The sequence below is a fragment of the Nonomuraea dietziae genome, assembly GCF_014195505.1.
Lineage (GTDB): Bacteria > Actinomycetota > Actinomycetes > Streptosporangiales > Streptosporangiaceae > Nonomuraea > Nonomuraea roseola.
Genome location: NZ_JACIBV010000001.1, coordinates 501,211 through 611,571 on the forward strand (window position 1 = coordinate 501,211; position 110,361 = coordinate 611,571).

Consider the following 110,361-nt stretch of genomic DNA (forward strand, 5'->3'; position numbering starts at 1 on the left):
CTCGGCCGCCCGACCGAGCCGTTGGCCGCCACCATGAAGACCTGGCTCTGACGTCCTGTCCGGCCTTTCTGGCGAAGAGGGCCGCCATGGCGCCGCCGTCACGCCGAAGGCGAGGTCTCCCCGCTGACCTGGCCGCCGAGTACAGCGTTGGACGCTCCACTGTTCGGCCGCATCTCGGCCCGCGGGATGCCGGCCACCTCCGCCGCGTGCGTGAGCGATCATCGCCCCTGTCGGTGGCGCGACCGCGAGCCCGGTGATCCCCCGTGCGAGGGGCTCTCCTCCCTCCTGCGGGGGAGGAGGGCCGGCGGTGACACCGGCAGGGTGGCAGGGTGACTGAGGAGTGCGCACAGATGCCATCGCCTGATCCGCCGTCGTCCAAGGGGCAAGAGGCCCAGCGAACGTTCAACAAGATCACTGACTACTACGACCTGATGAATCGGCTCATGACATTGGGGCGACATGCCGTCTGGTGTCGTGACGTCGCGGCGAGGACGAGAGTGCCGTCAGGTGGACGCATGCTCGATGTCGCCACCGGAACCGGCGTCATCGCTCTTGCGGCGCTGGAGAAGTATCCGAACTCGACCATCCATGCCGTCGATTTCTCGGATCGGATGCTGACGGAGGCAGCGAGCAAACCGGGAGCCTCCGCCATCAGGTGGCAGCACGCGGATGCGAACGATCTGCCCTTCGGCGACGAGTTCTTCGACGCCGTCACGCATGGTTATCTCCTCCGCAACGTCGATGATGTCGAGCGCGTGCTCGCAGAGCAGTACCGGGTACTCAAACGCGGGGGCCGGGTCGTGATTCTGGAGACCTGCCCGCCACAAGGACTGCTCCGTTACCCGGTGACCCTGGGGGTTCGCGTTCTGATTCCCCTTCTCGGCCAGGTCGTCGCCCGCGATCGTGAGTCATACGCATATCTGCAGAAGTCCACACTCGGATTCATGACCCCAGAAGAGGTCGTCGCGATCCTTCGTCGAGTCGGCTTCGCCTCCATAGCGTGGAAGAAGAAGTTCTTCGGCACTCACATGATCATCTCGGCCGAGAAGCAATAGTCTTCCCAGTTCTGGATCACGGTCATTGTCATCGACACTTCGCGACAGTCGAGGAAGGCTCGTGTGGCGGATGACCGTGCGCTGGGTGGGGGAGGAGCCTGCTTCGCGCGGGTGGCCGGATGATCCCTCGGCGCCGCCCGGTCGTGCCCCCAGGGGGTTCATGCCGGCCCGCAAGGGGGATTCGTGCCAGCCGTACGGCCGGCCGCGGTCAGGCGTCGGTGACCTCGTCCAACACGTCCGGCCTGTTGGTGATGATGCCGTCCACCTGGTAGGAGATCAGGCGGCGCATGATGTCGGCGTCGTCGACGGTCCAGGTGAAGACCTTCATGCCGTGATCGTGGACGCGCCGGACATAGTCGGCGGTGAGCTCGTGGTGGGGCGGGTTGATCTGCGCGGCGAACCCCGCCAGCCCGGCGAGTTGCCCTGTCGACGGCGTGCCGAGCAGTCCTGTCTGGACCTGCGGCATGAGGCGGTGGAACCTGCGCATCGAGCCCCAGTCGAACGACTGCACCACCAGCCTGCTCGGCCAGGAGACGTTACGGCGCAGCTCGTCGGCCACGCGAGACTCGATGCCGGGGTAGAGGCGCGGCGCCTTGATCTCCAGCAGGAGGCCGAGCCCGCTCTCGTTCATCGCCTGCAGCGCCTCGCCCAGGGTGGGCACGGCCTCGCCCCGGTATTCGGGGGAGGACCACGCCCCCGCGTCGAGCCTGCGAATCTCGGCGAGCGTGAAGTCACCGACCCGCCAGGGCGCGCGGTGCGGGAAGAGCTTCTCGACGTCGGTGGTGCGGGCCAGGGTGGTGTCGTGCATCAGGACCAGATGGTGGTCCCTCGTCTGCTGGACGTCGAGCTCGACCATGTCGGCATCCTGCTCGTCGGCCAGTTCGAAGGCGGCGATGGTGTTCTCCGGCGCGTAGCCGGAGGCGCCGCGGTGGGCGACGTTGACGACCGTGACCGAAGAGGCGGCGGCGGGGGCGATGAGGGGGGCGGGGGCGGTGAGGGTGGCGAGGAAGGTCGAGATGACGAGGCCGAGTCGTCGAAACATGGGTCTCCTCGGGTCTGTGGAGGGGGCCTGGCGTTTCGAACGTGCCTGGTGTTCATGACTGGCGATCGATGGCAGAGTAACCCGGCGATGTCAGGCAGATGAGCAAGCAACGCGGGAGACAACGGACACATGGAGCGGGCGGGGCGGGCTCGCTCGATCGGTGCGCCACGCATGGGGGAGACCGAGGTCGACGGGGTGGTTCGTCGCGTGAGGTCTCGAGGCCGCCACGCCGGCCCGCGCGCTGGGTGATCTGCGGGAACCCCTTCGCAGCCTGCGAGCACAGCGGCGCATGTGGCCCGGACAACGGTCAGAACGACCTGCTAGTCGTCGCGGTCCTGCTGCCCTTCTCGATGCGCCGCCACCGGAGGCTCGGCCGTTGACGGGAGAGCCGCGGCGATGCAGTCGAGGACGCGCTCCAGCCCGTATCGGAACTGGTCGTCGCGGCTGAGGTGCGGCTGGCGCGCCTCCATCACGATCTTGCGGAAGATCGGGTACTCCCCGCTCTCCAGCAGCTGGTGGATGCGCGGGCCGCTGCGCGCCATCCACTCCGACTCGCTGAGCCCGCTGCGGCGGAGCTCCTCGGCCCGGCTGACCTCCTCGCGGGCGGCGCCCTCGACGTAGCCGTTCAGGATGGCCATCAGGCTGAGGTTCTCGTCGATGGAGACGAAGGCGTCAAGCACTCCCATCAGCCGTTCGATCAAGAGCAACTGGTTGGGGCCGAAGCTGGTGCGTGACCGGTGCACGGTGGCGATCCATGGGTGCCGCAGCCACATCGCCCGGACGCCTTCGGCGTAGCGGGTCAGGTCCGCGCGCCAGTCGCCTGAGGGAATGCCCTCGAGGTCGATCTCGGCCATCAGCCGGTCGGCCACGAGATCGACCAGGTCGTCGCGGCTGGGGACGTACCGGTAGAGGGACATCGCGCCGGCGCCGATCTCGGCGGCGATCCGACGCATGGTGGCGGCCTCCAGCCCCTCGGCGTCGGCGATCCGGACCGCCGCCTCGGTGATCTGCGCGCGGCTGTAGGCGGGCTTCGGCCCGCGGGCCGGGCGCTCGGGCCGCATCCAGATGTTCATGTATTCGGCGTCGGTCACCGTCCCACCTCCTTGTTGCGTACATGGTACCCAGTGACTTAGTCTGGCCGCCATAACCGCGTACAACGTACCCAGTGGAGGGGTCATGCCTGATCCGATCGTGGTCGCCGAAGGGCTGCACAAGTCCTTCGGCAACACCCATGCCCTGCGGGGTTTGGACCTGAGCGTCCCGAGAGGAACGGTCTGCGGCGTGCTGGGGCCGAACGGCGCGGGCAAGACGACCGCGGTGCGGATCCTGGCGACGTTGTCCGATCCCGACGCCGGACACGCCCGCATCGCCGGATACGACGTCGTCCGCGACGCAGGCAAGGTACGAGCCAGGATCGGGCTCGCGGGCCAGTACGCCGCCGTGGACGAGAAACTCACCGGCCGCGGCAACCTGCGCATGTTCGGACGCCTGTCCCACCTGTCCCGACGCGAGGCGCACCGGCGGGCCGACGAGCTGCTCGAACGCTTCGGTCTGATGGACGCCGCCGATCGCCAGGTCGCCGGCTACTCCGGCGGCATGCGGCGCCGGCTCGACCTGATCACCAGCCTCATCCTGCGCCCCGAGGTGCTCTTCCTGGACGAGCCGACCACCGGCCTGGACCCGCGCAGCCGCGGCGAGATCTGGGACAGCGTCCGCGAACTCGTGGCAGAGGGCACCACGGTGCTGCTCACCACGCAGTACCTGGACGAGGCCGACCAACTGGCCGACGACATCGCCGTCATCGACCACGGCCAGGTGATCGCCACGGGCACGCCCGACGAGCTGAAGGCCACCATCGGAGATCGCCTCGACGTCGAACTCGAAGACCCCGCCGCGCTGTCGACGGCGGCGACCGTACTGAACGCCCTGGCCGGGACCGAGCCCACGATGACGGGCGCCGACCAGCTGAGCGTCGCCCTGTCCGGCGGCGGCTTCCGGCTCGCCGACATCGTGCGCGAGCTCGACCGCGCCGGGGTCGCCGCGGCCGACGTGAGGCTGCGCCGTCCCACCCTCGACGAGGTGTTCCTGCGCCTCACCGACCGCAAGGAGACCGTCCGATGACCGCCCTCACCCCGCGCCTGCGCTGGACGTTCAGCGACGGGCTGACCCTCGTCGGCCGCGAGCTGGGACGGCTGCGCCAGGAACCCGGCGAACTCGTCGCCGCGCTGGTCTTCCCGGCCGTCATGGTGGTGCTGTTCGGCTACGTCTTCGGCAGCGCCATCCAGGTGCCGGGCGGCGGCGACTACCGCGAGTACCTCATGCCCGGCCTGTTCTCCATGGTGACCTTCTCCGCGGTGATGGCAGTCATGACGCGGGTGGCCACCGACGCCTCCCGCGGCGTGATGGACCGGTTCCGCTCCATGCCGATGGCGCGGTTGGCGGTGCCGTTCGGGCAGACCGGCGCGGACTCCCTGATCGGCCTGCTGATGCTGGCCATCATGGTGGGCGCGGGCCTGCTCGTGGGCTGGCAGCCGCACCGCGGCCTGCTCCCCACGGCAGGCGCGTTCCTGCTGCTGATGGTGCTGCGGTACGCGCTGAGCTGGGTGGGCGTGTATGTGGGCCTGGCGGTGAAGAACGACCAGGTCGCCGACGCGATGGTGCCGCTGTTCCTGCCGTTCACGATGCTGTCCAACTCCTTCGTCCCGACCGACGGCATGCCGGGATGGCTGCGCTTCCTGGCCGACTGGAACCCGGTGAGCGCGCTCACCGCCGCCTCCCGGGAGCTGTTCGGCAATCCGGGCGCCCCGTCCGGAGACGTGGCCTGGCCGCTCGCGCATCCGGTGGCCACCGTCCTGCTCTGGTCGGCCGCGCTGCTGGTGGTGTTCGTCCCGCTGTCGGTGCGCGCCTACAACCGTGGGGGACGGTGAAACGGTGACCCCGCTGCCGGGAGGCCCGCCCTCGCCGATCACTGAAGCCGACCGCGAAACGGCCGTGCAGCGCCTGCAGGAGGCGTACACCGAAGGGCACATCTCGCACGAGGAGATGGTCGAGCGCCTCCACCAGGCGCTCACCGCCAGGACGCACATCGACCTCGCGTCGGCTCTGGCCTCGCTCCCGGAGCCGAATGCGGGCACCACGTCCACGATCGCCGCCGTCAGCGGACGGATCCACCGGCGCGGCGCATGGCGGGTACCTCGGATCCTCAAGGTCGAGTCCGCACTCGGGCGGGTGCGCCTGGATCTGTCCAGGGCGGTCATCGACCATCCGGTGGTCGACATCGAGTTGCATCTCGGCACTGGCAGGGCCAGGATCACGGTGCCTCGCGACGCGATCGTCGACCTCGAGGATCTGCGCACGGGGTGGAAGGATCCGCTCTACAAAACTCGTCGAGGCTCCCGCCCTCGCGGGCCGACGATCCGGATCTCCGGGGTCATGGGGTTGGGACGGTTGACGATCCGCCACGCGCGGCGTTGAGGCCCCATCCGGTGCCCGACATCGGCTCGACCTGGTGGGCGTCCCGCAGCTCGATCACGGTCTGCGGCTCGCTGGCCACCTCAGGGCCGATGCCTGAGGTCTGCGCCACGACAGCGAACGCCTGTCTTCGTGAACTTCTCCTCGCGGTCGCTACTCCAAAAGGTGCGTGTACAGCTCGCACACCCAGAAGGAAGGCCGTCATGAAGAAGGTGCTCATCGCGGTGCTGACCGGCGGGGCGCTCCTGGCCACCGGTACGCCCGCGCTCGCTCAGGCCGCTCGCCCCCTGCTGGGGCCCTACGGGTACGGCAAGGTCAAGCTCGGGATGAGCGCGAAGAAGGCCAAAGCGACCGGGAAGGTCGTGCTCAAGCGGGCCGCCGGTCTGGAGGCGTGCTCGGGGTGGGACTTCACGGCGCATCCCACCCGCAAGGCCAGCGTGGGCCTGTACATCTCCAAGAAGGTCGGCGTCGCCGTGATCTCCGCGCCCAAGGGCGTCAAGACCCCTGAGGGCATCGGCATCGGATCCACGATGAAGCAGGTCAAGAAGGCCTACCCACGGCTGAGGTACGTGATGGGTACCGGCCGCCCCTACGTCTCCGTCCCGGGCAACCCCAAGGCCTACTACGAGTTCTTCCCGGAGAAGGGCATCGTCACCGGGCTGGCTCTGGGGCTCGGTACCCAGGACTGCGTCAGCTGAGTCTCTGGGTCAGCGCGGCCTGCGCCTTGGGCCGTGTGGGGAAGCTGGTGGTGATCGGGGCGTGACTCACACGGCCGCTGCGACGGCGGCGGCGACGAAGAGCACCTGCAGGGCCGTACGGGTGGGCAGGGTGGTCACCGGTTTGCCGGCCAGGGTGAGACCGCGGCGGGCCGCCGAGACGTTGGCAGGGAACATGGCGATCATGAGGAGTGCCAGCCCGATCGCCGCGTACGGCGCGACCGGTGAGAGCAGCAGCCCGGCGGCGCCGGCCAGCTCCAGGACACCGGTGAGGGTGACCAGCAGGGCCGGGTGCGGGAATGCCGGCGGGATCATCGCGACGAAGTCGCGGCGCCATGAGGGCAGGAAGTGCGGCACGCCGGTGAAGACGAACATCAGGGCGAGAGCGCCGCGCAGTGCGGGTTGCCAGGCGTCCAGTGCGTCGATACCGGCCAGCCCGATCAGCCGCAGGACGACGAAGCCGCCGGTGAGGGCGATGAACGGAACCATCCCGTCCTCCAATCTTGTCATCGGCAAGATTGGAGGAGACTCGCTATCTTGTCAATGTCAAGATAGGGTGAGGTCGACACGCGGACGCACTGGAGCTCGGAGGTGAGGCAGATCAACCAACCGGCCTATCACCACGGCAACCTGAGGCGCGTCATCATCGATGCCGCCCTTCAGGCCATCATCGAATCCGGCCCCGCGGGGTGGAGTCTGCGCGAGCTGGCCCGGCGGGCGGGCGTCTCGCACGCCGCCCCCGCCTATCACTTCGGCGACAAGCAAGGCTTGCTGACAGCCGTGGCCGCAGAGGGTTTCGCGATGTTCGCCGACACCCTCGAGCGAGCTGCCGCTGACGTGTGGGAGGTCGGCGTCGCCTACGTCCGCTTCGCCATCGACCATCGCCCCTATTCCGAGGTGATGTTCCGGCCGGAGCTGTACCGCGCCGACGATCCCAGCATCACATCCGCGCGTGAGCGCGCCGCCAACGTGCTCGTCACCAGCGCCGGCACGCTGTCGCCGAGCCCGGAGCACGACCGGTTGACCACGATCGCCGCCTGGTCACTGGCTCACGGCTTCGCCGGTCTGTGGCTGAGCGGAGCCCTGCCTGAGAGCGCTGACGGGGACCCTGAGGCCCTCGCCCGCTCGATGATCAGGCTCGTCTTCGGCGCCATGCGCTGAGAGTCAGGCCAGCCCCGCGGTCCGACTCGGCGGACCCGCATTCTGCGCGCGCGTTCGGGCGGCGGTCTCGATGTCCACCGAGGCGAACGTGGCACCAGGCTCACCGCGTCGGCGCGGCGCCGCGGTGCTCCTGCGGACTGATGCCGTACACCCGCTTGAACGCCGAGCTGAGGGCGAACCCGCTGCCGTAGCCGACCTGCCGGACGACGGCGTTCAGCGTGGCGTCGGCCGGAACAGCTCGCTGGCCGACGGCGTCGAGCGTGCCCTGAACCGCAAGCCCCGCGACTTCGCGGACTGGGTGGCCGAGATCGCCCCCACCGGCGTAGGGGACGCCGCCTAGATGAGCCCGCGCTGCGGGCGCTCCACCACCCGACGTTTGCGATCCTTAGGCCTCAAGGCTTAACCTAATGTCATTAGGTTCAGATGCGGTGGTTCTAGGAGAGGGTGGTATGCGCATGGCGCGGGCCGGGTTGACGGCGGACCGGGTGACGCTCGCCGGTGCCGAGTTGGCGGACGAGGTCGGGCTCGACCACGTGACCATGTCGGCGGTGGCGCGGCGGCTCGGGGTGAAGGACGCGAGCCTGTATGCGCACGTGCGCAACCTGGAGGACCTGCGCGGGCGGATCGCGCTGCTGGCGGCGGACGAGAAGACCATCCGCATCGCCGAGGACACCGCCGGGCGGGCAGGCAAGGACGCGCTGGTGGCGTTCGCGAACGCTTATCGGGCGTATGCCCACGACCACCCTGGCCGGTACACGGCGACGCAGATCCCGATACAGATCGATCCCGAACTCGCGGCCCGCGCACCCGGGCCGCGACGTGCGGTCGAGCTGACCTACGGCATGCTGCGCGCCTATGCGCTGGACGAGCCCGACCTGACCGACGCGGTACGGCTGGTGCGCAGCACGCTGCACGGCTTCGTCAGCCTCGAGGCCGCGGGCGGGTTCGCGCACGCGCGCCCAGCGGAGGACTCCTGGGCCCGCTGCCTCGACGCCCTGCACACCCTTTTGGAGCGCTGGCCCGCACGCCATGAAGGAGACCCGACATGACCGACCCGGCCATCGGCCGCCTGCGCGTGGACGGCGCCACCCTGCACTACGAGGTGCGCGGAAGGGGACCACTCCTGCTGCTGATCCCCGGCGGCACGGGCGGCGCCGCCTCCTTCGACGGTGTCGCCGACGACCTGGCCGCCGATCACACGGTCGCCTCCTACGACCCACGCGGCCTGTCCCGCAGCCCGCTGGACGACCCGGAGGCTCGACAGCGGGTGGCCCAGCATGCCGACGACGCGCTCCAGCTGCTGGAGCTGCTGTCTCCAGACGCTCCCGCCCGCGTGGTCGGTTGCAGTTCGGGGGCGATCGTCGCGCTGCACCTGCTCACCACCCACCCCGAGCGGATCGAACGCCTCGTGGCGCACGAGCCGCCGGTGGTGGAGGTGCTGCCAGACGCCGCCGAGCATCGCGCGCTGCTCGCCCGCGTCCAGGACACCTTCCGCAGGGACGGGCTGATGCCCGCGGCGGCCGAGTTCGCGGCCGGACTCAGGCGGCCCGGCGCCGATCCGGCCGACGCCCAGGCGGTCACGGAGCTGCCGCCGCAGGCGACGGCACGAGCTGAGCGGACGATGGCGGACATGCCCTACTTCCTCGGGCGTATCGTTCCGAGCTTCATGGCCTATGTCCCGGACGTGGCTCGACTGGAAGCTCTGTCGGACCGGCTCGTGCTCGCGGGCGGAGCGGACTCGCGCGGTGAACTGCCCTACCGTCCCGCCGCCTTCCTGGCCGAGCGGTTCGGCACGGAGCTCATCCACTTCCCCGGCGGGCACACGGGTCTCAGCACGCACCCCGCCGCGTTCGGTGAGCTGCTCCACAAGGTGCTGAGCACCTAGTCGTTCCTACGTCGGCGCTTTCAAGCCCCTCGAGACGACATCATCCTGTCGAGCAGGACGGGCACAGTCGTGATCGCGGCCAGCCCCGCGCCGAGCCATGGGATGACGGTGATCCCTGCTCCGGCATCGAGCGCGGCGGCGGCCAGCACGGGCACGAGGCTGATGCCGAGTTGGAAGGCGGAGACGGTGGTGGCTCCGGCGAGCGTGGGCGCCTGGACCGCGATGGCGAACACGCGCCCGTAGATGGCCGGGTTCAGCACGAATCCGGCGACGCCGAGCAGCAGGACCAGGGGGACGACGGCCAGCGCGTGCCGGGCGAGTACGGCGAGCAGAACGGAGCAGACCACGATCCCGACCGCCCCCGCCAGGAGCGCGCGGGTGGGCAACCTGTCGGCGATCCTGCCCCCGATCGACAGGCCGATCAGGGCGCCGACGCCGAACAGGGTCAGGATCGCCGGAACCCATACCCCGGGTATGCGGGTGACGTCGGTCAGGAACGCCGCCAGGTAGTTGAACGAGATCATGTAGGCCGCGGTGCTCAACAGGGTGACGGCGTAGACCACCCACAGCTGGGGCCGCCTCATCGTGCGAAGCTCGCTCCTCACGCTCGCCTCGCCGCGCGCGCTCGTGGCGGGCAGCGCCACGAGCGTCACGACAGCGCCGGCGAGAGTGAGGACGACCACGGCCCAGAAGCCGCCGCGCCACCCGGTGAAGTAACTGAGCAACGCGCCGGCCGGGCCGCCGACGATCATCGCGAGGCTGAGCCCGCTGACGACCACGCCGGAGGCGCGCGCGGTACGGTCGGCCGGGACCAGGCTGATCGCGGTGACGGCCGCGACCGCCCAGAACCCCGCGTAGGCGAGACCGCACAGAAAACGCGTGGTCAGGAGCACCGCGTAGTTGTCGGTGAGGATGCCGATCGCCACGCAGGCGGCGAAGAGCACCTGCGTGACCACCAGCGTCGTCCGCCGTGGCCAGCGGAGGGTCATGATGGCCAGGGGCGGCCCGCCGACGACGACGCCGGCGGCGAACGCCGAGATCAGCGCTCCGGCGGAGGACAGCGTGATCCGCAGGTCCTCGGCGACGGCCGGCAGAACCCCGGCGAGCAGGAACTCCGCGCTGCCCATCGAGAACAGGCTGAAGGACAGCAGGTAGACCCCCAGAGGCAGCCTGCCGCGGGCGGCCGGCGCCTGCTGGATCGCGGCCTCGGCGCTCATCGGCCCGCACCCCCGTCACGCAGGAGCGAGGTGAGACGCCGGTCGAGCACGTGCCGGGGCGCCGCACCCGTCGACGAGCCGGAGGGACGGCCTCCGGCGTACACGACGAAGGCGGGGAGGGTCTGTTCGGTGTGCGTGGGCATGAGTGAGTCTCCTTCGTGGGGTGAGGGTGAGGTGGCGAGTCGGGGCCCGCGTGAATGTGGCGGCGGGGGAGTGGCCGCCGCGCTGCCTCGGCCGGCTACCTGCTCGCGGCGGCCGAGGCGCGGTACTGCTCGACGGCGTGGCGGACGTCCTCGTCCACCAGGTCGGCGTTGATGGCGAAAGCGGCGGCCGATCCCATCCCCGCGGCGGTGACGACCTGCGCGCGCGGGTCGATGACGTTCCCTGCCGCCCAGACCCCGGCAACGCTGGTACGGCCCGTCCGGTCGGTGGTGATCCAGCCGGTGTCGTCCTTGACGCAGCCGAGGCGGGTCAGCAGCTCGTCGTGCGCCACCGTGCGCGGGAAGAGGAAGGCGGCGGTGCGGGGGAGCACGCGACCGTCGGCGAGCTCGATGCCGCGCAGCCGGCCTCCTTCGACGACGAGGTGGTCGATCTTTCCCTCGACGATGCGCAGACCGCGCCCCTCCAGGCGCTCCCGGTCCTCCGCCGTCAGGTCGAGGGTGTGCGGGAGGAAGAGCACGTCGTCGCTCCACTGGCGCAGGAGCAGGGCCTGATGCACCGCCCCCGGATGCGTGCCGAGTACGGCGAGCGGCTGGTCGCCGACCTCGTAGCCGTGGCAGTAGGGGCAGTGCAGCACGTCCTTGCCCCACCGCTCGCGCACCCCGGGAATGTCAGGCAGCTCGTCGCGCAGGCCGGTGGCGACCAGGACACGGCGGGCCTCCAGCACGGGGCCTCCCTCCAGCCGGACGGAGAAGCCGTGGTCGATGTCCTCCACGCGGCCCCTGACGAGGCGCACGCCGTACCGGGTGATCTCGGCTCGCCCGAGCTCCAGCAGCGTGGCCGGAGGCAGGCCGTCGCGGGACAGGAAGCCGTGCATGTGCGCGGCCGGGGCGTTGCGCGGCTGCCCGGCGTCGATCACGACCACCTTGCGCCGCGCGCGCCCCAGGAGCAGGGCGGCGTTCAGGCCGGCCGCTCCCGCGCCGACCACCACCACGTCGTGTCTCTCGTCGGCCGCAGGCCGCGCGTCGGCGTCATACCTGTTCATCGCCTTGTTCATGACGATCACCTCCGGCCCCGATGGTGCGTCCCGCTCGGAGCCGATGACAACTTCTGTTGCCATTTCTGGAACAGCGGAGGTGGAATGGGACCCATGGAACAGCAGCCCTCGATAAGCGCCACGCTGGCTCAGGTCGGCGCCCGCCTCAGGCGCATACGCACGCAGCGTGGTGTGTCCCTGTCCGCACTGGCCGAGGCCACCGGCATCAGCAAGAGCACGCTCTCGCGGCTGGAGTCGAACCAGCGCCGCCCCAGCCTGGAACTTCTGCTGCCGATCGCGCAGGCGCACCAGGTGCCACTGGACGAGCTGGTCGGCGCGCCGGAGGTCGGCGACCCGCGCGTTCGCTGCAAGCCCCTCGTCCGCAACGGGCGGACCGTACTGCCCCTGACCACCCAGCCGGGGCCCCTGCAGGCGTGGAAGTCGATCATCCCTGCCGAGCAGAACCAGCCGCGGCCGGTCACGCACGAAGGCTACGAATGGATGTACGTCCTGTCCGGACGCGTGCGGCTCATCGTGGCCGACCACGACGTGATCATGGGACCTGGCGAGGCCGCCGAGTTCGACACCCGCCTGCCGCACTGGTTCGGGCCGGCGGGTGACACGCCCGTGGAGGTCCTCAACCTGTTCGGCCGCCAGGGCGAACGCATGCACGTGCGCGCCAAACCCCGCGCCCGCCAGGACACAGCCTCCTAGCGCGGCGCGGCTCGGCTTGCGCCATAGTCAGATCATCGGTATATATCGACCGCATGAAGAACAGATCGATGCAGGAACCGACGTTCTTGATCCTGACGGCCCTTGCGGCAGGGCCCCAGCACGGCTACGGCATCATCACCGATGTCCTGGAGATCTCCGGTGAGCGGGTGCGGCTGCGCGCCGGCACCTTGTACGCCGCGCTCGACCGGCTCCAGGGCGAGAGGCTGATCGAGACCGACCACGAGGAGGTCGTGGACGGCAGGGCCCGGCGCTACTACCGGCTCACCACCGAGGGCGCGGCCCGACTGTCCGCGGAGGCCGAACGCCTGCGCAGGAACGCCGACACCGCCGCCGCGCGGCTGCGTCGCGGCCCGGCCGCTCGCCCGTCCCTCGGCGGCGCCTCGTGACCGCGCTGGAACGGCGCTACCGCCGGTTGCTCACCTGGTACCCCAAGGACCACCGGGCGCGGCACGAGGAGGAGATGCTGGCCGTGCTGCTGGCGGCCTCGACTCCGGGCCAGAGCAGCCCGGCCTGGCGCGACGCGTTCGACCTGGCGCGCGGCGGCCTGGCGATCCGGGCGCGCCGGGCCGCGTCGCCAGGGTCGCGGCGGCACTGGCGGGCCGCCGCCGGCCTGGCAGCCGTCCTCGCCCCTCTCGTGTTGTTCGGCGCCGGCCTGTTCCGCGCCGCCGCCAACGCCGACCGGTCCGCCTTCGACCTGGCCCTCCCGGCGCTCGCATACGCCCTGCCGTACGGGCTGGTGGTGCTGCTGGCCTGGCTGGGGCGGCGCCGGGCGGCGATCGCCTGCGCGTGGGCCATGGTGGCGCTGCACGCGGGGGAACGGCTCACCCTGCTGTTGTCCCTGCCCGAAGAGGTCGTCGTGATCGCCGAAGTGACGGTCGTGGTGGGCGAGGTCCTCATCGTCGCCGGGTGGCCGCTCATCGCCGCCGGCATGCTGCTGTCCGTCCTGCCGGCGTGCGTCTGCGCGGCGATGCTGACCCTCGCGCCGTCGCACGGTCCCGAACCTGTGGGGTCCCGGCGATTGGCGGCCTGGGCGGGCGGGGTGCTGGGCGCGTGCGTCGTGGGCGCCCTGCTGCCCAAGGTCCTCGGGACCGTTCTCGTACTGGCCGCCTTCGGTACGGTGGCCGTGCTGGCGCTGCGCTCCTCTGCCGGCCGCCGGACGGCCGCCATCCTGACGCCGTTCCTCGTCGTCGTTGTCATGCCGTCGTGGTTCACCGGCCTGGCCAGCCTGCCGGCGGTCACCGTCGCGACGGCGGCGCTGCTCGGTGTCACGGCGTGGCTGGCCCGCACGGCGGAACCCGCCTGACGCCCTCCGGCGCCGTCCGTCTCCTGGGGCAGCAAGAGCCTGCCGCAAGGTACCGAGGCGCTCGCGATCAGGCGGATTTTTCGAGCGCCGCGGCGTACGCGGAGTCCATGCGGGCGCGTACGGTGGGTCCTTCCGGCGGTGGTCGGCGCCGCGCCTGTGATCCGAGGTGGGTCTCGCGTAGTTCGTCCATGTACGCCTCCCATAGTGGGGCTCCACCGCTGACGAGCACCCGCGCGCGGGCGGCGAACTCGTCGGCCACCTCAAGATGTTCGATTCCCCATGCGCTGAGCTGGGCGAAGACCGGGACCAGCTGGATGGCCTGCTCGGTCAGGGAGTAGATGCTCTTCTGCTTGTGGGTGGGGTCGTCGCTCTTGGTGAGCAGGCCGTGTTCGACGAGCGTGGCGAGCCGGTCGGCGAGGATGTTGCTGGAGATCCGCTCCGGGCCGGCGAGCAGCTCACGGAAGTGGCGGGCGCCGACGAAGATCACGTCACGCAGGACGAGCAGCGTCCAGCGGTCGCCGAAGATCTCCAGTGACAGGTTGACCGGACACCTCGACCGGACGTCCCTCCGCATGGATCCACCTCCGACTCCATTGTCGAACTGGTTGTGTTCTTGTACCAGCTTTCCCTAGGCTGGAAGTGGTTGCAAAACAATAGTGGTTGTGTTTTGCCAGCGAAGCAACTGAGGGGGCAGGCCAGGCGGGAACAGCACGAGGAACCAGGCTGTCGCCTCGGCGGACGGGAGAACGGGCATGACCACGGTGAGAGGAGACAGCCATGGAGAAGGACACGACGAACCACAGCGGGCCCTCCGGCTGCTGCGCGGGGTCAGCCTCGCCGCCGTCGGCCACTGTCGGCGCCACGGCCGGCGCCACCGACGCACCGGGCCTGCCCGCGGCCGTCGACCGGGCCACCTTCCAGGCCGAGCTGGACAGGCTGCGGGCTCGGGAGAAGGCGCACACCAGGGAAGGTGACGCGATCGCCGCGGCCCGGCGTCGCCTGCCCATGGTCGAGGTGGACGCCGGCATCGCGCTGATCGGCCCCAACGGGCCGACCACCCTGCTCGACGCGTTCGAAGGGCGCAGGCAGCTCATCGCCTACTACTTCATGTGGTACCCCGGGAACCCCGCGGCCGAGCAGTGCGAAGGCTGTACGTGGTGCGCCACCCAGGTCGCGGAGCTGTCCTACCTTCATTCCCGCGACATCACCTACGCGGTCTTCTGCCAGGGGCCCTACGACGAAAGCGCCCGCTACCGCGACTTCATGGGCTGGGACGTGCCGTGGTACTCGGCACAAGACTCCCTCGACACGCTCCTCGTCGGACGCCACATCGGCCTGATGCACCTCGTGTGCTACGTACGGGACGGCGATCGCGTCTTCGAGACCTACTGGACGACCCGCCGCGGCGTAGAGGTGATGGACTACAGCTACGCGCTCATGGACCTCACCGTGTACGGACGCCAGGAGCCGCAGGAGGACTCGCCTCCCGGCTGGCCACAACCGTGGGGGGCCGGCTCCGGCCACGTCACGCGGATCAACGGACGCCCCATCGCCCAGTGGTCGCGCCTCGAGGCCGGCCGCTCCGACGACCTCACGGCCGGGCCCTGATCGTCGGTGGGGAAGAGTGCCCCTCAATGTCGAGCGCAGGAAACCAGTCCCCGCAAGCTCAGTCGGTGTACCAGGTCTTGTAGTAGTCGCACGACCAGTAGCCCCAGACCTTGAGCTTGAAGCACGTGCGGAACCACCGGGAACCCCAGTTGTTGATCGCGGGCGTCGTCACGCTGGACTTGCCGGAGGCGATCGTGCGGTGGCAGTAGCGCCAGGTCCTCCTGTTGTCGTCCGACCAGTCGAGTGTCACGACGTCGCCGGGCTTGAGATTGCTGCCCCACACCCAGTAGATGCGTTCGTGGCGCTTGGTGTTGCGGTTGTAGTAGACGCGGTTCTTGCTCGTGTACAGCCGCGCGGCGCCAGCTCCCGCCTGCACGCCGCCCCGGTACCAACGGTCCGATTCGCGGGGGACGTACGGGTAGGGGTTGATGTTGGGCCCGCACGAGCCTCCGATGGGTCCGGCGGCGGCCTGGACGCCGACCTGGGTCTCCTCCGGCACGAGGAAGTCCGTCGTCTCGGGGTCGGGCGTGACGGGATCCATGGTCATCGCGCTGTCGGGATCCAGGGGGACGGGGTCCGCGGCGGCGCCCCCGCCGAGCGTGGTGGCCAGGACGAGTGCCAGGATGCCCGCGGTGCGGCATAACCGGTTGACCATGAGCGCATACCTTTCCGTTGGTCCACGAGGGCGACCATGCGGACGGCCGGCCCCACGACGAAAGTAGCCATCAGCCGTTTCTCGGTCGTCAGCCGCTGATGCGACTTTTCGCTTCCACCGATCGCGGTAGCGCGCCTCTGCCATCAACCGGCCGTGGTACTGCGCACACCGGCTTCGTCGTCGGCGGAGAACTGATGGATCATGGAGGCGCTGCCGTACAGGCTGGGCGTCATGACGGAAGGCGACCTCGGGTCGGCGGCGACGACAGGGGAGGTCCGGCGGCTGTTGGACGCCGGCGCGTCCCCGGATGAACCAGACGAGAACGGCAGCACGGCCCCTGTATCGGGCCGCTCTGCAGGGAAACGTGGACCTCGTGCGGACGCTGCCGGCGGCAGGCGCCGATCCCGATCGGGAAAGCGGGGGCGACAGCGAGGGGCTGCCAGTGCTGGCGCCGGCCGCCGAGAACGCCCCACCGCAGGCGCAGATCACCGTGCGCCGCGAGGAGTCCGAAGGAGGCGACGTGCGGATCGTGGCCGAGGTTCGCGACGACACGGGCGACCTCAATATGTCGCGGCAGCTCGGCACCGGCCACGCCGAGATCGTCCGCCTCCTGGAGGCCGGGACAGCCGGCCCAGCTCTCCTTGACCGCACGCTCGGCTGCTTCGCCGACGGCACTCGGAGAGGAGACGCGACATCGGCGCCCTCGCAGCCGCCCCGGGTGAGCGGCCGAGGGCGATCGTGCCAGGGCGGCCGTCCTCCGCATTCCCGCTCCTGACGCTGCCGCCCTCACCCGGGCGGCTCCGCACGTGGAGGTGGGGGTCGCGGCACCTTCGAATGCCGGGCATCCTAGAGGGAGCGCGACTGGCGGCAAGAGGATGGAATCGACCATCGGGGAGCTCGTCGTGGAAGCCGACCGCCTGGGCGACCACTCCACGAGGAGACGTATGTCCAGCACACGCCTGCTGCCCGGCGGTCCGGTCGCCGAGAGCGTACTCAACGACGTGGCCGCCCGCGCCGCCGTACTGACAGAGAAGGGCGTCACCCCGTCTCTGGCCACCATCCTCGTCGGCGACGACGACGCCAGCGCCGGTTACATCCGCATCAAGCAGCGTCAGGCCGCCGAGCTCGGCTTCGACTCCCCGCACACGCACCTGCCCGCCGACGCCACCCAGGCCGACCTGCACGCCGCCATCGCCGCCTACAACGACGACCCGACGGTGCATGGGCTGCTGGTGCAGTACCCCGTGCCAGGGCACCTCGACTACGACGCCGCGCTCCAGGCCATGGACCCGGACAAGGACGTCGACGGGATGCACCCGCTCAACATGGGCCGTCTGGCCCTCGGCATGCCGGGCCCGCTGCCGTGCACGCCGGCGGGCATCGAGGCCCTGCTCGCGTACTACGACATTCCGGTGTCCGGGCGCGAGGTCGTCATCCTCGGCCGCGGCGCCACCCTCGGACGGCCCCTGGCCATGCTGCTCAGTCAGAAGCGCCCGACGGCCAACGCCGCCGTCACCGTGGTCCACACCGGTGTGCCCGACTGGGCCCGCTACACCCGGCGAGCCGACATCCTCATCGCCGCGGCGGGCGTGCCGGGCATCATCCAGCCCGAGCACGTCAAGCCGGGCGCGGTCGTGGTCGGCGGCGGGGTCCGCTACGAGGGCCGCCGCCTGCTGCCGGACGTGGACGAGTCGGTCGAGAGCGTGGCGGGCGCGATCACGCCGCGGGTGGGCGGCGTGGGGCCCACCACGGTCGCGATGCTGTTCCGCAACGCCATCACGGCGGCGGAACGCGCGGTGGCGGCCGCCTGAGCCGCCTGGTGTCCTCCGGCCTGGTGCTGGGGTGGTCGATCATGTCGGGCACCATCGCCGACCTGGAGGCCGCCGCCCCAGACCCGCAATGAGTGATCTTCCGTGTCCCGTCGGCGGACCGCTCTCCTGGCTGTCCCCGAACCCGATGTACGAGGGCCGGGTGGGCGTGGCCGGTGCCGGCACGACGGACCCCCATCAATCCGTGGACGCCCAGGGGCATCGAGATCCGGGGCGAGGCGGCGGCGCTGACCGATCACGAGCCGCCCCTGCCCGGTCCGTCTCGAGACCCCGAGCGGGGCCATGACGGCTTCGCGGGGGAGACGCGCAGGAGCGAGCCCGGCGAGTGTCGCTCACGCCTGAGACGTGGTGGCCTGCCGTCCGCCACCCTCGGCGTGCGAGGTGCGGAACGTGCGGCGGTAGGTGTCGGGCGGCACGCCGACCGTGCGGTTGAAGTGCCGGCGCAGCGTCGTGCCCGTGCCCATGCCGGTGGCTGCCGCGATCGCCTCGACACTGTCGTCGGTGGTCTCCAGCAGTTCCTGGGCGCGGCGGATCCGCTGGGTCAGCAGCCATTGCAGTGGGGTGGTGCCGGCCACCGACCTGAAAAGGCGGCCCAGGTTGCGCGAGCTCATGGCGGCCTGGCGGGCCAGGTCCTCCACGGTCAGCGGATGGTCCAGCCGTTCGATCGCCCACGGGAACAGCTCCGCGAGCGGGTGGTTCTCCTGCGCGGGCACCGGTGAGGTGACGAACTGGGCCTGGCCGCCGGCCCGGTGCGGCGGCACGACCAGCCGGCGAGCGACCGCGTTCGCGACCGCAGAGCCGTGGTCGAGGCGGACGAGGTGCAGACACAGGTCCATGGCGGCGGCCTTGCCTGCCGAGGTGAGCACGCTGCCGTTGTCCACGTAGAGCACGTCAGGATCGACCTCCACCCGGGGATAGCGCGTGGCCAGCACCCCGGTGTGCGCCCAGTGAGTCGTCGCGCGCCGCCCGTCCAGCAGGCCGGCTGCGGCCAGCACGAACGCGCCCGTGCAGAGGGCGGCCACGCGCGCCCCCGCCTGGTGGGCCGCGCGCACCGCGTCGATGAGGTCGCCGGGCGGCTGCGCGTCGACGTCGGCCCGTGCGGGGACGATCACGATGTCGGCGCTCGCCAGCCGGTCGAGCCCGTAGTCGGGCTCCAGCCGGAACCTCCCGGCCTGTACGACGCCTGGCCCGCAGCCGATGAGGCGGTACCAGGGGCCGGCCATGCCGGCCGGTGCGGTGCCGAACACCTCGTAGGCCACCGACAGTTCGAAATGCAGCATCCCGTCCGTGACGGCGACCGCGACAGTCCTCATGTCCGGAATTGTACGACGTATGGCGTTCCAGACACTCGCGAGGAAGGACCGCTGCTGCCATGCTTTGCTCTCAGCAGTGGAACAACTGAGCACAGTGGGGAAATGATGAGTTCAGGTCAGACGGTCGCGGTCTTCGGCGCGTATGGGCACACCGGCCGCTTCGTGGTGGCGGAGCTACGGGATCGCGGGTTCGTCCCGGTCCTCTCCGGCCGCGACGCCGGGAAGCTGGAAGAGCTGGCGGCGTCCTTTCCGGGGCTCGAGGTCCGGCCCGCGTCGGTCGACGATCCGGCGTCGCTCGACCGCGCGCTGGCCGGCACGGCAGCTGTGATCAACAGCGCTGGGCCCTTCGCCGCGACGGCCGCCCCGGTGATCGAGGCGGCGCTACGCGCCGGCATCCCGTACGTGGACGTGGCGGCCGAGATCGAGGCCAACGCCGACACGTTCGCGCACTTCGCCGAGCCCGCCCACGCCGCCGGGGTCGTGATCGTCCCCGCGATGGCCTTCTTCGGCGGTCTCGGCGACCTGCTGGCCACCGTCGCGATGGGCGACTGGACCGCCGCCGACGAGGCGCACGTCGCGTACGCGCTGAGCAGCTGGCACCCCACCACGGGGACGCGCGACGCGGGGACGGTCTCCCGGGAACGGCGGGACGGCCGGCGGGTCCGCTTCACCAACGGGAAGCTGGAGTACCACCAGGACGCTCTGCCGTCCCTGAAGTGGACGTTTCCCGAGCCGGTGGGCGTCCGGCCCGTCTTCGGGGAGTTCAGCATGGCCGACGTCGTCACGATCCCCAGCCACCTGGCGATCCCCGAGGTGCGCTCGTACATGACGGTCGAGGCGGTCGAGGACCTGTCGGCCCCGGACACGCCGGCGCCGACGGCGGCCGACGAGCGCGGACGCTCCGACCAGACGTTCCTCGTCGATGTCGTCGTGCGCTCCGGCGACATGGAACGGCGCGCCACAGCGAGCGGCCAGGACATCTACGCCATCAGCGCGCCGCTCGCGGTGGAGGCGGTCCGCCGCATCCTCACCGGTCAGACCAGGACGACCGGGGTCGCCTCCGCTGGAGAGATCTTCGACGCGGCCGACTTCCTCCGCGCGCTGTCCGCGCACCTGTCGTTCGAACTGCGTCAGTAACCGCTGGGCGGGGGTCCTGGGAGCTCCTGGCGTCCGGTCACCGCTTGTGGCCGGTGGCGGCGAAGGTGTATCCGCCGATCACCCCCAGGCCTGTCAGCGCCTGCGCCATCAGGTAGGGGATCAGGTCGGCCGGCTGTACGGCGAGGGCGACGAGGGTGGGCGCGCAGCCGACCAGGGCGAGGTCCACGCCGGTCATCGCCCACAGCAGCGGCCCGGTGGGGATCGCGCCGCCGGGGGTGTCGATGATGGGCAGGGAGTGGTCGACCGGCCGCCGGCCGGCCATGCGCAGCGCCGCCGCCGCCAACGCGGGGGCGCACGCGGGCCCGAGCAGCCACCATGGCCCGGCGGACAGGGCGCCGGCGGCGCTCATCCCGGCCAGGGCGGCGCTCAGCCAGGCCGCTCCCAGCAGGGCGGGAGGCAGGGCGCGTGCGCTCGTCGCGGCCCTGCGCCCCACGGCCAGCAGCCGTGACAGCGCGGGATTGTCGCTGTCGCGCCGTGCGCCGGCCGTCACCGACGCGGCCGCGCCCAGCGCACCGGCCACCACCAGGACGGTGGCCACTCCGGTCAGTCCGGCGGCCACGGCCAGGGCGGGCAGGGCGCAGGAGCTGACCAGCACCGCGAACCGGACCGGCCGGCGGGCGGTGCGGCGGACTTCTTGCCAGGCCAGTGCCCATGCGCCGCGCACGGGCCACGGTCGTGAGCGCAGCGTGCGGGCCCGCCAGTGATTGTCTTCCGCCGCCCAGGTCAGCGCGCCGGGATCCACCATCACGGTCGCCTGCGCGACCTGGCCACTCCTGGCGGAGGCGGCGATGATCGCGCGGGCGGGTAGGCGGTCGAGCGCGGTCCAGGCCTGCCGTACCAGGAACGTGGCCACCGCGGCCGCGCATCCGGCGGCGGCCACGGCCAGGCCCACCGGCGCTCCGGCCAGGACCGTGGTCAGGTGCCGTCCGGGGCCGGCGCCGAGCACGGCCAGCAGGACGGCCGCCATCACGGTGAACGCGATCAGCGCCTGCGCCCATTCGTCCCAGGCGGGGGAGGCCTGCCCCAGGACGGTCAGCGCCATGCCGCCCAGCCCGGCCCCGACGCCGAGCACCAGCGCCACCGTCAGGCGTAGAGAGGTGTGGTCGGGTGCGCCGAGCGCCGAGATCAACGCCACGCCCAGGACCAACCCGCTCGACACCGAGATCGCCAGCAACGCCAGCGTCGTTCTGCCGAGGACGGTACGGCGCGGTAGCGGCGACAGCAGCCGCCAGGAGGCGTCGGCGGCTGACACCACCACCGGGCCGGCCGCCCGTGCCAGGGTCAGGTAGGCCGCGTAGGCCACGGCCACCAGCGCCAGCCCGGAGCCGGCGCGGGAGGGGTCCGCCTGCCGGGCCAGCGAGCCCAGCGCGGACGCGATCGGCTGGCTGACGATCGCGATGAGCATCGCGGCGCCGAACAGCGCCGTGTACCGCTCCTGCCAGCCCTTCATACGGCGGCCTCCAGGGTGACCAGGCGTGCGCCACACTCGCCGGCGAGCTCGTGGTCGTGGGTGGCCATGATCACGCTGCCGCCTTCGGCGGCGTACCGGCGCAGCACGCCCGCCAGCCGGGCGCGGAAGGCGGTGTCCAGCCCGCGCTCCGGCTCGTCCAGCAGCAGCAGCCGGCTGGGCCTGATCAGTGCCATGGCCAGTGACAACCGCTGCCGCTGCCCGGTGGACAGGGCAAGCGGGTGCAACTCGGCTCGCTCTTGCAGGTCGAAGGCCGTCAGCGCCTCTTCCACGCTCAGGCGTCCGCCGTCATGCACCGACACCGCCAGTTCCAGATGTTCGCGCACGCTCATCCCCGGATACCAGGCGGGTTCGTCACCGGTCAGCGCCACCTCGCGCCAGAAGCCCGCTGTGTCGGCCGGCGGCGCGTCCAGCACCTCGACGTGGCCGGCGGACGGGCTGTGCAGCCCGGCCAGGCAGCGCAGCAGGGTCGACTTGCCGACGCCGTTCTCGCCGGCGACGGCGACGATCTGCCCCGGTCCGGCGGTGAGGTCCACCCCGCGCAGCACAGCGCGCCCGCCCAGGTCCACCCGCACGCCCCGGGCGGAGATGATCTCTGTCTTCATGCGGGGAGTCTAGGCGGGGCCCCATGCGCAGGAACGCCCTGGCTTGAGGCGATCGAGCCGCCTCGCCTGGACAGGTAACGCGGACCCGCCACCTACGTAGCCGCCGGAGCAAGGCGGCAGGGTGCTGGAGACGCGGATCAGCTCAGTCGGACAGCCATCGGACGCTACACACTGCGGATATAATCCCAGTGTATAGTCAGTCGGCGTGGATCACATGATCGAACCCCTGAACCGGGCCGCGCTGGACGACAGCCACGGCGAGTTGCGCAGACCCTGGAGGCGTGGCCGACTGGCCACCGTCACCGGACTGGTCACCGTCATGGCCGCCGCCGCACTCCTCCAGGCCCTGCCGGCCGCCGCGTCCCAGACGCCCACGCCGTACCTGCCCAAACCGACCGGCTCCCAGCCGGTCGGCACCACATCCCTGCACCTGAAGGACACCTCGCGCCCCGACCCCTGGGTTCCCACCGTCAAGTACCGCGAACTCATGGTCTCGCTGTGGTACCCGGCCAGGTCGCCAGGCCGTAAGCGGGCCCAGTACATGACGGCGAAGGAGTCTGAGCTGCTCCTGAAGGACGGAGAGATCACCAGCATCCCGGCCGACACGCTGAGCAAGACCCGCACCAACGCCTTCACCGACGCCCGTCCCGCCGGGCGCAAGCACAGCCTGCCCCTCGTGGTGCTCTCCCCGGGGCACAGTAAGCCCCGCAGCGTGCTCACGGGCCTTGCCGAGGAGCTGGCAAGCCGGGGATATGTGGTGGCCGCCATCGACCACACCTACGAGAACATCGCCACGTCCTTTCCCGACGGACGGGTCGCCACCTGTGTCACGTGCGAGATCTCCAAGGAGAAGGGTTGGTGGGTGAAGCTGGAGAAGAGCCGGGCCGCCGACGTGTCCTTCGTGCTCGACCAACTGACCGGCGCGCACCCGAGATGGAAGAGCGCCGGCCTGATCGATACGTCGAAGATCGGCATGGCCGGGCAATCGGCCGGCGGCGCGAGCACCGTCACGGCCATGGTGGAGGACCCTCGGCTGCGGGCCGGCATCGATATGGACGGGACCGTGGAAAGCGCGATCCCCGCATCGGGATTGTCCCGGCCGTTCCTCCTTCTGGGCAAGCCCGCGACCTACACGCCGGGCAAGGGCGAAACCGCTGCCTCGTGGGAGCGCGTCTGGACGGGGCTGACCGGCTGGAAGCGCTGGCTGCTGATGACCGGAGCCGTGCACCTGTCCTTCACCGACCTGGGAGTCCTGGTTGACCAGGTCGGCGTCGAGGTCGGCGCCGACATAGCCGGCGTCCGCGCCATGGACATCACCCGCAGGTACGTCACGGCCTTCATGGACCAGCACCTACGCAACAAGCCTCAGTCCTTGCTGGCCAAGCCTTCGGCGAGCTACCCCGAGATCACATTCTGCGACCCGCGGAAGAAGACCTGTGCCTGACGCGCTCGCCGGTTAGCGCAGCCCGTTTCGGAGCCCAGCTCGTAGGGGCCGGGCGGGCTGCGAAACGGGCGGCGAGCACGCCGAACCGCGGCTTGAGCAGCGCGGCGACCGTGATCCGGTCCAGTCCTCCCCGAAGGCCGTCTTCCGCTGAACGTCGATCGCCCGGCGATCTCCGCCGACGCCGTCGAGGGGGCCTCCGCTGCGCTCTGCGAAGGGTGGCGAGCGCATCCCCTACCTTCGGTGAACAGCTTGCCTACACGATGCGGCTGCGACGCGCAGCTTCATTCGGGGCTCTCCACGGCGGTGGGAACGGGCGGGAGGCCGAGAACGCCGCGTACCGCCCTCTCGGCGAGTTCGACGTCGTAGGGCGCGTGGCCGGCAAGCGGGATCGTGACGCCCTCGAGGGCGCCGAGGTAGGCGTCGGCCGTCTGCTGGGGCGGCGGCCCCGGCGGGATCGCCCCGCTGGCGCGTCCTGCGGCGATCCGCTCGGCGCACACGGCGAGCACCCTGTCGACGATCTCCGCGATGGCCCGGCCGACGGGATGATCCTGCCCGGCGAACTCCATCCGGAGCGTCATCAGCACCCCGGCGACGTCGCGGCGGCAGTAGACGGCGTGACCCCGCGCCATCAGCAGGAGCGCCTCGACGGGGTCGGCCTCCTCGTCGGCGAGCCTGCCGACCTCGGCGTTCCAGCTCTCCTCGACCCAGCGCACCACCGCCAGCGCCAGCTCCTCCTTGTTGGCGAACAGGTGATACAGCGCGCCGCGCGTGTATCCCGCCTCGCTGGCCACCCGCTCCAGCACCAGGTTGGCGTACCCGTACGTGGACAGCCCCCGCGCCGCGGCCTCCAACAGGGCGCTCCTGGTCCGAGCGCGCCGATCCGCCTGCTTCTGACGGCCGCCCTCGGAGATCTCAGCTTTACCTACAGGCATGTACGTAGGTTATAGTGGCCGGCCCCGCACCGCAACGCGGCACCTTTGGCGGGAGCGCCGGACGGACGTCGTTGCCTTCTGTACCTACTAGTATGTACGCTGGCGTCATGGACACGAGGGAACGGCTGATCGAGAGCGCGCGGGAGCTCCTGTGGGAGTTCGGATACGTGGGCACCTCGCCGAAGGCGATCCAGCAGCGGTCCGGGGCGGGTCAGGGCAGCATGTACCACCACTTCCGCGGCAAGCCCGACCTGGCGCTGGCCGCGATCACCCGCAGCGCCGACGAGCTGCGGGATCGTGCGGAGGCGGAGTTCTCCGGCCCCGGCACTCCGGTCCAGCGGGTCACCACCTACCTGCGCCGGGAGCGGGACGCCCTCCGGGGCTGCCCGGTCGGACGCCTGACCCATGACCGGGACGTGATGGCCGATCCCGCGTTGCGCCGTCCGGTGGAGGAGACGTTCGCCTGGCTGCGAACCCGGCTCGCCGGGGTCCTCGCCGAAGCGGTGGCCGAGGGCGAGCTCGACGCCGCGCTCGACCCCGCGGCCACCGCCACCGCGCTCGTCGCGGTGCTGCAGGGTGGATACGTGCTGGCCAGGGCCGCCGGCGACGCGGAGGTGTACGCGCAGTCCGTGGACGGCGCGCTGGGCCTGCTCGCCGGACATGTCCGCAGCACCTCTACCTGACCGACTTCTGCATCACCCACCCAGAGCGACTTGAAAGGACGTAACGATGCCATTTGTACGCATTGACGCGATTCGTGCAGACGAGAAGCGGTTGGAGGCCGTGGGCAGGGCCGTACACGATGCGTTGGTGGAGGCCGTCGGCATCCCGCAGGACGACCTGTTCCAGGTGCTCACCAGCCACGACGGCTCACGGCGCGTGCTCCGCTACGGCACCTTTCCCGCCATGGACAGGGATGACGACATCGTGTTCGTCGCTATCACCATGCGCTCGGGACGTACCGCGGAGCAGAAGCAGGCGCTCTACCGCAGGATCGCCGAGCTCGCCCAGGAGTACGCGGGCACCGAGCCGCGCAACGTCCTCGTCACGATCACCGAGAACGAGCCGATCGACTGGTCGTTCGGCGACGGCGTGGCGCAGTACGCGGAGGCGGCCCCTCACTGACGGGCCCTGCCGGGAAGGCCCGTTGGATCAACGGAAGGGCGTCACCTCCGTGGGCCATGGACGCCTGCGGGCGCGAACGACGGCGTCGTGCATGGTCATCTCGTGACCGTCGGGGGCGGTGGCCGATCGGGACCTGGCCTCGGCGACGGCGATGTCCCACAGGCCGGGGTCGAGGCCGGCGGCGACCTCCTCGGCGGTGAAGTGCACCGCGGGCGAGGGGCCGTGGGAATGGGTGGTGTGGGGATCGGACGGGTGGTGGCCGACGATGAGCAGCGTGCCGCCCGGCGCGACCGATGCGGCCAGGCGGCCGAACAGCGCCTCGCGCGATGCCGCCAGGTGCACGTAGTGGGTGGAGACCAGGTCGAAGCGTTCCTCGGCGGGCGTCCAGCTGGTCAGGTCGGCCTGAACCCAGTCGATCCGGCTCGCGAGGTCGACGCCGAGGCTTTCGGCGTGCTCTCGCGCGCGGGCCAGCGCGGTGGCGGCGATGTCCACCGCCGTCACCCGCCAGCCGCGTGAGGCGAGCCAGACGGCGTCGGCTCCCTCGCCACAGCCCGCGTCCAGTGCCGTGCCGGGCGGCAGATCCCCGACCTCCGCCACGAGCTGCGGGTTGGGCCGCCTGCCACCGGCCGCGGCGTGGCCACGGTAGCGCTCTTCCCAGTACGTCCTGTCGAATTCTTCGGACACAGTGGTTCCCTTTCTCTGGTTCACAGGCCGTGGCGACGGTCGCCCATCGCCAGTTCACACAGACGCGCCTCGGACTCGGCCGAGAACGGGTCCAGATAGGCGGCGACCGCCAGCCGGGTCTCCTCCGTGACCAGGTCGGCGTTGATCTGGGCCGCCGCGGCAGCGCCCGCCGCCGCCGAGGACCCGACCTGGGCCGCCAGGTCGGTGACGTTGCCCGCCACCCACACCCCCGGCACCTCGGTACGGCCGGCCGCGTCGGAGGGGATGTGCTCACCGGCCCCTGACGGGTGTTCGGCCGGCCGCAGTCCGAGGGCCGCCAGGAAGCAGGCACGCGCCGTCATCCGCGGCGAGACCGCCACCGTCTCGCGGCCGACCAGCGTGCCGTCGCTCAGCCGTACGCCCACGAGGCGGTCCTCGGCGATCTCCAGGGAGGCGACCTCGCCGTCCACCACGCGGATGCCGCGGGCGGCCAGCTGCTGCGCCTGCTCGCCGGTCGGCGGCGGCATGGTGTGGGAGAAGAAGGTGACATCGGCGCTCCACTGCCGGAACAGCAACGCCTGGTGCACCGACAGCGGCCCGGTGGCCAGTACGCCGATGGCCTGGTCGCGGACCTCCCAGCCGTGGCAGTACGGGCAATGCACCACGTCACGGCCCCACCGATCGCGCAGGCCGCGCACGTGCGGCAGCTCGTCGACCAACCCGGTGGTCACCAGGAGCCGGCGTGCCCGGACGGACCTGCCGTCGGCCAGCGTCACGGTGAACCCCTCGATGTCGCGGACCGCCGTGACGACCTCCCCGGACACCACGTGCCCGCCGTACCGGCGGACCTCGGCCCTGCCGCGCTCCAGCAGCTCGGCGGGCGGGGTCCCGTCGAGGGCCAGCAGCCCGTGCACGCCTTCGGCAGGGGCGTTGCGCGGCGCGCCCGCGTCGATCACCGCCACCGCCCGCCGTGCCCGGGCCAGCATCAGCGCCCCGCTCAACCCGGCGGCGCCACCGCCGAACACCACCACGTCGTAGCCGTCCTTCAGCTGATCGGTCACCATGACCACCTCCACGACAACCATGCGAGCACACCAGGCATATGTGCAAACCTTGTTGCCGATCTGGCAAACTGCTTTCATGGACAGCGACCTCCACCAAGCGCTCGACGCGGTAGGGCCCCGGCTGCGCGTGCTGCGCCGGCAGCGCGAAACCACGCTGGCCGACCTGTCGGCGGCCACCGGCATCTCGGTGAGCACCCTGTCCCGGCTGGAGTCAGGGGCCCGCCGGCCCACCCTCGAGCAACTGCTCCCTCTGGCCAGGGCCCACGGCGTCACGCTCGACGACCTCGTCGACGCCCCACCCACCGGAGACCCGCGCGTCCACCTGCGCCCTGTCACCCACCACGGCATGACCATGGTGCCCCTGACCCGTCGAGCCGGCGGCATCCAGGCGTACAAGCTCGTGATCTCGGCCGGCAACCCCCGGAAGGAGCCCGATCCGCAGACCCACGAGGGCTACGAGTGGCTCTATGTCCTCAATGGACGGCTGCGGCTCGTCCTCGGTGAACAGGATCTGGTGCTCTCACCCGGCGAAGCGGCCGAGTTCGACACCCGCGTACCGCACTGGTTCGGCGTGGCGGGTGCCGAGCCGGTCGAGTTCCTCAGCCTGTTCGGCAGGCAGGGCGAACGCGCGCACCTGCGCGCCCGGCCCAAACCCAGGAACCCGCCCGGACGGCCCGCGGAGCGGTGATGCGAAGACCGCCGGGTCACCCGAGGTTCCAGCTCGGATCGAGGCCGGTCAGGTCGGCGCTGGCCGTCCACACCCGCACCCGGCGTCCTGCTTGCTCTGCAGGAGCAGCCCGGCCGGCAGACCGCGCGGCCGTTCGCCGGTGGTCCGGAGGCGGACCGGCCTGAGCGGGCTCTGTCACGCGTAGGGGTCGAAGCCGCCGCTCTCGTTCCCCTGCCTGACGACCTTGTGATCCGCGTACGCTCCCGGTGACCGTCATAAGCGATTGCGGATCGTCGCTTTCTCATGCCAGCCTGGCCGGCATGACCCCTGACCCACGGCGGTTCTCCGACCGCGGGCATCCTCGCCAGTACCTGGTCGCGCCCCGGGTCCTGGTGCGCTGCCCGCGATGCGAGCACTGCGCCGTGCTGACGCGCGACCGCGTGAGCTGCCTTGCGTGCGGATACGCCAAACGTACGGCCGAGCGCGGTTGGGCGGGGCGGGTCACCGTCCTCGCCGCTGGCCGGTGCGGGGGCTGTGGCCGTCCTGTCGAACGCCGGGGTTCGCGCTCGGGGGCCGGACTGCCTCGCCGGCTGCCGGTGAGATGCCCGTGGTGCGCGGCGGTGACCGAGCTTCCACTGTGCTGGTGGCCCGAAGGAAGCCAGGGAGCACCCACGTACGGCGGGCTGCAGCTGTGGCTGCAGGTTCCGTGCAAGGGTCGCGTGCTCTGGGCCTGCGACGCCGAGCATCTCGACTTTCTCGAACGATACGTTCGCGCCTCGGTCCGCGAGCGTGTGCCCAACCGCAACGCGAGCCTGGCCAGCCGGCTTCCCGCCTGGGTGAAGAGCGCCAAGAACCGCGAGGCGGTGCTCGCCGGATGCGCCGCCCTCCGCAGGCGGGCGCGGCACTGCAGGAGCGCGGCCCTGGCGTGAGTCCACCACCCGCCTTGCCGGAGGACCCGCCGAACAGATCCGCCGGCACACCAGGGATGTCGCCCTTCTGGGAGCAGGGTCCCAGAACGGAATCCTCCGCAGGGCCGAGTGAACCGGCGGCGCGACGGGCCACGCTGAAGACATGATCGTCAACGCACTGACACTCACGTGGGCCGCGGCCCTGGTGCCCGGCGCACCCACCCGCATGAGTGCGCGAACGCGAGCGCGCGCCGCGACGGCAGCATCCCTCACGAGAAACGGTGGGGGCTCTGGAAGCTGGCCGAGCGAGAACCGTTCGATGGCGGCGATGAGCCGAACCCTCCGTGTGCTGCTTCGCCCTGTGGCCCGGGTCCACGGCGAAGCAGCGTGACTTAGGGTTTGAGCGTGCGCGTGGCACGAACCTTCATGACGATCGTGCGTTTCCTCAGACGCCCCCGGGTCTTCGACACGACGCTGGTGATCGTGCTCCTCGCCCCGGTGCTCCTGGGCGCGATCTCCATGATCGCCCGGGGAGAGACATGGACGACGCTGAGCGCGGGGTTTCACGTGGCGGGTTCCCTGTGCCTGCTCATGAGGCGTGGCCGCCCGATCCTGACCGTCGGGCTGGTGGCCGCGCTGGACGTCGTGGGCATCATGACGCAGTCGGTGTTCTTCACCAGCCTGCCCTCGCTCATCGCGTGCTACAGCCTGGGCCGCTACACCACCGGCCGTCCGGCCCTGATCACCTCGGCGGCCGTCTTCGTCGTCTACGCGGTCGACACGGAGGTGTTCCTCGCCGGTACGGGCAGCTGGTTGGGGTCCCTGTTCGCCGTCCTCGTGCCCGTGGGCATCGGCCAGCTCGTCAGGCTCAGGACCGAGCTCGACGAGCGCGGCAGGCAGGAGGCCGCCGACGCCGCCGTACGCGCCGAGCGGAGACGCATCGCCAGGGAAATGCACGACGTGGTCGCTCACCACATCACCGTGATCAACGCCCTGGTCGGCGGCGCGCGGGCCACGCTCCCACCGGGGCAGGATGTCACCAAGAACGCTCTGGAGAGCGCCGAGCAGACGGCCCGCCAGGCGATGTCGGAGATGCGCCGCCTGCTCGACGTGCTCAGGGTCGACGGCAACGAAGGGCCGGACGCCGCGACGGGAGTGGGCGCGGAGCGGCTTCCCGTACTGATCAAGGAGGCCGGCTCGTCGGGACTGCCCGCCAGCCTGACGGTGACCGGCGAACCCGTCGAGCTGCCCTCCGCCGTGGACCACGCGGTCTACCGCATCGTGCAGGAGGCGCTGACCAACACCCGCAAGCACGCCGTCAGCGCCAGGACCAGCGTGCGGCTGGCGTACGAGCCGGCCGCGGTGGAGGTCGAGGTGCTCGACGACGGCCTGCCGAAGGAGGTCGGCGCGCCGGGGTTCGGGCTCGTCGGCATGGCCGAGCGGGTGGCGTTGTGCGGCGGCCGGCTGTCCACGGGCCGGCGTCCGGAAGGCGGCTTCCGGGTGCACGCCCGCATCCCCCTGGAGAGACCATGATCAGAGTTCTGCTGGCCGACGACCACGAGCTGGTACGCAAGGGCTTCACGCTGATGCTGGACGCCCAGCCCGACCTGAGCGTGGTCGGCGAGGCTGCCGACGGCGCGGAGGCGGTGGAGCTGAGCGGGAGACTCCGGCCCGACGTGGTGCTCATGGACCTGCACATGCCCGGCCTGGACGGCGTGCGCGCCACCGAGCTGATCACCGCGCAGCTGCCGGGTGTCCGGGTGCTCGCGCTGAGCACGTTCGACCTGGACGAGAACGTGGTCGCGGCGCTGAGGGCCGGCGCCGACGGCTTCCTGCCCAAGGACGTCTCGCCCGAGGAGCTGATCGAGGGCGTACGCGTGGTGCACCGCGGCGAGTCGGCCGTCGCGCCGCGCCTGCTGACCAGGCTCATCGGCACGTTCGTCCGTGCCTCGCGTCCGAAGGCGCTGCCCGCCGAGCTGTCCGGGCTGACCGACAGGGAGCGGGAGATCCTCGTGCTGATCGCCCGAGGCCGCTCGAACCCGGAGATCGCCGCCGCCCTGTCCGTCTCCCCCTCGACCGTCAAGAACCACGTGACGAACCTGTTCTCCAAGATCGGCGTCAGGGACCGGGCACAGGCCGTGATCGTCGCGTACGAGGCGGCATTGATCGAGCCTGGGGCGTAGAAGCCCGGATGCCCGCCGGGCGGGGATGACGAGATCAGCCACATACCGCCGAACAGCAGTCATGTGCCCGGTCGCGGGCTGCGGGGGAGGAGCACCCCGACCGGATCATCAACGCTGCCCGTCGAAGCGGCACACGTCGAGCACGCAGTCGCGCAGCCACCGGTGAGCCGGGTCCGCGTCGAGCCGGACGTGCCACAGCAGTGACACCGTCACCTCCGGGGCGCGGAAGGGCAGCTCGAAGGTGCACATCCCCTGCCGCAGGTTCTCGGTGTGACGCTCCGGAACCGTGGCGACCAGGTCCGAGGCCTTCGCCAGCGCCAACGCGGCGCTGAAGCCGTCCACCACCGTCACGATCTCCCGCTCGCCGCCCGCCGGGCGAAGAGCCTCGTCCACCAGCCCCTCGGTCAGACCGCGCCGCGAGACGTGCACGTGGCGCGAGGAGGTGTACCGGGCCGTCGTGACCTTCCCGGTGCTCAGGGGGTGCTCGCTCCGCACCACCCCGACGAACCGGTCGGTGAACAGGGGCCTGCTCAGCACGTCCGGAGCCAGCGCGTGCTCGACGACGCCCGTCTCCAGGTCGACACCACCGTCACGCAGGGGGCCTGCGTCCTTCCTGGTCTTCTGCAGGAACCGCAGCCGTGCGCCAGGGGCCTCTCTGCCGACCCTGGCCACCAACGCGGGTCCGAACCTCTCCACGAATCCGTCGCTGGTGCGCAACGCGAACGTCCTCTCCAGCGTCGCCAGGTCCAGTTTCTCGGCCGGTCGCAACACCTCCTCGGCCTCCTGAACCAGGCCGCGCACACGCTCGCGCAGTTCCAGGGCGCGGGGTGTGGGCACCAGCCCTCGGCCGGCCCGCACCAGCAGCGGGTCACCCGTGGCTCGCCGCAACCGCGCGAGCGCGCGACTCATCGCGGACGGACTGAGCGCCAGCCGTTCCCCCGCCCTGGTCACGCTGCCCTCCTCGAGCAGTACGTGCAGCGTCACCAGCAGGTTCAGATCGGGCCTGGCCATGCGCACATCTCCTCACACCTCGGCCTGACATGGCGTTCCATGCACACATGAGTTTCCATCATTGCGTCTTCCGCCAGGTCGAAGGGGGACCTACGTTCGTTGCGACCCCCCTCGACTCCAGGAAGAGGCCATCATTGTGAGATCAGCGACCCCTCCCGGCATCGAGCCTCGGCAGACACCGCCCGCGCGCCGTCCATCACCGGCCTGGGTTCTCACCGCGCTGTCGCTGTCCATGCTGCTGCCCTCGCTTGCCACCAGCATCGCCAACGTCGGCCTGCCGAGCATGGCGGTGGCCTTCGACGCCGCGTTCAACGAGGTCCAGTGGGTGGTGATCGCCTACCTTCTGGCCATCACGACGCTGATCGTCGGAGTGGGCCGACTCGGCGACCTCGCCGGTCGACGTCGCCTTCTCCTGACCGGCATCGCCGTGTTCACCCTCGCGACGCTGCTGTGCGCTCTGGCCCCGAACCTTCCTCTCCTGGTCGCCGCCAGGGCGCTCCAGGGAGCCGGTGCCGCGTGCATGATGGCGCTGACCATGGCCTTCGTCGGCGAGACGGTACCCACGGACCGCACCGGCAGTGTCATGGGGCTGCTCGGGACGATGTCGGCGGTCGGCACCGCGCTGGGGCCCTCCCTCGGCGGTGTCCTGATCGCGGTCTTCGGCTGGCGTGCGATCTTCCTCGTCGGCGTGCCGCTTGGCCTTCTCGCGCTCGCGCTCGCCCTCCGGGTGCTGCCCGGCCCGGCACCGGCGGCCGGCTCCGCACGGCGGCGGTTCGACACTGTGGGTACGGCGTTGCTGGCGATCACCCTGGGCGCCTACGCGCTGGCCATGACGATCGAAGGCAACTCGTTCGGCCTGCTCGCGATCGGGCTGCTCGTCGCCTCGGGGGCGGGCCTGGCCCTGTTCGTCATCACCGAGAGAAGGGTCTCATCCCCGCTGCTCACCCTCTCGATGTTCCGCGACCCCGTCCTGGCCGGTGGCCTGACGACGAGCGCCCTGGTATCGGCCGTCATGATGGCCACTCTCGTCGTGGGGCCCTTCCACCTGGCCCTGGCACTCGGCCTCGACCCGGCCTTCGTCGGCCTGGCGATGTCGGCAGGCCCTGCGGTGTCCGCTCTCACCGGCGTCCCGGCAGGCCGCGCCACCGATCGTCTCGGAGCAGAGACGATGGTGGTCGTCGGGCTGTGCGGGATCATCGGCGGCACCGTGGTGCTTGCCCTGATGCCCACGGCGGCCGGTGTCATCGGCTACGTCCTGCCGCTGGTCGCCGTCACTGCCGGCTATGCGCTGTTCCAGGCGGCCAACAACACGGCGGTCATGAAGGACGTCTCCCCGACCCGGCGCGGCCTGGTGTCGGGCATGCTGAACCTCTCCCGCAACCTGGGGCTCATGACCGGCGCATCGGTCATGGGGGCGGTCTTCGCCTTCGCCGCCGGCACGAGTGAGGTGACCACGGCCGCGTCAGCGGAGGTGGCCCGAGGAACCCGCTGGACCTTCCTCGTCGCGGCCCTGCTCGTGACCTTCGGTCTGGCCGTGGTCCTGAGGCTTCGGCTGCGTTCTCGTGCGACGACCGCGGTCGTGCGGCGGATCTTCAGGCGTGCCAGAGGGTCGACAGCCCCACGTGCGAGCCGGTGGTGGCCAGGCCGCTGATCACGGCTACCACGTGAGCGTGGCGGGCAGTCCGAACCGGAGCGGAAGGTCGTTGCCGAGGAACTGGGTGATGGCGTGGATCTGGTGCGGGCCAGGGGTGAGCACGATCAGCCCTGCCGGGTGGGCGATCGGTCGGGTGCGGTCGGGGAGGTACCAGCCGAACGCGGCCTGGGTGTTGGCGCGGGTGGCGACGAGCCTGAACGGGCGGCCGGGGCGCCAGGGCCGTGCTGGCGCGCAGGAACGACACGATCGCGTCCGGACCGTGGTACTCATGCGGTGCCGGCGGCATCGCGAGCCACGCGTCGTCGGTGAGCAGGGCGACGACGCCGTTGATGTCGTCGGCGGTGAACGCGTCGGCGAAGCGCCTGGTGAGGTCGCGCTCCTCGGCGGAGCCGGGCCGAGCCAAGGTCACGTCGCCGCGACGTCTGTCGAGTGTGGCGCGGGCGCGCTGCAATGTGCCTTTGACGGCGGTCTCGGTGGTGACCAGCATGTCGGCGACCTCGGCAGCGGAGTAGCCGAGCACGTCGCGAAGGACCAGCGTCGCGGTCTGGCGTGGCGGCAGTTGCTGCAGTGCCGCGATGAACGCCAGTTCCACCGCCTCCCTGCCGTGGTAACGGACCTCCGGCCCTGGGTCGGCGTCGGGTATCTGTTCCAGCAGCGCGTCGGGGTAGGGCTGGAGCCAGGTCGCTTCGCCGCGGCGCGTGGGTTCGGGAGGGTCGAAGGGCGGGACCGGCTCTGCCGGGACGCGGCGACGGCCGTCGCGGAGGGCGTTGAGGCATCGGTTGGTGGCGATGCGGTACAGCCAGGCCCGTAGCGATGCCCGGCCTGCGAAGGTGTCCAGGCCGCGCCAGGCCGCCAGCAGGGTCTCCTGCAGCAGGTCGTCGGCGTCGGTCAGCGAGCCCAGGATCCGGTAGCAGTGCAGGTGCAACTCGCCGCGGTAGGGCTCGGTGAGCTCACGGAACGCGTCGCCGTCGCCGGCACGGGCGCGCGCCAGTGTGGCCTCGGTCACTGTCAGCCCCTTCCCCGTTCCGTTCATGGCGACGGCGGTGTCTCAACTTACATGGACACCACGGGAACCGACACGGGATTCGAACGGATGCTCGCGCGGCAGTGGGTCCGCCTCACCCCGACCGACGAACACACCTGCGTCGCCTTCCTCGAGGAGGCGCGCGACTTCGTGATGACCAGAAAGGAACCCCGATGACCGACCACACCAGCCCCGCCCTGACCACCGCGCTGGCCTACCACGACGCGTGGACCAGCAAGGACCTGGAGAAGGCGATGACCTACATCGCCGACGACATCGTCTGCGACGCCCCGGCCGGGCGCATCGAGGGCGTCGAGGCGTACCGCGCCTTCCTGGCGCCGTTCGCGCAGACTCTTCTCAGCACGAAGATGATCGCGGCCTTCGGCGATGAGGAGACGGCACTGGTCATGTACGACACCGAGAGCATCCCCGTGCCGAGCGCGCCCGGCGCCGAGTGCGTCACCGTCACGAACGGAAAGATCACCTATAGCCGATTCCTCTTCGACAGGGCACCGTTCCTGGCCGCGGCCCAAGCGGCGAGCTGAGCACACGATCGCCTCTCGTCTTCCCGAGCAGCGCCCCTGGCCGGGCACACGCCGTACCTGAGTGGGCCCGGCCGTGAGTCCTTCGGAGTTCACCCGGCTGTTGGCAGCGCGGCAGGCTGGTGGTCGCGCCTGGGGCGCTGCTGAGAGTGGTGCTCTCTCTGTTCGTGTCGCTCGATCCGGGCCATCCGGGCCATCAGGTCCTCGAGGTCGGCGGGGTGAACTCCCAGCGGTGGCTGCCGGTCCTGCCGCGCTGCGGGCGGCCGGGGGCTTCAGGAAGCTCGTGGCCCAGGCGACCGGTATGACGATCACAGCGATGATCAGGCCGGTGGCCACCGCGGAGGAGGCGGTGGAGCTGCCGATCGCCACGCCACCGGCGGCCGAGCCGAACGCGATGCCCACGTTGACCGCGGAGGCGGGCAGCGACTGCGCCAGCGCGCCCCCAGGGCCGGCCACGCGGGGATCACCGCCCGCCCCACCCGAGCACGCGGCAGGCGCGGGGCGGGCAGGGGGTGGCCGACGAGACCGGCGGTTGCGGACGGCACTGATGACGGCGACGATCGCGAGGGGAGAGGCCGGCCTCCTCTTCGACGCGTTCAGGAGCACGTCATCGCCCCGGCCGCCTGGGGGCCGCCCGTCAGGGCAGAGCCGGCACGGCCGGCTGGGTGTTGGTCCAGCCGACCTCGATCAGCGTGTGGTCGAAGCTCTTGGGCACGAACGCCTTGCCGTTGACCGTGACCGTCCCGCTCTGTGACAGCAGCACCATCTTGCTGGTGTCGACGACCAGTCTCACCCTGGACGAGCTCGCGCTCTTCTCGCTCGTCCTGTCGATCAGGACGGCGGTGCCTGATCTGCCCAGGCCGTCCTTCGCGTCGCCGTCGGCGCGCACGCCCGGCATCGTCAGCAGCGCCTGGTAGGCCGCGGCGCGGACCTCCTTCGGAGCGGGAAGGTCGTGGAGGATCTGCGGCAGGGTCGTCGTGAGCGAGCTGCCGATGAGGTTCTCCGGAATCCGGCGGACCCGGCTCGCCTTGGTGAGCCAGTCCTTCAGGCGGTTCGGGTCGGCGGGCAGTCGCTGGACCTCGTCGTAGGTCAACCGCTGCCCCGCGAGCTCGAACGAGTTCGGGCCCTGCTGCTTCACAGGGTTCACGCTGCCCTTGGCGGGCTGGGTGGACAACTTCACGGTCTTGCCGTCGATCGACTCGCTCCACGTGGAAGGGGAGCCGTCACGCTGCCATGCCTTCTTGTCCGCCGCGCTCTTCGGCTGCGTCGCCAGCTCCCGGTATCCGAACCATGACCTGCCGTCGGGCGCGCTCCACCTTTCCACGATCTCCTGCTGGACCAGCGAGTAGGGGTCCGCGCTGGTGCCGAACTGCCAGGGGTGGGTGGTCGTCGACAGCGTCCTGGTATGCCAGTAGGCGCCCTCAGGGGGAGCGGCTGCGGCGGCCGACGGCGCGCCCAGGACGGTGGCGCCCACCGCCAGGCTGACTCCGAGAGTGATCAGCTGCCGAGCCGGTGCGGTCGCGAACTTCATATGTTTCCTCCATGGATGCGAAGTCACGACTGTCTATACGCCTGGGTTCCCTCGAACGGTTGCCCGCGGAATGTTCTTCGCGAGCGGGCAACCCTGGCGAAGGCCGAGGCGTATTAGGAGGCGTGAAATCGGACAGACAGCCGTGAGCGGCGTGGAACATGACTTCAGCGCCTTCGTGGCCGCACGTGCCACCAGCCTGCTGCGGGTCGCCTATCTCGCCTGTGGCGACCAGACGGAGGCCGAGGACGTGCTGCAGACGGCGCTGGAGCGTACCTACCGGAACTGGGACCGGGTCCACCACGAAACCCTTGAGCCCTACGTGCGCCGCGTCATCGTCAACGCTGCCATCAGTCGCGCCCGCCGCCGGGCGATCCTCAGCATCATCCCGATGCACAGCCCGCCGGAGAGATCGGCGCATGCGACCGACACGGACCTGCGGCATGTGCTCATGGAGGCGCTGCGTGCTCTGCCGCCCCGGCAGCGCGCAGTGATCGTCCTGCGGTACTGGGAGGACCTCAGCGAGACGCAGACCGCCGAGGTCCTCGGATGCGCGGTCGGCACGGTCAAGAGCCAGGCGTCGAAGGCCATGGCCAAGCTCCGCTCGGCGCTCGGCAGGGAAACAGTGGAAGGAGTGATCAGGAATGCCCATGCTTGAGGACGAGATCCGCCGGCTCATGGCGGACGAGACCGCAGGGCTGCAGGCCGCGTCCGACCTGGCGGAGCGGGTGGTGCGCTCCTCCCGGGTCAAGAGGAGAAGGACCTGGACCGCCGCGGTGGCCGCGTCCGTGGCCGTCGTGGCCGCCACGCCCGTCGCTTACCTGACCGTCGGCTCGGTGGCCACGACCGGGGCGCAGGTCACGGCCTCCGTGGCGCCGGAGCCACCCCCGATCGACGACGTCCCGGCCCTGCCGTCCGACCCGCCGGACTTCGGGGACCTGGGTGACGGGAAGGAGTTCGGGCACGTCAAGGTGGGTTACCTGCCCGAACGGCTGCGGTGGTCGCACTGGTCGGTGGACTACGGCGACACGTACTCGACCTCGTACGACTACAAGGGCGACAAGGACGGCTTCTACTGCGTCCAGATCTACATGTACGAGGAGGCGGCCGTCCAGGAGGTCGTCGACCGGATCCAGGGGTATCGCGACGAGGGCGACGGCGAGGAGGTGACCATCGGCGATCGAACGGGCTACCTGGTCGTGCAGCACGTCGGTGAGGACGGTATGAAGGGAACCCCGACGCTCTTCCTCAGAATGGGCGAGAAGCAGTGGGCCGAGATCATGTTCAGCCCCACCTACGCCAAGGAGTTCTCCGGCCCCGAGGCCGTCACCGCCGAGCTGAAGAAGATCGCGGAGGGGCTCACCTCCACTGTCTGATCCTGGCGACGGGGCGCGGGGCTGCTCATCGGATCCGCGGTCGGCTGGTCGGCCGGGGCCGCGGACATCCTGACAATCGAGAAGCCCCGAGCAGGTCGTCCCTGTTCAGGGGCTTCTCGACAGAGCCCGCTCGGGTTCTCAGAGCTTGCCGAGGCCTCGGGCCAGGATGGTGGCGGTCTTCGCGATGGTCGTGTTGTCAGTGGCGAGGCCGGGAGTGCGGTTGGTGTAGATCGCCATGATGAGAGGAGCGGCTCCCTTCTCGGGCCAGATGACGGCGATGTCGTTGCCGCCGCCGAACCCGTCGGAGTTGGTGCCGGTCTTGTCGCCGATCGTCCAGGTCTTGGGCAGGCCGGCCCGGATGCGCGCGGCGCCGGTCTTGCTGGCGAGCAGCCAGGCGATGAGCTGCTCGCGGTCCTTGGCGTGCAGCGCCTGGCCCGTCGTGAGCACGCGCAGGTCGCCGCCGATGGCTGCGGGGGTGGTGGTGTCGCGCTTCTCCTTCGGGGTCCAGTCGTTGAGCTGGGGGTGCCAGCGGTCCATCCGGGAGATCGGGTCCTTCAGCGTACGGAAGTACCTCGTCAGGCGCGCGGGCCCGCCGATCTCCTTCAGCAGCAGGTTGGACGCGGTGCCGTCGCTCATGGTGACGGCCGCCTCGCACAGCTGGGCGACGGTCAGGCCGTCCTCGAGGTGCTTCTCGGTGACCGGCGAGCCGGGCGTCATCTCGGCGGCCGTCCACTTGACGAGCCTGCCCAACAGGCCGGGCTCGGACGTGCGCGCCTTGTGCAGCACGGCCGCGCAGAGGGGCGCCTTGAAGGTGGACAGCATCGGGAAGCGCTCGCCCGCCCGGTAGGCCACCGTCCTGCCGGTGGCCGTGTCCATCGCGTACGCGCCGATGCGGCCCTTGAAGGACGCCTCCAGCTCGCGCAGCTCCTTCTTGACGTGGGCTTCTCCGGCAACCGCCCCGGGCGCCGTCACCACCGTCGCGGCGGAGGCAGGGCCCGCGCCGAGGACGCCACCGGACAGGAGGGAGCTCAGCAGGGCCGTCGCGGACAGCGCGGCACCGAGCCGGCGGGCACGGGAGTCTCGCATGTCAGATCCTCGCTCGTCGTCTGTCAGAGAGCAGGAGCCAAGCAGACACGATCACATCGTGTCTAATAGCGAGATCGGCAGGCCATCGATAGCGGTTTGCGTATGAGTCCTCGTCACAGGACCTACGCGGCAGGCGGGAGGTGCGGCGACGGGTCGCGGCGCTGGTCGATGATGGATCGCGTCTCGACGAGCGGGGGGTGGCGGGGGTGACGCCCAGTTCGGCGGCATCGTCGGCGGTGGTGCGGGCGGAAAGGACGGACGAGCCGAGAGTGGGGCATCTCCACGAGTCAGCGACGGCGTAGCCGTACGGCGTTGAAGAGTCGTGCGGCCACCACCGCCGTGCAGGCGATCGCGGCGGCCACCAGCCACATCATGAAGGTCGGGTAGAGATAGGCCACCTGAACCCACATGATGTCACTGCCCCTGGCGAGCACGCGGAAGATCGGGGTGACCGCGGCGCACAGCGCCACCGGCGCCAGATACGGCAGCAGCCGCCACCGCTGCCATCCCGTACGGCGGGCGGACCACCGCCGCGAGCGGGCCACGCCACGCACGGCCAGCCCGACGGTCGCCAGGGTCAGCAGCACGAACACCAGGTCGGTCACCAGCGTGGGCGGCAGGGAGGGGATCTCGGGCCTGCCTCCCTCGATCAGGTCGACGATGCCGTCCATGAGCGCGTCGGCGTCGGCGAAGGCCATGCCCGTGTTGGCCATGACCGCGACGCCGTACCCGGACTCCGGCATGAGCAGTTGATAGGCCGTCGAGGTGAAGAGATCGCCGCCGTGTTCGATGACAGGCGTGCCGCGCTCGGTCCTGCCGATCGACCACCCGAGCGCGTACGTGTCGTCCTGTTGGGAGGGCGTGCGCATCTCCTTGAGGCTCGCAGGGGAGAGGCTGCCGTCCTGCTGCGCGATCAGCCAGCGGGCCATGTCGTTGGCCGTGCTGAGGACTCCGCCCGAGCCGTTGCCGAACCCGGTGGGCTCCGGCAGGGCGACCGCCTGGCCGAGGACGTACAGGTGGCCGCGGGCGCTGCCGGGCAGGTCCCTGTCGGTGTCGACGGTGGTGCTGTGGCGCATGCCGAGCGGCGCGAACACCTGTGATCGCAGGTGGGCCGCGAACGGCCGTCCGCTCACCACTTCGACCAGCCGCGCGGCGACCTGGTAGTTGGTGTTGTGGTAGCTGAAGGCGGTGCCCGGCTCCGAGGCGAGCTTCGCCGTCCTGAGCCGCGCCACGGCGCCTTCGAGGGTGCGGGGCTGCGGCAGGCTCTTCTCGCGGAAGGTCGAGTCGGCCATGCCTGAGGTCTGGTTGAGCAGTTGCCGTACGGTGATCGTGGCCGCTCTGGGGTCCGCCATCGTGAACTCGGGCAGGTAGCCGCGCACCGGCCTGTCGAGTTCGACCTTGCCCTGCTCCACCAGCCGCATGACGGCGAGGGAGGTCATGGACTTGCTGACCGACGCGACGGCCATGACGGTGTCGGCCGTCACGGGGTCGCCGGCGGCGGTTCGGCCGTACCCGGCGGCGTGGACCACCTCCGTCCCCTTGGTGATCGCGACCGCGGCCCCGGGCAACCCCGTCGCTTCACGATATTGCGCGACGAACTCGTCCACTGCCGCGGGCGTGATGCCGGGTGGCGGGAGATGGGCGGAGGCGGGGAGAAGTGCCAGACAGAGGGCGGTGAAGGTATTTCTCAGCACCTTTCGACGCTATTGACGCCACCTGGCCCGCGACCATTGCGGAACTCCCGTGAGTTTCTTACGGGTAGCCGCCACTCCTGATCGACACCCGCGGTTCACCCCCCCGCCCGGCACCCCCCTGATCTGGAACGCTCTTGCGGTCAGTCGGTGGGACGGCGGGCCTGGTTCGCCTCACGGAGGACCGCCCAGGCGTCCGCCACGGGGCCGACGTGCCCGAGCTTGTCGGGGTTGATCACCGTGCGGATCGTCTGGATCCGCCCGTCGAGGATGTCGAGCGTCCAGGTGTTGAGGACCTTGCCGTCCCGATCGCGGAAGATCGCGCCCGGCTGGCCGTTCACCTCGTGCGGCTCCACGACGCCGCCGATCCGCGCGAACGGCGGGACGATCGCGGCGAGCACCCGGGCCACGTTCTCGGCGCCGAAGATGCCCGTGCCCCACTGGGGGGCCTTGCCGCCGCTGTCGCTGACCATGTGAACGTCTGCGGCCAGGAGCTCACGCAGCCCGGCGACCTCCCCTTCCCTGAAGGCGTCGAAGAAGCGCCCGGCGAGTTCCTCGCGCTCGCGCCGGTCGGCCTCGAACCGGGGCCTGCCCTCGTCCATGTGGCGGCGCGCCCGCACCGCCAGCTGGCGGCAGGCCGCCTCCGACCGGTCCACCGCCGAGGCGATCTCCAGGAAGCCGAACCCGAACACCTCCCGCAGCACGAAGACCGCCCGCTCCAGCGGGCTGAGCCGCTCGAGCAGCAACAGGGCCGCCATCGACACCGAGTCGGCCAGCTCCGCCGACCGCTCAGGATCCTCGTAGGGGTCGGCCAGCAGCGGTTCGGGGAACCACGAACCGACATACTCCTCCCGCCGGACGCGGGCCGAGCGCAGCACGTCGATCGAGATCCGGGTGACCGCGGCCGAGAGGAAGGCCTTGGTCGACGTGGGCTGTGTCGGCGAGGCTCCGAAACGCAGCCAGGTCTCCTGGACCGCGTCCTCGGCCTCGCTCACGCTGCCCAGAATCCGGTAGGCGATCGAGAACAGCAGCGGCCGCAGCTCCTGGAACTCCTCGGCCCTGCTCATGCCAACTCCTCCTTGAAGCCTTGACGCCAGGAGGGGTGGCGCAGCTTCCAGCCGAGCTCCCGTTTGGCCTTGGCGTTGGAGAAGCCGCGCCCCTCGGTCATCATCGTCACCGCCACTTCCCCCGCCAGCGGCCGGGCCAGCCAGGTGGGGACCCGCATCGGCCGCTTCGCTCCCGCGCACGCGGCAAGATGGGGCAGCCACTCGACGGCCGGGGCCGGTTCGTCGTCGACGATGTTGAACACCCCCCGCGCCTGCTGCTCCACAGCCAGGACGGTAGCGCTCGCCGCGTCGTCCAGATGCACCCACGAGCAGTGGCCGGCGCCGCCTCCCACCACAGGGAACTGCCGCTTGCGCACGGGCTCGACCAGGTCGTCGGTGGCGCCGGGCCCGTAGAACCAGCCGTATCGCAGGACCGCGCCGCCGGCCTTGACGACCACGTCCTCGACGTGGCCGAGAGCCCTCATCCCCGGCTCCGCCGGCGTCCCCTTCATGGGGTCCACCGGGTCCTGCTCGGTCTTCACCCAGCCGCCTTCACGGATGCCGTTCCAAGCGGCGTAGCCCTGCGCGACGAAATGGGTCGTGCCGCTCGCCTCCGCGGCGGCCAGCAGGTGGTCCGTCCCTTCGGTGCGCAGCCGGTTGGTGCCGGCGAACCACCGATCCATGTGCTTCATGTCGGGCTTGCCTGCGTGCGCCGTGGAGATCGCGGTCATCTGGTGCACGATCACCTCCGGCCGGGCCTTGGCCACCGCCTCGCCCACCGACACCGCATCCAGCCCGTCCATCACGACCGCCTCGGCGCCCAGCTGCTCCAGCAGACCCAGCTTGGACGCGCTCGTCGTGGTAGCCGTCACTCGGTGACCCCTGGCCACCAGCTGCGGCACCAGCCGCCGCCCCAGCACCCCGGTCCCACCGGCCACGAACACCCGCATGACCATCACCTTCCCTCATCCCACCATCTGTTCGAAGCCCGAGACGAGACGGCGCCCGCCGAGGGCCTCACCGAGGCCGTCCACACCGTCCGCCTGCGGCGGTCCGGGGCCACCATCACCAGGGCACAGGGCCGCCCTCGCTGAAGAACCCGGCGGTCGGCCCGTCCGCGCCGAGCGTTGCCAGGCGCACCACGACTGCGGCGCCCTGCGCGGGGGTGAGGTGCCCGCTGTGGTTGTTGCTGTCCGTGTCGACGAAGCCGGGGGCGACGGCGTTGACCAGGATGCCGTCCTTCCGCAGCTCGTTGGCGTACTGCACGGTCAGCGCGGACAGCGCGGTCTTGGACGGCGTGTACGCGGCCGAGGGCAGCAGTGCGGTGAAGGGGCCGGCCGGGTCGCTGGTGAGGGTCAGCGACGCGGCGTGACTGCTGACGTTGACGATGCGCGGCGCCGGTGACCGCCGCAGCAGCGGCAGCATGGCGTTGGTCACCGCTATCACCCCGAAGACGTTGGTCTCGAACACCGCCCGGACCATGTCCAGGTCGACGGAGCTGGGGATCTGATCGTAAGCGTCTTGGGGCGAGACTTGCCCTGAGCCGGTGATGCCGGCGTTGTTGATCAGCACGTCGAGGTGGCCGAAGCGCTCCTCGACCTGCGTCGCGGCCGTCCGGGCGGTGGCCTGGTCGGTGACGTCCAGGGTGAGCGCGTGGGCGTCGCCGCCTGCCGCGCGCAGCGCCGCAGCGGCCTCCTCGCCGCGCCGCGGGTCTCTGGCGCCGATCAGGACCGTCATGCCCAGCGCGGCGAGCTGCTCGGCAGCCGCACGGCCGATCCCCTTGTTCGCCCCGGTGATCAACGCGATCTTCTGGTGGGTGGTCTGCTCGCTCATGCGCGGTTCCTTGCTGTCGGATGATGTGTTCTTGTCAGGGCCTGTCTTCGAGACCCGAGACGAGACAGCCCAGCCACCTGTGACATGCCGACAGAAAAAGTTTGTGGTGGCGCAGCCTGCCGGTGGAAATGATCAAGGCAGGCTTCGAAGCGCCGGCACCTGAGCCCAGGTCCGGCGTGGGAGAGACGCGAAGGAACTCAGGGGATGTCGTGCGCGTGCCTCAGCTACGCGGGCGCAGACCGTGGAGTGCGGTCTCGACGATGCTGTCGGCGTAGCCGGGGGTGAGCTCTCCGCTGCGCTGGAGCCATCGGTTGAGCAGCGGTCCCCACAGCAGGTCGACCGCCACGTCGAGGTCGAGGTCCTCGGCCAGCTGCCCGGCCCGCTGCGCGCTGCGCAGGCGTTGTCTCTTCAGTTCTCTCATCGGGCCGTCCAGCCGTTCCGCGTAGAGAGCGGCGAGCGCCGGATCATGCGTGATCTCCGTGTTCAGGGCGCGCATCGCCTCGTCGTAGCGCGCATCGTTGAGTTCTTCGATCGTGGCCCGGAGTACCGCCTTCAGGTCCGCTTCCAGATCACCGGTGTCGGGCAGGCCAGCCCCTTCGCCGTCCGGTTGCTCGCTGAGCATGAGGAAGGCATCGAAGAGGACCGCCCCCTTGGAGGGCCACCAACGGTAGATCGTCTGCTTGCCGACGCCGGCTCGGGCCGCGATGCCCTCGATGCTCAGCTTGGCGTATCCCACCTCCTGCACCAGCTCGAACGCCGCGGCGAGGATGGCCCGGTGGGAGGCCTCGTTCCGGCGGGCCGAGCCGGAGAGGGCCTTGCGCTGTGTCGTCATGCCGTCAAACCTAACAAATAACTAGACGAGACGGTCCGTCTTGACGCGGCAACGGGAAGGCGCTACGGTCATGCTTCGAGACGAGACGGCTCGTCTCGAGTCGGTGAAACGCAACCCATTGGAGTTCCGTACATGCGCACCCCGGATACCGTCTCTTCCCGCACCTGGTTCATCACGGGAGCCAGCCGCGGCCTGGGCCGTGCTTTCGCTCTCGCCGCGCTGGAGCGCGGCGACCAGGTGGCCGCCGCCGCCCGCACCATCACCCGACAGGACTTCGATGACCAGTACGGAGATCGGCTCCTTGTCCTTCCCCTGGACGTGACCGACCGCGACGCGGTGTTCACCGCCGTGAACACCGCCGTCGAGCACTTCGGCCGGCTCGACATCGTGGTGAACAATGCCGGGACCATGTCCTCAGGCATGGTCGAGGAGTTCACCGAGGCCGAGGCGCGCGCCCAACTGGAGGTCAATCTCTTCGGGGCGATGTGGGTCTGCCAGGCCGCCCTGCCGCATCTGCGCGGCCAGGGATCCGGCCACATCGTGCAGGTGTCCAGCATCGCCGCTCTGGGCGGCTTCCCGAGCACCGGGATGTACAGCGCGAGCAAGTTCGCGCTGGAGGGCATGAGCGAGGCACTGGCGATGGAGGCCGCGCCGTTCGGCGTCAAGGTCAGCATCGTCCAGCCCGGCGGCTACTGGACCGACCTGTACACCAGCATGACGACGGCGTCGCCTTTGGAGGCGTACGGCCCGCTGCGCGCCGAGCTGGAGAAGCAGTGGGCCGAGGGCTCGATCGACAGTGAGCCGCGCCTGGCCGCCGAGGCGCTGCTGAAGCTGGTCGACAGCGAAGACCCGCCGCTGCGGCTGCTGCTCGGCAGCATGGTCTACGACCTGGCCTTCGACATCTCCCGGCGGCGGATGGAGACCTGGGCCGCCTGGGAGCAGGTCAGCCGCGCCGCCGAACACGCCGTCCCCGCCCCCGGAAGCACCGGTTGACCGGTGGACCCGAGCAGGTCCCGGGGGTGCTGCTGATGACGCGGTGGCACACGAGACCGAGGCTCGGCTGCGGCTTCTCCCATGACATGGGCCAGACTCCTGGGACCGAACGACACGATTGGAAGGCCATCGATATGCAGCATCACGTTGTTGACGATCGGGTCGCGCGCGGACGCGACGAAAGCCTGGGAGGGGAGCGGCCGATGTCGGACGCCGATGTGATCATCGTGGGCGCCGGCCCGACCGGCCTCATGCTGGCGAATGAGCTGCGCCTGGCCGGGGTGCGACCGCTGGTGCTGGAGCGGCAGCCGCAGCGCCGGGACACCCCCAAGGCCGGTGGCCTCGGCGGGCAGATCCTGGAGCTGCTGCGCTACCGGGGCTTGCTGGAACGCTTCGAAGCGGCCTGCACCGATCCTGTCCCGGCGCCCCGATTCCCGTTCGGCGGCGTGCATCTGGACTTCACCCAGTTGGCGGATCCTCCGATGCACGCCCTGCCGCTCCCGCAACAGCTGCTGGAGAGGCTGCTCGACGAACGCGCCGGCGAACTCGGTGTCGACATCCGACGCGGACACCAGGTTGTCGGGGTGAGCCAGGACGACGCCGCGGTGACTGTGGACGTGCGTGGCCCGGACGGGCCGTACCGGGTGAGCGCCCGGTACCTCGTGGGTTGCGACGGCGCACGCAGCCGGGTCCGTGACTGGGCCGGCATCGGCTTCCCCGGCACCACCTATCCGGAGGTCAACCGGCTGGCCCAGGTCACCCTGCCCGAAACGGTGACCATACTCGGCAACGGCGATCTCGATGTCCCCGGCTTCGGCACGATCCGCGCGGGTTTCACCCGGACGGATCATGGGCTCCTCGGAGTCGCCGCATCGCCCGCCTCCGCTGTCGTCTCCCTCTACACCGTCGAAGACGAGAGCACCGAATACGACGACGACACCCCGATGACCGTGACCGAACTCCAGGACAGCCTCCGCCGCGTGATCGGCGTGCGTCTGCCCTTGGGAGAGGCGGTTCGGCTCTCGCGGTTCACCTTCAAGGCTCGGCAGGCCGAGCGATACCGTGACGGGCGGATCATGCTGGCCGGTGATGCGGCGCATCTGTTCCCCGCCACGGGTGTGGCGATCAACGCCGGCATGCTCGACGCGGTGAACCTGGCCTGGAAGCTGGCCGCCGACATCCACGGCTGGGCCCCGCCCGGCCTGCTGGAGACCTACCACGGCGAACGCCACCTCGCGGGCGCCCGGACCATGCTGCACACCCGAGCCCAGGTGGCACTGCGGCGCGGGCACGACCCGGCCGCCGAAGCGCTGCGGGAGGTCTTCCAGGAACTACTCGCCGACGAGCAGCCGTTGCGCCGTATGGGAGCGCTGCTCGCCGGCACTGACATCCGCTACCCGATGCCAGGCTCCGACCACCAGGCGTTGGCCGGCGCCTTCGCCCCCGACCTCACCCTGCACACCGACCAGGGCGTGACCAGCGTCGCGGAACTCATGCACACCGCGAGGCCCATCCTCCTCGACCTGGCCGACCGCCCAGACGTCCGTCAGGTCGCACAAGAATGGCAGCATCGCGTCGACGTCCGCACCGCCAAAACCGATCAGCGGCCGGCCGACGCGCTGCTGATCCGCCCGGACGCCCACATCGCCTGGGCCGCGACCATCGACGAGCCCGCCGGCACCGCCGCGCCCGCCCTGCGAGAAGCACTCTCTCGCTGGTTCGGCACGCCCTGAACCGACGAGACCGCGACTCGACGACAGGCAGCCCGACCCGGCTCCTGTCGATCCGGGCCAGGCCTGGGCCTGCTGGTACGGCTGCGCGCGCTCAGCCGTACCAGCAGGTGGGGGTCAGCCGCCGGCGTACGCCCGGATGACCGTCTGGGTCAGGCCTGCGACCGTGGCGTCAGTCACCACCGCGCGGAGCGAGACGAACCTATGCGTGCGCGGGTTCGGCACCAGCTCACCCGTCGTCGGCCGACTCTCCAGACGGACGTGACTTCACCTCCACCTGCGGGGACCCGGGTTCCGCTCCGTCCCACATCGGCAGCCGTCTGCGCGCCCTGATCAGGTCAGGCTCTGGAGGTGGTGGCGTAGGACCCTGGTCATGGTCTCGGCGTCCATGCGATCGGGGTGCAGGACGGCATGCACGGTCAGTCCGTCGATCAGCGCGCAGAGCCGCTCGACCTCCACCGCCAGGTCGGTGCCCTCCCGTAGGCGGTCACTCCTGCGCGCGCCGTCCAGCACCTTGAAGACCAGGCGGCGCAGGCCGTCGTAGCTCTCCTGGGCGTGCGGGCGCAGCTCGGGACGGGTACGGGCGGCCGTCGCGAACGCCAGCCAGATCGTGGCCTCCTCGCGCCGCCGCTCGTCGAGGGGGAGCAGTTCGGCCAGCATCGACTCCACGAGGGGAAGGCGGTCGTCGGTGGTCTCCAGCTTCTCGACGTGCTCGAGAAGCCGCCGCACCACGCGCTCGTTCATCGCCTGCATCGCGAAGACCATCAACTCGCTGTGCCCGGCGAAGTAGTGCCTGACCGAGCCGATGGCCAGCCCCGCCTCCTCCGCGACGTTGCGCAGCGAGGCCTGTTCGAGCCCGTCGCGGCGCACGACACGGAAGACGGCCTCCGCGACCTGCTCGCGGCGGGCCTCAGGATCGACGACTTTCGGCACCTTTCTTTTATAGCACGTCCCTGCTAATTTATTTGGCATGACCGTGCTAAATGCTGCGCTGATCGTCGGGCTCGTCGGCTACGTCGTGGTCAGGCGCATGATCGGCGAGCCGCTGAACGCGCGTGACGTCTACCTTGCGCCTCTGGTCCTGATCGGCTTGGGGATCCACGCGTTGACCGGCGTGGCCCTCACGCCCGTTGACGTGCTCTGGCTCGTGATCAGTGGGCTGGTCGCGCTGGGGTTCGGCGCGATCCGCGCCTCGACGACCGGGCTGTTCGAACGCGAAGGGGTGCTGTGGCAGCGCTACACCTGGCGGACTCTGGTCGTCTGGGTCGTCTCCGCGGCGGCGAGCATCGGCGTCGGCCTGCTGGCCACCCGATACGGCCTGCACGAGCAGGCGAGGCCGATGTCGCTGTCCATCGGCGTCGGGCTGGCGGGGGAGGCGCTGGTGACGGCCGTCCGCGCCCGGGCGATCGGCGTGCCGTACGCGAACTAGAAACCACTCGGAAACGCAGACGCGCGCTGGACCTGCTCGGTGGGCGTTGAGTACGCCCTACTCATGCGGGGCGGCAGCGATGCCCTCACCGTGGGCGAGAGCACCCACAAGGGAGGGACCATGCGGTTACGACACCTTGCCGCACTCGTCGCGAGCCTGCTCATGCTCGCGCTGGTGCAGACACCGTCGTCGGAGGCGGCGGCCACCCGGCCCGTCGCGATCACCATCACCAAGGTCAGATGCGTCGACGACTGCCGAAACGAGGGCCTGGAGGCGGCAGGCGAGTCGGCGGCCGACTTCTTCGCCGAGGTCTGGATCGACGGCGTGGACCTGCCCAGGACACCACGGGCGCCCGACGACCAGGAGCTGGTGGAGCCATTCTGGCCCAAGGGTCACGACGTACCCGACACGCGCACACAGGTGCCGATCTCGGTCCAGATCTGGGACTGGGACACCACCTCAGGGCACGACAACGGCGACGCCAGCCCGCGCAACAACGACAACAACCTGGACATCACCGTCGATCTGGCCACCGGACGCTGGACCGGCGACGTCAACTGGCCGCAGTCCTGCGCGATCGGCGACGGCAACCAGGATGACGACGAGGACGAGCCGCGGGTGGAGATCTGCTTCGACGTCAGCACCGACACCACCTCGGGCGACGCCGACGGCGACGGGCTGCTGGACGGTTGGGAGCGCAACGGCTACAACGACAACGCCGACGCCACCATCGACGTGGATCTGCCGAGGATGGGCGCGGACCCGCGGCACAAGGACCTCTTCGTCGAGATGGACTGGGTGGGCAACCGCGTCCCCACCCGAGCCGCTGTCGCGGAGATCCGCGCGGCCTTCGCCGCCGCGCCGGAGAACGCGGGCGGGGTGGCGAATCCCGACGGCGATCGCGGTATCACTTTCCACCTGGACATGGGCGGCCTGCCGGACATCGACCTGCGTGAAGCCGGGATGCCCCAGGGCACCTGCAACGACGGCGTGGACAACGGGGGCGGCGACGCGATCGACGGCGCCGACGTAACCGACTGCTTCTACCGCAGCGGCAGTGTGGAGGACCCGCCCCCCGGCGACTGCGGTGACAACACCGACAACGACAACGACGGCAGGCCCGACGCCCTGGATCCCGACTGCCTGGTCGCCGACGACTTCGGCGCCCTGGCCAGGGGCAACCCGCTCACCGGTCAGGGAACCACCCAGGTTTGCGGGCTCAACCAGGCCTTCTTCGACATCAAGAACCAGTTCTTCGACCAGGCCAGGCGCTTCATCTTCCACTACGGGATCAGCGTGGCGGGCGCTGCCGGGTGCACCAAGGGCGGTCAGGGCAGGATCGGCGGCGGCATCTTCGTCGATCACAACAACAGCGGCCGCACCATCTTCCACGAGCTCGGGCACAATCTCGACCTGCATCACGGCGGCGTCGACGAGAACCGGTGCAAGCCCAACCACGTGAGCCTGATGAACTACGACCACCGTCCGGGCGTCCCCAGGCAGGGCGGCGGGGTCATCCTGGACTTCTCGCCGCCGCGCATCGCCCTGGACGGCTCCGACCGCGGCCGCGCTCCGCTCGCCCCGATCACGGAGAACATGCTCAACGAGAACACGATCGTCGACCCGCGCGACACGGAGAACCGCTTCATCTTCGTGGACGCCACCGGGGCCAAGGCGCCGCACGACCTGGACGCCAACCCTGACTGGAACGGCGACGGCGACGATCCGCCGTTCGAGAACCCGGTGATCGCCAACGTCGACACCGTGGGCGCCAACGGCAGGCCCCCCGCGTGCCGGAACACCAGCACGACCGACACGCTGCAGGGAGCGGATGACTGGAGCCGGATCAAGCTGCGCTTCAACCAGTCGGGCGGCGACGCGGATCTGGACCCGGAACCCCTGGAAGAGGAGATCGAGCAGCTGTGGGAGCAGCTGAACACCGCCGACCTCTCGGTGGCCGTCTCCGACTCACCCGACCCCGTGGCGGCGGGTACCGAGACGGTCTACACCGTGACCGTGCGCAACGCCGGTCCCGCCCCGGCTACCTCGGTACGGGCGCTGGTCTCCCTGCCCGTCGGCTTCAGGTACGTCGGCAGCAACGCTCGCTGCACCACCTCGGGCTGCTATCTGGGCGAGATCCCGGCGCACGGCGAGCGTCGCTTCACCGTGACCGCCGCGGTGGCGGAGGATCTGGTGCACCGCAACGGCGGGCCCAAGACCGTCACCACCTCGGTCGAGGTCGCCAACCTGGCCGGTCCCGACCCCTCTCAGGCCGGTAACAAGGCGCAGGAGGACACGCGCGTCGTCGCCGTGGCCGACCTGGCCATGACCGGCTTCACCGCCACCGCGCCCGACCAGTTGCTCGTGGGGCAGAGCGCTGAGGTGCCGCTGAAGGTGAAGGTGGCCAACAACGGGCCCTCCACACCGATGGACGCCGTCGTGAGCTTCACCGGCGGTGTCGCCGATCTGCCTGTCCTGGCGCTGGCCAAGGGCAGCCCTCGCGAGCTCGCGGCCACGGTCCGGTTCAGTTGCGACAAGCCCGGCAACCAGCTGGTCGCGCTCGCCGCGTCTGTCGCTCCGGCCTCCGCCGCGGACACCGATCCCGAACCGGGGAACAACGGCGGCGAGGCCTCGTTCACGGTCGACTGCGTGATCCCGGTGGCGATCAACATCAAACCGGGCTCGAACCCCAACTCGATCAACCCGAAGGAGGCGAACGTGCCCCTCGCGGTCCTGACCACCAAGGCCGGCGAGTACGGCCTGCCGATCGCCTTCGACGCGACCTCCATCCAGCCGCTGAGCGTGCGCTTCGGCCCACGCGAGGCGGCGTGGACGGGGCAGGCGACCGGTAGCGAGGTGCACCGGCGTGGACACGTCGAGGATTCACTGGAGCGCGGCAACCCCGAGACGGTGCGCGATGGGGATGCCGACATGGTGCTGCACTTCGGTTCCGGAGAGTCGGGCCTGACCCCGGGGCTCGCGGAAGCCTGCGTCAAGGGAACGGTCACCGGGGCGGGAGATGCGGTCTACCGCTTCTTCGGCTGCGATGCGACCCGCGTCCATTGACGTCTGAGCGCAGGGGCGGGTACGGCGCCGCCGTGCCCGCCCTCGTGAACGTTCGGCACCCTCCGTCGCCACCATCTGCCCCACGCCGCGGTCCCCGACGTGCTCGTCGACGACTACCTGAGGATCTCGGTCCTGCGGGACGAACCCGGGAAGATCATGACGAGGAACCGCTGGCGGGCGTCGCCGTCGTCCTTCATCGCGGCGTCGGCGCCGCGCATGTGCACGCGGACCCGGTAGCGGCCAGGGCCCTTCACCAGCGGGTTCGGGAGGTCGGCCGCGGCCTCGGCCCAATGGGTCAGCTCGCCCTCGGGGCTCGTGTAGCCGATCTCGACGACCTTCTCCCAGCCCTCGCGCTCGACGGGCGGGCGCGTGCCGTACCCCTCGACCGTGACGCAGACGTGCATCGCCTCGTCGGCGGTGAGGATGGCGAGCTCGCCCTTAACCGCGCCCACCAGGTCGTTGCCGAAAGCCTTGTCCAGCGCCGCTCCCTCTGGTGGTTCCTCGCCCTCGAAGGCGGTCACCGCGCCGTAGTCCGACCACATCGACGCCGCGCCCTGTACCGCCGGCCTGATCCGTGGCCGGTGCGGCGGGAGGCTCGCGCAGCGCTTCTTCGCGGTCGCGATGAACGCGTCGTTCTCCGCGTCCTGCCGCTCCTCCTCGGCCTGCTCGCGCGCGTCCACCTCGGGGCAGAGCAGCGTCAGCGCCTGCGTCGTCTCGATGCCGACGGTCACGCCGGTCTCGCCACGGAGGCGTTCCAGCTCCTTCGGGTCGGCGCGCACGCTCGCCCGGCACAGGCTCCTGCCGAAGGCGACCAGCTCGGCGTCGGGCAGCTCGCGGAACCTCCGCGGCAGGAGGCGACTGTTTCTCCGCGCCACGCAGACGAAGGCGGTCTCCCTGTCCGTACGGCCGGCAGGCCTGGTGCCCTGGCGGAGGTCCCAGGGGCGGCACTTCTCCTCGGCCGCCTCCGTCACCTTCCCCACGACACTGTCCCCCGTCTGCAGGCCCACAAGGAGGAGCACGGCGAGGACGGCACCCGCCGTACGGGCGATCCACCCTCGCGGGGTCGTGCGGCGCACCCTCACCGCGACGAGGATCAGCGCGAGCGTCAGCGCGTCGCCCGCCGTCCACATGATGGACATGGCGCCCCGGAAGAACGGGGCCCACGTCTGCCGGCACCCCTCGTTCCCCACCAGGTCCACCGCCGCGAACCCGAGCTCCAGAAGGGTGGGCCAGGTGACGCCCACCGCCGCCAGCCATCCGGCCGCGCGGCCCCACCGCGGCCTGCCCTTCCGCACCAGGAGCAGCCAGAAACCGAATCCGACGAGGGCGATCAGCGGTTCGGGCACCACGTACAGCGGCAGGAGGGCCATGCTGACATCACTGTGGAGCTCGAAGCCCGGGCACGTCCCCGCCATCGACATGGTGAGGAAGCCGGACCCCTCCATCGTGAGCGAGATCGCGTAGGGGAGCGCGGTCAGCGCCAATGCCAGCGCCCACAGCACGAGGGATGATCGCCGTAACATGGGCCGTCACCCTAGCGCGCGTGACCGACATCGCAGCGATCAGCGAGTCCGTGCCTGTCCGCCCACCCCGCGACGGCGGAGGCGATCACGAGGGGCTGGTCCACGGGCCGCGCAGGGCGGAGTGCCGGTGCCGGCTACTCACCCCGCAGCAATCAGAGATCGCGGAACGTCACCAGGTCATACGTCAGCACGGACGGCTGGTGACGCCGTCAGCCATGGCGCGCTCGACGGTGACATCGGTGATGAAGGACCTCATCGCCTCGGCGCACTCGGGCGCGTGGGTCTCCAGCAGGAGGTGGCCGGCGTCGTAGACGTGCATCTCGAGCCGGTCGAGCGCTCGCGCGTAGCCCATGATCTCCGACAGGTCGAAGAACGGGTCGTGGCGGCCCCAGAGCAGCAGGCACGGCGGCTGGCGGGTCCGGTGGTAGTCGGCCAGTTCACCGAAGCGGGCGACGTGGCCGGCGTAGTCGCGGAACAACTGGAACTGGGCTTCGACGTTGCCGGGCCGCGACATCCGCGCCCAGTCCAGGTGCCACGGCTCGGGCGGATGGAGGACGCGCACCCGCTCCGGCAGCCCGCCCAGGTACTGCTCGCGAGTGCCCTCGAAGTTCAGCCACTCGGGCAGCCGGGCACGGTTGGCTTCCGAAGGATCGGCCCAGAAGGCCCGTGCGCCGTCCCACTGGCTACCCAGGCCGTCCTCGTGGGCGTTGCCGTTCTGCACGATGAGCCCGAGGATGCGCTCGGGACGCCGGGTGGCGAGGTGGTAGCCGACCGGGGCGCCGAAGTCGTGCAGGTAGACGAAGAACTCGTCGACGCCGATCTGCTCGAGGAACGCCTCGACGGTGTCGGCCAGGTTGGCGAACGTGTACTCGTACTCGTCGACGCCGGGCGCGGCGGAGAACCCGAAGCCCGGCAGGTCCGGTGCGATGACCCGGCTCACCTCGGCCAGCGGGGAGAGCACGTGCCGGAAGGTGTGCGAGGAGCTCGGGAAGCCGTGCAGCAACAGTACGCAGGGCTTGTCCGCCGCCCCGGCCTCGCGGTAGAAGATCTCGAGTCCGTCCACGTCGAGGCTGTGGTGGCGTGGCTTGTCGGTCGCCTGCATCTTGACGGTCTCCTTCGGGTTGGTCTATCCCGCCGATTCCCACGGAGCCAAGGGTCAGAACATCCAGGTCGCCTCGTCCACGTACGCGTCCGGCAGCGCACCGCGGATCGTCATACGTGGATGGCGGCTTTCCTGCGATTGATGGCAGGCATCACGCTGGCCCTCCACCAGTCGATGAGGAAATATGCATCGAGAAACGGAGCGATGGATTCATGTCAAGAGAGAAAGGACTGATGTGAAGAGCGGCAAACGCCTCGGCGCCATTATGCTGGCGGCAGTCGGAAGCCTCGCTTTCCTCGCCGCCCCGGCCGAGGCCGCGAGAGGGAACGTGCTTTTCACCAACAGCGCCACGGGCCTGACCACGTTCATCGCCGACCCACCTCCGGGATGTCATCGGACCGGCGAGTTCGACACTGTGAGAAACTCCACGGACGTCGCCATCGTCGTCCATCAAGATGCGTACTGCCGAGTCGGATCCGTGGTCGTGCAACCTGGTACGACGCAGGTCCAGGTCGGTGCGCGCCTCAGTGTGGTCATTCCACGGTAGTCGGCCACGGCCGCGAATATCGCCCGCTTTTCCTCCACCTGTGCGCTGACCATCTGAACCCACTCGAAATCGTCAGTGCGGTGATCTCAGCGAAATAGCTCGGACGATGGGGGCCGGTTCGTCGGGATCGGTCGCATAACACGAAGGAGTAGGAGAGCAACATGCGTACACGGATCCTCAAGGCGATGGGCGGAACGTTGGCCGCCCTGGCACTGACCACCGCGCCGACGTACGCCAGCACCGTCGCGAGCGCTGACAGCGCGGCCGGCGTGAGGGCAGCCGCCTGCGGCTGGGACCCTGACGCCTTCGGCGCCTACTACAACCACTGCAACTCTAACTCCAACGTCGTCATCCGCGTCGAACGGCACCTGGGGCTGCCCGGATTCGACCGATGCGTCAAGCCGGGGCGTACCTATCTCGGCTCCACATCCGAGATCAGATACGCCTGGTACAAGGGCGTTCTCTGCTGAATGCCAGGCCTGTTGATCCCGTTCCGGGGACCCGGCGATGAGGCCACGGTGCTGCCCGTCGACCACCAAGCCGCCGCGTTCGTCGCACTGCAGATGATGACCGACTACGTCAACGAGCTGGCCGGCACCGGGATCGGCTGGCCCGCGGGCTTCAGCGGTTCCCGGCCCAGTCGCCTGACCGGCTTGATCAACAGCAGCGCCGCCACCACGCCGGCCGTCACCACGGCCGACCCCAGCATGAAGGCGCGCGGTTCGACCAACGTGGCGACCGGACCGGCCAGCGCCTGCCCGACTGCCATGCCCGCGACCGAGCCGGCCACCTGGTAGGCGTTGACCCGGTTCACCACGTCCGGCGCGACCTGCGTCTGCACGCTGGTCGACCACATCACCGACCAGAACGCCAACGCGCACCCCCCGAGCAGGTGCCCGGCCATCAGCAGCGGCAGTGGGAGCCCGAGGGAGACCGTCAGCGGCACCGCCACGTACCCGCTCAGCGCCACCGCCCCGGCCGCCAGCGGCCTGCGCGGCCTGAGCCTGATCGCCACCAGCCCGCCCAGCACGGTGCCGAGGCCGAGCGTCGCCATCACCCAGCCGTAGTCGGCCCCGATGACCTGCGACGACAGCGGCACGTACGGCCCGACCACCAGAACGCCCCAGAACACCCAGACCAGGATGACCGACCACATCCAGCTCCTGGCCTTGAACTCCTCCCAACCCCTGCGCAGGTCGCTCAGCACGTCGGACGGCTGCGGCCTGGGTACGGTGACCCGGACCAGCAGCAGGCACACCCCGCTGACCAGGAACGTCGCGGCGTCCACCGTGTAGACGACGACCGGCCCGGCGACGACGATGAGGACTCCAGCCAGTGCGGGACCCGTCAAGTGGGTGACCGCCTCGGCGATCTTCAGTGTCGCGTTGGCCCGCTGCGGATCCTTGACGACCAGGGAGACCATGCCGTTGACGCCCGGTTCGAACATCCCGGCGGCCGTCCCCGACAAGAACGCCATCACCAGCAACAGGGCGTACGGCGGAGCGCCATCCAGGAAGGCGACGGCCACGACCCCCTGGGTGACGACCCTGACCACGTCCGCGCCGATCATCAGGCGCCGGGCGCCGATCCGGTCGGCGACGACCCCGCCGAACACCATGACCAGCACAGCCGACGCGGTCCAGATGGCGAGCACGTAGCCGACGCCCGCGATCCCGTAGACTTTCCCGATCGCCAGCGCCGAGGCGACGGGCATCATCGCGTCACCGAGCAGCGAGATCGTGCGGGCCCCGAAGTAGAGGGTGAAGCTCCTCGTCCACATGAGCCCCAATTCTGGATTTTTCCTTATCAGAGCACCGGTGTCCCAAATGACATCATTAGGTACATTTGCGCCATGCCCCTGGATTGCCCGGAAACGCCCCCGGCGCCCCTCGACCCGCATCGCGTGGTCGCCTTGGTCGCCCGGAACCAGGAGCTCTACCCGGTCACCTCCGCCTCAGCCGTCTTCGGCTACCACGGCCCAGACATCCCCCAGCACTACAGCTTCAGCCTGTGCGCCGAACACCCCGGCTCCCTCCCCACCACTCTCGGCGTCCCCATCCAGGTGGACAGCGGCCTCGAAGCCCTCGACGACGCCGACACCGTGGTCATCGCGGGCTGGACCCTCATCCCCTCGCCCGCCGTACTCCGCGCGGTGTCCCAAGCCCATGCCCGAGGCGCCCGCATCGTCGCCGTCTGCGCCGGAATCTTCATCCCCGCCGCCCTGGGCCTTCTGGACGGCCGCCGCGCCTCCGTCCATTGGGAACTCTCCGGCGAACTCGCCGCCCGCCACCCCCGCGTCATCCCCGACGACACCGTCATCTACGTCGATCACGGCGACGTCGCCACCGCCGGAGCCTCGGCCGCCACCCTCGACCTCTGCCTTCACCAGGTCCTCCAGGAGTACGGCGCGGCCCATGCCATGCGCATCGGCCGCCAGCTCGCCGCCGGTCCGCACCGTGAGGGCTGCCAGCGCCAGTACCCTTCCCTCCCCACCACCGGCCCCATGCCGGACTCCCTGGCCCCCCTGCTCGAATGGCTCCTCTCGCGTCTGCACGACCAGATCACCGTCGAGGACATGGCCGCCTTCTCGGGCGTCTCCCCTCGCACCCTCACGCGCCAGTTCGCCGAGCAGCTCGGCGTCCCACCCGCCCGCTGGCTGCTGGAGCGTCGCCTGGCCGCCACCCGGGCCCTGCTGGAGGACACCGACCTGCCCGTCGAGACCATCGCCACCCGCGTAGGCCTCTCCTCGGCGGTCAACCTCCGGCGCCGCTTCCACACCGCTCTGCGCACCACCCCGGCCGCCTACCGCCGCTCCTTCCGCTGAGGAGCCGCCGTCTCCACCAGTAAGCGCAGCGGGGTCCAGCGGTCGGCCTGAGGGCCGTCGAACAGCTCGACGGGGAAGCCGGTCGGTGTGTTGTTCGCGGTCATGCCGGCATGCCGCTCGGATTGTCGGCGAGCACGCAGGCGACGGGCGGGTCGAGATCGAGGGTCTCGACCCGAAGATGGGTGAAGCCGGCCTGGGTGAGCATGTCCTGGAGCTCTTGGGCGGCTCGGGCCGTGGTGTCCCGGTCGGCGCCGGGGGAGCGGGGCTGGCTGACGAGCGCGATGCGTCCCGCGGGGCGGAGCAGGCGGCGCAGCTCGCGAAGCCGCTCCACCGGGTCGGGCCAGAACCCCACGGAGTTGACGGCGAGGATGGCGTCGAGCGGATCGCCGAAGCTCGGCAACCGCTCCACGGAGGCGTGCGTGAGGTGCACGCGGTGGGCGCGGACGGCGGCGGCGTTGCGACGGGCGGCCTGCCGGACCATGGCCCGCGAGTGGTCGATGCCGAAGACGTGGCCCCGGGTGGCGCGGCCGGCGAACTCGGCGACGGCGACGCCAGGACCGAAGCCGATCTCGAGCACCCGGTCGGTGGGCTGCACGTCCAGCAACGACACCGCCCAGATGTTGCGCTGCCGGTTGGAGGGGCGATGGGCGAACATCCAGCCGATCGCCCACCCGACGATGCCACGGGGGTGGTGCGCCTGGCGCACCAATCCTCTGAGCGCGCGTTGCCTGAGAGATGTACCTGCTGTCTGCATGATCGCAGTCAACGACTTCAAGTACGCTTGAAGTCAAATGGCTGAGCAGTTGACGATCGGTGAGCTGGCGCGCCGCACCGGTGTCGCCACCTCCGCTCTGCGCTACTGGGAGGACCTCGGCCTGCTCCCGGCACCGGCTCGGGTCTCAGGCCAACGACGTTATCCGCCATCGGCGGTCAGGCTGGTCGGTGTGGTCATGTTGCTGCGCGATGTCGGTTTCACGTTGCGGGAGGTCAAAGCGTTCATCGCGGCTCGTTCGCCGGCCGGTGACGGCTGGCGGGAGCTGTACCAACGCAAGCTCACCGAGCTGGATCAACGGATCGCCCAGGCTCAGGTGGCACGTACTGTCATCGCCCATGGCCTGGCCTGCCCGCACAGGGACATCTTCGAGTGCTCCAACTTCGCCGGCGGGGTCGCGGCGCTCCTGGCGGGATCCTCTCTCGAAGAGGCTCACGAAGAGATTCATTCGCACTGACCCTGCCGTCGAGAGAGGCGGCCTCACCGTCGGCGCGAGATCGTCACGGACGACGGCTCGGGACCAGCTCTCCGCGAACGCCGTGTGTGCAGCAATGCAGCGGATCCACTTGATGAGCACATACTGCGTATGCATACTTAGTATCCATGTCGATCAGGCAGGGACTGCTCGCCCTGCTCAGCAGGGGGCCTCGGCATGGCTACCAACTGCGGGTGGAGTTCGAGGCGTCGACGGGGGCGACCTGGCCGCTCAACATCGGCCAGGTCTACACGACGCTGTCCCGCATGGAGCGCGACGGCCTGGTCGAGCCGGGCGAGTCGGACGAGCAGGGCCGGGTCGTCTACACGATCACCGCGGCCGGCCGGGAGGAGCTGGCGCGGTGGTTCAGCACCCCCGTCGTCCAGTCCGACCGGCCGCGGGACGAGCTGGTCATCAAGCTGGCCATGGCCGTCGCCGCCAAGAAGGTGGACGTCTCCGAGGTCATCCGCAAGCAGCGGACCGCGACCATGCGAGCCCTCCAGGAGCTGACCAGGGCCAAGCGAGCTGCCACAGAAGGTGCGGTCCAGCGGCTCGTGCTCGATTCCATGATCTTCCAGGCCGAGGCCGAGCAACGGTGGCTGGATCACTGCGAGGCCGTTCTCAAGGAGGAAAGATGACGGTCGTACGGCTGGCCGAGGTGGCCAGAACCCACGGCGAAGGGGCGACAGCCGTCCACGCCCTGGAAGGTGTGAATCTCGAGGTCGACGAGGGAGAGCTGGTGGCGGTCATGGGCCCGTCCGGCTCCGGCAAGTCGACCCTGCTCAACCTCGCGGGCGGGCTAATATTGCGCGCTCGCTGTGACGCGGGCACGGCGGTCCTGCTCGTCACCCATGAGCCGCGCTACGCCGCCTGGGCCGATCGTGTGGTGTTCCTCCGCGACGGGATGATCACGGATTCCACGAGCGTGTCGCTGGTGAGCGCCCGATGAGCGCTGTTCTCGCCGCGCTGCGCATCGCCCGCCGGAGCGCGTGGCGCTCCCGGGGACGGAGCGCGCTCATCATGGTGATGATCGGCTTGCCCGTCTTGGCGATCACGGCGATTCTCACCCTCATCGCGACCACGAGCGTCACCGGGCCGGAGGGACTGGTGGCCGAGCTCGGCGCGGCCGACGCCCGTCTCACGCAGATACCCGAGGGTAGGGTGATCCACCAGGAGCCGAACGGGGCGATCTCGGGCCCGGGTGACGACGGAGCGGCCTTATCCAGACCCAGCGCCGCCGAGGTAGCCGCACTGCTCGGACCGGGCACCCGGTTGATCCCCTTCAGCACCGGCGTGCTCCGGCTGGGGACCGAGCGGGTCGACGCGCTGGAGGGCGACCTGCGGGATCCGCTGACCAGGGGGATGCTGACGCTGAGCGAGGGCAGGTTTCCCTCCGCCAGGGAGGTGGCGGTGACACCGGCGCTCGGCCTGCGGCCAGGCGATCTCCTGCGGCCGTCCGGTGCGGCGCCGCTGACGGTGGCAGGCGTGGTCGAGCACCCGCACCGGCCGTCGCTGCGACAGGTCGTGGGGCCTGATCTGCCGTTGGCGCCGTTGGATGGATGGGGGTCTCCTGGCGAGTACGGCATCGGCTGGCTCGCCGACACCCCCAAGCCGGTGACCTGGGCCGAGGTGCCCGCGCTGAACAGGGCCGGTCTGTTCGTCACCTCGCGCGCCATGGTCGCCGACCCGCTGCGCACTCCGGTTCGTGCCTCAGCCTTCGATGTCCAGAGCATGGTCGGGATCGGCGCCATGGTGATCATGGTGGTGCTGGTGACCGTGCTGCTGGCTGGGCCGGCCTTCGCGGTCGGGCTCAGGAGACGGCGCAGGGAACTGGCGGAGATCGCGGCGCAGGGCGGTTCGGCCGGGCACCTGCGGACGATCGTGCTGGCCGACGGGCTGGTCCTCGGCGGTGCGGCCGCCCTCGTGGCGACGGTGCTGGGCATCGGGGCCGGGATACTGGGCGCCCAGGTCGCGGCGCGCTGGGGAGTGGGAGCCGGCGCGCGTTGGGGTCCGACGGTCGGCCCGCCGGACGTACCGTGGTCGCCGGTACTGAGCGTCGCCGCGCTGGGCCTGCTCACCGGGCTCGTGGCGGCGCTGGTGCCTGCCGTACGAGCGGCTCGGCAGGACACGGCGACCGTGCTGGCCGGTCGCGCGCCCGCGGTAGCCGATCGGCCGGGATGGCCCCTGGCGGGGGCTGTACTGGTGCTGGCCGGACTGGGGGCGACCGTGGTGGCGCGGCGTCAGCCCGGCTCGGTGTGGGTGCTCGCCTCCGCGGTGCTGGTCTTGCTCGGGCTGGTGGTGTTGACGCCATGGCTGGTCGGCTACACGGGACGGCTGGCCGCGCGGTTGCGGCTCCCGCTGCGGGTGTCCGTCCGCGACGCGGTCCGCCACCGATCCCGGACGGCGAGCGCCGTGGCGGCTGTCATGGCGGTCACGGCCACGGTCACGGCGATGGGCATCGGCACCTACAGCCAATACGTGGACCGGCGCGACGCCTATACCTCGGCGCGCCCGACCGGCACGCTGGCGATCTGGGGCGGTACCATGGCCGACGCGACCTGGGACAAGCTGCGCGCCGCAACGGCCTCCCAGTTGCCGGGCGTGCCGCTGGCCGCCGGCTATCAGGCGAAGGACTCCCAGGGCCGCCGCTACGCGTTGCGGTACACGGTGCGATGGAACGGGACACGGACGCGTCGCACGGTGGCCATCGGAGACCAGGCCCTGCTCAGGCTCCTGCAAGGCCGCCACGACCCGCAGGCAGCCGCGGCGCTGGCGAGCGGCAAGGCCGTGGTGTTCGACGCGGCCGCGCTGCGGGACGGCAAGCTCGCGCTGCGGGCGAGCTCCACGTCCGGCCCTGCGCGCAAGCTCGATGTGCCCGCGGTGCTGGCCACACCCGCCGACAAGCACCAGGGCGGCGCCCTGCTGCCGCGCACCCTGGTCGAGCAGGCTGGTTTCTCGACGGCCGAGCGCCAGCTCTACGCCATGCACCGGCTGTCAGCCGACTCGACACTGTGGCGCGATCTCACCAAGGTGACCCCCCGCGTCACGATCGCCACCGAGGAGGGCTACCGCAACGTGCCCGACCCCGACTTGTGGGGCTGGCTGGGCGGCGCTCTCGTCCTCGTCGTCGGCGGCACGCTGGCCGCCACCCGCCTGGCAGCCGCCGACATGCGTCCTGAGCGGGCGACGATGACGGCCATCGGCGCCCCGCCCGGGACGGTGCGGATGATCGTGGCCGGCCAGGCCCTCTACATCTCCGGGCTCGGCGCGCTGGTGGGGCTGGTCGCCGGCACGGTGGCGGGCGTGGCGCTGAGCCGGCCGATGACGACGCACGGCGCCGGAGATCTCGCCACGATCGCCATACCGTGGCCCTTCCTGATCGCCGTGGTGGTGGGGCTGCCCGTTCTGGCGACTGCGGCGGCGCTGATCACCCGGACCAGGCTGCCCCTCGCCCGCCGGCTCCTGTGACAGGCGAAAGCGCCTTCGGCGTACCAGGCGGGCGGTACGCCGAAGGCGGGCGCTCAGCGGCTGAACCGCAACGTGACCAGCTCGAACGGGCGCAGCGACACCGCCACCGACCCGTCGGTCAGCTCCGGCGCGGCCACGTCGGCGAGCGGGCGCTCCAGCAGGTCGGTGACGGCGACGCCGGTGGCGTCGAAGCCGGTCGAGAGGCGGGCGTGGACCCGGCCTCCCCTGGACTCGTGGAAGCGGACGACGACGTCCCCGCTCCCGTCGTCGGCCAGCTTCACGGCGGTCACCACGACCGCGTCGTCGTCCACGGTGACCAGCGGCGCGATCACCGCGTCGCCCGGCACCCGCCGCTCGGGCAGGTTGATGAACCAGCCCTCACGGACCGCGTCGCCGATCGTCGCGCCGGGCACGAGCGCGTGACGGAAGCGGTGCACGCCCTGGTCGGTCTCGGGGTCGGGGAAGCGCGGGGCGCGCAGCAGCGACACCCGCAGCGTGGTGGTCGTGCCCGAGTCCGACGCCCGCACGGCGCGGGTCACGTCGTGGCCGTAGGTGGAGTCGGTGACCAGTGCCACGCCCCAGCCTGGCTCCTCCACGTGCACGAACTTGTGGTTGCACGCCTCGAACTTGGCCGCCTCCCAGCTGGTGTTGGTGTGGGTGGCGCGGTAGGCGTGGCCGTACTGGCTCTCCGAGGCGTACCGGTCGGCGCGCACGTCCAGAGGGAAGGCCAGCTTGAGGAACTTCTCGGTCTCGTGCCAGTCGACCTCGGTGCGGATGTCAAGCCGTCCGGCCTTGACGGTGAGGAGCTGCGTGACCCGTGACGCGCCGAACGAGCGCACCACGCGGACCGAGCCGGGCTCCTCGCCCGGCGCGACCTCGTCGGCCTCCACCAGGTCGGTCACCGTGTTCCGGTAGAACTGGTCCACGTCCCAGGCGTCCCACATGTTGGGGAAGTCAGGGTGGATCTGCAGGAGGTTGGCGGCCTGCCCTGGCGCGACCGTCTCCCGCTGCGCCCGCAGGTCGTACGCCGAGACGACCAGGCCGCGGCCGTCGATCTCCACCCGCAGCAGCCCGTCGTCCAGGACGTACCCGCCCTCGTCGCGGGTGCGGAGTTCGGCGGCGAGAGCGGGGGCTGCGACCGCGGCCGCTCCACCTGCCGGGACACCGTTGCGGGCGTGCGGCGCCGCGTTGAAGACCAGCTCGCCGGAGCCGGGGTTGCCCGCGAGGGCCCGCTGCGAGGCGTCGATGATGTCGTTCAGCTCCGCGGCCACGGCGGCGTACGTCTTCTCGGCCTCGCGGTGCACCCAGGCGATGGACGAGCCGGGCAGGATGTCGTGGAACTGGTGGAGCAGCACGGTCTTCCAGATCCGGTCGAGCTGTTCGTAGGGGTAGGGGTGCCCGGCACGGACGGCGGCGGTGGCCGCCCACAGTTCGGCCTCGCGCAGCAGCGACTCGCTGCGCCTGTTGCCCTGCTTGGTCTTGGCCTGGCTGGTGAGCGTGGCGCGGTGCAGCTCCAGGTAGAGCTCGCCGACCCAGACCGGCGGGTTGGGGTAGTCGGCCTCGGCCTTGGCGAAGAAGTCGGCGGGCGTCTCCCATGTGACGGTGGCCGAACCCTCCAGGTCCCGCAGCCTGGCCGCCTTGGCGACCATCTCGCGGGTGGTGCCGCCGCCTCCGTCGCCCCAGCCGGTCGGGGCGAGGGAGTGCCGCGCGACGCCCTTGTCCTTGAAGTTGCGCGCCGCGTGGGCGATCTCGCTGCCCTTCATCGAGCAGTTGTAGGTGTCCACCGGCGGGAAGTGGGTGAAGATCCTGGTCCCGTCGATGCCCTCCCACAGGAACGTGTGGTGGGGGAATTTGTTGACCTGGCTCCAGGAGATCTTCTGGGTGAGGAGCCGCTTCGACCCGGCGGCCTTGACGATCTGGGGAAGCCCTGCGGCGAAGCCGAACGTGTCGGGCAGCCACACCTCGTCGTTCTCGATGCCGAACTCGTCGAGGAAGAACCGCTTGCCGTGGACGAACTGCCTGGCCATGGCCTCCGAGCCGGGCATGTTGGTGTCCGACTCCACCCACATGCCGCCCGTGGGGACGAACCTTCCCGCGGCCACCGCCTTGACGACCCTGGCCCAGACCTCCGGCCTGTGCTCCTTCACCCAGGCCCACTGCTGCGCCTGCGACATGGCGAAGACGAAGTCGGGCTCGTCCTCCAGCAGCGCGGTCATGTTGGAGGTCGTGCGGGCCACCTTGCGGACGGTCTCACGCAGCGGCCAGAGCCAGGCCGAGTCGATGTGGGCATGGCCCACCGCGCTGATCCGGTGGGCCGAGGGCGCCGCCGGCGTGGCCAGCATCCCGGCCAGCTCGGCACGGCCGGCGGCGGCCGTACCGTTGACGTCCTGCAGGTCGATCGCGTCGAGGGCCCGCTCGACGGCGCGCAGCAGCTCCCAGCGGCGGGCGCCGTCGACGGGCAGCTCCGCCATCAGCTCGCCGAGAACCTCCAGGTCGATCACCAGCTGCCAGACGGTCTCGTCGAAGATCGCCAGGTCCATGCGGGCCAGCCGGTACTGCGGCTCGGTGCCCGCCGTCTCCTTGTCGCCGAGCTTCGTGGGCACGAAGGGGTGGTAGTCGAGGATGACGGGGTTGGAGGCCGCCTCGATGTGCAACCGCACCTCCTCGCCGCCCTTGACCGGCGCCCCGACGCGGATCCACTGGTTGCGCGGGTTGAGCCCCTTCACCGGGGTGCCGTCGGGACGGTAGACGAGCCCCTCGCACTGGAAGCCCGGCATGTTCTCGTCGAAGCCGAGGTCGAGAACCGCCTCGACGCTCCGGCCCGCCCACTGCGCCGGAACCGTGCCCGTGACGGTGAACCAGCTCGTGCCCCAGGGAGCGCCCCACCTGTCGCCGACCGCGATGGGCTCGGGCACGGCCGACAGGCCCTCGGCCACCGGCACGGGTTCGCCGGGCGCGTTCCACACGGCCACCTCGAGCGGCACCGACTCGGGGTACACGGCCGGGCGGATGCGCTCGTCAAGGACGCGCTTGAGACGCGCTTCGACCAGCTCGCGGTCGTCATGCATGGAGAGAGACTCCTTGTTCTGGAAACCGGTTCAGCCCTTGATCGCGCCCTCCGCTACGCCGCGGAAGAAGAACCGCTGCAGCGAGGCGAAGAGGATCACGATGGGCAGGAAGGAGATCATTGTCCCGGCCGCGATGAGGCGGGGATTGGCGGTGAAGGTTCCGTTGAGGTACTGCAGGCCAACGGTGAGCGTGAAGTTCTTCGGGTCGTTGAGCACGATGAGCGGCCACAGGAAATCGTCCCAGGCCCCGATGAAGGCGAAGATCGTGATGACGCTGAGCATCCCGCGCACGTTCGGCAGGCCGAGGTGCACCAGCCGTTGCCAGGGCGTCGCCCCGTCGATGACCGCCGCCTCGTCCATCTCCTTGGGGATGGCCTGGAACGCCGTGCGCATCAGCAGCACGTTCAGCATCCCGATCGTGCCGGGCAGTGCCACGCCCAGCAGGGTGTCGGCCAGGCCCATGCCCCGGACGGTGAGGTACTGGGAGATGATCGTCACCTCGCCCGGCAGCACGAGCGTGGACAGGAACAACGCCAGGAGCAGCTTCGCGCCCCGGAACTCCAGCCGGGCCAGCGCGAACCCCGCCAGCGTCGCGCCGATCGCGTTGCCGCACACGACGATGACCGCCACGATCAACGAGTTGAGCGCGTACGTCCAGACGGGGATCGTCGCCGCGACCTTCGCGTAGTTCTCCAGCGTCGGCTGGAGCGGGATGAAGCTCGGCGTCTGCGCGAAGACGTCCTCGTACGGCCCTTTGAGCGAGGTGGACACCTGCCACAGGAACGGCAGGACCGTGATCGCCAGCACGACCAGCAGCAGCGTGTACCGCAGCACCAGCTCGCCGGGCCCCGGAGCGCCGAAACCGCCCCGGCCCCGCCGTACCCGGCCCGCGTGCCGCCCCGACGACGATCGAAGGGCGGGTACGACGTGGCCGGTCGTCTCGCGCGTCTTCATGTCCGCCATGTCAGGCCGCCTTCCTGGAGAGCCGCGCCAGCAGGAGCATCGGACCGATCGTGATGACGAAGAGGAGGATGCTCAGCGCGGAGGCGTAACCGAAGTGGCCGTAGAAACCGCGACTGTAGAGCTGGATCAGCATCACGAGCGACATCGCCCGCCCGCCTGGCCCGCCCGTGCCGTTCGACAACACGAACAGTTCGGAGAACACCCGCAACGCCGAGACCGCCACCAGCACCGAGACCAGCAGCATCGTGTTGCGCACGCCCGGGACCGTCACGCTCCAGAAGCGGCGCACCGGCCCGGCCCCGTCCACGGCCGCGGCCTCGTGCAGCTCACGTCGTACGTTCCCGAGCGCCGACAGGTAGATGATCATGTAGTAGCCCAGGCCCTTCCACACCGTCAGCGTGATGGCGCTGAACACCAGCAGCCAGCGGTCGGTCAGGAACGGCAGCGGCCCCTGGAGCACCCCCATCTCCTGCGCGAGCCCGTTGATCACGCCCCGGTCGCTCAGGAGCCAGCTCCAGATGAGGGCGACCACGACCGCCGAGGCGACGACGGGGGTGTAGAAGGCGGTGCGGAAGAACGTGATTCCCGGGATCTTCTTCTCGACCAGCACTGCCAGCAGCAGCGGCAGGAAGGTGAGCACCGGCAGGCAGACCGCCATGAACACGATGCTGTTGAGCAGCGCGTCGACGAGCTGGGTGTCGTCGAGCATGCGCCCGAAGTTGTCCAGGCCGGTGAAGTGCCCGCCGCTCAGCGGCTTCGCGTTCGTGAACGCCAGGACCAGCGTGTTCAGCGAGGGCCAGACGTTGAAGACGAACAGCCACAGCGCGGCGGGCGCCACCAGCAGCCAGGGGATGATCCGGCGGCGGAGGGCGCTCTGCGCGGGGAGCAGGGGAGTGGTCACTGGTTGAGCAGCTCGTTGCATTTGGCGACCGCGGCGTCCAGCGCCTCCTTCGAGGAGACCTCGCCGGTGAGCGCCAGAGCGATCTGCTGCCGAATGAACTTGCTCATCGCCTCGGTGACCTCGAAGGGCTGGAGCACCTTCGCCGTGGCGAGAGACTTGAACGCGATGACCTTGGCGTCGCCGCCGTTGGTGCCGTCGCTCTTGGTGAAGAACGGGTCGTTGGCCGAGGCCTTGGTGCTCGGGAAGACGCTGACCTCGTGCGCGAACGCCGCCTGGTTCTCCGGGCTGGTCACCCAGCGCGCCAGCGCGATCGCCGCGGCCGGGTTCTTCGACTTCTTCGAGACCGACAGGCCCTGGACGTACAGCGGCGGGATGCCCATGGCGACCGACGGCACGACCTTGGGTGCGAGCGAGGGGTTGTCGGTCTTGACGGCGATGATGTGGTTGGCGCCGGCCGTCGTCCAGGCCACGGTGCCCTCGTTGAACAGCTTGGCGTTGCCTGCGTAGGTGTCGGTGAGCACGTCCCGCGGCAGCAGGCCCTCCTTGTAGGCGGCGCGGTACTTGTCGATCACCGCGGCGGCCTCGGGGGTGTTGAAGACGAAGCTCTTGCCGTCATCGGAAAGAATTTTCACGCCCGCCTGGGTGAGGTCGCCCAGTTCGGGACGGCGGCTCATCAGGTAGGCCTTGCCGCCGGACTTCTGCTTGAAGATCCGAGCCTGCTCGACCAGCTCGTCGAAGGTCGCCGGCGGCTTGGCCGGGTCCAGCCCGTTCTTCTTCATCAGCTCGGAGTTCCAGTAGTTGACGTCCGTGTTGAGGTACCACGGGTAGCCGAACGTCCCGGAGAACCCGCGGAACTTGTACGCGTCGAGGCCACCGGCGACGTACTCTTCGGCGAGCTTGGGGTCGACCTGGGCGACGTCGAGCAGCATGTCCTGCATGACCAGCGGCCGGGCGAAGTCCGGCGGCAGGTTGGTCACGTCCGGCAGGGTGCCCGAGGCGGCCTGGTTGAGCACCTTCTCCGAGTAGGCGTCCGGCGGCTGGTCGATCCATTCGACCTTCGTGCCCGGGTACTTCTTCTCGAAGGCGCCGATGACGCCCTCCATGTACGTCGTGAACTTGGGCTTCAGGGCCCAGGTCTGTAGCGTGACCGTGCCCTTCACCTCGCCCGTGGCCGCCGCGGTCGAGGCGGGGGCAGCCTGCGGGTCGGCCCCGCCCAGCCCGCAGCCCGAGACGACCATGACGGCTGCCACCGCCAGTCCCGTCCAGTACCTACGCATGGCGCTCTCCTTGCGTGCTAAATCGCTCTAGTTGCCGGACTATTCCCCCGGCTAGACTCGCGTGTCAATAGCTGAGACGAACTCGTGAAGGAGCAGCAGTGCGCCGACCGACGATCACCGACATCGCGCAGCGGGTCGGGGTTTCGAAGGGCGCGGTGTCCTTCGCGCTCAACGGCCGCCCGGGGGTCGGCGAGGCCACCCGCGCACGAATCCTGCAGGTCGCGAAGGAGATGAACTGGCGCCCGCACAGCGCCGCCCGGGCCCTCGGCGGGGCCCGCGCGGAGGCCGTGGGCCTGGTCATCGCCCGGCCCGCCAGCACCCTCGGCGTGGAGCCGTTCTTCGCCCAGTTGCTGTCCGGGCTGCAGGCGGGGCTGTCGGCGCAGTCAGTGGCGCTGCACCTGCTGATCGTCGAGGACGTCGAGGCCGAGATGGAGGTCTACCGCGAGTGGGCCTCCGCGCACCGGGTGGACGGGTTCGTCATGGTGGACCTCAAGGTCCGCGACCCGCGCATCGAGGTGCTGGAGGAGGCGGGGACGCCCGCGGTGGTCCTGGGCGGTCCCGGCAGGCACGGGAGCCTGTCCAGCGTGTGGGCCGACGACCGCGGGGCGATGCTGTCGGTCGTGGACTACCTGGCCGCGCTCGGCCACCGCAGGATCGCCCACGTCGCGGGCCTCCCGGCGTTCCGGCACACCCAGCGGCGCATGCGCGCGCTGCACGACCGCGCCGGCCGGCTTGACCTGGAGGAGGCCGTGTCGGTGCCCACCGACTTCAGCGACTCCGAAGGCGCGGCAGCGACCAGGGCGCTGCTGTCCCGCCCCCGCCGGCCGACGGCCATCGTCTACGACAGCGACGTGATGGCGCTGGCCGGGCTGGGTGTGGCGGGCGAGATGGGGGTGAAGGTGCCGGACGAGCTGTCCATCGTGGCCTTCGACGACTCGGTGCTGACCAGGATCGCGCACCCCGCGATCAGCGCGCTCTCCCGCGACACCTTCGCCTTCGGCAAGCAGCTCGCCGAGGTGATGCTGGAGATCATCGCAGAGCCCGGGCTGCGCAGGGACGTCAAAACGGCGACCCCCCGGCTGGTGGTCCGGGAGAGCACGGCGCCGCCCGGGGCTTGGCAGGAGAACTAAAACGCTTTAGGCTCCGCCGGGAGATCGTTCGACCCCCGGAGGACGCGTGCCCCTGTCCGACCCCATCCGCTACGGCGCCAACTACGTGCCCTCGGCCGGCTGGTTCCACAGCTGGCTCGACCTCTCGCTCGACGCCGTCCGCCGCGACTTCGAGGACCTGGCTTCGATCGGCCTGGACCACGTGCGAGTGTTTCCGATCTGGCCGTGGATCCAGCCGAACCGGGCGATGATCCGGCAGCGTGGCGTGGATGACCTGCTGGCGCTGATCGACGTCGCCGCCGAGTTCGACCTGTCCGTCGCCGTGGACCTGCTTCAGGGGCACCTGTCCAGCTTCGACTTCCTTCCTTCGTGGGTCCTCACCTGGCACCGGCGCAGCCTCTTCACCGACCGTGACGTGCGTGACGGCATCGCCACGTACGCCGACCTGATCGCCCGCGCCGTCGCCACCCGCGACAACGTGTTCGCCGTCACGCTCGGCAACGAGGTCAACAACCTCTATCCGAGCAACCCCACCACGCCCGAGGCGTCCACGGCCTGGGCCGCGGAGCTGGTCGATGTCGTGCGCTCCGCCGCGCCCGGTCTGCTCGCCCTCCACTCGCTGTACGACGCCACGTGGTACGACCCTGAGCACCCGTTCCATCCCGCCGACAACGTGGACCTCGGTGACCTGACCACGGTCCACTCCTGGGTGTTCAACGGTGTCTCCGCGATAGACGGCCCGCTCGGCCCCGCCACCGTCGGCCACGCCGACTACCTCGTCGAACTGGCGGCGGCCACCTCGCTCGACCCGACCCGGCCCGTCTGGCTGCAGGAGATCGGCGCGCCCCTGCCCGACGTGCCCGAGGCACACGCCGCCGAGTTCGTCCGTCACACGCTCGACACGGTGACCGCCAACCCCGCGCTGTGGGGCGTCACCTGGTGGTGCTCGCACGACCTGGAACCTTCTCTGGCCGACTTCCCCGAGCGGGAGTACGACCTGGGCCTGTTCACCGTGGACCACCGCCCCAAGCCGGCGGCCAAAGAGCTCGCGACGATCATCGGCGAGCGCCGCCGCCGTACCGAGGAAAGGCGCCCCGCCCTGCGGTGCGACGTGGACCTGCGGACCGAGCCCTGGCGCCGGGCCGAGGTCGCGCCCGGCAGCGCCTTCCACACCGAATGGGTCCGGCTGCGCCAGACCGGACCCGTGGCCATCGTCGCCGGCGACCGCGCCGCCGACCCTGGCCACCTCACGACTCGGGGAATCGACACCGTCCTCACTCAGGAATGAGAGGGAGCCCAGATGCGACGCCGCCTATTACCCGCCCTGTGCGGAGTCCTGATCGCGACGGCCCTCGTCGCCCAGCCCGCCCTGGCCGACCCCACGGCCCGGTCCACCTCCAGGCCCCCCTCCTCACCCGCCGAGCCGTCCGTTGATCCGTCCCTCTCGGACGCCCCGACCGCCTCGCCCACCCCGGCGGGACAGGGCCGGTCGGGCCGCGCGGCGGTGCGGGCGGCGGGCGGCCAGCCCTACGCCTCCTACTGGCACCCGAACACGATCCTGAACTGGAACCCGGCGACGGACCCTGACGCGCGGTTCAACCGGTCGCGGGTGCCGCTGCGGCCCCGTGTCTCAGACCCCGCGCTCAAGGCCAACCCGAACGCCCGCGCTGGCGAGGGCAAGATCGCCTCGCTGGTGTCGTTCGGGCCGACCTCGAACAACCCCTCGCAGGGCTCCCTCGACCCCAGCTACTACGCCTTCACCCACTGGCAGTACATCGACACCCTGGTCTTCTGGGGCGGTTCGGCGAGCGAGGGCCTCATCCTCGCCCCCAACGCGACGGTGATCGACGCCGCGCACCGCAACGGGGTCAAGGTCTACGGGACGGTGTTCTTCCCGCCCACGGCCTACGGCGGGCAGATCCAATGGGTACGCGACTTCGTGCAGAAGTCCGGCTCGAACTACGCGGTCGCCGACAAGCTGGTGCAGGTGGCCCAGCACTACGGGTTCGACGGCTGGTTCATCAACCAGGAGACCGCGGGCGGCGACGCCGCCCTGGCGACCGAGATCCGCTCACTGATGAAGTACGCCAGGGCCAAGGGCCCAGTCGAGTTCATGTGGTACGACGCCATGACCGAGAACGGCTCGGTCACCTGGCAGGACGCGCTCACCACGGCGAACGACGCCTTCCTGAGCGACCCCGCCAGGGTGTCCGACTCGATGTTCCTGGACTTCGGCTGGGGCGCGGGCAACCTGCGGTCGTCGCGCGACCTGGCCCGCTCCCTCGGCCGGGACGAGCACGAGCTGTACGCGGGCATCGACACCGAGTCCAACGGATACAACACAGGGGTGAGCTGGGACGCGGTCTTCCCCGCCGGTCAGCCGCACGTCACCTCGCTGGGCATCTACCGGCCCGAGTGGACATGGAAGTCCTCCTCGAACCCGGCCGACTTCCGCACCCGCGACTCCCGGTACTGGGTGGGCGCGAACGCTGATCCGTCCAACACCGCGACCTCCTCCTCCTGGAAGGGCCTGGCGCACTACATCGCCGAGTCCACGGCCGTGACCTCGAAGCCGTTCGTCACCGGGTTCAACACCGGGCACGGCGACTTCTACAACGTCGGCGGGGCCCGCGTGCGCACCGGCGGCTGGAACAACCTGTCAGTGCAGGACGTGCCCCCCACCTATCAGTGGGTGGTGAACTCCACCGGGACCCGGCTCACGCCGTCCATCGACTACGGCGACGCCTACGAGGGCGGCTCCTCGCTGCGGCTCACCGGGAAGCTCGACGCGGCCAACACCGTGCGGCTCTACCAGGCGAAGCTTCCGGTGACGGCCGACACCAAGCTGTCCGTCGTGGTCAAGACACCCGCAGCGGGCCCGACCCGGCTGAAGGCCGCCATCGCGTTCACCGACCCGCCTGGCACCTTCACCACGGTCGACCTGGGGTCCACGAGCGGCACCGGCTGGGAGCGGAAGACGCTGGACCTGTCGGCGCACGCCGGCAAGACCATCGCCCAGCTCGGCCTGCGCGCCGAGGGCTCCGCCGCCTCGTACGACATCCGGGTCGGGCAACTGGCCGTGTACGACGGAGCCGTGGACGCGCCCGCCGCGCCCTCCGGCCTCCAGGTGCTCGGCGCGACCGACGTGTCCTCCTCCCGCAAGTCGCTCCGCCTGGCCTGGACCGCCGCCGGCTCCGGATCCGGCGGCCAGGTCCACCACTACGACGTCTACCGCCGCAACGCCGACGGCTCCAGGACGTACCTGGGTGCGACCCCGAACGACGCGTACTTCGTGCCGCAGCTCGACCGGGCCGGCGCGGAGACCAGCACGACGATCGAGGTCGAGGCCGTCTCCACCGAGTACGGCCGGTCGGCCGCCGCGACCGCGACGGTCGCCTGGTCGGGTGAGCCGGGGGAGGAGAACCGCGCGCTCGGCCGTCCGGCGACCGCCTCAGGGCAGTGCGCCGCGGACGAGGGCCCGGCCAAGGCCGTGAACGGCAGCGTCACCGGCGGGAACTCCGACAAGTGGTGCACGCTCACCGCGGACAGGTGGCTGGAGGTGGACCTCGGCGAGGCCCGCTCCCTGACCCGGTTCGTGGTCCGGCACGCGCAGGCCGGCGGGGAGTCCGCGGCGTTCAACACCCGGGACTTCATGATCCAGGTGCGCTCCGCCGCCTCGGAGGAGTGGAAGACCGCGGTGACCGTCACCGGCAACACGGCGGCCGCCACCACCCACCCGGTCACCCTCACCACCCGCCACGTCAGGCTGTCCATCAGCAAACCGACCCAGAACACCGACTCCGCCGCCCGCATCTACGAGTTCGAGGCGTGGGGGAGGTAGCACGGTAACGCGCCCCACCAGGCCGGTCGCGCCGCAGGGTTCCCCGCGACGCGACCGGCGGTGCCGGCAGAGAGGCCCCGTGTCAGTCACCATCGGCCTCTCGACGTCGGCGATGTCGCTCGATCGTCGGATCGAACTCGACCTCGGGCGCCGGCGCCCTCTTTGGCCTGCTTCAGTCGATCCGTTCAGCGCGGAATCACCCAACCCGGCGCCCAGGTTCCTGCGGCGTCGTGGCCGGCCGCTGTGGCGGCGAGGTGGGCGCGGAGGGTGGCCATCCCCGGGTGAGGGTTGTCGCGGCGCCACAGGAGCGCATGCGGGTAGACGGGCGTCGGGTCGGTCACCGGGATGCGGCGCAGTCCGTGGTCGGCGGGCCAGACCAGGCGGGTCTGCTCGCCCATGAAAGTGGCCAGGGCAGGGGTGTCGGCGATGGTGTCGAGGAGCGCGTCGGAGCCGAAGTTGGGGCCCGTCGCCTCGATGGTGAGGCCGAACTCGGCGACGAGATCGTCGTAGTAGGCGGCCCACTCGGTACCGGGGACGATGCCGGGCATCCAGATCCGGTGCCCGGCGAGCTGAGCAACGGTCAACGACCGGGCGCCCGCCAGCGCGTGGGCGGGCCCGGTGAGGAGCTGGAGCGCCTCGTCGAGCACCCGGACGGACTCGATGTCCTCGGGAAGGGGCCGACCGGGCACGGCGACGGCGCGGAAGGACGCGTCGATCGCACCGGACCGAATGGCGGCGACGGCCGTCTCGATGTCGAACAGCATCACCACGTCGAGCTCGATCTCGGGGTGCGCGCGGTGGAAGGCGCGCATCAGGCCCGAGGCCGCGCTGCGTGAGGCGATCACGTCGACGCGCAGCGGACGGCTGCCGGGGAGCACGGACGCGACCGCGCGCTCGGCGACGCGCAGCAGCTCGCGCGCGTGGGGCAGGAACGCCTGCCCGTCGATGGTGAGCCGGGCCCCGCGCGCCGTGCGGGTGAACAGCCGCACGGCGAGGTCCTTCTCCAGCCCGGCGATGCGCTTGGAGACGGCCTGCTGGGTGATCGACAGATCTGCGGCGGCGTCCTGGAACTGGCCGGCGTCCACGACGGCGACGAACGTGCGCACAGCATCGAGATCCACACTGACTGACCTTAATGCACAACTTGGGGTTGTGTGCTTTCGGTCAGTCGGTTGTTTGACCTGCCTTCTGGCTGCGCGTTTTGATCTCTCCAATCAACCGGTGGTTGTTCCTAGAGATGGCGGGGTGCGCGTTGCGAAGGTCACTGGGACGGCGGTTCAGGTGGTTCTGGGCCGCGTATGCGGTCAGCACGTTCGGTACATGGCTCGCGTTCGACGCGTTCGCCCTGATCGCGATTCTCGCTCTGGACGCAGGGCCTGCCGAGGTGTCGGTTCTGGCCGCCGCGGGGCTCGCGGTCGGGGCGGTGGTCGCGGTGCCGCTCGGGCCGTGGGTGGAGTTCCGGCGTAAGAGACCGGTGATGATCGCGATGGACCTGATCCGGTTCACGGCGCTGATGAGCGTTCCCGCCGCCTACGTGCTGGGCTGGCTGAGCTTCGCTCAGCTCCTGGTGGTGGCGGTCGTTGTCGGCGCGGCCGACATCGCCTTCACCGCTGCGAGCGGAGCATGCCTGAAGTCGCTCGTCCGGTCCGAGGACCTGCTCGTCGCGAACGGGCGGTTCGAGGCCACGACCTGGACCGCCACCGCGCTCGGGCCGCCGCTCGGTACCGCCGCGATCGGGCTGATGGGCCCGGTGACGAGCGTGGCGGCCAACGCGGTCAGCTTCCTCCTCTCGGCCGTGGGAATCCGCGCCATCGGCGGGCGGGAGCCACGTCCCGCGCGAACCGCCACACCGCCCCGGCCCGGAGCCGGCGACCTGCTGGAGGGATGGCGGTACATCCTCGCCAGCCCGGCGCTGCGTCCGTTGTTCTTCAACACTGTCCTGGTCAGCGGCCTGATCATGGCGGCCTTACCGTTGCTCGCCGTCCTCATGCTCGGCGACCTCGGGTTCGCGCCCTGGCAGTACGGCCTCGCCTTCGGCCTTCCCTGCATCGGCGGCCTCATCGGCTCGCGACTGGCCCGCCCGCTCCTCGCACGGTTCGGACAGCACAAGGTCATGCTCACCGCCGGGACGCTGCGCGCGTGCTGGCCACTCGGACTGGCCTTCGTCCATCCCGGCCCCACCGGGCTCTTCCTCGTCATCGCCGTCGAACTCGGGCTGATCACCTGCATGGGCGTGTTCAACCCGGTGTTCGCTACCTACCGGCTCGAACGGCTCCCTTCGGACCGGGTCGTCCGCACGCTGTCTGCCTGGTCGATCACCAGTAAAGCCACCGTCGCCGCCATGACCGGCGTGTGGGGCCTGCTGGCCGGCCTCACCGGTCCCCGCATCGCGATCGCGATCGCCGGTCTCCTGCTCATGGCGACCTCACTCCTCCTCCCTCGACACGACCGCACGCCCTCGGAAAGGCAGACACTCGCATGAGCACCGCCTCCGCGCTCGACCCCGCACGCACCGCCCTGCTCGTCATGGACTATCAGCCCGCGATCCTCGCGCTGCTACCCGAAAGCGACAGTGAAGCCCTGCTGGGACGGATGGAGAAGGCAATCGCCGACGTTCGCGCCAAGGGCGGCACCGTCGCCTACGTCCGGGTCGGCTTCACCGAGGCCGACTGGGTCGCGATCCCGCCCGCCAACAGGTCCTTCGCACCGGTCGCCCAACACCGTCTCATGCACCACGCAGACCCTGACACCGCCATCCACGAACGTCTCGCTCCCCAGGACGGAGACATCATCGTGCGTAAGACCCGTTACGGAGGCCTGTCCACCACCGACCTCGATCAGCGGCTGCGCGAACACGGCATCACCACTCTGGTCATCGCGGGCATCAGTACCAGCGGCGTCGTCCTGTCCACCGTCCTCGACGCGGCCGACCGCGACTACCAGCTCTACGTCCTGGCCGACGGCGTCGCCGACCCTGACCCCCAAGCGCACGACGTCCTGCTCCATCAGGTCTTTCCCTCACGGGCCCACATCCTCGAAACCGCCGAGCTGCACACCCTCCTGCGGACTGACTGACGCGGGCCGCGCCCGCCCGCGACCGGCGAGGTGCTGATGTCGCGAAGGGTTCTGGCAGCGAGCACTGCTGGTAGACCAGGAACCACCCGTCGGCGCCGCGCGTCGATCTCCAGCCAGATCCAACTCGTCTCCAAGCCCTCGGCGGTGGACTATGCCGTGGTTCCACAGGAATGAGATGGGAGTCATCAATGTCACGACTGTCCAGGACGGGCAAGCGGATCGGAGCCGTGCTGTTCGGCGCGGTGGCCGCCGCCCTGATCAGCACCACGGCCGCCGCTCCCGCCCACGCGGCGCCCCCGTGGTGGTCCTACCAGGACGAGTTCGGGGATGCAGGCCTGTACCAGGTTCATTACGAGGACGGCCGCCCCTACACGGTGGAGCTCTGCTGGAGCCACGACTGGGGCCAGGTGCCCTGCGGTCGGTACTTCTGACCGACCGACCGGACCCCTGTGAGGGGTCCGGTCCGTCCCAGTTCACCAGGCCTCCACTCAGCCCCCGGCTCGGAGGCCGGACGGGCCAGCGTGTCATCGGGACGGGTAGCCACCGCAGCGCGCAGCCACGGCTCGCCGGCCCAGAGCGGCTCGTCCTCCGCCATGGCCGCGCCCGGAAGCAAGCTCAGCAACCGCCCGTACTCCCGCGTGGCCTCGGCATCGCCGTCCTGCGCCGCGGCCTGCAACGCTTCCACCCGCTCGGAGAAGATCGTCACGCCGGAACACGCTAACGCCCACCTGCGCTGGACGGGACAACGATGACCGGATCCCCCCGCGGGTTGCCAGACAACCAGGAAACGAAGCCTCCGCAGTGAGCGACGCTCGCCCAGCTCGCGCTATGTCCGTGATCGCTACCTTGCCCGATAACGATGGTTATCTAGGAAGCCTTGCTGGGTGAGCGCACGGCGCTAGACCGTGCCAGTGCCGCCTGGGTGGCGGGGCGCCTGGTGTCCACGTTGCCGGTCAAGGTGTTGAGGATGCCGGGGAGTTCGGCCACCGTTTCGGCGGGCAGGCCTTCCACGGTCTCCTCCGCCAGGGCGCACCAAAGCTGCTTGACCTGCTCGGCCAGAGCTTTGCCGCTGTCGGTGAGTTCGACGATGCTGGCGCGCTTGTCGGAGGGGGCGGGTGTGCGGCGGATGTGGCCGCCGGCTTCGAGTTTGCGGGTCATGAGCGTGACGCTGGGTGGCTCGCAACCGAGCGCCTCGCTGAGCTGGGCCTGGATCATCGGGCCGGTTCGGGCGAGCTCGAGCAGGAGCGCCTCTTGGCCGGGGTGCAGGCCGAGTGGGGCCAGCAGCGCGGCGGCCCTGGCCCGGTGGCGCAGGCTCAATAGGCGGATGGCCTGGTTGAGGGCGTCGGCTTGCTCGAACTCCATGAGCTCTCCTTGACAGATTGGTTACGCGCATAACTATTATGCGCATAACCAATCTTACTCGACATCCAGGAGCCGGGCATGACCGTGAAGGTCGCCGTCATCTACTACAGCGCGACAGGCAGCGTGCACGCGCTCGCGCAGGCCGTCGCCGAGGGCGCCGCCTCGGCCGGGGCCGAGGTACGGCTGCGGCGGGTCGCCGAGCTGGCGCCCGACAGCGCGATTGACCAGAACCCGTTGTGGCGGCAGCACGCCGATGCCGCCGGGTCGATCCCCGAGGCCTCGATTGATGACCTGGCGTGGGCCGATGCGTTCGCATTCGGGACGCCGACGCGGTTCGGCGCTCCTGCCGCGCAGCTCAAGCAGTTCATCGACCAGGCCGGCGGGTTGTGGCACGAAGGCGGATTGGCCGACAAGCCGGTCACGGCCTTCACCTCGGCGTTCAACCGGCACGGCGGCAGCGAGGCCACGATCTTGTCGTTGGGCAACGTCTTCTACCACTGGGGAGCCCTGATCGTGCCGCCCGGATTCACCGATCCGGTCGTGTACGCCGCTGGTGGCAACCCCTATGGCACGTCGCATGTGACCGGCCCGACCGGAGACGGCCCGGACACCGCGGTGCTGGAGGCGGCCAGGTACCAGGGACAGCGGTTGACCCGGATCACCATCCGGCTGCTGGGAAGCGGGCGCGTCGCCGATGCCGCCGCGGACGACGGGCACGCCCGCGAAAACCTGGCCGCGCCAGCATCCCGGACCGCGTGAGCGACGGGTTGGCAGGGAGGAAGTCATGACAACCGACATCGCGACGCAGCGCGCCAGGCCGCACACCGGGCCCGCCTGGTTGGTCCTGGCCTTGGCGTGTGCCTGCCAGTTCATGGTGATCCTGGATTCGTCCATCGTGAACGTGGCCCTGCCCTCGGTCCGCGAGGACCTCGGTTTTACACCTACCGGCCTGGCCTGGGTGGTGAACGGCTACCTGCTCACCTTCGCCGGCCTGATGCTGCTGGGTGGCCGCGCCGCCGACCTGTACGGCCCGCGCCGGATGCTGGTCGCCGGGATGTTCCTGTTCTCCGCCTCGAGTCTGGTCGGCGGCCTGGCAACCGCTCCGGAGGTCCTGGTGGCGGCACGCCTCGCGCAGGGCATCGGAGCCGCCATGATGGCCCCGGCGACGCTGGCCGTGATCAACACCTCCTTCACCGAGCCGACCGCGCGTGCCAAGGCGTTCGGTGCATGGTCCGCCGCGGGCGGTGTGGGCGGGTTGGTCGGCGCGGTCGCGGGCGGCGCCATCACCACTGGCCTGTCGTGGCGGTGGGTCTTCCTCATCAACGTGCCCATCGGGGCGGTGCTGATCGTCGCGGCCATGGTGTCGCTGGCCGGCACGCGAACCGGGCGGCGAGAGTCGCTCGACCTCACGGGCGCGCTCACGGGGACGGCGGGGCTGGCCGCGGTGATCTACGGGGTCATGCAGAGCGCCGATCATGGCTGGTCGTCCGGGCTGGTCCTCGGGCCGGTCGTGGGGGGCCTGCTCCTGCTCGTCGTCTTCACCGCGGTGGAGGCGCGCTTCGCCGCCCAGCCGATGGTGCCCCTGCGGCTGTTCAAGATCCGGGGAGTGGCGGTCGGCAACGGCATGCTGCTGATGTTCGGCGGAATCGCCATCGCGATGTGGTACTTCACCTCGCTCTTCCTGCAGAACGTCCTCGGCTACAGCGCGCTTCACGCCGGACTCGGGCAGACACCCGCGGCGGTGATGTTCATGATGATCGCGCGATGGGCCGCCGCCCTGCTGCCGCGCACCGGCGTGCGGCCCCTGTTGCTGTCCGGGAGCGCCTGTTTCCCGGCCGGATTCGGCTGGCTCTCCCTGGCTCATGCCGACACCGGCTATGTCACCAGCGTGCTCGGGCCTACCCTGCTCATCGCGGTCGGCATCGGGCTGACCTTCCCCACCCTCATGGCCGCGGCGACCGCCTGCGCTCCCGAGAGCGATGCGGGGATCATCGGCGGCCTGGCCCAAACCGCCAGCCAGGTGGGCGGGTCGATCGGCCTGGCGGTGCTCGCGACGGCCGCCGGCGCCAGAGCCGCGTCGGAGGCCGGCGAGGGCTCCCCGGTCGACGCCCTCGCCGCGGGATACGACCTGGTCTTCCTCATGGCGGCCGGGCTCGGCCTGGCCATCGCTGCGGTCAGCATGCTGCTGCCTCGCCACCGGCGCGGCTGACCACCGGCGACGCCGCGGGATTCGCTCGCCGTACTCAGGGCGCAGTGTCTGTACACGGCGATGCGCGGTCTTCTGGTCGGCTTCAGCCAGGACGTCATCCTCGGCATGGCCGACGCCGTCCCCCGGGGAGTGCTTCGCCGCCGTGCCCTGGTCGCCCGGACGTGCTCGGACCGCCCTGGGTACGGCGATAAGACAAGCCGTACCCGATCACCTTCATGGCTGGCGGCTCGCAGACCGTCCTCGTGCCGGGGCACCGGATCTGGATGCCCGGCATCGTCCCCGGTACCGAGCGGGCCGCCTACTGCGACGACCTCGTCGCCGAGTTCGGCCTCACCATCAAGTCAACCGGACCCAACGTCGGCTCCGACGCGCTCCTCGGCACTCCAGCCCTGGCCACCTTCATGGGCGAGCAGACCCGTATCATCTGATGCTTTTCTGACCGGATCGACACCATGATCGAGGCCACTGTGATGGCGTCGCCGCGGCTGTCCTGGGTGCAGGGCAACCGCGATCGTTCCCGCGCCGCCCCGATTCGGCGGTGGGCTCCGGGGACGGCGCCGCTCGCCCGCGCTGCACGTACTGATGGCGTTGCTGGCGGGAAACCGTCTTCTACCAGGACGAGGAGCTCGGCTTGGGCGACGGGCAGATGCCACCCGGCCACGGTGCCGACCCGCTGGGCGCGGCTCAGCCGGAGGAAAGCCGCGACGCCGTGCGCACTCCCATGCCATGGCGGCCTGGTCCGGGGCTGGGGTTCACCACAGGGCATCGCTTGTTTCCCGACGGCACACGCGGTAACGACGAGACCGTGGCAGCACAGCAGGACGACCCCGTATCCCACCTGAACACTCTCGGCCGACTGCTGGGCACCAGACGCCGGCTCATGCGCGTACTGGCCGTCACCTACAACGTGAGCGGAGTGCGGCTCGCCGCACGGGTGACCGCCTACCGCCGGGCAGCGCTCCGGGCGGTGGCGAACTCTGCACCTGCCCGCCCCAGCGGTGTTCGACACCGACGACCCCGCCGTCACCCCCGACCGGCCCAGGACCGGTTACCCCCCTCACCTCCTGGCCGGAGGATGACCGCCTCAAGCGGACGCCGAATGCCGGATGCCGGATGCCGGATGCCGGATGCCGAGCCCATGCTCATCACCGAATGATCAGACGAGGAAGGCAGCATGTCCGACCACGTGACCCCGTTCCGTCTTGACATCCCCGAGCCCGAACTAACCGACCTGCGCGAGCGGCTGCGGCGCACGCGGTGGCCCGAGAAGGAGACTGTCGGCGACTGGTCGCAGGGCGTCCCGCTGGGCTACCTGCGCGAGTTGTGCCGGTACTGGGCCGAGGAGTACGACTGGCGGGCGACCGAGAGGCGACTGAACGCGCTGCCGCAGTTCCGGACTTCCCTTGACGGCCTCGGGATCCACTTCCTCCACGTCCGCTCGCCCCACCAGGACGCGCTGCCGATCGTCCTGACCCACGGCTGGCCGGGCTCGATCGTGGAGTTCCTGAAAGTGATCGGACCGCTCACCGACCCAGCCGCCTACGGTGGCGACGCCCGCGACGCCTTCCACGTCGTCTGCCCGTCCCTGCCCGGCTACGGCTTCAGCGACAAACCGGACCGTCACGGCTGGGGCGTCGAACGGATCGCCGACGCCTGGGTCGAGCTGATGGCCCGCCTCGGCTACGACCGATACGGCGCACAGGGCTCCGATTGGGGCACGACCATCACCACGCTCATCGGCCGGAGGGATCCCGCTCACGTGGCGGGCATCCACCTCATCCCGCCCCTCGCGGCCCCCGATTCGGCCACGTTCGACGACCTCACCGCCGCCGAACGGGCCGCCATCGCCGACCTGGAACGCGGCCAGGAACACGAGGATGGGTACTCACTGGAGCAGTCCACCCGGCCGCAGACCATCGGCTACGGACTCGTCGACTCACCGGCACTGCTGTGCGCCTGGATCATCGAGAAGTTCCGGTCCTGGACCGACGGTGACGGCCATCCCGAGAACGCCCTCACTCGTGATGAGCTCCTCGACAACCTCATGTTCTACTGGCTACCCGGAACCGGCGCATCCGCCGCCCGGCTCTACTGGGAGAGCTTCAAGGCCGTCCAACGGCTCTTCACCGCCGAGACGACGGACCTGGTGACCGTCCCGGCAGGATGCTCGATCTTCCCCAAGGAGAACCCCCGGCCGTCCCGGCGGTGGGCCGAGAAGCGCTTCACCAACATCCTGCACTGGAACGAACCGGAGAAGGGCGGTCACTTCGCCGCGTTTGAGCAACCCGACCTGTTCGTCGAGGAACTGCGTGCCTTCTTCCGCATGCTCCGCTGACCGAACAACATGCTGGGGCGAAGGCCTGCCGCCGCGTGCGCCTCCGCCATGGGACTCGACCGAGGAAGTTCAGCTGCCCCCCTGGCTCGACAGCGGCGACGCCGACATCCTGTGCCTCCAGGAGGTGACGCGCACCCCGGTGTCGGCGGCTGGACGCGCTTCGACGACGCCGATCGATCGCTGCCGCAGCAGGCGGACCTGCTCGCCGACGTCCGCTCCCGCCTTCCCCGCCATCTCGGCCTGTTTTTCACGGCGAGCGACTCGGGCCTGGTCCTGAATCACGAATGCGGCGCGCGCATGCGGGACTTCGGGCTCGCCACCTTCGTCGCCGAGGCGCTTCCGATCGTCGGCATGCGGTCCACGTTCGTCCCCGGAAGCTACGCCGAGCATCTGGACGGACGGGCGGCCCCGCGCCGCTCTGGCCGTACGCGTCCTCGACCGCCGGACGCGACGCTTGCGGGACATCAGGTTGCCGCAACCGGCGACCCCCCTCTGGCCGGTGCACTGACGGCGGCCCGAGGCGGGTAGATCCGCGAGGGCCGATCAGAGCCAGCCGCGTTCCTTGGCGCGCAAGGCGGCCTGGAAACGGGTGGCGGCGCCCAGGCAAGCCATGAGGTCGGCGACGTGGGCGCGGAACTTGCGGACCGACATGCCGGTCGAGCGTGCCGCGGTCTCGTCGGTGTCGTGGCGCGTCAGAGCGTGCAGGACGTGCTGCTCGACCGAGGACAGGGGCAGGTCGTCCAGGTCGCGGGCGCGCGCCCACATGCTGTCGAACACGTCGGTGAGCATGGTGACGATGCCGGGCTGGCGGATCTGCAACGCGCCCGCGTTCGGCTGGGTGGGATCGGCCTGGACGTAGGCCACGGTCCTGTTCACGATCGCCATGTGCCTGATCGGCTCGGTGGTAACCCGGTGCAGGTCGCCCAGGGCTTGCCAGTAGCGGACGTACGGCTCCTGGTCGGGGTCGGTCAGGGCGTCAGTGGAGAAGAGAGAACGGCTGTGCAGCCCCGCCGCCAGCAGGCGCTTGAACGGTCTGTCCTCGAAGTCGGCGATGACGTTGCGTGGCCGGATCTTCATGTGTCTGAACTCGCTCGGGTCGGCCGCCAGGTGGGCGCGCAGGCGCTGGGTGACCGTGGGGCCGTCCGGCACGTGCTCGATCATCTGCACGGATCGGCCGCTGCGGTGCTCCTCCGACAGTTCGGTGAGCACATCCCAGGCCAGGCTCAGGTCGGCGAGCTGGCGCAGGGCCTGGTCGATGCGCTGCCGTACCAGCAGATCGATCGCCGCCGCCGGTGGCATCGCGGTCATCGCCTCGTCGACCAGCCCCAGCGCCCGCAACTCGGCGAGAACCGCGGATGCCTCTGGCATGGCCAGGTCGGCGCGGGCCGTCGGCAGGTCGGGTTGGGGGATGCGGAGCAGGTAGCGGTACAGGCGTTCCTGGTCTGCGGTCAGCCCCAGACTGTTCAGACTCATCACTCAGAGCATCAAGTGCCGTAAACCATCACATCAACGACGAAACGCTGAAGATCACGTTATGTCCGCCCCGAGGGCGGGCAGGTCGATCGTGCTCACTGGGTCACTCCTGTCATAGCGTTGATCTTTGCTTCCGGGATCAGGCCGGTCCGTCTCGGCAGCCCCGCAAGGGCGAGCCGGACGTGCTGCTGTGCCGGGGTCACAGGGGGCGGCCTGGGACGGTTCCGGCGGAGCCTGGGTCTGGCACCGCGACGTTCCGGCCGACAGGAGCATTGTGGCCGCGGCGGCGCCTCTGGAGGAAACAACAATGCTTTGTGCCGGGCACAGCGGATCGCTGTTGCCGCTATCGTGTCGGCCGTGGGCGACATCGATTTTCGGCACCTGCGTTCGTTCCTGGCCGTGGCACAGGAGCGGTCCATCACCGGCGCCGGGGCGGTGCTCCACCTGACGCAGCAAGCGGTGTCGACGCATGTGCGGCGGTTGGAACGATCCCTTGGCGTGGTCCTCCTCGTACGCACCTCGCGCGGCGTTCTGCTCACCGCCGCCGGGGAGGAACTCGCTGCCGGGGGCGTGGCTGTCATCAACGACGTCGCCCACTTGGCCGAACGGGTACGCGCCGTGGCCGACGCCCAGGCCGGCACCCTTCGTCTGGCCTGCTGTCCCGCCGCCGCCTCTCTGCTCGCCATCGATGTGGCCGACGCCCTGGAGAAGGCGGTTCCAGGCCTGCAGGTGATGTTGACCGGTGCGCGTAGCCCCAAGGACGAACTCGAGCTTCTCAGCGACGGGCGCGCGGACGCGGCCTTCATGTGGCTGCCGGTCGGTGACGTCGGGCTGCATCACGCGGTCGTGCGCAGCGATCCTCGGGCCGTGGTGCTGTCGACCCGCCATCCCCTGGCCGACCGCCCGGCCGTGAGCCTCGCCGACCTCGCCGACGATCCGGTCCTGCGTCCCGACGTCCTCACGTCTGCGGAAGCCGAACGGTTCTGGCTTGCGGACCCCCGGCCAGACGGCAGTCCCGCGCCCCGCGGCTCGATCGTGCCCCTTGTGGAGGACTGCCTGCTGGAAGTCGGCCGCGGCCGCGGCATCTGGCTCCCGCCACAACCCCTGGAGGCGGTGCTGCCCGCCGGCAACCTGCGCTGGATCCCGGTCACCGACGCTGAGCACTTCGACCTCGGCGTAGTGTGGACCGACCGCGCCCCTCAGCCCCTGATCACGCGACTGATCGCCGAAGTCCGCACCATTACCGGCCACGATCAACATCTCCACGCCGCGTGAAGCCGCGACACCGACGGATCCGCAGCCCGCACAAGGCCAAGTAGAGGGAGCCCAGGACCCACAGTCCAGGTCGAACCTCTCGCCGGGGTGCCGGCCGATCCGCTGTGCTGGCCGTCGCGTGGAATCCGGCCGCACCGTGACCAGGACGCTCAACGAGCGATGCACGATCTCCCGAGACCACTGCGCAAGGCGGGACAGAGCGACGCAGTCGTCCACCTGGATGTGGGGTCCACAACCATCACGGCTCCACCAGCACTGTCCACAGCGCTCAGTCAGTGGAACGGCACCGCGGCGCGGCTCACATCCTTGCCGGCACCCCTGGCTGCTGAGCGGTTCACCGCATGTGCGCGCCTTTCGTACGGGCGCAGCGGGCCGGCCGTCTCTTCATGGGTGGACAGCACCGGCGTTCCCCGCATGAGCAGCCCATGGCAGGCTCATGCCGCATGATCGATGGATTCGCGAAAGACAACCTGCACGGGAGACTGCGGCGGGACCGCAAGGCGTTGCTCTGGAAACTCGACGGCTTGTCCGAATACGACGCCCGCCGACCTTTGACAGCGACCGGGACCAACCTCCTCGGCCTGGTCAAACACGCGGCCAGCGTCGAGGCCAGGTACTTCGGCGAGGTCTTCGACCGCCCTTCCCCGGAACCGCTGCCCCGGTGGCAGGACTCCGACGGCAGCGATCTGTGGGCGACCGCGGACGAGACCCGCGATCAGATCATCGGGTTCTACCGGCGCACGTGGGAACACTCGGACGCGACGATCAGCGAGCTTCCCCTCGACGCCCCCGGCCACGTGCCGTGGTGGCCGGAGCCTTATCCCAACACGAACCTGTTCGCCATCATGGTCCATGTCCTCGGCGAGACCAACCGGCATGCCGGGCACGCCGATATCCTGCGCGAGGGCCTCGACGGCCGGACCGGGATGCGCCCCGAACACGAGAAGCAGATCGACGAGGAAGCCCGTGCAGCCTACTGCGCGAAGATCGAGCAGGCCGCTAGGACGGCCGCACCCGTCAAGGCCTAGTTAGACATACCAGGCAGCCTGACATCAGCTCCCCTAACGGCGCTTGCGATTTCCGAGTACCCCGGCCACCTGATATGCCCGCGTCACCCGATGTGGGCGTTCAGTCCACGCCTTCGTCGTCCTCGTCCAGCTCGGGCGCGTCCGGGTCGCCAGCGGGCGCCGGGCGCCGGCGGCCGGGGTCGCGGCGGTGAAGCTGTAGCGGCCGAGCAGGTTCAGGTTGCGGTGCTTGGGCGGGGAGAGCCGGGTGATGTCCTCCTCGCGGATCTCGTGGCCCTCGGCCTGGAGCTGGGCGACGGCGGCGTCGATGTAACGGGTCGTCCAGTGCACGATGGCGTTGATGACCAGGCCGAGCGAGCCTAGCTGGATCCATGCCGTCCCGGTACGCCTGGTGGATGGTGCCGCGCTTGCCGCGGCACACGTCCCGGGCCAGCTTGTGGCGGGATTCCTGGACGGTGAGGCCGCCGGTACATCTGCCTCCGGTAGGTGCCGTCGACCGGGTCGACCACGCGCAGCAGGTGCTCGGTCCTGGCGATCCGCCCGTACTCCGCGAACGCCGCACCCAGCGGAGTCAGGCGCCCCTCGCGTCCGAACATGCGCAGCAGTCCGTAGGCACGGACCTAGTTGGTGACCAGGGAACCGGAGACCTTCAGCATGTCCGGTGTTCAGGCTCGGGCTCGCGTTCCTCGGCACGGCACGGTCATGGGCGGCCTCTGCCTGTTTCCGGGCCAGCTCAACGACCCCCGCCCGGTCCCGCGATCCGGGCGGGGGCGGTGTTGGCTGCCGCCGCGTTGCGCGGGCCTCCTTGGCCTGTCGAAGCGTGGTCACTGGAGCGACCGCTGCCCTGCTTGATTAGCTGTGGGAACTGCACTTCTCGCAAGTTACTGCCCCAACGCCGTGACACAACGGATCGCATTTTCTGTTTTTGATTTTCTAGAAAATCAAAAATGATAGGCTTCCGGCGTGACAGCGGAGATGACGACCGTTACGCCGTGTGCGCACTGTGGGGCGCCGATCGAGCAGCGCAAGGGCAGGGGGCGGCCCCGGGCGTACTGCGCCGACACCGACTGCCAGGCGGCGGCCAAGCGGGAGCGGGAGTTGCGCAGGGCGACCCCCGGGCTCGAAGGATCGTTGGCCAGGGCCGAGCAGTTGTACGAGCGGATGGAGACCGGCCTCGCCGCCGCGATAGAACCGCTGGCCAGGGCGTTGACGCAGGAGCTCAGTCCCGCAGGGGTGGAGGCCAAGCTCAGCGCGGTCCAGGCCGAGGCGCACACGCGGGTCGCCATCGCTCGCACCGAGCGCGAACAGGCCTTCGAGCAGGTACGGCTGGCACGCGAAGCGGCCGAGCACGCACGCAAGCAGACCGTCGAGATGCGTCAGGTGGCCGAGGAGGCGCAGGCCGACAGGGACACCGCGCTACGTGACGCGGAGACGGCGCGCGAACAGGCGCTGGCGGCGTTGCGTGAGGCGGCCACCACCGAACGGGTGGCCAAGCAGGCCGCCGCCGAGGCCGAGCGCAGGGCAGGGGTGGCCGAGCGGGCGCGTGACCAGGCGGTCAGGGAGCTGTCCGAGCGGGTGGAGGCGGCCGAGGCGCAGGCGGAGGAGGCCAGGGCGCAGGCCGTACAGGCCGAGGAAAGGGGTCGTGCGCGGGCTGAGCAGGCGCGCGAGGAGGTCGAGCGGGCGGCGGCGGAGGCCGAGCAGGCCGTACGGCAGGCGAGGGAGGAGGCCGATCGGGCGGTCACGTCCGCGCTGGAGGAGCGGGACGCGGCAAGGACGGCGGCGGCCCAGGCGGGGGAGGCCAGGGAGCGGGCCGAGCGCGAGGTGGCCGCGGCGCAGGCGCGGGCCACGGCCGCGGAGGCGGAGCGGGACCGGGCGCTCGAGCGGGCCGAGGCGGCCGAGGCGCGCGCGGCGCAGGTCGGAGAGACGAGCGCCAGGCTGGCGGCCGAATCGGAGGCGCGGGTGGCGGCCGCCGAGCGGGAGCGGGATCGGGCGGCAGCGCGGGTGCGTGAGCTTGAGGGGCTGGCGGCGGGGGAGTCGTCGCTGGTGGAGGAGCGCGACCGGCTGCGGCTGGAGTCGCAGCTCGACCGGGCGCGCCTGGAGGATCTTCGGACGGAGCTGGAGGCGGTCAGGGCGGAGGCGGCGCAGTTGCGGGAGCGCGCGGTGAAAGCGGAGCTACGGGCGGCTTCGAAGGGAGACTGACGCGGCGCGGCCGCGGAAGAAGATCAGGTCCTTGCAGTTGCGGATGCGCGGCATCAGGTCAAAAAAATCCGGGAGGCGGTGTCGGATCGGGGCGGTGGTGTTCGTAGCAGGGGAGAGGCCGCCCACAAGGGGCGGCGCCAAGGCGAAGGAACCGCGGATCATGAAGCTGACGACCATGACTCAGGTCACCATCGATGGAGTGATGCAGGGCAACGGCGCGGCGACGGATGACCGCAGGAACGGATTCGAGCGCGGCGGATGGGCCCTGGGGAAGGGCGACGACGAGACCAGGACGTTCATCGCGCAGACCTACCAGCGCGCGGAGGCGTTCCTGTTCGGCCGGCGCACCTACGAGTTGTTCGCCGGCTCCTGGGGATCAATCGACCAGATGCGCGCCCATCCCATCGGCGTGGCCTTGAACGAGGCCCCCAAGTACGTCGCCTCGACCACGCTCACCGCGCCGCGGTGGGAGGACACGACCGTTCTCCGCGGTGACCTCGCGGCGGCCATCAGTGAGCTGAAGGCCAAGCCCGGGGGTGAGCTGCAGGTGCACGGCAGCGGCATCCTGACCCGATGGCTGCTGGAGAACGATCTGGTCGACGAGATGACTCTGATCGCGATCCCGGTGATCCTCGGCCAGGGCGCGAGACTGTTCCCGGAGACCGGCCCGGATCTTGCGCTCGACCTGGTCGAGTCGCGAGTCGACTCGAAGGGTGTGGCGATCCAGGTCTACCGGCCGGCCGGCCGCCCGCAGTATGCCACGGCCTGAAGTCCCTGACCACCGAACCCCGCTGTCTTGACACCACAGGAGAGGATCTTCAGATGCGTTATCTGGTTTCCGTGATCGATGACAAGAGCAATCCCGGCAGCACGGACAGGCAGCCCGCCATCAGCGCGTTCAACGAACGGCTGATCGCCGAGGGCTACTGGGTCTTCGCGGGCGGACTCGCGGACACCGACGCGGCCACGGTCATCGACAACCGGGGCGAGCAGGCGGTGTTCAGCGACGGGCCCTTCGTGGAGTCGAAGGAGTACCTCGCCGGCGTCTGGGTGTGGGAGGCCCCCGACCTGGATGTGGCGCTCAAGCTCGCCGCCGAGGCGTCGAAGGTCTGCGATCGAAAGCTCGAGGTGCGGCCGTTCCTGTGAGCGACGTCGAGGAGGCGATCACCCGGGCCCACCACGACGAGTGGGCGCGGGTGGTGGCCTCGCTGACCAGGCGGTTCGGTGACCTCGACATCGCCGAGGAGGCGGCTGCCGAGGCGTTCGCGACCGCCGTGGAGCGGTGGCCGGCCGACGGCGTACCGCCCAATCCCGGCGCCTGGCTGACCACGACCGCCAACCGCAAGGCCATCGACCGGATCCGGCGTGAGAACAAGCGCGATGACAAGCACAGGGAGGCTCGGATGACGTACGACGTCCCAATCGAGCCTGTTGGCGCCATCGATGACGACCGGCTCCGGCTGCTCTTCACCTGCTGTCACCCGGCGCTGGCGGTGGAAGCGCGCGTGGCGTTGACCTTGCGCATGGTCGGCGGTCTGACCGTGCCCGAGATCGCCCGCGCCTTCCTGGTGCAGGGGACCACCATGGAGCGGCGCATCACCCGCGCGAAGGCCAAGATCAAGGCGGCTCGCATCCCCTATCGGATGCCGTCCGCCGACGATCTGCCGGCTCGTGTCTCCGGCGTCCTGGCCGTCCTGTTCCTCGTCTACAACGAGGGCTACCTGGCCAGCGGCCCCGACACCGATCCCGTACGACACGACTTGACCACCGAGGCGATCCGGCTCACCCGCCTGATCCGCGCGCTCCTGCCGCAGGACGGAGAGGTGGCCGGGCTGCTGGCGCTGATGCTGCTCACCGAGGCCCGCCGTACCGCCCGGATCTCGGTGAACGGCGAACTGGTCGCGCTCGACGAGCAGGACCGTGGAGCCTGGGACGTGGAACTGATCGCCGAAGGTCATCGGTTGGTGCGCGAGCGCCTGGCCGCTGCCGCTGCCGGGGTGGCTCCGGGTCGCTACCAGATCCTCGCCGCGATCAACGCGGTGCACACCTCCGCCCGTGACATCCGCGACACCGACTGGTCGCAGGTCCTCGCCCTCTACGACCAGCTCGTCCGCCTCGACCCCTCGCCGATCATCGCCCTCAACCGGGCCATCGCCGTGGCCGAGCTCGACGGGCCGGAGGTGGCACTGGCCATCGTTGACCGCCTCACCGAGGCGTTGGCCGGCTATCACGCCTACCACGCCACCCGCGCCGACCTGCTGCGCCGGCTGGGCCAAAGTCGGCAGGCACGCGCGGCCTACGACCGGGCGATCGAGCTGGCAGGCAACACCGGCGAGACCGCCTACCTCACCCGCCGCCGCGACCAACTGCGGTAGCGCCCGCTCTTGAGGAGCGCACTTGATATGGGGATGAAAGGCGACGCGGAACGTCTATTGACATGTTCAGACGCCAACCCTTCTCGCCGAGCAACGGCGCAGGATTCGGGGGCGCCCGGGTTGCGGCGGCCGTAGAGACCCGGCCTCTCGTCGAGCGGCCGCGACTCGCGCGGTACGTGTCGGTCGATGACGCGTTGTCGCTGTTCGATCTGTTGATGGCGACGAAGTTGCCGGCGCGGGCGGGCCGGGATGAGGAGAAGGCCGCGCCGCAGGCCGAATCGGCGTCGCGGGCTACGCAGCGGCGGCCGATCGTAGGGCAGTCGCGGCTCCTCACCGACCATGGTCAACGCGCCGGTGAATCCTTTCCGGCGCAGGGCTTCGGCGGCGGGCAGACCCGCCGCCGAAGCACCCACGACCACGATTCGAGCTGGCTGGTTCACGACGGGGTCAGTGTGATCGCCAGGGCTGGGCAGATGCGGGCGGCCTCACGGACGTCCTCCTGCAGCCCGGGCTCCGGGCTGTTCGGCATCTCTGGCAGGGCGTCAGCCATGGCATCTCCTCGCACCGAATGCGGTCATCGGGTGATCCCGGGCACGCGGGCAGGTCATTCCCGGGGGTGGACGTCATGTCGGTAGATCGCGAGTCACGAGCCCTGGTGGAGCGGAGTGTGGTCGGCGGGCTCCGGGCGGCTCGAACGGTTCGCCGCGCGTGCGGTGATGGCGCCGATCGCGCAGATGATCGCGAATCCGAACAGTACGTACCGCGCCGAGTCGAGCATCGACGGGTCGCCGAGGTTGACCAGGACTCCGGCCACGGCCGTGCCGAACGCGATCGACAGACTCGTCACGGTGGCGATCGCCGCGGCGGCCCTGCGTCCTTCCTCCGGATCCTGGGTGCTGGACATGGCGGCCACGGACAGGTGCGGGTAGGCCAGGCCGATGCCGGAACCCGCGATGAACAACACCGGTACCCAGATGAGTACCAGCCAGGTCGGCGTGTCCTCGCGCTGCAGCAGCCCCTGGAGGAGGAAGCCGGACGTCAGGAGCAGCGGGCCGATGATGCGCAACCGGCGTACCGTGCGCTCCCTGGTGGCCGATGAGCTGCCGAGCTGGGTCAGCGACCAGCCGAGCGAGATGGCCGCCCCGAACAGGCCGGCCGCGAGCGGGGGCAGCCCGCCCAACTGCTGGCCGAACAGCGGGACGAACGACTCGACCGCGACGCCGAAGGCCAGTAGCCCGAGCGTCAGATAGATCCACTTCAGTGGGGAGCCGGCCTGGTAGGTCGTGCGTGGGAAGACCCGCAGCTCGCTGCGCCGTTCGTGGGCGACGAAGACGGCCATCAGCAGCAGCGCCACCACGGTGCTGCCCACCATCGCCAGGGTGCCGGGCAGCACTCCGGCCAGGCTGACGGCCGCGGTGGCCGCCGTGACCAGCAGCAGCGACACGGCCGGGACCGGCGCCCGCGCGTCGCTGCGTTCGCCGCGCGGTAGCACTCGGGGCACGACCGCGCAGCACGCCGCCGCGATCACTGCCATCGTCACGAACGCCAGGCGCCACGAGCCGAACTGGGCGAACAGGCCGCCGAGCGCCGGGCCGACGAAGTTGCCGACGCCGTACATCGCTGACATCAGGGCGTTGCCCCGGGTCCACAGTCGGCGCGGCAGGGCCGAGCCGATGACGGCGAACCCCAGCCCGGACAGCACCCCCGCCCCGAATCCCTGGATGCCGCGGCCGGCCAGCAGTACCGGCATCGCCGGGCTCGCCGCACAGGCCAGCGAGCCCATCAGGAACACGGCGAAGCCGAGGCGATAGGCGCCGACGTTCCCCCACCGGGCCAGGAGCCGACTGACCAGCATCGTCGCGATCACCATGGCGACGAGGTAGATCGTCATGTTCCAGGCGTAGAAGCCGGCGCCGCCGATGTCGGCCACCGCGGTCGGCAGCAGGCTCGAGGCCAGATAGATATTGACCGCACCGACGAGCACGCCGCCCGCCAGCACGATCGCAGCTCCGAGATGTCGGGGGCCCAGCAGTTCCCGCCAGGCAGGCGGGGCGGGGGTTGCATCAGGAATCACGCGGTCATCTCGCTCAGGTCGTCGGGGGCTGCGGTGGGCTTCCCGGGTTCGGACTCGCCGGCCACGGCCATGAAGGCGTTCCGCGCATCGATCCGTCCGCGGTGTGGCCGCCGGCTGCGGGTCTCGATGGCAGGCTCCGCGCCGGGCTGCTCGTTGTCATCAGCACTCATGACTTCAAGGCTGTCGTTGAACTGAGCCCGGAGACTTTTCGCGCCTTTCGTGGATCGTTCTGGGCCGGTAGCCGGGAAAGCCTCAAGCCGCGGTCGAACCATGCCGCTCTGCTCCCCGTGGTCGAGGCCGTGCGAGCAGCCGATCAAGCACGCCCCGGCGACGTGGAACAAGCACCTGTCCGCGCTGCGATCCTTCGCCGCCTCCGGCGATCCGCAATGAGTGGATCACCGCCGGCCCCGCCCGGCACCTGGTGGTCGCGGACTGATGAACGTGTCCCTCAAGGTGAGGGCGGGCAGGCATGAGAAGACCCCGGCGGCCTTATGCGCATCTTGCCGTTCCGGCTGAGAACGGCAGACCTGAAGGCGGTCAGTGCATGTGCCACACACCGTGGGCCCGGGTGAAGTCGCCCGCTGCCAGCGCGTCGCGTGGGATGAAGATGTAGACCAGGCCGTTGTCGCCGAGTTGAGCGTCCGGTTTGGAGTCGATCTGGGCCAGGAGCAGCCATTGAGTGGGCAGCGTGCTCGGTTCGGCGGTCGCGCAGTGTCGCCACGGATCGTCCTGCAGGGGGTCGGCGTAGCCGAGCAGGCGGTGCCGGGGCCGGTCATCGTCGTCCAACGGGGGATGGAACTCGATGAACGCCGCGAACTCCTCGCTTGGGTTGGTCGGGTCATCGCCGGTGAGGTCCAGGTCGGTGAGGTCGTGGTAGAAGGGGCTGTCCAGTGGGGGCAACGACGGATCCACCGCCGGGATCACCGCGCGGTGCGGGAGCGTCTCGGTTCCTGCGGGCGGCTGAGCGACGATCAGGTCGCGGGCCTCGTCGTTGGCGGCCTCGGCCTCCGCGGCCCACGCCTGCATGGTGTGCGATCGGCGAACCGCTCAAGAAACTGCATCGTGGTCTGTGCCTGTTCGTCGTTCAGCACAACCTGGGGGAATTCCAGCATGCCGGGGGTCATGGACAGTCCGCCTGTCCGGTCGACGACGCAGGCCAGCAGGGACGGCAGCGACTGAACCCATGCCTGAACATAGGCGTGGGTTCGCCTGAGGGTCTGCCCTGCCGGGATCAGCGGGACGGTCTGCTCTGCGCATTCGCCGGTGTCGTCGTTGTGCAGGCACAATCTCACGCCGAGGGATCCGTCGCTCGCGAAAACGAGGCCAGGCTCGGCAAGCTCCAGGCGTGTCTGCGCATGCTTGGCCGCTCCACCGTTCCTCATTCTTCGACAGTGCCAAACAGTTGTTCCCTATCTCGTCATTGATGAGGCTCAATGGTGGACGCGACGATGTGTCGGCAAGCGACGACCACAGGGAGAACGATGGCGAACACAAGCGCGGTGAACAGGTCGACGCTCACGGGCAGGCCGCTGTTCGACGACCACGACGTGCCGATCGAGCGCGCCCTGCTCGAGCTGCGATCGTTCGAGCACGGCGTCACGATGCATCGCTACGCCGTCCGGGATGCAAGGGAGGCGAGCTCGTGCTGAGGCAGATCGCGGATGGTGTGCTGGTCCATGAGAGCGAGTTCTGCCAGAGCAACGCCGTTGTCGTGCAGGGCCGGGATGGCGTGTTGCTCATCGACCCCGGGGTGCAGGACCACGAAATGGCGTGCCTCGCGAGCGACGTGTCCGATTTGGGGCAGACCGTTGTGGCAGGCTTCTCGACGCATCCGGATTGGGATCACCTGCTCTGGCACCCCCGCCTCGGCGCGGCCCCTCGTTACGGCACGGCCCGATGCGCGGCCACCGTGCGGGAGCAGCTGTCCGACCCGGGTGCGAAGGCCGAGATAACCGCCCACCTGGCCCCGACGGGCATCGCCGACCAGGTCCCGCTCGACCTGTACGGCCTCATCACCGCCCTGCCCGCCGAGACGGCGCGGATTCCCTGGGATGGCCCTCACGTCCGGATCATCGAGCACCAAGCGCACGCACCGGGCCATGCGGCGCTGTTCATCGAAGAACGCGGGGTTCTCGTCGCCGGCGACATGCTCTCTGATGTCTTGGTTCCGATGCTCGACCTGGACGACACCGCTGACCCGATCGAGGACTACCTCGCCGCGCTGCGGCTGCTGGAGGGCGTGGCGGGCGACGTGGATGTCCTCGTCCCCGGCCACGGGTCAGTCGGCGAAGCCGATCAGGTACACGCACGGATCGAGCGGGATCGAGCGTACGTGCTCGCCTTGCGTGAGGGCCATGTTCCCAGTGACCCGCGGGTCGGCCCATCGGCCAAGCCCGGCTGGGAGTGGGTAAGCGATGTGCACGACGGGCAAGCCCAGCGCCTCGCCCGAAGAAGCGAGCGCGACGGGACGCCCGGCTTCTGAGCTGCGGGATCAGCTTTCCGTTTCCAGCTCGGCTCGCACCGTTCGCTGGTCGACGGCAGGGCGGCCCGTTGGCCGTCGAACAGGGCGCGTCGGTGATCTCGCCGTCCGCAGCCGACCACCAGCACCTGTGGAGGCCCCATGATCACGGGCGTGATCATGGGCGCTGCTGTTTGATCTACGTCGCCAACAGCGTCCCTCCGGGAGGACGGGGCTTCGCGTTCCCCCGCACTCGCCGGCGCTCACCTGCCAGGTCTCACCCTCGCGTGACGGACAACCGCATGGAGGTGTAGTCGAAGGTGATGGCAAGGGGTTCGAAGAACTCGTGGGAGAAGTTGGCGATCAGATCGAAGCCGAACTGGGCGGACGCGCCGGGGCCTGGCATCCCGGGAACGACCTTCTCGAAGGCGTAGCCGCGTACGTCGCGCCTGACCACCCTGCCCAGACTCAGGCGCTCGGCTCTGATCCGGTAGCGCTTGTGCCCGTTCTGCTCGATGGGATTGTCGTGGTCCACCTTCAGGCCCGCCTTCTCGGCGATCTCCAGGGTGGTCTCGATCCCGCTGGCGATGCCGCCGGTGTCGACGGTGACCATCCGCGGCCCGTAGTCCCCGAGGCTGCCCAGCGTGCAGGGAAAGTGGTCTCCGGCCAGCCACAGCGGCAGCCGGTCGCCGTGGCGCACCGGCGGTGGAGTGCTCTCCTTGCGGCGCAGGATCAGGGCGCGACCGGCGTAGTCCATCGTGGTCAGGAAGTGGTAGAAGATCGTCGTTCCGAACGCGCCCGCCGCAGGTGACCCGTCGGGCAGGGGTGGCCGGTCTACGTCGCTCCATTGCACCGGAAGGTTGCGGATCTCGATGTTTCCGATCTTGAACGACTCCAGGACGCCGACCCGGATCGTGAGCGGCTGGTTGTTGGCGTACCCTCCCGACCAGCTGGCCAGGGGACGCACGCCCGCCTCCTCTGCCGCCTCCTGCGACAGGTCGAGCGTCGCGTAGGTGTCCAGCCAGAATCGTTTGGGCGTCCCGCCGTTCACGACGGCCTCGACGCCGGGTACCGGGTCCAGCGTGAAGAACGGCACGCGCGCGCTCCGCGCCCCGTGTATCTGCCAGGGTGTGCCGCTGATGTGGGAGTAGAGCGTGGCCAGGGCCTGGTCGCGGGGGCGGTCGATGCTCTTGAGCAGCGGGACCGCGGGGGCGAGCCGGTCCTGCCGCACGAAGCACTCGGCCAGCCGTTGCGCCGAGGCGAGGTCACCGGGCCGCAGCGCGAGGGCCTTGGACAGATGCCGCTCCGCGTCGCCGAACCGGTTGGCCAGCAGGGCGATGTAACCGATCTGCGCCCACGCGTGCACGTTGCCCGGATCGTTGCGCAGGAGACGCCGGTAGCCGCGTTCGGCGGCGGCGAACCGGCCCCCTTCGAAGAGCTGATCGGGGTCGTCGACGGCGGCGTGCGCCGCGCTCGGGACGGAATCCAGGAGGGGAAGGATCGCGCCCGCAGCCGCCGCCGACCCCGCTCGTCGCAGGAACGTCCGCCGGTCGACGTCGTGGAACTCCGCTCGTATGGGCATACCGGGCTCCTCGTGTACTGGTCGAGATGTCGTCCTCCGCAGTGGTCACTGCGGGCATGAGGACAAGCAACACCAGGGGGTGCTTGATTGACATAAGCGCACGACGACGGACTGGTCGCGGACTCCTGCCGGCCTGCCCCCGAGGAGCTGCACGCCGCGGCCGAGGCCGTCCGGCTGTGCCCCAGCGGGGCGCTCGACAACCTCTGCCTGCCCTGCCGTCGTGGCTCACCAACCCGCGGTGGGACCGGTTCGCCGCGCTACTGCCCGACCGCCCCGCTGGGCCGCCACCGGCGACCGGGCGCCGACCGGTTCGTCGCCGACAAGCGCATCCAGCCGCGGTGGGCGCCGGCGAAAGCGACGCTCGCGGAGCTCGGCCTCGGCCGTCCGGGCGCGCCTGGGGGAGGGGTCGTGGCCAGCAGCGGGGCGGCCGTCCACTTGGTGCCCACGGCGACGGTGAGCCCGGGTTCGCGCCACCGGGACGCCGAGAGCCCACGGGGCGTTGACTTTGTCGCAAGGTATGACGCACCATGTTGCTACAAAGCTTGCGACAAAGGAGGCGCTATGACTCGTGGACCGGCACCGGACACCGATCTGCGCATGGCGGGCGAGTGGCTGGCCCACCACGACCTAGCCGACACCCACCCGACCCCGCTGCTCGCCAGCCGGCTGGCGGTCCGCAGACGCGCCCGCCTGGCCACTTACGTCATCCTGGCCGCGCTGATCGTCGTGAGCGCTTTCGTCGCCACTTCCGTTTTCGGCGGCCTCCAGCCGCATCGCCCGCTGCCGCTGCTGGCCCTGGCCGCGTCGGTGGCCGGGCTACTGCTGGCACAGTCCCTGCTTGACCGGTGGGTGCGACGCGTCGACCAGCGGGCGGGCGCGACACTGTCGCGCAGGGCCGCCCATCCGATCCATCCCGGCTGGCGGACCGTGCTCGGCCGGCCGTACGCCGTTTTCGCGGTCGCCACGTTCGCCGGCGCGGTGGCGCTGGCCGCAAGCGCCCTGGCCGTTCCCGAGCCGACCGTGCGGCAGATGGCCGTCGTCGTGCTGATCGGCCTGCTCGGCGCGATGGCCATCACCGCCATGCAGCTGCGCCACCTGCTCAGGTTCCCGGTCGTGGCGGAGGACGAGGAATCGCTGACCGCCGACGTCATCATGCGCGTCGAGGACGCCCGCGAGCTCACCACGCCGAGCGTGCAGTGGTCGCTGCCGGTGGTGCTGTTCGGTACCGCGCCCGGCTGGTGGGGCGCCGCCGCGTTCGCCTACCTGATCCTGAGCCTGGCCGCGTGCGTCGCGCTCCATGCCAGGACGCCGTCGTGCGCGACGGTGGCCCAGCGGGCCATGAGCGTCCGATGATCATCATCGACGCGGCTTCGCCGGTGCCCCCGTTCGAGCAGCTGCGGGCCCAGCTCGCCCGGCAGATCCAGGACCGCACGCTGGCCGTGGGCGCCCGGCTGCCGACCATCCGCCACCTCGCGGCCGACCTCGGCCTGGCCGTCAACACGGTCGGCCGGGCCTACCGGGAGCTGGAGGAGGCGGGGCTGATCGAGACGCGGGGGCGGGCGGGCTCGTTCGTGTCGTCCGCCGGAGAGGAGGGCAGGGAGCGGGCCCGCCGTGCCGCAGCCGACTACGCGGCCGTGATCGCCAGCGTCGGCATCGACGCGGGCGAGGCGATCCGCATCGTGCAGGCGGCTCTGACGTCCGGCGCGGCAGCACCGGCCTCGTCATGATCGCGACCCGGCGGCGTGGACACGTCACCGGGGCGCACGACGCCGGCCGATCAGGCGGCGTCCGAGCCGCCGCATCGGCTGCTCCAGGTATCGGTGCGCCGGCCGGCTCCCTCGACAGCAGCACGACACGGTTCCACCAGGTGATCGCGTGCGGGCCGAGACCGAGGGAGCCGGGCAGGTTTCGTCACCGGCGACGGGCCAGCTTGGGGCGGGACTGGCCGAAGTTGAGCCGGGCGCCCGCCCTTCCCCTCAGGGCGTGACGAGCCGACCTCAGATCCGGGTCATGGTCGATGCGTATCCGCCTCCGCCGGGGTAGACCCATTCGCCGGTGACCGTGGTGCCGTCGGCGCTGAACGTGCCCTCGTAGTAGGCCGGGCTGCCCTTCGCGCCGCCCCAGATGGTCAGCTTGTCGCCGGTCAGCTCGTAGGCGTAGTCGAGGGTGTTGCCGGTCGAGTCGTAGAAACGCGACACCACGTCCGCGCCGACCGGCTCGCCGAAGGGGTGCAGGTGCCCGATCACCTCCAGGCCGGTGACCTGCTGGCCGAATTGGGTGAGCTCCACATGCTGGAGCAGGAAGAAGCGGCCGGGCATCCACTCGTACCGCACCGTTCCCTCTGCGCCGCCGGTGACCGCCCAGGTGCCGACCAGGCGGTCCAGGGCCTTCATCTCGGCGCTCGGCTGGTTGGTGGCAGACATCGAGTCCATCTCGTCCTCCTTGGTGAGTGCTTGCCGGTACCTCGGAGGCGATCCCCGGCCCTCGACATCTTTGAGATGTGACTTAGATCACATCGCGCTCATGTTGAGATCCCGGTTCCGGCCACGAGGTAGCGACAGGAACCCGTCGAAGGGGTCCGGTCAAGCAACCATCAAGGAGGAAGTCATGGCCACCGCTGCCACCCCCGCCGTCCACACCACTCCCGCCGTCCCCGCTACGTCCGGCCGCCTCGCCGGCGCCCTCGCCGGGCCGGCCTTCTTCGCTTCGGCCATCGCTCAGATGCTCACCCGTGAGGGCTTCGACATCACTCGGCACCCGATCAGCCAGCTCGCCACCGGCGACCTCGGCTGGATCCAGATCGCGACGTTCGTGCTCGCGGGTCTCGGCGGCTTGGCGCTGGCCGCGGGCGTCGGGCGCACCATCACCGAGGGGGTCGGAAGGCGGGCGCTGCCGATCCTCGTCGGGGTCTTCGGCGCCGGGCTGGTCAGCGCAGGCCTGTTCACCATGGATCCGGAGAACGGCTTCCCCGCCGGCACCCCTGACGGACCGGCTGCCCAGATGTCCTGGCACGGCGTGGCGCACTCGGTCGCGGCGGCCGTCTCCTTCACCGCGCTGGCCGTCGCCGCCATCGTGCTGACCGTCCGGTACGCTCGCCGCCGGGCCGTGCTGCCTGCCGTGTTGAGCGGCGCCGCCGCGCTCGTCCTGCTGCTGCCCATGTCGCCGGATCACATGAGCATCCAGATCGCCGTCAACGGCCTGGTCGCCTTCACCTGGACGACCGTCCTCGCGCTGTCCCAACGCCGCTCCGCCTGATCACGCGTACGCTCGTCTGAGCACGACCAGGAAGAGGATTCACATGAAGTACCTGTTGCTCAGCTACACCCCGGCCGCTGCCTGGGACGCCGCGACCGCCGACACCCCATCCGAGGAGGCACTGGCCGCGTTCGCCGCGTACCAGAAGTTCGAGCAGGAGCTGATCGCCACCGGCGAGTTCGTCAGCAGCGAGGGCCTCGGCCACCCGGTGGTCAGCACCACCGTCCGCAGGACCCCGAACGGCGTGGTGGCGACCGACGGGCCGTTCGCCGAGCTCAAGGAGGTCCTGGCCAGCTTCGCCGTGATCGACGTGGCCAGCAGGGAACGCGCCGTCGAAATCGTCTCGCGGATCGTCGAGGTGCTGGGCGAGCCGATCGAGATCCGCCCGATCATGGGCGACGACTTCGCGGCATGACCGGCCGCACCGGGGACGTGGAGCACCTGCTGCGCACGGAGGCACCGCAGGTGCTCGGTGCGCTGGTGCGGCGCTTCGGTCACTTCGACGTCGCCGAGGACGCCGTGCAGGAGGCGCTGCTCGCCGCGAGCCGGACGTGGGCGGCCGACGGCGTGCCGGACAACCCGCGCAGCTGGCTGATCCGCATCGGCTACCGGCGGATGGTCGACCTGCTCCGCTCCGAGCAGGCCAGGCGCCGACGCGAGCAGGAGGCCGGGATGACCGAGCTGGCCATGCACGAACCGGCCCGCCAGGCGCATCCGCTACAGGAGACCGACGACAGCCTCGCCCTGCTGCTGCTCTGCTGTCACCCCGCGTTGAGCGCCACCTCCCAGGTGGCGCTCACGCTGCGGGCGGTGGGCGGCCTGACCACAGCCGAGATCGCGCATGCCTACGGGATGACCGAACCCACCATGGGCACGCGGATCAGCCGCGCCAAGCAGCAACTGGCCCGCGCCGGTGCCCGCTTCACCCCGCCGACCGGCGCCGACCGGGGCGACAGAGTGACCGCTGTGATGCAGGTGCTCTACCTGATCTTCAACGAGGGCTACACGGCCTCCACCGGCGACGAACTCGCCCGCGTCGACCTCACCAGCGAGGCGATCCGGCTGACCCGCATGCTCCGCGACTCCCTGCCGGACGACCCCGAGGTGGCCGGCCTGCTCGCGCTGATGCTGCTCACCGACTCACGGCGCGCCGCCCGCACCGGCGGCGACGACGAGCTGGTGCCGCTGGACGAGCAGGACCGGACGCAGTGGGATCCCGACCTGATCCGCGAGGGCACCGAGCTGATCGACAGCGTCTGGGGCAGGCGCGAGGTGGGCCCGTACCAGCTGCAGGCCGCGATCGCGGCCGTGCACGCCACAGCCGCGACGTCGGAGCAGACGGACTGGCCGCAGATCGCGGCGCTGTACCTCTGGCTGGAACGGCTCAGCCCGACCGCGCCGGTGCGGCTGAGCCGGGTGGTGGCGGTGGCCAAGGCGTACGGGCCGGTCCGAGGGCTGGCGCTGCTCGACGACCTCAACCGTCGCTACCGGCTGGATCAGGAAGCGCTGACCCGGCAACGGGAACGCGCGGTGCGCGCCCACCTGCTCCACATGACCGGTGACGCGGCCGGCGCGGCGCGGGTGTACCGCGAGGCAGCCGCCCTGACCGGCAACCAGGTCGAGCAGCGCTATCTGCTCGACCGGGCCGACCGCCTCGGCTGAGGCCGGAAGCGACGCTTCAGGGCAGGATCTCGACGTACCCGTCGGTTCCGTGTACACGGATCCGCTGCCCGTTCCGGATCAGCCGGGTGGCGTCCACCACACCCACGACGGCCGGCAGACCGTACTCCCGTGCGATCACGGCCCCGTGAGTCATCAATCCTCCGACCTCCGTGACCAGGCCTGAGACGGCGACGAACAGGGGCGTCCAGCTGGGATCCGTATGGGCGGTGACCAGGATGTCGCCGGCTTCGAGCTCGGCCTCCGCCATGTCCAGGATGACGCGGGCCCTGCCCTCGATGGTTCCGGCGGAGACCGGTAGGCCGATCAGGGCACCGGCCGGCACGTCGTCGCGTCGGTACGCCCCGGTGATGGCCTCGCCGTCCGAGGTGAGCACCCGCGGCGGCGTGAGCGCGTGGTACGACCGGTACGCGTCCTTGCGCTGCCGGATAAGCTGGTCATCCACCTGGTTGGTGCGCACGACGTCGTGGAGCTCCTGGAATGTGAGGTAGAAGATGTCCTCCTTCTCAGGGAGTACGTCGGCCCGCACGAGACGCTCGGCCTCCTCCAGCAAGGCCTGCTTGTAGACGAGGAGGCGGCTGACGATGCCGTACTTCGGGTACTCCCGGTAGCCGATGAAAGTCCGGACCCGGTCGATCATCCGCTTGGCCTCGTCGGCTTTCCGCTCCCCGTCCGGCAGGGCCCGCAAGCGTGACAGCACGTCCCTTTCCTTCTTCTCCGCCTCCTGCCGCCCTTGCTCGAAGCGCCGCTCGGCGGCGCCCGGCTCGAAGAGCTTGACGTTGTCGAGGATCACGGGCACGAGCGTGGTGGGGCGCTCGCGCCAGCGGGGCCTCGTGATGTCGATTTCGCCGACGCAGCGCATGCCATACCGGTCGAGGTACGCCTCGATGGCGTCGCGCGCTTCAGGCCCGCCCGCGAACTTCGGCAACTCGTCCAGGAAGCCCTCGTCCTCGACGCCCTGCAGGAACGCCACCACCTCCGGATGCGGCCGGATCACGTCCGCGACGTCGAGCAGCGCCAGTCCCATCTCCGACGTGACGTTGTCAGGGGCGGACAGCGTGAGCGTGTCGGCCGCGTTCTTCTCGCCCAGCCACTCGTACAGCTTGTCGTTGAGCCACCACGTGGCCTCCATCCCCGCCATGATCGCCTGCGTGTTCAGCGGATCTTTGAGGACTCGCTTTTGCTCCTCGAAGGCCTCCAGCAGGAAGTCGAGCAGCGCCGGTCCGGTCTTCGTCCGGATGCCGCGCCGCAGGGCGGCGATGGACGTCTGGCTGCGCTCGATCAGCTCGCTGACGATGGCCGGATCCGTCTCGATCGGGGCGGGCGCGCCGCCGGCCTGCGGCCCGACGGGACCTCCGTCCGGGAGCGACGGGACGAAGTCGCCGCGGTCGAGGACGGTCTCCAGCGCGTCCCTGACCAGCGGATCGGACCTCCCCATCATCTCCAGGAGGCCGGCGCGGCTCGCGGGCGACGCCAGCCGCCGGGTGACGTCGACGAACAGCCGCCCGCCTGCCTCGTGCATCGGCGCGAGGGCCGTCAGCTGCCACACGGAGAGCCCCAAGGGCTTCATGGGGTCGGTCATCATCTGCCCATGGCCGACGGAGACGTAGACGTGATTGTCCTGGTCGCCGGTCTCGGGGATGGGGAACAGCGTGGTGATCGGCCGACTCTGAACGATCTGGAAGCCATCATCGACCAGGCACCATTCGATGTCCTGCGGGCGGCCGAAGTGCTCTTCGATCCGCCGCCCGAGCTGCACGAGCCGCACGACCTGCGCATCCGTCAGCGCCGCCTGCTCCTGCCGCTGCGGGTCGATCACCACTTCCTGCGTCCCGCCACCCGGCAGCGGGTGGATGGCACGCCGCTTGGCGGCGACCGTCTTGGCGACGACCTCGCCGTCGCGCACCTTGAACACGTCCGGGTTGACCAGCCCGGAGACCAGGGCTTCGCCGAGGCCGAAGCCGGCGTCCACGGTGGCGACCTTCCGGTCGCCCGTCACGGGGTCGGCCGTGAACAGGATGCCGGCCGCTTGCGCGAAGACCATCTGCTGCACGACCACGGCCATGCCGACCGTTCGGTGGTCGATCCCGTTGCGCTGGCGATAGGTCACGGCCCGCTCGGTGAACAGCGACGCCCAGCACCGGCTGACGTGCTGGAGGATCGCCGCAGGGCCCACGACGTTCAGGTAGGTGTCCTGCTGGCCCGCGAAAGAGGCCGTCGGCAAGTCCTCTGCCGTCGCGCTGGACCGCACGGCGTAGGCGGCCTGCTCTCCGAGCTGGGCGAGCCCGCGGGTGATCGCCGCCGCGAGACCGCCAGGGATCGCGATCCCTTCGACGGTCCTGCGGATCTCCGCGCTGAGCGTGCGGATCGCCTCCCGGTCATCCGGGTTCAGGTGCGCCAGCTGATCGAGCAGATCGGCCATCGACGGCGCTTCCGCCACGATGCGCCGGTAGGCGTCCGTCGTCACGCAGAAGCCGGCCGGCACGCGGATCCCCTCGATCCGCGACAGCGCGCCCAGATGCGCGCCCTTGCCGCCCACGACCGCGACCTGCGTCTCGTCAACCTTCCGCAGACCCATCACGTACTGCTCAAGCATGCGATACCTCCGCGGCAGCCGTGCTCCGTCGCACCGCACCGGCCGATCGGATCACCGGTGCCTCGCGCTCTGTCGAGCCCCCTTGTTGAGCACGTCGCCATCTCCGTTGCCTTCCCTGTGCCCAGTCGGCCTTCCGCTCCGCCCGGTCAGGCGGCGCGCACACTCGTGCCTCCGCCCCGAGCGCCCGCAACCGCACCGCCAGTCCCACCACCGGTTCGACGTCACCGCGTCCCATGTCGAGCCCTCTTTTCCGCAGGGTGTGGCCTCGGCCGACGATTCTGCGGCACGACCCGGGTCTTGCCGCAAGCCCCCCGGTGCGCTATACGTTAGGAGTGGCAAGGAGAGTGATCTCCCCCTGCGCAGGCGTGGTGTCCGAGCGGTCGTTCCGGCAGCCTCCAGCCCACCTGAAACCCGGACGCCGAACAGCCCTCTAACCTCCTGGGATCAGGAGTTCAGGGGGCGCAGCAGCGTATTGCGGATGTGAGGCCACTTGTCGCCTGCCGCGAGATAAACCGAACCCAGTGGTGATCTCGGTGGCGGTCTCGATGCCGGTCAACCCGTCGCGGACGACCAGTACACTCCCGCCGTCGCCACGCCTGTCCAGGCGCGCGCAGGCGCAGCGCCGCGGGCCGGCCGGTGACGTCGAAGGCGTGCTCGGGCTCGACGGCGGTGACACGGGCCGGGCGCAGCCGTATCCTCGTCCCCGCGAAGACGTCGGCGAGCTTTGAGCCTCGAGCTCCCGGCCGGCCGCGAGCTGATGCATCCGCAGCCGCTCGACGAAGTCCCGCACAGCGTTGACCACGGTGATCTCGGTGTCGGCCGGGGACAGCCGGCGGGCCAGGTCCCCGGCCACGTAGACCCCGGCGTAGCCGGCGCCGAGAACGACGATGCGGTGGCGTTGCTCCTGTCGGTTCGCTTGCTCCCGGTGAACTGAGCGGAACGGCGCCCCGATTGCTGACAGGAACCGCATGTGGCATGGGTCACAGAGGGGCAGGAGCGCCGCCCAACGATGCTCGCGACGCCGAGGCGGCGCAGAGCCGTCTCAAAATCAAATCTCTCTTTCTTTAGATTTTGAGATAGCGATAGACGGTGGCCCTGGAGACGTCGAAACGGGCGGCGATCTCCTCGCCGCTGCAGCCCTCGGCGTACAGGGCGCGCACCTGTGTGATCTGCTCCTCGGTGAGGATGGCGCGTCGTCCGCCGTTGCGTCCCCGGGGGAGCCCGCGCGCCCGGGGCGCGACCGGGGCGCCCAGCAGCGCCCGCGCCCCGTCCAGGATCGTGCTACGCAACTGATCGGCCGGTGCATCGCGGAACAGCACCACCGGATCGGCCAGCCCGGCGACCACCTGGCAGGCTCGCACCCGCTGCTCGAGCCCGCAGCCTGGACCAGCCACCAGCTCGTTGGCCAGGGCGATCGCCGTCCGGAAGCGGTCGGCGATCGGCGCCTGCACCAGCAACGTCATGTCCTTGACCAGCATGGTGAGTGTCTGGCGATGGCGCAGGTGCACATCGACGTAGCCTTCGATCGCCCGCCACCGCACCTCCTCGGCACTGTCGCAGGACTCGGCCTCGGCCAACACCGCCTCCAATTCGTCCAGCAGCGGAATCGTGAGCCGGCGGAGGATCTCCTCCTTGGAATCGAAGTGGTAGTAGAGCGCAGCCTTGCTGATGCCCACTTCATCGGCGATGGCCTGCATCGAGGTGGCGCGGTAGCCGCGGGCGGCGAACAGGGCGCGCGCCGCCTCCAAGATTCGCTCGGATGTCATTCGATCTCACTTACCTGAGGTCAGATTATTCGCTAGAGTGCTTACCGGCAGTCAGTCTATTGCTGCGGGGATGATCTGTATGCGAACCCAGGTGTCCTTCACCGCCGCCGGCGTCCGGTGCGCCGGCTACCTCTACCTGCCCACCGGTTCCGGGCCGGTGCCGTGTGTGGTGCTCTGCCACGGCTTCAGCGGGACCATGGACCGGCTCTTCGACTACGCCGAACGCTTCGCCGCCGAAGGCTTCGCGTCACTGGTGTTCGACTACCGCAGCTTCGGCGAGAGTGATGGCGAGCCCCGCCAAGTCCCCGACATCGACGGCCAGCTCGTCGATGTCCGCGCCGCCGTGGCCTTCGCCCGCGCGCACGAGCGGATCGACCCCGGCAAGGTGCTGCTGTGGGGCAACTCGCTGGGCGGCGCGCACGTCATCACCGTGGCCGCGAGCGATCCCCGGATCGCCGCCGTGGTGGCGCAGATCCCTTTCAACGGATTTCCGAAGAAGGTCGAGGGACGCTCGACGAGTGAGACGCTACGGCTGCTTGGCGCGATCGTCTGGGACGCGATCCGGGGCAAGGTGGGGCTACGTCCGTCCTACATCCCCATGGTGGGACGGCCGGGAGAACTCGCCGTGACCGCCACCCCCGAGGCCGACCAGCACATCCAGACGCTGACCGGTGGAGGAAAGACGCTGTGGCGCAACAGCGTCGCGCCCAGAGGCCTGCTGCAGATGATGCGCTACCGGCCCGCCGAGGCCGCCGCGCGGCTGACCTGCCCGCTGCTGGTCTGCGTCGCCGCCGAGGACCGCGAGACACCCCTGGAGAACAGCCGGGTGCTGGCCGACCGTGCGCCGCAAGGCGAGCTGCGTGTCTACCCCGGCAGCCACTTCACCTTCTACACCGACCTCAGCTTCCGGGACCGCGTGGTCACCGACCAGGTCGACTTCTATCGCCGGACATTTGTAACAAGGTGAGCGTTCACCAGGGGTGACATCGCGCACCTCCACTTGTGGGAGAACCATGCTGCACGGACGTCAGGCGGAGCAAGCCGTCATCGCCGAGTTGGTGGAAGGCCGGTACGGTGCACTGGTCGTGCGCGGTGAGGCGGGCATTGGCAAGTCGGCCCTTCTGGAGTGTTCTGCGGCTGGGGCACGGGCGCAGGTGTTACGGGTGTCCGGTGTCGAGTCCGAGGCCGACCTGCCCTTCGCCGCGCTGCATCTGCTGCTGCGTCCCGTCCTCGAGCACGTCGAGGCGCTGCCGCGCCAACAGGCGGAGTCGTTGCGCGGTGCGCTCGGCCTCGGCGGTGCCACCCGGGGCGACCGTTTCCTGGTCGGGCTCGCGACGCTCAACCTGCTGGTGGAGCTGTCGGCCGCGGGCCCGGTGCTCTGCCTGGTCGACGACGCGCAGTGGTTGGACGGCGAGTCGGCCGATGCGCTGCTGTTCGCTGCACGCCGTCTGCATGCCGAGCCCGTCGCCGTCCTGTTCGCCGCGCGGGACGGCGATGTGCGGGACGGCGACTTCCCCGCCAGAGGGCTGCCCGAGTTGCGGCTCCGGGAGCTGGATGCCGAGGCGGCGGGCAACCTCCTCGCCGAGCAGGCGGCGGATCTGCCGCCTACCGTGCGCGACCAGCTGATGGCCGAGGCCGGGGGCAACCCGCTGGCACTGATCGAGCTGCCCCGGATGCTCACCCCTGAGCAGCGTAAGGGCGCCATGGCTCCGCTGACCTTCTTCGCCGGTACGGCGCAGCCGGTGACGGACCGGGTGCTGATGGGGTTCCGCGTCCGCGTCTCGGCGTTTCCCGCCGCCACCCGCTCCTGCCTGTTGGTGGCGGCGTTGGACCACCACGGCGGGTTGGAGGTGCTGGCGCGCGCGGTCAGCCAGCTTGGGGCCTCGCTGGTCGACTTCGCTGAAGCCGAGCGCGCGGGTCTGGTCCGGGTGGGGCCCGACGGCGTTGCCTTCCATCATCCGCTGGTGCGTACTGCGGTGCTGCTGGCCTGCGACATCGGCGACCGGATGGCCGCCCACCAGGCGCTGGCCGAGACCGCCGACGACGACCGGCGTGCCTGGCACCGGGCCGCCCTCACTCTGCAGCCCGACGAGGAAGTGGCCGGGGAACTGGAGAACCTGGCGCTGCTCGCGCTGCGCCGCGGCGGGCAGACGGCGGTCTCGGCGGCTTACGCCCGCGCGGCGGAGCTGTCACCCGACCCCGGCCGGGCCGTGCGCCGGTGGACCGCCGCAGCCCAAGCCGCGATCGAGGCGGGCCTATGGCAGCGCGCGGGCGAGCTGGTGACCAGGGCGCGGCAGCGGGCCGAGACGGTCACGCTGACGGGGTCTGCCCAGGCTGAACTCGCCTACGTGCGCGCCAAGCTGGAGGTCGAGGCGGGCCGGCCGCTGGATGGCGTACGGCTGCTGCACGACGGGGCCGAGGCGACCGACGACCTGCCCAGCAAGTTGTCGCTGCTGGCCATGGCGGGCTACTACACCTGGCCCAGTTCCACCCACCCCGACCAGCTCACCCTGGCCCGCCGTACCGAGGAACTGTGCCCGGACGGCGAGGGGCCGGTGGAGGCGGTGCGCACCGTCAACCACTCCTTCCGCCGGGTCCTGGAGGGCGACGCCACCCCCACGCTTCTGTCGGGCAGGCCGGGACGGGACGACCACATCCCCTACGAGCTGCGCTGCCTTCAGGTCTTCCAGGGGATCGTCGGCGAGGACATCGCCGGCATGCTCGACGCCCCCACCGCGCTCGTGGAGGAATGCCGGGTGGAGGGACGGCTGGGGCGCTTGCCCCAGGCCATGGTGATCCTGGCCATCGCCGAGGTGCTCGGCGGCCGGCATCCCTCCGCGCGGGCCACGGTGACCACGGGTCTGGCCCTGGCCTCCGATGTCGGCCAGCCGATGTGGCGCGGCTACCTGGCGGGCATCCACGCCTGGCTGTCGGCAGTCGCCGGGGCGCAGGAGGAGTGCGAGGCGATGGCCGAGCAGGCGATCCGTGACGCCGACCACCGTAGGTGGATGCCCGGAGCCGGTTGGGGGGAGTGTGCCCGGGCGATCCTCGACCTCGGGCTGGGCCGCTACGAAGCGATGCTTGACCGGGTGGACCGGGCGATGAGCGGTCCCACGAGCCATGCCTTCCTGTGGCGGTATTCCTGGCCCGACTACATCGAGGCCGCTGTCCGGGTGGGGAAGCCACGGCGTGCCCAGGACCTGCTCCACAGCTTGGCCGCCTCCGCAGAGGCAGCGGGCCGGACCGCACCGCTCGCCCTCCTCCAGCGGGCGCGTGCGCTGCTGAGCCCCGACAGCGCGGCCGGGGCGCTGTACGAACGGGCGCTGGCCCTGCACGCCCAGGACCGGCAGCCGTTCGACGAGGCACGCACCCGCCTGGTTTATGGCGAGTGGCTGCGCCGGAACAGGCGGCGAGCTGAGGCGCGCGGTCAGCTCCAGGCCGCCATGGAGGCCTTCGACCACCTGGGCGCCACTCCTTGGGCTGCTCGCGCCGCCACCGAGATGCGCGCG

The 110,361-nt window shown here is 70.3% G+C and carries 107 protein-coding genes, 4 pseudogenes and 1 riboswitch (1 of these 112 only partly in view); of the genes and pseudogenes, 64 read left to right on the forward strand and 47 right to left on the reverse strand.

Going from position 1 to position 110,361, the window contains the following annotated elements:
- The first annotated feature begins 350 nt into the window (after nucleotides 1-350).
- A complete protein-coding gene (locus FHR33_RS02550) occupies nucleotides 351-1,055 on the forward strand; it encodes a ubiquinone/menaquinone biosynthesis methyltransferase (RefSeq protein WP_183642936.1) in 705 nt (234 codons plus the stop codon).
- A gap of 208 nt (nucleotides 1,056-1,263) precedes the next feature.
- Here FHR33_RS02550 and FHR33_RS02555 read toward each other — a convergent pair whose 3' ends face one another.
- Nucleotides 1,264-2,097 (reverse strand): glycerophosphodiester phosphodiesterase, encoded by an 834-nt coding sequence (locus FHR33_RS02555; protein WP_183642940.1) that lies wholly within the window; start codon nucleotides 2,095-2,097, stop codon nucleotides 1,264-1,266.
- A gap of 320 nt (nucleotides 2,098-2,417) precedes the next feature.
- Complete coding sequence (locus FHR33_RS02560; protein WP_183642943.1) at nucleotides 2,418-3,188, reverse strand: TetR/AcrR family transcriptional regulator; 771 nt, start codon at nucleotides 3,186-3,188, stop codon at nucleotides 2,418-2,420.
- Nucleotides 3,189-3,273: 85 nt separating this feature from the next.
- On the opposite strand from FHR33_RS02560, the gene FHR33_RS02565 reads away from it, so the two are divergent.
- The 4 genes from FHR33_RS02565 to FHR33_RS02580 all read left to right on the forward strand — a co-directional run bounded on the left by FHR33_RS02565 (nucleotide 3,274) and on the right by FHR33_RS02580 (nucleotide 6,266).
- Entirely contained in the window at nucleotides 3,274-4,218 is a 945-nt protein-coding gene (locus FHR33_RS02565) for an efflux ABC transporter ATPase subunit, DrrA-related (protein ID WP_183642945.1), read from the forward strand.
- Nucleotides 4,215-5,024 (forward strand): ABC transporter permease, encoded by an 810-nt coding sequence (locus FHR33_RS02570; protein WP_183642948.1) that lies wholly within the window; start codon nucleotides 4,215-4,217, stop codon nucleotides 5,022-5,024. The genes FHR33_RS02565 and FHR33_RS02570 overlap by 4 nt, the downstream gene beginning before the upstream one ends.
- 4 nt (nucleotides 5,025-5,028) lie before the next feature.
- Complete coding sequence (locus FHR33_RS02575) at nucleotides 5,029-5,571, forward strand: DUF1707 SHOCT-like domain-containing protein (RefSeq protein ID WP_183642951.1); 543 nt, start codon at nucleotides 5,029-5,031, stop codon at nucleotides 5,569-5,571.
- 200 nt (nucleotides 5,572-5,771) lie between these two features.
- On the forward strand, nucleotides 5,772-6,266 hold the full coding sequence (locus tag FHR33_RS02580; RefSeq protein WP_183642954.1) for a hypothetical protein: 495 nt from the start codon (nucleotides 5,772-5,774) through the stop codon (nucleotides 6,264-6,266).
- 66 nt (nucleotides 6,267-6,332) lie between these two features.
- On the opposite strand, the gene FHR33_RS02585 is transcribed toward FHR33_RS02580, so the two are convergent.
- On the reverse strand, nucleotides 6,333-6,794 hold the full coding sequence (locus tag FHR33_RS02585; RefSeq protein ID WP_246451606.1) for a DoxX family protein: 462 nt from the start codon (nucleotides 6,792-6,794) through the stop codon (nucleotides 6,333-6,335).
- 81 nt (nucleotides 6,795-6,875) lie between these two features.
- Here FHR33_RS02585 and FHR33_RS02590 point away from each other — a divergent pair, with 81 nt between their 5' ends.
- Entirely contained in the window at nucleotides 6,876-7,445 is a 570-nt protein-coding gene (locus FHR33_RS02590) for a TetR/AcrR family transcriptional regulator (RefSeq protein ID WP_312895331.1), read from the forward strand.
- A gap of 100 nt (nucleotides 7,446-7,545) precedes the next feature.
- Here FHR33_RS02590 and FHR33_RS02595 read toward each other — a convergent pair.
- Nucleotides 7,546-7,671: pseudogene (locus FHR33_RS02595) on the reverse strand (AraC family transcriptional regulator); the annotation flags it as partial.
- Between the two features lie 229 nt (nucleotides 7,672-7,900).
- Between FHR33_RS02595 and FHR33_RS02605 the strand changes: the two are divergent.
- Together FHR33_RS02605 and FHR33_RS02610 are read left to right on the forward strand one after the other, a co-directional pair.
- Nucleotides 7,901-8,494 (forward strand): TetR/AcrR family transcriptional regulator, encoded by a 594-nt coding sequence (locus FHR33_RS02605; RefSeq protein WP_183659837.1) that lies wholly within the window; start codon nucleotides 7,901-7,903, stop codon nucleotides 8,492-8,494.
- Entirely contained in the window at nucleotides 8,491-9,330 is an 840-nt protein-coding gene (locus FHR33_RS02610) for an alpha/beta fold hydrolase (protein WP_183642957.1), read from the forward strand. Before FHR33_RS02605 ends, FHR33_RS02610 begins: the two co-directional genes overlap by 4 nt.
- Before the next feature lie 20 nt (nucleotides 9,331-9,350).
- Here the strand turns inward: FHR33_RS02610 and FHR33_RS02615 are convergent, their stop codons facing one another.
- From FHR33_RS02615 to FHR33_RS02625, 3 genes are all read right to left on the reverse strand, one after another.
- Nucleotides 9,351-10,547, reverse strand: a complete 1,197-nt coding sequence (locus tag FHR33_RS02615; protein ID WP_183642960.1) for an MFS transporter — start codon at nucleotides 10,545-10,547, stop codon at nucleotides 9,351-9,353.
- The gene (locus FHR33_RS02620; RefSeq protein WP_183642963.1) at nucleotides 10,544-10,690 is read right to left on the reverse strand and encodes a hypothetical protein; all 147 of its coding nucleotides are present in this window, start codon (nucleotides 10,688-10,690) and stop codon (nucleotides 10,544-10,546) included. The genes FHR33_RS02615 and FHR33_RS02620 overlap by 4 nt, the downstream gene beginning before the upstream one ends.
- Before the next feature lie 95 nt (nucleotides 10,691-10,785).
- Nucleotides 10,786-11,763: an NAD(P)/FAD-dependent oxidoreductase gene (locus tag FHR33_RS02625; RefSeq protein ID WP_246451608.1), complete on the reverse strand. Its 978-nt coding sequence runs from the start codon at nucleotides 11,761-11,763 to the stop codon at nucleotides 10,786-10,788.
- Nucleotides 11,764-11,856: 93 nt separating this feature from the next.
- Here FHR33_RS02625 and FHR33_RS02630 point away from each other — a divergent pair, with 93 nt between their 5' ends.
- Genes FHR33_RS02630 through FHR33_RS02640 form a run of 3 tightly spaced genes read left to right on the forward strand, consistent with a single transcriptional unit; the run spans nucleotide 11,857 to nucleotide 13,780 of the window.
- Nucleotides 11,857-12,456 carry a helix-turn-helix domain-containing protein gene (locus FHR33_RS02630; RefSeq protein WP_183642966.1) on the forward strand — a complete coding sequence of 200 codons (600 nt, stop codon included), beginning with the start codon at nucleotides 11,857-11,859 and terminating at the stop codon, nucleotides 12,454-12,456.
- Between the two features lie 53 nt (nucleotides 12,457-12,509).
- Nucleotides 12,510-12,863 (forward strand): PadR family transcriptional regulator, encoded by a 354-nt coding sequence (locus tag FHR33_RS02635; protein WP_246451610.1) that lies wholly within the window; start codon nucleotides 12,510-12,512, stop codon nucleotides 12,861-12,863.
- Complete coding sequence (locus FHR33_RS02640; RefSeq protein ID WP_183642969.1) at nucleotides 12,860-13,780, forward strand: hypothetical protein; 921 nt, start codon at nucleotides 12,860-12,862, stop codon at nucleotides 13,778-13,780. The genes FHR33_RS02635 and FHR33_RS02640 overlap by 4 nt, the downstream gene beginning before the upstream one ends.
- Before the next feature lie 67 nt (nucleotides 13,781-13,847).
- Here FHR33_RS02640 and FHR33_RS02645 read toward each other — a convergent pair whose 3' ends face one another.
- On the reverse strand, nucleotides 13,848-14,354 hold the full coding sequence (locus FHR33_RS02645; RefSeq protein ID WP_183642972.1) for a winged helix-turn-helix transcriptional regulator: 507 nt from the start codon (nucleotides 14,352-14,354) through the stop codon (nucleotides 13,848-13,850).
- Nucleotides 14,355-14,557: 203 nt separating this feature from the next.
- Here FHR33_RS02645 and FHR33_RS02650 point away from each other — a divergent pair, with 203 nt between their 5' ends.
- Nucleotides 14,558-15,388 (forward strand): DUF899 family protein, encoded by an 831-nt coding sequence (locus FHR33_RS02650; RefSeq protein ID WP_183642975.1) that lies wholly within the window; start codon nucleotides 14,558-14,560, stop codon nucleotides 15,386-15,388.
- Between the two features lie 58 nt (nucleotides 15,389-15,446).
- Here the strand turns inward: FHR33_RS02650 and FHR33_RS02655 are convergent, their stop codons facing one another.
- On the reverse strand, nucleotides 15,447-16,043 hold the full coding sequence (locus tag FHR33_RS02655; protein ID WP_183642978.1) for a hypothetical protein: 597 nt from the start codon (nucleotides 16,041-16,043) through the stop codon (nucleotides 15,447-15,449).
- A 364-nt stretch (nucleotides 16,044-16,407) separates the two neighbouring features.
- Here FHR33_RS02655 and FHR33_RS02660 point away from each other — a divergent pair, with 364 nt between their 5' ends.
- Both FHR33_RS02660 and FHR33_RS02665 read left to right on the forward strand, forming a co-directional pair.
- Nucleotides 16,408-16,818: a hypothetical protein gene (locus tag FHR33_RS02660; protein ID WP_183642981.1), complete on the forward strand. Its 411-nt coding sequence runs from the start codon at nucleotides 16,408-16,410 to the stop codon at nucleotides 16,816-16,818.
- Nucleotides 16,819-16,890: 72 nt separating this feature from the next.
- Nucleotides 16,891-16,973: riboswitch (ZMP/ZTP riboswitch) on the forward strand.
- A gap of 14 nt (nucleotides 16,974-16,987) precedes the next feature.
- Entirely contained in the window at nucleotides 16,988-17,854 is an 867-nt protein-coding gene (locus FHR33_RS02665) for a bifunctional 5,10-methylenetetrahydrofolate dehydrogenase/5,10-methenyltetrahydrofolate cyclohydrolase (RefSeq protein WP_183642984.1), read from the forward strand.
- A 350-nt stretch (nucleotides 17,855-18,204) separates the two neighbouring features.
- Here FHR33_RS02665 and FHR33_RS02670 read toward each other — a convergent pair whose 3' ends face one another.
- Nucleotides 18,205-19,185 carry a helix-turn-helix domain-containing protein gene (locus tag FHR33_RS02670; protein WP_183642987.1) on the reverse strand — a complete coding sequence of 327 codons (981 nt, stop codon included), beginning with the start codon at nucleotides 19,183-19,185 and terminating at the stop codon, nucleotides 18,205-18,207.
- 102 nt (nucleotides 19,186-19,287) lie between these two features.
- Between FHR33_RS02670 and FHR33_RS02675 the strand changes: the two genes are divergently transcribed.
- Nucleotides 19,288-20,322 carry a saccharopine dehydrogenase family protein gene (locus FHR33_RS02675; RefSeq protein WP_312895332.1) on the forward strand — a complete coding sequence of 345 codons (1,035 nt, stop codon included), beginning with the start codon at nucleotides 19,288-19,290 and terminating at the stop codon, nucleotides 20,320-20,322.
- Nucleotides 20,323-20,359: 37 nt separating this feature from the next.
- On the opposite strand, the gene FHR33_RS02680 is transcribed toward FHR33_RS02675, so the two are convergent.
- The gene (locus FHR33_RS02680; RefSeq protein ID WP_183642990.1) at nucleotides 20,360-21,793 is read right to left on the reverse strand and encodes a DUF6297 family protein; all 1,434 of its coding nucleotides are present in this window, start codon (nucleotides 21,791-21,793) and stop codon (nucleotides 20,360-20,362) included.
- Nucleotides 21,790-22,416, reverse strand: coding sequence for a heme ABC exporter ATP-binding protein CcmA (gene ccmA / locus FHR33_RS02685; protein WP_183642993.1), 627 nt, complete (start codon nucleotides 22,414-22,416; stop codon nucleotides 21,790-21,792). The genes FHR33_RS02680 and ccmA overlap by 4 nt, the downstream gene beginning before the upstream one ends.
- Before the next feature lie 214 nt (nucleotides 22,417-22,630).
- Between ccmA and FHR33_RS02690 the strand changes: the two genes are divergently transcribed.
- Nucleotides 22,631-23,860, forward strand: a complete 1,230-nt coding sequence (locus FHR33_RS02690; RefSeq protein WP_183642996.1) for an alpha/beta hydrolase family protein — start codon at nucleotides 22,631-22,633, stop codon at nucleotides 23,858-23,860.
- Between the two features lie 281 nt (nucleotides 23,861-24,141).
- Here FHR33_RS02690 and FHR33_RS02695 read toward each other — a convergent pair whose 3' ends face one another.
- Nucleotides 24,142-24,792 (reverse strand): TetR/AcrR family transcriptional regulator, encoded by a 651-nt coding sequence (locus tag FHR33_RS02695; RefSeq protein WP_183642999.1) that lies wholly within the window; start codon nucleotides 24,790-24,792, stop codon nucleotides 24,142-24,144.
- 107 nt (nucleotides 24,793-24,899) lie between these two features.
- Between FHR33_RS02695 and FHR33_RS02700 the strand changes: the two genes are divergently transcribed.
- Nucleotides 24,900-25,475, forward strand: a complete 576-nt coding sequence (locus tag FHR33_RS02700; RefSeq protein WP_183643002.1) for a TetR/AcrR family transcriptional regulator — start codon at nucleotides 24,900-24,902, stop codon at nucleotides 25,473-25,475.
- 46 nt (nucleotides 25,476-25,521) lie between these two features.
- A complete protein-coding gene (locus tag FHR33_RS02705) occupies nucleotides 25,522-25,917 on the forward strand; it encodes a tautomerase family protein (RefSeq protein WP_183643005.1) in 396 nt (131 codons plus the stop codon).
- A 27-nt stretch (nucleotides 25,918-25,944) separates the two neighbouring features.
- Here the strand turns inward: FHR33_RS02705 and FHR33_RS02710 are convergent, their stop codons facing one another.
- Nucleotides 25,945-26,601, reverse strand: a complete 657-nt coding sequence (locus FHR33_RS02710) for a class I SAM-dependent methyltransferase (RefSeq protein WP_183643008.1) — start codon at nucleotides 26,599-26,601, stop codon at nucleotides 25,945-25,947.
- Nucleotides 26,602-26,621: 20 nt separating this feature from the next.
- The gene (locus FHR33_RS02715) at nucleotides 26,622-27,665 is read right to left on the reverse strand and encodes an NAD(P)/FAD-dependent oxidoreductase (RefSeq protein WP_246451612.1); all 1,044 of its coding nucleotides are present in this window, start codon (nucleotides 27,663-27,665) and stop codon (nucleotides 26,622-26,624) included.
- Nucleotides 27,666-27,720: 55 nt separating this feature from the next.
- Between FHR33_RS02715 and FHR33_RS02720 the strand changes: the two genes are divergently transcribed.
- The 4 genes from FHR33_RS02720 to FHR33_RS02735 all read left to right on the forward strand — a co-directional run bounded on the left by FHR33_RS02720 (nucleotide 27,721) and on the right by FHR33_RS02735 (nucleotide 31,402).
- Nucleotides 27,721-28,332 (forward strand): helix-turn-helix domain-containing protein, encoded by a 612-nt coding sequence (locus FHR33_RS02720; protein ID WP_183643011.1) that lies wholly within the window; start codon nucleotides 27,721-27,723, stop codon nucleotides 28,330-28,332.
- A gap of 599 nt (nucleotides 28,333-28,931) precedes the next feature.
- Nucleotides 28,932-29,240, forward strand: coding sequence for a hypothetical protein (locus FHR33_RS02725; RefSeq protein ID WP_183643014.1), 309 nt, complete (start codon nucleotides 28,932-28,934; stop codon nucleotides 29,238-29,240).
- A 384-nt stretch (nucleotides 29,241-29,624) separates the two neighbouring features.
- Nucleotides 29,625-30,752, forward strand: coding sequence for a sensor histidine kinase (locus FHR33_RS49695; RefSeq protein WP_183643017.1), 1,128 nt, complete (start codon nucleotides 29,625-29,627; stop codon nucleotides 30,750-30,752).
- Nucleotides 30,749-31,402: a response regulator gene (locus FHR33_RS02735; protein WP_183643020.1), complete on the forward strand. Its 654-nt coding sequence runs from the start codon at nucleotides 30,749-30,751 to the stop codon at nucleotides 31,400-31,402. Before FHR33_RS49695 ends, FHR33_RS02735 begins: the two co-directional genes overlap by 4 nt.
- Nucleotides 31,403-31,510: 108 nt before the next feature.
- Here the strand turns inward: FHR33_RS02735 and FHR33_RS02740 are convergent, their stop codons facing one another.
- Nucleotides 31,511-32,413 (reverse strand): LysR family transcriptional regulator, encoded by a 903-nt coding sequence (locus FHR33_RS02740; protein ID WP_183643023.1) that lies wholly within the window; start codon nucleotides 32,411-32,413, stop codon nucleotides 31,511-31,513.
- Nucleotides 32,414-32,549: 136 nt separating this feature from the next.
- Between FHR33_RS02740 and FHR33_RS02745 the strand changes: the two genes are divergently transcribed.
- On the forward strand, nucleotides 32,550-34,064 hold the full coding sequence (locus tag FHR33_RS02745) for an MFS transporter (protein ID WP_221240894.1): 1,515 nt from the start codon (nucleotides 32,550-32,552) through the stop codon (nucleotides 34,062-34,064).
- Here FHR33_RS02745 and FHR33_RS02750 read toward each other — a convergent pair.
- Complete coding sequence (locus FHR33_RS02750; protein ID WP_221240895.1) at nucleotides 34,006-35,073, reverse strand: RNA polymerase subunit sigma-70; 1,068 nt, start codon at nucleotides 35,071-35,073, stop codon at nucleotides 34,006-34,008. The genes FHR33_RS02745 and FHR33_RS02750 overlap by 59 nt on opposite strands.
- 51 nt (nucleotides 35,074-35,124) lie before the next feature.
- Between FHR33_RS02750 and FHR33_RS02755 the strand changes: the two genes are divergently transcribed.
- Both FHR33_RS02755 and FHR33_RS02760 read left to right on the forward strand, forming a co-directional pair.
- Nucleotides 35,125-35,268: a hypothetical protein gene (locus FHR33_RS02755; RefSeq protein WP_183643026.1), complete on the forward strand. Its 144-nt coding sequence runs from the start codon at nucleotides 35,125-35,127 to the stop codon at nucleotides 35,266-35,268.
- Nucleotides 35,265-35,636 carry a nuclear transport factor 2 family protein gene (locus tag FHR33_RS02760; protein ID WP_183643029.1) on the forward strand — a complete coding sequence of 124 codons (372 nt, stop codon included), beginning with the start codon at nucleotides 35,265-35,267 and terminating at the stop codon, nucleotides 35,634-35,636. The genes FHR33_RS02755 and FHR33_RS02760 overlap by 4 nt, the downstream gene beginning before the upstream one ends.
- Nucleotides 35,637-36,270: 634 nt before the next feature.
- Here the strand turns inward: FHR33_RS02760 and FHR33_RS02765 are convergent.
- Nucleotides 36,271-37,164 carry a hypothetical protein gene (locus FHR33_RS02765; protein ID WP_183643031.1) on the reverse strand — a complete coding sequence of 298 codons (894 nt, stop codon included), beginning with the start codon at nucleotides 37,162-37,164 and terminating at the stop codon, nucleotides 36,271-36,273.
- 142 nt (nucleotides 37,165-37,306) lie between these two features.
- Between FHR33_RS02765 and FHR33_RS02770 the strand changes: the two genes are divergently transcribed.
- Nucleotides 37,307-37,819 (forward strand): SigE family RNA polymerase sigma factor, encoded by a 513-nt coding sequence (locus FHR33_RS02770; RefSeq protein ID WP_312895333.1) that lies wholly within the window; start codon nucleotides 37,307-37,309, stop codon nucleotides 37,817-37,819.
- On the forward strand, nucleotides 37,806-38,537 hold the full coding sequence (locus FHR33_RS02775; RefSeq protein WP_183643037.1) for a hypothetical protein: 732 nt from the start codon (nucleotides 37,806-37,808) through the stop codon (nucleotides 38,535-38,537). The genes FHR33_RS02770 and FHR33_RS02775 overlap by 14 nt, the downstream gene beginning before the upstream one ends.
- 138 nt (nucleotides 38,538-38,675) lie before the next feature.
- On the opposite strand, the gene bla is transcribed toward FHR33_RS02775, so the two are convergent.
- The 6 genes from bla to FHR33_RS02805 form a co-directional block, all read right to left on the reverse strand.
- Complete coding sequence (gene bla / locus FHR33_RS02780; protein WP_183643040.1) at nucleotides 38,676-39,623, reverse strand: class A beta-lactamase; 948 nt, start codon at nucleotides 39,621-39,623, stop codon at nucleotides 38,676-38,678.
- A gap of 287 nt (nucleotides 39,624-39,910) precedes the next feature.
- On the reverse strand, nucleotides 39,911-41,317 hold the full coding sequence (locus FHR33_RS02785) for a serine hydrolase domain-containing protein (RefSeq protein ID WP_183643043.1): 1,407 nt from the start codon (nucleotides 41,315-41,317) through the stop codon (nucleotides 39,911-39,913).
- Between the two features lie 140 nt (nucleotides 41,318-41,457).
- Entirely contained in the window at nucleotides 41,458-42,381 is a 924-nt protein-coding gene (locus tag FHR33_RS02790) for an RNA polymerase sigma-70 factor (RefSeq protein ID WP_183643046.1), read from the reverse strand.
- Nucleotides 42,378-43,310, reverse strand: a complete 933-nt coding sequence (locus FHR33_RS02795) for an NAD-dependent epimerase/dehydratase family protein (RefSeq protein ID WP_183643049.1) — start codon at nucleotides 43,308-43,310, stop codon at nucleotides 42,378-42,380. Before FHR33_RS02795 ends, FHR33_RS02790 begins: the two co-directional genes overlap by 4 nt.
- A 115-nt stretch (nucleotides 43,311-43,425) precedes the next feature.
- Nucleotides 43,426-44,193, reverse strand: coding sequence for an SDR family NAD(P)-dependent oxidoreductase (locus FHR33_RS02800; protein WP_183643052.1), 768 nt, complete (start codon nucleotides 44,191-44,193; stop codon nucleotides 43,426-43,428).
- Nucleotides 44,194-44,413: 220 nt separating this feature from the next.
- Nucleotides 44,414-45,025 carry a TetR/AcrR family transcriptional regulator gene (locus tag FHR33_RS02805; RefSeq protein ID WP_183643055.1) on the reverse strand — a complete coding sequence of 204 codons (612 nt, stop codon included), beginning with the start codon at nucleotides 45,023-45,025 and terminating at the stop codon, nucleotides 44,414-44,416.
- 132 nt (nucleotides 45,026-45,157) lie between these two features.
- On the opposite strand from FHR33_RS02805, the gene FHR33_RS02810 reads away from it, so the two are divergent.
- Nucleotides 45,158-46,018, forward strand: coding sequence for an SDR family oxidoreductase (locus FHR33_RS02810; protein ID WP_183643057.1), 861 nt, complete (start codon nucleotides 45,158-45,160; stop codon nucleotides 46,016-46,018).
- A gap of 35 nt (nucleotides 46,019-46,053) precedes the next feature.
- Nucleotides 46,054-47,751, forward strand: coding sequence for an FAD-dependent monooxygenase (locus tag FHR33_RS02815; RefSeq protein WP_246452426.1), 1,698 nt, complete (start codon nucleotides 46,054-46,056; stop codon nucleotides 47,749-47,751).
- Nucleotides 47,752-48,081: 330 nt separating this feature from the next.
- Here FHR33_RS02815 and FHR33_RS52390 read toward each other — a convergent pair whose 3' ends face one another.
- A complete protein-coding gene (locus tag FHR33_RS52390; RefSeq protein ID WP_183643060.1) occupies nucleotides 48,082-48,681 on the reverse strand; it encodes a TetR/AcrR family transcriptional regulator in 600 nt (199 codons plus the stop codon).
- 37 nt (nucleotides 48,682-48,718) lie between these two features.
- On the opposite strand from FHR33_RS52390, the gene FHR33_RS02825 reads away from it, so the two are divergent.
- The gene (locus FHR33_RS02825) at nucleotides 48,719-49,177 is read left to right on the forward strand and encodes a DUF1453 domain-containing protein (RefSeq protein ID WP_183643063.1); all 459 of its coding nucleotides are present in this window, start codon (nucleotides 48,719-48,721) and stop codon (nucleotides 49,175-49,177) included.
- Nucleotides 49,178-49,297: 120 nt separating this feature from the next.
- On the forward strand, nucleotides 49,298-52,243 hold the full coding sequence (locus tag FHR33_RS02830; protein WP_183643066.1) for a DUF11 domain-containing protein: 2,946 nt from the start codon (nucleotides 49,298-49,300) through the stop codon (nucleotides 52,241-52,243).
- A 113-nt stretch (nucleotides 52,244-52,356) separates the two neighbouring features.
- On the opposite strand, the gene FHR33_RS02835 is transcribed toward FHR33_RS02830, so the two are convergent.
- Complete coding sequence (locus tag FHR33_RS02835; RefSeq protein WP_183643069.1) at nucleotides 52,357-53,766, reverse strand: hypothetical protein; 1,410 nt, start codon at nucleotides 53,764-53,766, stop codon at nucleotides 52,357-52,359.
- 184 nt (nucleotides 53,767-53,950) lie between these two features.
- Complete coding sequence (locus tag FHR33_RS02840) at nucleotides 53,951-54,868, reverse strand: alpha/beta fold hydrolase (RefSeq protein WP_183643072.1); 918 nt, start codon at nucleotides 54,866-54,868, stop codon at nucleotides 53,951-53,953.
- Nucleotides 54,869-55,576: 708 nt separating this feature from the next.
- Between FHR33_RS02840 and FHR33_RS02845 the strand changes: the two genes are divergently transcribed.
- On the forward strand, nucleotides 55,577-55,885 hold the full coding sequence (locus FHR33_RS02845; RefSeq protein WP_183643075.1) for a DUF6355 family natural product biosynthesis protein: 309 nt from the start codon (nucleotides 55,577-55,579) through the stop codon (nucleotides 55,883-55,885).
- Nucleotides 55,886-55,989: 104 nt separating this feature from the next.
- Here FHR33_RS02845 and FHR33_RS02850 read toward each other — a convergent pair whose 3' ends face one another.
- Nucleotides 55,990-57,195, reverse strand: coding sequence for an MFS transporter (locus tag FHR33_RS02850; protein WP_183643078.1), 1,206 nt, complete (start codon nucleotides 57,193-57,195; stop codon nucleotides 55,990-55,992).
- Nucleotides 57,196-57,318: 123 nt separating this feature from the next.
- On the opposite strand from FHR33_RS02850, the gene FHR33_RS02855 reads away from it, so the two are divergent.
- The gene (locus tag FHR33_RS02855) at nucleotides 57,319-58,239 is read left to right on the forward strand and encodes a GlxA family transcriptional regulator (protein ID WP_312895334.1); all 921 of its coding nucleotides are present in this window, start codon (nucleotides 57,319-57,321) and stop codon (nucleotides 58,237-58,239) included.
- Here FHR33_RS02855 and FHR33_RS51525 read toward each other — a convergent pair.
- Together FHR33_RS51525 and FHR33_RS02860 are read right to left on the reverse strand one after the other, a co-directional pair.
- Nucleotides 58,218-58,343 carry a hypothetical protein gene (locus FHR33_RS51525; protein ID WP_281388136.1) on the reverse strand — a complete coding sequence of 42 codons (126 nt, stop codon included), beginning with the start codon at nucleotides 58,341-58,343 and terminating at the stop codon, nucleotides 58,218-58,220. The two genes, FHR33_RS02855 and FHR33_RS51525, sit on opposite strands and share 22 nt — an antisense overlap.
- Nucleotides 58,340-58,945, reverse strand: a complete 606-nt coding sequence (locus FHR33_RS02860) for a class I SAM-dependent methyltransferase (RefSeq protein ID WP_221240896.1) — start codon at nucleotides 58,943-58,945, stop codon at nucleotides 58,340-58,342. Before FHR33_RS02860 ends, FHR33_RS51525 begins: the two co-directional genes overlap by 4 nt.
- 85 nt (nucleotides 58,946-59,030) lie before the next feature.
- On the opposite strand from FHR33_RS02860, the gene FHR33_RS02865 reads away from it, so the two are divergent.
- The 4 genes from FHR33_RS02865 to FHR33_RS02880 all read left to right on the forward strand — a co-directional run bounded on the left by FHR33_RS02865 (nucleotide 59,031) and on the right by FHR33_RS02880 (nucleotide 62,954).
- A complete protein-coding gene (locus FHR33_RS02865) occupies nucleotides 59,031-59,468 on the forward strand; it encodes a MerR family transcriptional regulator (RefSeq protein WP_183643087.1) in 438 nt (145 codons plus the stop codon).
- Between the two features lie 146 nt (nucleotides 59,469-59,614).
- Entirely contained in the window at nucleotides 59,615-60,124 is a 510-nt protein-coding gene (locus FHR33_RS02870; protein ID WP_183643090.1) for a PadR family transcriptional regulator, read from the forward strand.
- Entirely contained in the window at nucleotides 60,121-60,435 is a 315-nt protein-coding gene (locus FHR33_RS02875; protein ID WP_183643094.1) for an ATP-binding cassette domain-containing protein, read from the forward strand. The genes FHR33_RS02870 and FHR33_RS02875 overlap by 4 nt, the downstream gene beginning before the upstream one ends.
- Nucleotides 60,432-62,954: an ABC transporter permease gene (locus FHR33_RS02880; protein ID WP_183643097.1), complete on the forward strand. Its 2,523-nt coding sequence runs from the start codon at nucleotides 60,432-60,434 to the stop codon at nucleotides 62,952-62,954. Before FHR33_RS02875 ends, FHR33_RS02880 begins: the two co-directional genes overlap by 4 nt.
- A gap of 53 nt (nucleotides 62,955-63,007) precedes the next feature.
- Here the strand turns inward: FHR33_RS02880 and FHR33_RS02885 are convergent, their stop codons facing one another.
- From FHR33_RS02885 to FHR33_RS02900, 4 genes are read right to left on the reverse strand one after another with little or no spacing between them, the layout of a single operon-like run.
- Complete coding sequence (locus FHR33_RS02885; RefSeq protein WP_183643100.1) at nucleotides 63,008-66,022, reverse strand: alpha-mannosidase; 3,015 nt, start codon at nucleotides 66,020-66,022, stop codon at nucleotides 63,008-63,010.
- Between the two features lie 30 nt (nucleotides 66,023-66,052).
- Entirely contained in the window at nucleotides 66,053-66,985 is a 933-nt protein-coding gene (locus FHR33_RS02890) for a carbohydrate ABC transporter permease (RefSeq protein WP_221240897.1), read from the reverse strand.
- A gap of 1 nt (nucleotide 66,986) precedes the next feature.
- Nucleotides 66,987-67,886, reverse strand: coding sequence for a carbohydrate ABC transporter permease (locus FHR33_RS02895; protein ID WP_312895335.1), 900 nt, complete (start codon nucleotides 67,884-67,886; stop codon nucleotides 66,987-66,989).
- Nucleotides 67,883-69,163, reverse strand: coding sequence for an ABC transporter substrate-binding protein (locus tag FHR33_RS02900; protein ID WP_183643106.1), 1,281 nt, complete (start codon nucleotides 69,161-69,163; stop codon nucleotides 67,883-67,885). The genes FHR33_RS02895 and FHR33_RS02900 overlap by 4 nt, the downstream gene beginning before the upstream one ends.
- A gap of 98 nt (nucleotides 69,164-69,261) precedes the next feature.
- Between FHR33_RS02900 and FHR33_RS02905 the strand changes: the two genes are divergently transcribed.
- Genes FHR33_RS02905 through FHR33_RS02915 form a run of 3 tightly spaced genes read left to right on the forward strand, consistent with a single transcriptional unit; the run spans nucleotide 69,262 to nucleotide 74,113 of the window.
- The gene (locus tag FHR33_RS02905) at nucleotides 69,262-70,293 is read left to right on the forward strand and encodes a LacI family DNA-binding transcriptional regulator (RefSeq protein ID WP_183643109.1); all 1,032 of its coding nucleotides are present in this window, start codon (nucleotides 69,262-69,264) and stop codon (nucleotides 70,291-70,293) included.
- Nucleotides 70,294-70,339: 46 nt separating this feature from the next.
- Nucleotides 70,340-71,560: a glycoside hydrolase 5 family protein gene (locus FHR33_RS02910; protein ID WP_183643112.1), complete on the forward strand. Its 1,221-nt coding sequence runs from the start codon at nucleotides 70,340-70,342 to the stop codon at nucleotides 71,558-71,560.
- A gap of 12 nt (nucleotides 71,561-71,572) precedes the next feature.
- A complete protein-coding gene (locus tag FHR33_RS02915) occupies nucleotides 71,573-74,113 on the forward strand; it encodes an endo-beta-N-acetylglucosaminidase (RefSeq protein WP_183643116.1) in 2,541 nt (846 codons plus the stop codon).
- A 185-nt stretch (nucleotides 74,114-74,298) separates the two neighbouring features.
- On the opposite strand, the gene FHR33_RS02920 is transcribed toward FHR33_RS02915, so the two are convergent.
- Nucleotides 74,299-75,234, reverse strand: a complete 936-nt coding sequence (locus FHR33_RS02920) for a LysR family transcriptional regulator (protein ID WP_183643119.1) — start codon at nucleotides 75,232-75,234, stop codon at nucleotides 74,299-74,301.
- A 131-nt stretch (nucleotides 75,235-75,365) separates the two neighbouring features.
- Here FHR33_RS02920 and FHR33_RS02925 point away from each other — a divergent pair, with 131 nt between their 5' ends.
- From FHR33_RS02925 to FHR33_RS02935, 3 genes are all read left to right on the forward strand, one after another.
- Nucleotides 75,366-76,595 (forward strand): MFS transporter, encoded by a 1,230-nt coding sequence (locus FHR33_RS02925; protein ID WP_246451619.1) that lies wholly within the window; start codon nucleotides 75,366-75,368, stop codon nucleotides 76,593-76,595.
- Entirely contained in the window at nucleotides 76,592-77,188 is a 597-nt protein-coding gene (locus FHR33_RS02930; RefSeq protein ID WP_183643122.1) for a cysteine hydrolase family protein, read from the forward strand. The genes FHR33_RS02925 and FHR33_RS02930 overlap by 4 nt, the downstream gene beginning before the upstream one ends.
- A 188-nt stretch (nucleotides 77,189-77,376) precedes the next feature.
- Complete coding sequence (locus tag FHR33_RS02935; protein ID WP_183643124.1) at nucleotides 77,377-77,619, forward strand: hypothetical protein; 243 nt, start codon at nucleotides 77,377-77,379, stop codon at nucleotides 77,617-77,619.
- A gap of 436 nt (nucleotides 77,620-78,055) precedes the next feature.
- Here the strand turns inward: FHR33_RS02935 and FHR33_RS02940 are convergent, their stop codons facing one another.
- A complete protein-coding gene (locus FHR33_RS02940; RefSeq protein WP_183643127.1) occupies nucleotides 78,056-78,550 on the reverse strand; it encodes a MarR family winged helix-turn-helix transcriptional regulator in 495 nt (164 codons plus the stop codon).
- A 78-nt stretch (nucleotides 78,551-78,628) separates the two neighbouring features.
- Between FHR33_RS02940 and wrbA the strand changes: the two genes are divergently transcribed.
- The 5 genes and pseudogenes from wrbA (at nucleotide 78,629) to FHR33_RS02960 (ending at nucleotide 83,094) form a co-directional block, all read left to right on the forward strand.
- Entirely contained in the window at nucleotides 78,629-79,309 is a 681-nt protein-coding gene (gene wrbA / locus FHR33_RS02945) for an NAD(P)H:quinone oxidoreductase (RefSeq protein ID WP_183643130.1), read from the forward strand.
- Nucleotides 79,310-79,334: 25 nt separating this feature from the next.
- Nucleotides 79,335-80,759, forward strand: a complete 1,425-nt coding sequence (locus FHR33_RS02950; RefSeq protein WP_183643133.1) for an MFS transporter — start codon at nucleotides 79,335-79,337, stop codon at nucleotides 80,757-80,759.
- Between the two features lie 215 nt (nucleotides 80,760-80,974).
- Entirely contained in the window at nucleotides 80,975-81,187 is a 213-nt protein-coding gene (locus tag FHR33_RS02955) for a hypothetical protein (protein WP_246451621.1), read from the forward strand.
- Between the two features lie 188 nt (nucleotides 81,188-81,375).
- Nucleotides 81,376-81,915: pseudogene (locus FHR33_RS53645) on the forward strand (hypothetical protein); the annotation flags it as partial.
- 18 nt (nucleotides 81,916-81,933) lie between these two features.
- Nucleotides 81,934-83,094: an epoxide hydrolase family protein gene (locus FHR33_RS02960; protein ID WP_183643136.1), complete on the forward strand. Its 1,161-nt coding sequence runs from the start codon at nucleotides 81,934-81,936 to the stop codon at nucleotides 83,092-83,094.
- A 69-nt stretch (nucleotides 83,095-83,163) separates the two neighbouring features.
- Here FHR33_RS02960 and FHR33_RS02965 read toward each other — a convergent pair whose 3' ends face one another.
- Both FHR33_RS02965 and FHR33_RS02970 read right to left on the reverse strand, forming a co-directional pair.
- On the reverse strand, nucleotides 83,164-83,484 hold the full coding sequence (locus FHR33_RS02965) for a hypothetical protein (protein ID WP_183643139.1): 321 nt from the start codon (nucleotides 83,482-83,484) through the stop codon (nucleotides 83,164-83,166).
- A gap of 153 nt (nucleotides 83,485-83,637) precedes the next feature.
- Nucleotides 83,638-84,567 carry a helix-turn-helix domain-containing protein gene (locus FHR33_RS02970; protein ID WP_183643142.1) on the reverse strand — a complete coding sequence of 310 codons (930 nt, stop codon included), beginning with the start codon at nucleotides 84,565-84,567 and terminating at the stop codon, nucleotides 83,638-83,640.
- Between the two features lie 357 nt (nucleotides 84,568-84,924).
- Between FHR33_RS02970 and FHR33_RS02975 the strand changes: the two genes are divergently transcribed.
- On the forward strand, nucleotides 84,925-85,842 hold the full coding sequence (locus tag FHR33_RS02975) for a LysR family transcriptional regulator (RefSeq protein WP_183643145.1): 918 nt from the start codon (nucleotides 84,925-84,927) through the stop codon (nucleotides 85,840-85,842).
- Between the two features lie 443 nt (nucleotides 85,843-86,285).
- Complete coding sequence (locus tag FHR33_RS02980; RefSeq protein ID WP_183643148.1) at nucleotides 86,286-86,870, forward strand: DinB family protein; 585 nt, start codon at nucleotides 86,286-86,288, stop codon at nucleotides 86,868-86,870.
- Nucleotides 86,871-86,903: 33 nt separating this feature from the next.
- On the opposite strand, the gene FHR33_RS53140 is transcribed toward FHR33_RS02980, so the two are convergent.
- Both FHR33_RS53140 and FHR33_RS53145 read right to left on the reverse strand, forming a co-directional pair.
- Nucleotides 86,904-87,236 carry a Tn3 family transposase gene (locus FHR33_RS53140; protein WP_350655413.1) on the reverse strand — a complete coding sequence of 111 codons (333 nt, stop codon included), beginning with the start codon at nucleotides 87,234-87,236 and terminating at the stop codon, nucleotides 86,904-86,906.
- Nucleotides 87,227-87,475 (reverse strand): annotated as a pseudogene (locus FHR33_RS53145) (Tn3 family transposase); the annotation flags it as partial. The gene FHR33_RS53140 and the pseudogene FHR33_RS53145, both read right to left, overlap by 10 nt.
- A gap of 355 nt (nucleotides 87,476-87,830) precedes the next feature.
- Between FHR33_RS53145 and FHR33_RS02990 the strand changes: the two are divergent.
- Genes FHR33_RS02990 through FHR33_RS03005 form a run of 4 tightly spaced genes read left to right on the forward strand, consistent with a single transcriptional unit; the run spans nucleotide 87,831 to nucleotide 91,441 of the window.
- Entirely contained in the window at nucleotides 87,831-89,066 is a 1,236-nt protein-coding gene (locus FHR33_RS02990; protein WP_312895337.1) for a coiled-coil domain-containing protein, read from the forward strand.
- 31 nt (nucleotides 89,067-89,097) lie between these two features.
- Entirely contained in the window at nucleotides 89,098-89,835 is a 738-nt protein-coding gene (locus tag FHR33_RS02995) for a dihydrofolate reductase family protein (protein WP_246451624.1), read from the forward strand.
- Nucleotides 89,836-89,888: 53 nt separating this feature from the next.
- Nucleotides 89,889-90,212 carry a YciI family protein gene (locus tag FHR33_RS03000; protein WP_183643151.1) on the forward strand — a complete coding sequence of 108 codons (324 nt, stop codon included), beginning with the start codon at nucleotides 89,889-89,891 and terminating at the stop codon, nucleotides 90,210-90,212.
- Nucleotides 90,209-91,441, forward strand: coding sequence for an RNA polymerase sigma factor (locus FHR33_RS03005; protein WP_183643154.1), 1,233 nt, complete (start codon nucleotides 90,209-90,211; stop codon nucleotides 91,439-91,441). Before FHR33_RS03000 ends, FHR33_RS03005 begins: the two co-directional genes overlap by 4 nt.
- A gap of 643 nt (nucleotides 91,442-92,084) precedes the next feature.
- Here FHR33_RS03005 and FHR33_RS03010 read toward each other — a convergent pair.
- The 3 genes from FHR33_RS03010 to FHR33_RS03020 form a co-directional block, all read right to left on the reverse strand.
- Nucleotides 92,085-93,515: an MFS transporter gene (locus FHR33_RS03010; RefSeq protein ID WP_183643158.1), complete on the reverse strand. Its 1,431-nt coding sequence runs from the start codon at nucleotides 93,513-93,515 to the stop codon at nucleotides 92,085-92,087.
- Nucleotides 93,512-93,685 (reverse strand): hypothetical protein, encoded by a 174-nt coding sequence (locus tag FHR33_RS03015; protein ID WP_183643161.1) that lies wholly within the window; start codon nucleotides 93,683-93,685, stop codon nucleotides 93,512-93,514. The genes FHR33_RS03010 and FHR33_RS03015 overlap by 4 nt, the downstream gene beginning before the upstream one ends.
- Nucleotides 93,686-94,052: 367 nt before the next feature.
- Nucleotides 94,053-94,541, reverse strand: a complete 489-nt coding sequence (locus FHR33_RS03020) for a DUF1963 domain-containing protein (protein ID WP_183643164.1) — start codon at nucleotides 94,539-94,541, stop codon at nucleotides 94,053-94,055.
- 455 nt (nucleotides 94,542-94,996) lie between these two features.
- Here FHR33_RS03020 and FHR33_RS49710 point away from each other — a divergent pair, with 455 nt between their 5' ends.
- Together FHR33_RS49710 and FHR33_RS03030 are read left to right on the forward strand one after the other, a co-directional pair.
- Entirely contained in the window at nucleotides 94,997-95,164 is a 168-nt protein-coding gene (locus tag FHR33_RS49710) for a hypothetical protein (protein ID WP_183643167.1), read from the forward strand.
- Nucleotides 95,158-95,997: an MBL fold metallo-hydrolase gene (locus FHR33_RS03030; protein ID WP_183643170.1), complete on the forward strand. Its 840-nt coding sequence runs from the start codon at nucleotides 95,158-95,160 to the stop codon at nucleotides 95,995-95,997. Before FHR33_RS49710 ends, FHR33_RS03030 begins: the two co-directional genes overlap by 7 nt.
- Before the next feature lie 253 nt (nucleotides 95,998-96,250).
- Here FHR33_RS03030 and FHR33_RS03035 read toward each other — a convergent pair whose 3' ends face one another.
- Nucleotides 96,251-97,555: a retropepsin-like aspartic protease gene (locus FHR33_RS03035; RefSeq protein WP_183643173.1), complete on the reverse strand. Its 1,305-nt coding sequence runs from the start codon at nucleotides 97,553-97,555 to the stop codon at nucleotides 96,251-96,253.
- 203 nt (nucleotides 97,556-97,758) lie between these two features.
- Between FHR33_RS03035 and FHR33_RS53150 the strand changes: the two are divergent.
- From FHR33_RS53150 to FHR33_RS03045, 3 genes and pseudogenes are all read left to right on the forward strand, one after another.
- A pseudogene (locus tag FHR33_RS53150) lies at nucleotides 97,759-97,842 on the forward strand (IS5/IS1182 family transposase); the annotation flags it as partial.
- A 274-nt stretch (nucleotides 97,843-98,116) separates the two neighbouring features.
- Nucleotides 98,117-98,908, forward strand: a complete 792-nt coding sequence (locus tag FHR33_RS03040; RefSeq protein WP_183643176.1) for a hypothetical protein — start codon at nucleotides 98,117-98,119, stop codon at nucleotides 98,906-98,908.
- Nucleotides 98,905-99,282: a GntR family transcriptional regulator gene (locus FHR33_RS03045; RefSeq protein WP_183643179.1), complete on the forward strand. Its 378-nt coding sequence runs from the start codon at nucleotides 98,905-98,907 to the stop codon at nucleotides 99,280-99,282. The genes FHR33_RS03040 and FHR33_RS03045 overlap by 4 nt, the downstream gene beginning before the upstream one ends.
- A 270-nt stretch (nucleotides 99,283-99,552) precedes the next feature.
- On the opposite strand, the gene FHR33_RS03050 is transcribed toward FHR33_RS03045, so the two are convergent.
- Nucleotides 99,553-99,987: a hypothetical protein gene (locus FHR33_RS03050; RefSeq protein ID WP_221240901.1), complete on the reverse strand. Its 435-nt coding sequence runs from the start codon at nucleotides 99,985-99,987 to the stop codon at nucleotides 99,553-99,555.
- Nucleotides 99,988-100,162: 175 nt separating this feature from the next.
- On the opposite strand from FHR33_RS03050, the gene FHR33_RS03055 reads away from it, so the two are divergent.
- The 3 genes from FHR33_RS03055 to FHR33_RS03065 are packed head-to-tail and all read left to right on the forward strand — an operon-like array spanning nucleotide 100,163 to nucleotide 102,472.
- Nucleotides 100,163-100,810 (forward strand): DUF998 domain-containing protein, encoded by a 648-nt coding sequence (locus tag FHR33_RS03055; protein WP_183643182.1) that lies wholly within the window; start codon nucleotides 100,163-100,165, stop codon nucleotides 100,808-100,810.
- Between the two features lie 43 nt (nucleotides 100,811-100,853).
- The gene (locus tag FHR33_RS03060; protein WP_183643184.1) at nucleotides 100,854-101,225 is read left to right on the forward strand and encodes a YciI family protein; all 372 of its coding nucleotides are present in this window, start codon (nucleotides 100,854-100,856) and stop codon (nucleotides 101,223-101,225) included.
- Nucleotides 101,222-102,472, forward strand: a complete 1,251-nt coding sequence (locus tag FHR33_RS03065) for an RNA polymerase sigma factor (RefSeq protein ID WP_183643187.1) — start codon at nucleotides 101,222-101,224, stop codon at nucleotides 102,470-102,472. Before FHR33_RS03060 ends, FHR33_RS03065 begins: the two co-directional genes overlap by 4 nt.
- A 16-nt stretch (nucleotides 102,473-102,488) precedes the next feature.
- On the opposite strand, the gene rph is transcribed toward FHR33_RS03065, so the two are convergent.
- Nucleotides 102,489-105,086 (reverse strand): rifamycin-inactivating phosphotransferase, encoded by a 2,598-nt coding sequence (rph, locus tag FHR33_RS03070; protein ID WP_183643190.1) that lies wholly within the window; start codon nucleotides 105,084-105,086, stop codon nucleotides 102,489-102,491.
- Nucleotides 105,087-106,150: 1,064 nt separating this feature from the next.
- Nucleotides 106,151-106,852 (reverse strand): TetR family transcriptional regulator, encoded by a 702-nt coding sequence (locus tag FHR33_RS03075; RefSeq protein WP_183643193.1) that lies wholly within the window; start codon nucleotides 106,850-106,852, stop codon nucleotides 106,151-106,153.
- 79 nt (nucleotides 106,853-106,931) lie between these two features.
- Here FHR33_RS03075 and FHR33_RS03080 point away from each other — a divergent pair, with 79 nt between their 5' ends.
- Together FHR33_RS03080 and FHR33_RS03085 are read left to right on the forward strand one after the other, a co-directional pair.
- Nucleotides 106,932-107,819, forward strand: coding sequence for an alpha/beta hydrolase (locus FHR33_RS03080; protein WP_183643196.1), 888 nt, complete (start codon nucleotides 106,932-106,934; stop codon nucleotides 107,817-107,819).
- A gap of 46 nt (nucleotides 107,820-107,865) precedes the next feature.
- On the forward strand, nucleotides 107,866-110,361 hold the 5' portion of the coding sequence (locus FHR33_RS03085) for a LuxR C-terminal-related transcriptional regulator (RefSeq protein WP_183643199.1). 225 nt of this gene lie beyond the right edge of the window; 2,496 of the gene's 2,721 nt are visible here — the first part of the coding sequence; it begins with the start codon at nucleotides 107,866-107,868; the stop codon falls past the right edge of the window.

Bases quoted from the DNA above. Each gene is read 5' to 3' on its own strand.
- FHR33_RS49710 (WP_183643167.1), top strand. From the start codon at position 94,997: ATGGCGAACACAAGCGCGGTGAACAGGTCGACGCTCACGGGCAGGCCG.
- FHR33_RS02915 (WP_183643116.1), top strand. From the start codon at position 71,573: ATGCGACGCCGCCTATTACCCGCCCTGTGCGGAGTCCTGATCGCGACG.
- FHR33_RS02935 (WP_183643124.1), top strand. From the start codon at position 77,377: ATGTCACGACTGTCCAGGACGGGCAAGCGGATCGGAGCCGTGCTGTTC.
- FHR33_RS02800 (WP_183643052.1), bottom strand. From the start codon at position 44,193: ATGAGCGAGCAGACCACCCACCAGAAGATCGCGTTGATCACCGGGGCG.
- ccmA (WP_183642993.1), bottom strand. From the start codon at position 22,416: ATGAAGACAGAGATCATCTCCGCCCGGGGCGTGCGGGTGGACCTGGGC.
- FHR33_RS02620 (WP_183642963.1), bottom strand. From the start codon at position 10,690: ATGCCCACGCACACCGAACAGACCCTCCCCGCCTTCGTCGTGTACGCC.
- FHR33_RS02720 (WP_183643011.1), top strand. From the start codon at position 27,721: ATGGACAGCGACCTCCACCAAGCGCTCGACGCGGTAGGGCCCCGGCTG.
- FHR33_RS03050 (WP_221240901.1), bottom strand. From the start codon at position 99,987: ATGGACTCGATGTCTGCCACCAACCAGCCGAGCGCCGAGATGAAGGCC.
- FHR33_RS02735 (WP_183643020.1), top strand. From the start codon at position 30,749: ATGATCAGAGTTCTGCTGGCCGACGACCACGAGCTGGTACGCAAGGGC.
- FHR33_RS02980 (WP_183643148.1), top strand. From the start codon at position 86,286: ATGATCGATGGATTCGCGAAAGACAACCTGCACGGGAGACTGCGGCGG.
- FHR33_RS02690 (WP_183642996.1), top strand. From the start codon at position 22,631: ATGATCGAACCCCTGAACCGGGCCGCGCTGGACGACAGCCACGGCGAG.
- FHR33_RS02630 (WP_183642966.1), top strand. From the start codon at position 11,857: ATGGAACAGCAGCCCTCGATAAGCGCCACGCTGGCTCAGGTCGGCGCC.
- FHR33_RS03035 (WP_183643173.1), bottom strand. From the start codon at position 97,555: ATGCCCATACGAGCGGAGTTCCACGACGTCGACCGGCGGACGTTCCTG.
- FHR33_RS03080 (WP_183643196.1), top strand. From the start codon at position 106,932: ATGCGAACCCAGGTGTCCTTCACCGCCGCCGGCGTCCGGTGCGCCGGC.
- FHR33_RS02670 (WP_183642987.1), bottom strand. From the start codon at position 19,185: ATGAGGACTGTCGCGGTCGCCGTCACGGACGGGATGCTGCATTTCGAA.
- wrbA (WP_183643130.1), top strand. From the start codon at position 78,629: ATGACCGTGAAGGTCGCCGTCATCTACTACAGCGCGACAGGCAGCGTG.
- FHR33_RS02880 (WP_183643097.1), top strand. From the start codon at position 60,432: ATGAGCGCTGTTCTCGCCGCGCTGCGCATCGCCCGCCGGAGCGCGTGG.
- rph (WP_183643190.1), bottom strand. From the start codon at position 105,086: ATGCTTGAGCAGTACGTGATGGGTCTGCGGAAGGTTGACGAGACGCAG.
- FHR33_RS02585 (WP_246451606.1), bottom strand. From the start codon at position 6,794: ATGACAAGATTGGAGGACGGGATGGTTCCGTTCATCGCCCTCACCGGC.
- FHR33_RS02790 (WP_183643046.1), bottom strand. From the start codon at position 42,381: ATGAGCAGGGCCGAGGAGTTCCAGGAGCTGCGGCCGCTGCTGTTCTCG.
- FHR33_RS02930 (WP_183643122.1), top strand. From the start codon at position 76,592: ATGAGCACCGCCTCCGCGCTCGACCCCGCACGCACCGCCCTGCTCGTC.
- FHR33_RS02615 (WP_183642960.1), bottom strand. From the start codon at position 10,547: ATGAGCGCCGAGGCCGCGATCCAGCAGGCGCCGGCCGCCCGCGGCAGG.
- FHR33_RS02845 (WP_183643075.1), top strand. From the start codon at position 55,577: ATGCGTACACGGATCCTCAAGGCGATGGGCGGAACGTTGGCCGCCCTG.
- FHR33_RS02840 (WP_183643072.1), bottom strand. From the start codon at position 54,868: ATGCAGGCGACCGACAAGCCACGCCACCACAGCCTCGACGTGGACGGA.
- FHR33_RS02715 (WP_246451612.1), bottom strand. From the start codon at position 27,665: ATGGTTGTCGTGGAGGTGGTCATGGTGACCGATCAGCTGAAGGACGGC.
- FHR33_RS02955 (WP_246451621.1), top strand. From the start codon at position 80,975: ATGGCTGGCGGCTCGCAGACCGTCCTCGTGCCGGGGCACCGGATCTGG.
- FHR33_RS02760 (WP_183643029.1), top strand. From the start codon at position 35,265: ATGACCGACCACACCAGCCCCGCCCTGACCACCGCGCTGGCCTACCAC.
- FHR33_RS02850 (WP_183643078.1), bottom strand. From the start codon at position 57,195: ATGTGGACGAGGAGCTTCACCCTCTACTTCGGGGCCCGCACGATCTCG.
- FHR33_RS02695 (WP_183642999.1), bottom strand. From the start codon at position 24,792: ATGCCTGTAGGTAAAGCTGAGATCTCCGAGGGCGGCCGTCAGAAGCAG.
- FHR33_RS03055 (WP_183643182.1), top strand. From the start codon at position 100,163: ATGGCCACCGCTGCCACCCCCGCCGTCCACACCACTCCCGCCGTCCCC.
- FHR33_RS03065 (WP_183643187.1), top strand. From the start codon at position 101,222: ATGACCGGCCGCACCGGGGACGTGGAGCACCTGCTGCGCACGGAGGCA.
- FHR33_RS02810 (WP_183643057.1), top strand. From the start codon at position 45,158: ATGCGCACCCCGGATACCGTCTCTTCCCGCACCTGGTTCATCACGGGA.
- FHR33_RS02805 (WP_183643055.1), bottom strand. From the start codon at position 45,025: ATGACGACACAGCGCAAGGCCCTCTCCGGCTCGGCCCGCCGGAACGAG.
- FHR33_RS02635 (WP_246451610.1), top strand. From the start codon at position 12,510: ATGAAGAACAGATCGATGCAGGAACCGACGTTCTTGATCCTGACGGCC.
- FHR33_RS02835 (WP_183643069.1), bottom strand. From the start codon at position 53,766: ATGTTACGGCGATCATCCCTCGTGCTGTGGGCGCTGGCATTGGCGCTG.
- FHR33_RS02555 (WP_183642940.1), bottom strand. From the start codon at position 2,097: ATGTTTCGACGACTCGGCCTCGTCATCTCGACCTTCCTCGCCACCCTC.
- FHR33_RS02875 (WP_183643094.1), top strand. From the start codon at position 60,121: ATGACGGTCGTACGGCTGGCCGAGGTGGCCAGAACCCACGGCGAAGGG.
- FHR33_RS02900 (WP_183643106.1), bottom strand. From the start codon at position 69,163: ATGCGTAGGTACTGGACGGGACTGGCGGTGGCAGCCGTCATGGTCGTC.
- bla (WP_183643040.1), bottom strand. From the start codon at position 39,623: ATGCGAGACTCCCGTGCCCGCCGGCTCGGTGCCGCGCTGTCCGCGACG.
- FHR33_RS02675 (WP_312895332.1), top strand. From the start codon at position 19,288: ATGATGAGTTCAGGTCAGACGGTCGCGGTCTTCGGCGCGTATGGGCAC.
- FHR33_RS02645 (WP_183642972.1), bottom strand. From the start codon at position 14,354: ATGCGGAGGGACGTCCGGTCGAGGTGTCCGGTCAACCTGTCACTGGAG.
- FHR33_RS02580 (WP_183642954.1), top strand. From the start codon at position 5,772: ATGAAGAAGGTGCTCATCGCGGTGCTGACCGGCGGGGCGCTCCTGGCC.
- FHR33_RS02625 (WP_246451608.1), bottom strand. From the start codon at position 11,763: ATGAACAAGGCGATGAACAGGTATGACGCCGACGCGCGGCCTGCGGCC.
- FHR33_RS03040 (WP_183643176.1), top strand. From the start codon at position 98,117: ATGACTCGTGGACCGGCACCGGACACCGATCTGCGCATGGCGGGCGAG.
- FHR33_RS02950 (WP_183643133.1), top strand. From the start codon at position 79,335: ATGACAACCGACATCGCGACGCAGCGCGCCAGGCCGCACACCGGGCCC.
- FHR33_RS02795 (WP_183643049.1), bottom strand. From the start codon at position 43,310: ATGCGGGTGTTCGTGGCCGGTGGGACCGGGGTGCTGGGGCGGCGGCTG.
- FHR33_RS03000 (WP_183643151.1), top strand. From the start codon at position 89,889: ATGCGTTATCTGGTTTCCGTGATCGATGACAAGAGCAATCCCGGCAGC.
- FHR33_RS02755 (WP_183643026.1), top strand. From the start codon at position 35,125: ATGGACACCACGGGAACCGACACGGGATTCGAACGGATGCTCGCGCGG.
- FHR33_RS02680 (WP_183642990.1), bottom strand. From the start codon at position 21,793: ATGAAGGGCTGGCAGGAGCGGTACACGGCGCTGTTCGGCGCCGCGATG.
- FHR33_RS02655 (WP_183642978.1), bottom strand. From the start codon at position 16,043: ATGGTCAACCGGTTATGCCGCACCGCGGGCATCCTGGCACTCGTCCTG.
- FHR33_RS02700 (WP_183643002.1), top strand. From the start codon at position 24,900: ATGGACACGAGGGAACGGCTGATCGAGAGCGCGCGGGAGCTCCTGTGG.
- FHR33_RS02885 (WP_183643100.1), bottom strand. From the start codon at position 66,022: ATGCATGACGACCGCGAGCTGGTCGAAGCGCGTCTCAAGCGCGTCCTT.
- FHR33_RS02605 (WP_183659837.1), top strand. From the start codon at position 7,901: ATGGCGCGGGCCGGGTTGACGGCGGACCGGGTGACGCTCGCCGGTGCC.
- FHR33_RS02650 (WP_183642975.1), top strand. From the start codon at position 14,558: ATGGAGAAGGACACGACGAACCACAGCGGGCCCTCCGGCTGCTGCGCG.
- FHR33_RS02550 (WP_183642936.1), top strand. From the start codon at position 351: ATGCCATCGCCTGATCCGCCGTCGTCCAAGGGGCAAGAGGCCCAGCGA.
- FHR33_RS03060 (WP_183643184.1), top strand. From the start codon at position 100,854: ATGAAGTACCTGTTGCTCAGCTACACCCCGGCCGCTGCCTGGGACGCC.
- FHR33_RS02740 (WP_183643023.1), bottom strand. From the start codon at position 32,413: ATGGCCAGGCCCGATCTGAACCTGCTGGTGACGCTGCACGTACTGCTC.
- FHR33_RS02965 (WP_183643139.1), bottom strand. From the start codon at position 83,484: ATGCTCGGCGTAGCTTCCGGGGACGAACGTGGACCGCATGCCGACGAT.
- FHR33_RS02870 (WP_183643090.1), top strand. From the start codon at position 59,615: ATGTCGATCAGGCAGGGACTGCTCGCCCTGCTCAGCAGGGGGCCTCGG.
- FHR33_RS03045 (WP_183643179.1), top strand. From the start codon at position 98,905: ATGATCATCATCGACGCGGCTTCGCCGGTGCCCCCGTTCGAGCAGCTG.
- FHR33_RS02610 (WP_183642957.1), top strand. From the start codon at position 8,491: ATGACCGACCCGGCCATCGGCCGCCTGCGCGTGGACGGCGCCACCCTG.
- FHR33_RS02960 (WP_183643136.1), top strand. From the start codon at position 81,934: ATGTCCGACCACGTGACCCCGTTCCGTCTTGACATCCCCGAGCCCGAA.
- FHR33_RS02970 (WP_183643142.1), bottom strand. From the start codon at position 84,567: ATGAGTCTGAACAGTCTGGGGCTGACCGCAGACCAGGAACGCCTGTAC.
- FHR33_RS51525 (WP_281388136.1), bottom strand. From the start codon at position 58,343: ATGACCGCGAACAACACACCGACCGGCTTCCCCGTCGAGCTGTTCGAC.
- FHR33_RS02825 (WP_183643063.1), top strand. From the start codon at position 48,719: ATGACCGTGCTAAATGCTGCGCTGATCGTCGGGCTCGTCGGCTACGTC.
- FHR33_RS02775 (WP_183643037.1), top strand. From the start codon at position 37,806: ATGCCCATGCTTGAGGACGAGATCCGCCGGCTCATGGCGGACGAGACC.
- FHR33_RS02815 (WP_246452426.1), top strand. From the start codon at position 46,054: ATGACGCGGTGGCACACGAGACCGAGGCTCGGCTGCGGCTTCTCCCAT.
- FHR33_RS02705 (WP_183643005.1), top strand. From the start codon at position 25,522: ATGCCATTTGTACGCATTGACGCGATTCGTGCAGACGAGAAGCGGTTG.
- FHR33_RS03015 (WP_183643161.1), bottom strand. From the start codon at position 93,685: ATGAGTGCTGATGACAACGAGCAGCCCGGCGCGGAGCCTGCCATCGAG.
- FHR33_RS02865 (WP_183643087.1), top strand. From the start codon at position 59,031: ATGGCTGAGCAGTTGACGATCGGTGAGCTGGCGCGCCGCACCGGTGTC.
- FHR33_RS02570 (WP_183642948.1), top strand. From the start codon at position 4,215: ATGACCGCCCTCACCCCGCGCCTGCGCTGGACGTTCAGCGACGGGCTG.
- FHR33_RS02940 (WP_183643127.1), bottom strand. From the start codon at position 78,550: ATGGAGTTCGAGCAAGCCGACGCCCTCAACCAGGCCATCCGCCTATTG.
- FHR33_RS02765 (WP_183643031.1), bottom strand. From the start codon at position 37,164: ATGAAGTTCGCGACCGCACCGGCTCGGCAGCTGATCACTCTCGGAGTC.
- FHR33_RS02890 (WP_221240897.1), bottom strand. From the start codon at position 66,985: ATGGCGGACATGAAGACGCGCGAGACGACCGGCCACGTCGTACCCGCC.
- FHR33_RS02665 (WP_183642984.1), top strand. From the start codon at position 16,988: ATGTCCAGCACACGCCTGCTGCCCGGCGGTCCGGTCGCCGAGAGCGTA.
- FHR33_RS03075 (WP_183643193.1), bottom strand. From the start codon at position 106,852: ATGACATCCGAGCGAATCTTGGAGGCGGCGCGCGCCCTGTTCGCCGCC.
- FHR33_RS02565 (WP_183642945.1), top strand. From the start codon at position 3,274: ATGCCTGATCCGATCGTGGTCGCCGAAGGGCTGCACAAGTCCTTCGGC.
- FHR33_RS03020 (WP_183643164.1), bottom strand. From the start codon at position 94,541: ATGCAGGCGTGGGCCGCGGAGGCCGAGGCCGCCAACGACGAGGCCCGC.
- FHR33_RS02830 (WP_183643066.1), top strand. From the start codon at position 49,298: ATGCGGTTACGACACCTTGCCGCACTCGTCGCGAGCCTGCTCATGCTC.